Here is a 115,343-nt window from a genome sequence, read left to right as displayed (position 1 = left end):
GGAACTTTCTTGATGGCACGCTCGTTCACCTGCGAGAACGCCTTGGCGGTCTCGAGGATCGTCATAAGATCGGTATCGGAGTACTCCGTGATATCGATCAGGTGCTTATGGTTGAAAGCCATGACCGCTACTCACCTCCCAGCGGCGCCGAGCCCACATGGGCGCCGGGCGCGATGTCGAAGATCTCGACGGACGTGCGGCCGTCGACTTCCTTCAGATACAGACGGACGTTCTCCTCGTGGGAAGACGGCACGTTCTTGCCGACGAAATCGGGGCAGATGGGCAGCTCGCGATGGCCGCGGTCGACGAGGACCGCAAGCTCGATGCGGGCGGGACGGCCCAGATCCATGACGGCGTCGAGAGCGCAGCGGATCGTACGGCCGGTGTAGAGGATGTCATCGACCAGCACGATGCGCTTGCCATCGACATCGAAGGGGATGTCGGTGGCGTGAACCTCCGGGGAGAAGGTTTGGAAGTCATCGCGATAGAAGCTGATGTCCAGTCGACCCAGGGGAACGTCCACCCCCTCGATCTCCTTGATGCGGTCCACGAGCTCCTGGGCCAGCAGGTCGCCACGCGTCACGATGCCGACGATGGCGAGATTGTCGCAGCCCTCGTTGCGCTCGAGGATCTCGTGCGCGATTCGCGTCATCGCGCGCGAGACCGCAGCCTCGTCCATGATGACTGCCTTGGGTGAAGACGTGCTCATCAATCTCCTTCCCTTGTTGCCGTGCGCCCCGTCCAAGCCGGCGCGCAATAAAAATAGATGCCCCTACCGCGCGCGGCGAGACATCCACAGGAAAGAGCTGAAGGTCAGCGATATGTTGTTCCTTGCGGTATCTCGTACGCGCTTAAAGGTCGATAACAGTATACACAGCGCCGCTCCCGGCGTGCTCATGAATGAGATAATCCTCGAACTGCATATTCCGAGCACGTCGGCCGCCGGCATGCTCCGACGGCGCCGCACCTGTGCGCGCGGCGCCGTCTGCATTACAAACTACTAGAGAACCTACAGGTCAAGCCAGGTCTGCGTCTCGGTGAGCTCCTGGGCGAAGATGCGGCTCTGGTTGGCCTCGTCGGTCGCCTCGTGGTACTTGAACACCGCGCGCCCGTCGTCGGCAAAGCCGATCATCTGAATCTTGCCGGTCGTATGCCCCATGATGAACCGGAAGCTCTTCGCCATGCCGCTCATCGTGGACTTCGCCTCGTCGACCATGCGGATGGCGTCGGCGAGCGGAACCTGGAAGCCGTCTTCGAGCACGGCGCACGGACGGCACTGATAGAGGTAGTACGGCTCGACACCGATGGAAACCAGGCCGTTCATGAGCGCGGCAAGGGTCTTCGCGTCGTCGTTCACGCCGCGCAGCAGCACCGCCTCGTTGCGCACCGTGCACCCCGCCTCGCGCAGCAGGCGAATGGCGGCGGCGGCCTCATCGGTCAGCTCGCGCGGGTGGTCGAACTGCGTCACGATGACGATCGCCTTGGCCTTAGCGTAGCGCGCAAGCATGGAGAGCAGCTCGGGATCGTTGATGATGCGCTGCGGGAACGTAGCGGGCGTGCTCGTGGTGAACCGGATGTACCCGATAGTCGGCAAAAACGCGAAGGACTTGAGGTACTGGCCCAAAAGCTCGTTGGAGTTCAAAAACGCATCGCCGCCGCCGATCGAGATGTTGTCGATCTCGGGACGGTCTGAGATGTACTCGGCGAGCTTGGGGATGCGCAGCGTCACCTCATCCGGGTCAAGCTTGGAGAAATCCCGACGATAGCAGTTGCGGCTGTAGGCGAGCGTCTGGTTGTTGGACACGATCAGCACCGACTGCAGGTACTTGTGCTGGCCGCCCTGGATCTCGGAATCCGCGCCGCGCGCGTCCTTCTTCTCGGGCGGAAGCGCCGACACCTTCGGGATGCACATGCGCCGGATGGGGTCATCCGCATCGAGTCGGTTCATGAGGCGCAGGTAGTACGGGGTTACCAGGATCGGATAGTGCTCCTCGAAGGGAGCGAGCGCCTCGACCTCCTCGTCGGACAGACCGAGCGGCTCCTTCAGGTCCGCCACGCTCCGATAGCTCTCTTCCAACAGCTGTTGCCAACGCTTCATCGCGACCTCGCTTCAACGTGCCCGCGGACACGGAGCCGGACCTCCTTCGCGCGGGCGAAAGCATTGCGAACGGCGAGCACGCAGGTGTCGAGGAGCCAATCGGGTGGAGTTGCCGCCCGGCACCTGGGGTGTGCGACGCCTTCCGGTATTCTCATATTGATACCAGTTTTTTTCGACCTCCCCACCCACCTGCCGATATGCGGTTGGTTTTACTTCGTCACTGGAGCGCGCGGCACACGGCGTGCCGTCAATCGAGCCAGCACTGATCGGGCGCCACGTCGCGAACGAACAGGCGCGCGTTGTCAGCCGGGTCCTTCGCCTGATGGTACTTGAAGGCAAGTTTGCCCTCCCCCGCCGGACCCAAGATCTCTATCTTGCCGGTCGGATGGCTCATCGCGTAGCGGAATGCCTTGGCGATGCCGCTCATGCTCGCCTTCGCCTCGTCGACGATGGCGACGCCGCGCGCAAGCGGCACCTGGAACTGGTTCTTGACGCCCTCGACCGGGCGGCACTGGAACACGTAGTAGGGCATGACGCCGATGTACACCAGCGTGTTCAGGAGCGAGGAAAGCACGTCGGGATCGTCATTCACGCCACGCAGCAGGACGGTCTGGTTGCGAACGACGCACCCGGCGCGCTGCAGCTCGCGCACCGCCTGGCGCGACTGATCGGTGATCTCGCGCGGATGGTTGAAATGGGTGACGACGACGATCTGTTTGCGCTCGCCGTAGCGTGCGAGCAGATCGGTGAGCTCGCCATCGTCTTCGAAGATGCGCTGCGGGAACGTGACCGGGGTCCTCGTGCCGAAGCGTATGAAGCGAATATGCGGGATGGAGGTAAAGGTCTCGAGGTACTCCTCGATCACCTCGTTGCTGTTGAGGAAGGCGTCCCCGCCCGAGATGAGCACGTTGTCGATCTCGGGATGCGCCGACACGTACGCGGCCATCTCGGGAAGATGGGCGGCGACCTCGGCAGACGACAGGCCGACCAGGCGCTTGCGGAAGCAGTGACGGCAGTACATCGCGCACTGGTTCGTCGACAGGATCATGACCGTCTGCCGGTACTTGTGCTGCATGCCCTGCACCACGGTGTTGTCGTGCTCGCCGCTCGTGTCGGGGCTGCCGCCCAGCGAGAACTCCATGGCATCGGGAACGCACATCTTGCGGATGGGGTCGTGACGGTCTTCGGGGTCAATCAAATCGAGGTAATAGGCGGGAATGCACACCGGGTAGGAACGCTCTATGGCCTGAAGCGCCTCGACCTCATCATCGCTCAGGTGCAAGCGATCCTTCAGGTCCGCGACGTCCCGTACGCATCCATCCAACAGCTCCTGCCAGTGCTTCACGCCTACCCCTCCTGTCGTGCTTGTCGGCTGATCGTCCTGGACGACGATCGCATGGACCAACCGCCATGCGACTGCCAGCGCCAAAGCGGCCGAATACGACCAGGCGGCCAGAGCGAGCATTGCTATGTATATTCCACGGGAGCGACGTCGCGATACGCAGGTTTACATAAACCCACAACCCAACTCAATCGCCAGCCGATATCCTTCCGCAAAACGCGCAGACTCACCGGAGCGAAGATTTTTTCAATTTACCCCTTGCGGGCTTCGTCGAATTGCGTATACTAATCTTCGTTGCGCAAGAGCAACCGAGACATTCCTCGATAGCTCAATGGTAGAGCCCGCGGCTGTTAACCGCGTTGTTGTAGGTTCGAGTCCTACTCGAGGAGCCAGAACTTCCACCCCGCCTCCAGCGGGGTTTTTTCTTATGTATCGAAGATGCACCGCGAAAAAGCCGCCTTCGGACCTCACGTCATAGCGACGGGTCCGAAGGCGGCTTGCACATTGAGCGGTAAAGCCGAACGGCTTAGCCCTCGATGTAGTCCTTGAGCTTGCTCGAGCGGCTCGGATGGCGAAGCTTGGCGAGGGTCTTGGACTCGATCTGGCGAATGCGCTCACGCGTGACGCCAAACTCGCGTCCGACCTCCTCGAGCGTGCGCGGATGGCCGTCGACCAGACCGAAGCGAAGCTCGATGACCTTGCGCTCGCGATCGGCGAGCGAATCGAGAACCTGAGCGAGCTGCTCCTGCAGCATCGAGAAGCTCGCGGCATCGGGCGGAACCTCCGCCTGGGAATCCTCGATGAAGTCGCCGAGCTGGGAGTCCTCCTCCTCGCCGATCGGCGTCTCGAGCGACACGGGCTCCTGCGAGATCTTCTGGATTTCGCGCACGCGGTCGGCGCTCATGTCCATCTCGGCACCGATCTCCTCGGGAGTCGGGTCGCGGCCAAGGTCCTGAAGCAGCTGGCGCTGGACGCGGACGAGCTTGTTGATGGTCTCCACCATGTGGACCGGGATGCGGATCGTGCGGGCCTGGTCGGCAATCGCGCGCGTGATCGCCTGGCGGATCCACCAGGTGGCGTACGTGGAGAACTTGAAGCCCTTCTCGTAGTCGAACTTCTCGACGGCGCGGATGAGGCCCAGGTTGCCCTCCTGGATGAGGTCGAGGAACAGCATGCCGCGGCCGACATAGCGCTTGGCGATGGAGACGACGAGGCGCAGGTTGGCGGAGATGAGCGCCTGCTTGGCCTCGAGGCCCACCTGCTCGACACGGGACAGGCGGCGCTTCTCGGCGCGCGTGAGCTCGAGCTCGCCCGCTTCGGCGGCCTCCAGCTTGTTGCCGGCGTCGAGGCCCGCCTCGATCTTCATCGCGAGATCCACCTCGTCGGCGGCGGTCAGCAGGTCGACCTTGCCGATCTCCTTCAGGTACATGCGCACCGGGTCACCGGTGAGCATGACGGTCGAGGCGTCGATCCCGCGCGCGCGGGAACGAGAACGGGACGTGCGGACACGGGACTTCTTGCGCGTCTTGGCAGCCGCCATCTCGGCGTCGGCGTTCTTCGCGACCTTGATATCGTGATCCTCGACGCTCTCATCATCCAAATCGTCGTCGAGCACGTCGTCGGAGGCGTCGACACCCAGGGAGTCATCGTCCTCCGCAGCGGAGACGATATCCACGCCGCGCTCGCGCAGGCTGCGGTAGACGGCGTTCAGCTGCGCATCCGATACGTCTACGTCCTTGAGGGCGACCTGGATGTCGTCCTCGGTGACGGTTCCGGTGCTCGAGCCCTGGTCCAAGAGCTTATCGATATAGGAATCAAGTTCGGTACCCATGCTATCGGTCTTCTTAGGCACAGATTCTCCCTTCTTGACACACAGGACACATTACTTTAGCACACACTTCTATACCCGCATATCTCAAATTGCATTCCTGTCAAGCTTTTTCCCACAGACGGCGCAATTCGACGGGACCGAGGACCTATCCCTCCTCGAGCGTGCGGAACGGGTCGGCGACCCCCTCCACCGCGCGCGCGAGCTCGCGGGCGCGCGCAGCATCGCGCGTGGCTTGGATGGTCATCTCGCGTCGCTCGGCGGCGTCGAGGGTGCGGTCCGTCCGAAGCTTCGCCTGGGTCGCGCGCATCCGGCGGCGCAGGGTGTACAGCTCGAGCGTATCGAGCAGGAACCCGATGTTGGTCTCGGTCGGGTGCTTACTCGTCGCATCGATCGTGCCGGCGCTCACCAGCTGCGGCGCCTCAGGACACACCGCCCGCACGGCGCCCATGACATCGGCGATATCGGAGCCCTCCGGCGTCGCGAGCACCGCCCACGCGATGGCCTCATGCCGTGGATCGACCCAGTCGATCGAGCAGATGCGCTCGGCGAAGGGCCGAAAGCTATCCGGATAGGACGTGAGCAGGCACAAGAGCTCCCGCTCACAGGAAAGGGAGCGGCGCTCGAGATCGGTCAGCTGCACGGGGGCGGCAGCGGGCACCTCGTGCTCGACAGGCGCGTCGAGCGGAACGTAGTCGTAGGGCTCCTCGTCAAACGGCTCAGCTGCGGGCACCTCGGGCGCTGCGGGCGCCGCCGCGCGCGCATCGGCCTGCGCCTGCTCGCGCCTGCGCTCGCGCTCCCGCGTCTGCTCCTGCTTTCGGGCGACATCGCGAAAGACGCGCTGCGCCGCCGAACGGACCATCTCGACGTCCACGCCGAGCCGATCGGCGATCTGCATGTAGTACGAATCGATCATGTAGCTCGAGCGCAAGGGGAAAATCAACTCGCAGGCATCCTCGAGGGCGCGAGCGCGGCCGCTGGGCGTCGATACGTCGCTGCGCTCCCCGAGCTTGCCGAACACGAAGTCGAGCAGGGGCTCGGCATCCGCAAGGAGCTCTTTGAGCCGGTCTCCCCCGCGCTCATGGATGAAGTCGTTGGGGTCGAGGTCGTCGGGCAGGATCACGCACCGCAGGTCGACCGAACCGGTCTCGACGAACTGGATCGCGCGCTCGGCGGCCTTCTGGCCGGCGGCATCGCCGTCAAACAGGTACACGATGCGCTTCGCGAAGCGTGCGAGCGTTTTGACATGGTGCTCGGTCAAGGCCGTGCCGAGCGTCGCGACGACGTTTTTGATGCCGGCCTCCCAGCAGGCGATCGCGTCGGTGTACCCCTCGACGACCACCGCCTCGTTCGCGGCGACGATGTGCTCTTTGGCCCAGTTGAACCCGTAGAGGTTGCGCTTCTTGTGAAAGACGCTCGTCTCGGCGGTGTTGAGGTATTTGGGTTGCCCGTCGCCCATGATGCGCCCGCCGAAGGCGATGCAGCGGCCCTGCTCGTCGAAGATGGGGAACATGACGCGCTCGTAGAAGCGGTCGGACAGGCCGCCGCGCTCGCGACGCACTGCGACGTTGGCGTCGACCATCTCACGCGGCGTGAAGCCGGCAGCCGAGAGATGGGCGACAAGCGAGCCGCGACCCGGCGCATAGCCGAGACGATAGCGCTGGCAGACCTGGGCGTTCAGACCGCGCTCGGCGCAATACGCCCGGCCTCTCCCGTCTTTACCGCGCATGAGCATCGTGTGGTAGAAGTCGCACGCGCTTTCGCAGACGTCGATGATGCGCGAGCGCTTCGTGCCCCGGCGGGCAGCAGGGGCGTCATCGGCAATCTCGATACCGGCACGGTCGGCTAGATAGCGAATGGATTCGGGAAACGACAGGTTCTCCCGCTTCATGACGTAGGTGAAGGCGTCGCCGCCCTCGCCGCAGCCGAAGCAGTGCCACACCTGCGTGGAAGGAATCACATGAAACGACGGGGTCTTCTCGCCGTGAAACGGGCAGCAGCCCCAGAACTCCTGGCCGCGGGGCCGAAGCTCCACAGTCTCCTGGACGAGCTGAACCAAATCGGTCGCCGCGCGGACGCGGTCCTTGTCCTCATCGGAGATCACCTATATCAACTCCCCTCTCGCCAAACTCATCGCGAATGGTCGCTATGTTCGCGAGCACGGTGGAAATGAGCTCGTCGGTGCTCGCAAAGACGCGCGACGGCCGCAGGAAACGGTCGAACGCGAGCGAGATGGCGTGCCCGCGCACGTCGCCGCGAAATCCGATCAGGTTCGCCTCGAGATGCGCGGAGCCCGGCTCAGCGGCATACGTGGGCGGAAGGCCGGCGTTGACCGCAGCGGGCCACACGACGCCATCGATGAGCGCAAGGCCGGCGTACACCCCGTCTTTGGGAACCAGCACGCCCGCGGGCACCTCGATGTTCGCCGTCGGGAAGCCCATCTGGGTTCCCTGGCCGCGGCCGGAGGCGATACAGCCTCGCACCGCGTAGCGCCTGCCCAAAGCACGCGCGGCGTCCCGGACGTCACCCGCCTCGAGCATGCTCCTGATGCGCGAGGCGCTCACCGGGGCACCGTCGATGTCGACCAGGTCGTAGCCGTAGACATCGATACCGCGAGCCGCGCCCCACGCACGCATGACGTCGACCGTGGCGGCGCCGCCCCGACCGAGCCTGAAATCGCTGCCGACATGCACCGCCCGCACGCTCACCCAGGAAGCGAGCACATCCTCGAAGAATCCGACGTGGTCGAGGGCGGCGAGCTCGCGCGTGAACGGGATGACGAGCACGGCGTCGACGCCACTCGACGCAAGGGCGCTCAGGCGGTCGGCCGCATCCATCAGCTTGGGAGCGGGGCCCGGGCCCACGACGCAGTCGGGGTCGGGATCGAACGTCACCACCACGGCGGCAACGCCCCGCCGCCGCGCATCGGCGACCATGCGTCGGACGAGTTCCTGGTGCCCGATATGGAAGCCGTCGAAGGCCCCGATGGCGACCGCGGCCTCGCGCACGTCGAGCCCGTCGGGTAAACAGGCGTCAGCGCGGACGATGGGCGCGGTAGCCACAAAAAGGCAGAAATCGCGTCGGAGCTCCTCGATCGACGGCATCATGAGCGCACCCCGCCTATCCCCTGCGGAAACACATCGGTCATGGCAAGCCGATGACCCTCGAGTCGAGCGAGGGCGCGAAGCTGGCCGCCGCACGTGAGCGCTACAGAACCGTCGGCCTCGACCGGCTCCCCGGCGGTCTGCACAAGGTCGGCGGACAGGGCGCGGCCGCACAGGATGTCGCCAAGATAGCGTTCGGGGACCTCGATGGTAGGAAGGCCGAGCACGCCGATGGGGTCGAGCATGTCGTCGGGAACAAGCGACGGCGAGAGCGCATCGAGCGCCACGCAACCGGAAAGCGTCACGGTTCCCGAAGCCGTTCGACGCAGCGATGCGATATGCGCCGCGCTGCCGGACGCACGACCGATGTCGCGCGCGAGAGCGCGGATATAGGTGCCCTTGCTCACCGTGAACGCAACGGTCCAGACAGGCGCCCCGTCGATATCCGACACGGCGATGAGATCGGCGGCGAAAACATGGACGGGCCGTGCGGGGAGCTCGACCTCCTCACCGGCGCGGGCACGGCGATACGAGCGGACGCCGTCGACGGAGATCGCGCTGAACGCAGGCGGGACCTGCATCTGGTCACCGAGCATCGACGTCAAAAGCTCCGAGGCGGACGCCGTGTCGCGCACCGCGTCGCCGACGGGAGCGGTGCGCACGACCTCGCCCTCCGCATCGTCGGTGTTGGTCTCGGCACCGAACGCGATGTCGGCGATATAGCTTTTGGTGTCCTGGGTGATTCGGCCGAGCAGGCGCGTCGCCTGGCCGATGCCGACCACCATGACGCCGGATGCGAGCGGATCGAGCGTTCCCGCGTGCCCGACCCGGCGCTCCCCCACCGCGCGACGCACGCGGGCGACGACGTCGTGGGACGTGCAACCGACGGGCTTATCCACCGCGATCAGGCAGTTGAGTTGCGAAGGTTTACGACGGGCCATACGCCTCCCGTTATCACAGTTCGATATGCAGATCGTCGGAGCTCTCGCCTACCAGCTCGCAGAGCATGGGCAAGGCGTCGGCAAGGGTTTCGACGATGCTCCCCTCGTAGGTAAACCCGGCGGCCGCCGCGTGCCCGCCGCCGCCAAAGTGCGCCGCCACGCCCGAGACATCAAGGTCGCATTTGGAGCGCAGGTTGCCGCGGACGCGGTGGCAGCACTCGGTCTCCTTGACGAACAGGCAGACCTCGACCCCCACAACGGACCGGACGACATCGACCAGGCCATCGCACTCGTCGGATGTCACGCCGTGCTCGATGAGATCGGAGGCGTACGCGTAGCTGTAGGCGACGCGACCGCCGGCGACGGTGCGAATGCGGCCCATAACGAGCGATTCGAGCTTGAGGTACCCGAGTCGCTGGCTCTGGTAGACCTCGAGCGCGATGCGCGCGGGCTCCGCGCCCGCGTCGACGAGGCGCGCCGCGCAGGCAAACGCCGCGGCGTCGGCATTCTGGTACTGGAAGCGCCCGGTGTCGGTCACCAGTCCGCACAGAAGGCAGGTCGCGACCGGTCCGTCGAGCGGAATCTCCGCCCAGCGCAGGAACTCCTCGATGAGCACGGCGGTCGCCGCGGCGGACACGCGCCTGACGGACACCGATGCGAACTCCTCGCGCGCGGGGTGATGGTCAAAGCAGACGACCGTGCGCGCACGGTCGAGCACGGCGGCGGCATCGGCCAGACGCTCACGCACCGGGCAATCGACCGAGATGAACAGATCGGGGTCGACATCGCACGAAGCGGCCGGTACGAACAGGTCCGCACCCTTCATAAAGCGATAGATCCGGGGGACGGGGCCGTTGTCTGCAAGCAGGAAATAGAACCGCTTATCGGCGAAACGCTCCTTGAGCGCCAGCCCCAGCCCGAGAACCGACCCGAGCGCGTCGCCGTCGGGCGACGTGTGGCCCGAGATGGCGATGGAGCGCGCACCCTCGATGAGCTCGAGGATGCGCGCGTAGTCACGCTGCAGCTCGGGGGCGATTGACCCACAGCAGCTACTCATACCTACCTATGCCTCCTGGTCGGACTCCTGGATGGGATAGCCCTCCTCGTCCTTGGGCACCGCCATGGTCTCCGGGACGTTCTCGAGGGCTCGCGCGATGGTCTCGGCGGCGTCCGTCGAGCGATCGATCCTGAAATCGAGCTCGGGCACCTGCCTCCAATCGAGCGAACGCGCAAGCAGGCTCCTGATCCTTCCCCGTGCGCTTTCGAGCGCCTCGAGAACCTCACCGTAGCGGTCCGCCTCGCACGAGACGAACACGCGGGCGTAGGCGCGGTCGACGCTGACCTCGACACCGGTCAGGGTGACGAGGTCAAGCCTCGGATCGGACACCTCGAACAAAAGGATATAGCCGAGCTTCTCGCGCAGCTGCTCGCCAAGGCGGCGCGTCGCAGCGGTCTGCTTCATGCGGCCACCCCCCTACTCGGTACGGGCGACCTCGACGACCTTGTACGCCTCGAGGATGTCGCCCACCTTGATGTCCTGGAACTTCTCGATGCCCAGACCGCACTCGTAGCCGGACTTGACGCTCTTGACATCGTCCTTGAAGCGACGCATCGAGGCGAACGTGCCGTCGAAGACGACAACGCCGTCGCGCACGACGCGCACGCGGTCGCTGCGCTCGATCTCGCCCTCGGTGACCATGCAGCCGGCGATGAGGCCGACCTTGGGCACGCGGAAGGTCTCGCGGACCTCGGCCTCGCCGGTGCGGACCTCCTCCTCAGTGGGCTTGAGCAGGCCGACGCGGGCGGCGTCGATGTCCTCGATGGCCTTGTAGATGATGGAGTACGTCTTGATCTGCACGTTCTCCTTCTCGGCGAGGTCGCGGGCCTTGCCCTGCGGACGCACGCCGAAGCCGATGATGATGGCGTTGGACGCGGCCGCGAGCACGACGTCGGTCTCGCTGATGGCGCCGACCGCGGAGTGGATGATGTTGATGCGCACCTCGGACTGGTCCATCTTGCCCAGCGCGTCGGCCAGCGCCTCGATGGAGCCCTGGACGTCGGCCTTGACGACGAGGTTGAGCTCGGCGAGCTCGTTTTCACTCATCTCGGAGAACAGCGTCTCGAGCGTGACGTGCTTCACCTTGTTCTGCTCCTCGATGCGCGCCTTGAGCGAGCGCTGCTCGGCGAGGTCGCGCGCGTCGCGCTCGTCCTCGAAGACGCGGAACTCGTCGCCGGCGGCGGGCACGGAGTTCAGGCCCAAGATCTCGACGGCGTCGCTGGGGCGCGCCTCCTTGACCGGGTTGCCGTGCTGGTCGAGCATGGCGCGCACGCGGCCGTAGGCAAGACCGGCGACCAGCGAGTCGCCGACGTGCAGGGTGCCGCGGTTCACGAGGACCGTCGCGACCGGGCCGCGGCCGCGGTCGAGCTTGGCCTCGATGATGTAGCCGGAGGCGAAGGTGTCGGGGTTTGCCTTGAGCTCGAGGACGTCGGCCTGCAGCAGGATGGTCTCGAGCAGGTCGTCGATACCGGTCTTCTGGCGCGCCGAGACGTTCACGAACATGTTCTGGCCGCCCCACTCCTCGGGGATGACGCCGTACTCGACGAGCTCCTGGCGGACGCGGTCGGGATTCGCATCGGGCTTGTCGCACTTGTTGACCGCGACGACGATGGGCACGCCGGCGGCCTTGGAGTGGTTAATCGCCTCGACGGTCTGCGGCATGACGCCGTCGTCGGCGGCGACCACGAGCACGACGACGTCGGTGATCTTGGCACCGCGGGCGCGCATGGCCGTGAAGGCCTCGTGGCCCGGGGTGTCGACGAAGGTGATCTGGCGGCCGTTGATCATGACCTGGGAAGCACCGATGTGCTGGGTGATGCCGCCGGCCTCGTGCGTGGCGACACCGGTGTGGCGGATGGCGTCGAGCAGGCTCGTCTTGCCGTGGTCGACGTGGCCCATGACCGTGACCACCGGCGGACGCGGCTTCAGGTCGGCGGGGTCGTCGTAGAAGCTGAAGGAGTTCTCCTCCTCCGGCGTGATGATCTTGATCTGGCGGCCCAGGTCGTCGGCGACGAGCTCGACGAGATCGTCGGACATGGACTGCGTCATGGTCAGCGGCGTGCCGAGCAAAAACAGGCGCTTGATGATGTCGTTGGCCGACACGTCGAGCGCCTCGGCGAGCTCGGCGACGGTCACGCCCTGGGAGACGCGAACCGCATCGAGGTCCTCGGGGTTCACGCCCTGGGCGAGCGCCTCCTCGATCTTCTTCTCCTCGCGCAGCTGCGCGGCCTCGCGCTCGCGCTTCTCCTTGCGCTTGCGGCGACGGCCGGTCGACTCGCGGCTGGCCTCCTCGACGGCGGCGCGGGCCTCCTCGAGCACGCGCTCGCGGCTGTACTCCTCCGCCTCGCGCGCCATGCGGGAGTAATGGTCGCCATGCGACTCCTGCTGTCCGCGGCGCTTCTTGCCGCCGCGGGCGGCCTTGTCGGGGGACGGAACGTCCATGCCGGCGGGCACGACGGGCGCCGACGCGCCGCGGCGCGAACGGCTGGGGGCCTCGGCGGCCGCATGGCGATCGCCACGGCCGGACCTGCGGGCACCGCGATGGTCGTCGGCATCCGCCTTCTGCTTGGTCTCGGCCTCCTTCTTCTCCTTGAGGACGACCTCCTGAGCTGCAATCTGATCGAGCAGCGAGCGGAAGCGCGAACCGGAATCGGAGGCGGGCACCGCGCGGCGCTTGGCCTCGAGCTCGGCCTGGCGGGCGGCCTCGGCGGCACGCTCGCGCTCGATGCGCGCCGCCTCCTCGGCGGCGGCGCGGGCGGCCTCCTCGGCGGCGAGCGCAGCCTGGGACAGACGGCGCTCCTCCTCGCGGCGACGCTCGGCGGCGATGCGCTCCTTCTCGGCCTCGGCGGCGCGCTCGGCCTCCTCGCGCTCAGCGGCCTCCTTCTCGGCCTGCTTGGCGGCCTCGATCTCGGCGGCGCGGGCCTCGAGGACCGGAGCGAGCTTCCTCTTTACCATGGAGACGTACGCGTCCTCGAGCGTGGACGATGCCGACTTGGCGGGAATCTTCATCTCCGCCAGATGGTCGAGCAGCTCCTTGGACGACATACCGAATTCTTTGGCCAGGCTTGATACGCGGACTTTCGCCATATGCCATTCACCTACCTCTCGGGCGCACGGCGCCCTGCTTGCAATCTCACGTACGCGGATGATCGGTGCCTATCGGCACCCTCGCGCGCTAGATGAGATCCTCCGCATCCTCGAAGGCATCGCCCTCATCGAATCCGGACGCGTCGTGCACGCCGCAGAATCGAGAGCCGGGACGCGCCTGGTTGCGGCAGCGGATGCCGTTGTCGCCCACATAGGCGCAGCGCTCGGGCTCGTCATCGGAAAGCAGGTCCTCGGCCGGCTCGGGAGCGACCGGGACGTTGCGCAGGATGTCGGCGGCGAGCGTCTCGTTCTTGATGTCGATGTGCCAGCCGGTCAGACGGGCGGCGAGACGGGCGTTCTGGCCCTCCTTGCCGATCGCGAGCGACAGCTGGTCGTCGGGAACGATGACGCCGGCGTAGTTCTTCTCCTCGTCGATGAGCACGCGCGTGACCTTCGCGGGAGACAGGGCGTTCGCGACGTAGGCCGCGGGGTCCTCGTCCCACAGGATCACGTCGACCCGCTCGCCGCGAAGCTCGGAGACGACGGCGCGCACGCGGCTGCCCTTGGGGCCGACGCAAGCGCCGACCGGATCGAGGCGGTCGTCCAGCGAGTGGACCGCGACCTTGGAGCGCTGGCCGGGCTCGCGGGCGATGGACTTGATCTCGACGGTGCCCTCGTAGATCTCGGGCACCTCACCCTCGAACAGACGGCGGATAAGCGCAGGATGGGTGCGCGAGATCACGATGGGCGGACGGGAGTGCTCGCCGCGCACGGGGGGCAGCGTCGAGTTCGGGTCGCGCACGTCGATGATGACGGCCCTGATGCGCTGGTTGTGGAGGTAGCGCTCGCCGTGCGGGCGCTCGTTGCGCTCGTTCTCGTAGCGGCGCTGGTCGAAGTGGGGCAGCTCGGCCTCGACGCCCTCGCGGATCTTGACGATGGTGAAGTCGGGCGTGGACTGCAGCACGGTGCCGGTGATGACGTCGCCGATGCGGCTCGAGAACTCCTCGTAGATCTGCTCGCGGGCGGAGTTGCGCACGATGGCGTTGATCTCGGCCTTGGCGTGCTGCGCGGCGATGCGGGAGGTGTCCTTGGGCGTGACGTCGATCTCCTCGAACTCGGTGTAGTTGCCCTCCTCGTCCATGGAGTCGTCGATGGGCACGAGCTTGTAGACGTAGATCTTGCCCGTGGCGCGGTCGATCGTGACCTTCGCGCCCCAGTCCAGATGCAGGATCTCGGCATAGCTCTTCGCGAGCGACTGCTCGAGACGGTCGATAAGGTAGAGCTGGTCGATATGCTTCTCCTGGCACAGGGCCATGAGGGCTTCCATCATCTCCGATGCCATTACTGATCACCCTTTCCGCCCTTGAAGTCAAAGACCGGCTTCAAGGTGCACTTCTTCACATTGTCATAGGGAAACGTCACGGTCTGCTCGTCATCGAGCGCAAGGGTCACGCCCGCATTGTCGGACGCGGCGATACGGCCCGTAAACTTGCGACGGCCTTCGGTCGCCGTCGAGACGAGCTCCACCTCCTCGCCGGCAAATCGGGCGAAATCGCTCGGACGGCGCAGCGGACGCGCCATGCCGGGGCTCGACACCTCGAGGGTGTAGGAGCCGGAGATGGGATCGAGCTTCTCGATGGCGTCGCTCACCCAGGGATTCTGCGCCGTAACCTCGTCGAGCGAGATTCCCTCGCCGTCGACGCGATCGATGCGCACGCGCACGCACGGAGCCTTGGTCGCCCCGACGATCTCGACGTCGACGATATCGATGCCCCGCGGCTCGGCAAGGGCCTCGAGCGTGTCGATGATCTGCTGCTCAAGCGCGCTTTTGACCATGTAGCACCTCCCCATACAAGAAAGGAAGCGCGGGCGAACCCGCACTCCCTTACCGTTACAACTTCAATTGCCGGTCAATCATAGCATACGCTGGTCATAAGGGGAAAACCCACCCGCACGCCGCTGCGATGGCATAGGCTCCCTTCGCAAATTGCACACAATCGCGCGGAGAATACGCCCCCGTGCCACAACGTCGCGGGAGTTTTGCGCGCCTCACGCGAACGCCCCGCTCGCTCGGAAGCGAACGGGGCGCGGGGAGACGGCTGGGACAGCCCTACTCGTCGAGGTACGCCGACGGGGCCGCGGGGACGCCGCGCTTCCATTCGATGGCGTTCACGACGAAGAACACCACGACCGAGACGAAGCAGCCGAACACCACGGGCAGGATGCCGAACAGGAAGTCGCCGCCGGACAGCACCTGCCAGAAGATGAAGCCGATGGTACCGCCCACCAGCGAGAGGATGCCGGAGTTCCTCGTGGCGTTCTTGACCACGAGTCCCAGGCCGTAGGCCGCAAACGGGCCGGCGCAGCGGATGCCGAAAGCAAAGGTGTTCATGGTCACGATCGGGACACCGAACATCGAGATGCAGATGGCGATGATGGCGAACACGACGTTGCAGGCACGGGTGTAGAAGACCGTCTGCTTATCGTTGAGTTCGCGACCGCCGTACTTGAGGTACAGGTCCTTCATGAGGATCGTCGACATGCACAGCAGGTTGGAGTCGGCCGACGACATGGTCGCGCAGATGATGGCTGCGCAGACGATACCGGAGACGAAGCCCGGCGCATGGGCGGTCGTGACCTCGAGCATGGCGTTGGCGCCGGCGTTCGGCAGGTCGGGCATGGTCGCGGCGGCGCACAGACCCAGCAGCGTCGGGAAGAACGCCATGGCGGCCATGAGGACGGCGGACAGCCACGCCGCGCCCGTAGCGGTCTTCTCGTCCTTGGCGGACTCGAAGCGCGTGACCATCTCGGGACCAGCGAGGAACGTGCAGAAGTAGTTGAATATGTAGCCGATGATGGTCACGACGCCGATGGTCGTGAAGTCGAGCTGCGCAGGCGGCAGCGCGGCGGAGACGGCATCCCAGCCGCCGCATCCCTCGATGACGATGGGCGTGGCGATGGCAAGGCCGACGAGGATGACGCAGAACTGGATGAGGTCGGCAACCTGGTCGGCGACCATGCCGCCGAACGTGGTGTAGAAGATCACGACGAAGCCGGCCGCGACGAGCGCGACGTTGGTGGGGATGCCGAGCAGCGTGGAGACGACGCTGCCGGCAGCGGTGATCTGCGAGGAGGTCAGACAGAACAGCGACAGGACGGAGAGCACAGCGGTGATCGTGCTCGAAGTGTCACCGAAGCGACGACCGACGACCTCGGGAATGGTCACAGCCATGGTCTTGCGAATCTTCGGAGCGAAGTACGCGAGCGGGATCATGGCGATCGATGCCGCAAGCACGTACCACACCGCGCTGATGCCCCACTCGCCATAGGCGCGTTGCGCCAGACCGGTCGTGGAGCCACCGCCGATGTTGTTGGCGGACAGCGAGAAGGCAACGAAGAGCAGACCCATGCGTCGGCCGGCGACCATGTAGTCCTCGCTGTTCTTGATGTTGAGCTTGCCGACGATGAAGCCGATGGACAGCATCACGACAAGGTACACGCCCACGATGACCAGGGCCTGCGTTTGAAGATGCATATGATCCCCTCTTCCCTCTTCGATCGGAATACCGCAGGTGCGATAATAATTTCTTGCACGCTATGAGAGTTTATTATTGTAGTCATTCCCAACAGTCATGGTTTGGGCAAACGGTACGTGCTGGCGGGCGGACGGATGCGCTCCGCGCGCCGACTGACCTCCATCACGAACCAGCGCAAACGGTATAGAAAAAGGCACCCCGCGACGAACGCGAGGTGCCCTGTCTGTCGGTGGGGATGGGAAATCCGTTACTTCACCACGAGGTTCACGAGTTTGCCGGGGACGCAGATGGCCTTGACGACCGTCTTGCCCTCGAGCCAGCGCGCAGCGGCGCGCTCGGCCGCAGCCTGCATCTCCTCGGCGGTCGCATCGGTGGCGACCATGGTGTGGGCGCGCATCTTGCCGAGCACCTGCACGGCGATCTCGACCTCGTCCTCGACGGTCTCGGCCAGATCAAACGCCGGCCAGCTCGCCGTATAGGCGTACGAGTCGTTGCCGAGAGCGGCATGCCACAGCTCGTCTGCCCAGAACGGGCAGATGGGCGCCATGACCGAGACGATATCGGTCGCGACGAGCGAGCACAGCGCCGCGTCGAGCTTCTCGCCGGCGTTGATGTAGGCGCTCGCCGCGTTCACAAGCTCCATGATCGCGGAGATGGCGGTGTTGAACTGCTGGCGATCGAAGTCCTCGGTGCACTTGGCGATCGTGCGATGGCGCTCGCGGTACAGCTTCATGGCCGCCGCCGACAGCGAGGCCTTGTCCAGCTTAGCATGGGCGTCGCCGGCGTTGGCGAGGGTCCACACGATGCGCCAGGCGCGCTTGAGGAAGCGGTTGGCGCCCGCGACGGCGTCCTCATCCCAGTCGAAATCCTTCTCGGGCGGGGCGATGAACAGGATGGCGAGACGCATGGTGTCGGCGCCGTAGGGCTCGATGACGGAGGACGGCGGCACCACGTTGCCCTTGGACTTGGACATGGTCTCGCCGTTGGCGTCCTTCACCATGCCCTGGCACAGCAGGTTGGTGAACGGCTCGTCGACGTCGAGCATGCCCATGTCGCGCAGGGCCTTGGTGAAGAAGCGCGAGTACAGCAGATGCAGAATCGCATGCTCGATGCCGCCGATGTAGTTGTCGACCGGCATCCAGCGGTCGGCGGCCTCGCGGGAGAACGGGAGCTGCTCGTTGTGCGGATCGCAGTAGCGCAGGTAATACCAGCTGGAGCACGTGAACGTGTCCATGGTGTCGGTCTCGCGGCGGGCGGGCCTGCCGCAGACCGGGCACGTGGTCTCGTAGAACTCGGCGCACTCGGCGAGCGTCTCGCCCGCACCGAGGTCGAGGTTGTCGGGCAGCATGACCGGCAGCTGGTCCTCGGGCACCGGCACGATGCCGCAGTGCTCGCAGTGGATGGCCGGGATGGGGTTGCCCCAGTAGCGCTGGCGGGAGATCAGCCAGTCGCGCAAGCGGAACTCGACTTTGCGACGGCCGGTGCCGGCGGCCTCGAGGTCGGCTACGATCGCGGCCTCGCCCTCGGAGTGCTTGCCGCCGCGCATGCCGGTGTACTTGCCGGACTGCACGAGCGTGCCCTCGGCCGCGTGCGCGCAGTCCCAATCGACGGTCTCGGCGTGATAGGTGTCGATGGACTCCCCCGCCTCCTCGATGGCCGCGCGCTCGTCGTCCATGAGAATGATGGGCACGATGGGCAGGTCGTACTTGCGGGCGAACTCAAAGTCGCGCTGGTCGCCGCAGGGCACGGCCATGACGGCGCCGGTGCCGTAATCGGATACGACGTAGTCGGCCACCCACACGGGAACCTTCATCCCCGAGACGGGGTTCACGACGTAGCGGCCCGTGAAGGCACCGTGCTTCTCGAGCGTGCCCTGGGCGCGCTCGACGGCAGAGATCTTCTTCGCGCCCTCGACGATCGCCGTGACGGCATCCTCGTACTCGGTGCCCGCGACGAGGTCGTGCAGCCCCTCGTACTCGGGAGCGAGCAGGAAGAAGGTGCAGCCGAACAGCGTGTCGGCGCGGGTGGTGAACACGGTGATCTTCGTGTCGGTCGGCTCGCCCTGCTCGTCGCAGAGGGTGAAGTCTACCTCGGCGCCCTCAGAACGACCGATCCAGTTGGCCTGCATCTGCTTGACGCGCTCAGGCCAGCCGGGAAGCTTCTCGAGGTCGTCGAGGAGCTCCTGAGCGTAATCGGTGATCTTGAAGTACCACTGCTCCAGGTCGCGCTTCTCGGGCTCGGAGCCGCAGCGCCAGCACTTGCCCTCGGTCACCTGTTCGTTGGCAAGAACCGTCTTGCAGGTGGGGCACCAGTTGACCGGGCTCTTCTTGCGGTAGACCAGGCCGCGCTCCCACATTTTCTCGAAGATCCACTGGCCCCAGCGATAGTAGTCCGGGCTGCAGGTCTTGACCAAGCGGTCCATGTCATACGAAAAGCCCATGCGGCGCATGGTGGCAAGCGCCTGGTCCATGTTCTTATAGGTCCATGCCCCGGCCTGCGTGTTGTGCTTGATGGCGGCGTTCTCGGCGGGCAGGCCGAACGCATCGAAGCCGATGGGATGCAGGACGTCGAAGCCGCGCATGCGCGCCTGGCGCGCCATGGCGTCGCCGATCGTGTAGTTGCGCGCGTGGCCCATGTGCAGGTCGCCCGACGGATACGGGAACATCTCGAGCACGTACTTCTTGGGCTTGTCGGGATCGGCGTCGACCGCGAAGACGTTATCGCGGTCCCAGGCCTCGATCCACTTGTTCTCGATCGATGCCGCGTCGTACGCGGGGATCTCGGTATGCTCAGTGCAATCGCACATACAGGCTCCTTTGCGGATACAAACAGTAACGTTCCAGATTCTAGCAAAACGCTCGCTCATGATGGAGTGGACGGAGCCGGATATGCCCCATTCCCCATGATGACGGCTCAATCCTGCGCGACCGCCTCGCTCGCAGGGAGCACTCCATGGCGCGTACGCGATGTCACGTGACCACCGTAAGAGCAAGACAGGGGCTCTGCGGCATCGGCCGCAGAGCCCCTGTCGGGTTGCGCGATCAAAACGCGACGAAGCTTACTGATAGCTCACCGTCTGCTGGGAGTCCTTGACGACGACGTCGTGGGCGCCGCCCTCGACGATCGAGGTCGCCGAGACGAGCGTCAGGCGGGCCTTCTGCTGCAGCTCCTTGATGGTGAGCGCGCCGCAGTTGCACATGGTCGACTTGACCTTGTACAGGGTGCTGCTCACGCCGTCTTTGAGCGAGCCGGCATAGGGCACGTAGGAGTCGACGCCCTCGACGAAGGAGAGCTTGGCCGCTCCGCCCAGATCGTAGCGCTGCCAGTTGCGGGCGCGCGCGGAGCCCTCGCCCCAGTACTCCTTCATGTACTGGCCGTTGACGTTCACGCGCGAGGTCGGGCTCTCATCGAAGCGGGCGAAGTAGCGGCCGAGCATCATGAAGTCGGCGCCCATGGCGAGCGCGAGCGTCATGTGGTAGTCGTACACGATGCCGCCGTCGGAGCACACGGGCACATAGACGCCGGTCTCCTCGAAGTACTCGTCGCGCGCGCGGCACACGTCGATGAGCGCGGTGGCCTGGCCGCGGCCGATGCCCTTGGTCTCGCGGGTGATGCAGATGGAGCCGCCGCCGATGCCCACCTTGATGAAGTCGGCGCCGCAGTCAGCGAGGAAGCGGAAGCCGTCGGCGTCCACGACGTTGCCGGCGCCGACCTTGACGCTCTCGCCGTAGTTGGCGCGGATCCACTCGATGGTGCGCTTCTGCCACTCGGAGAAGCCCTCGGAGGAGTCGATGCACAAGACGTCGGCGCCGGCCTCGATGAGCAGCGGCACGCGCTCCGCGTAGTCGCGCGTGTTGATGCCCGCGCCCACCATGTAGCGCTTGTTGGCGTCGAGCAGCTCGTTGGGGTTGGTCTTATGCGAGTCGTAGTCCTTGCGGAACACGATGCCCACCAGGTGGTCGTTCTCGTCGACGCACGGCAGGGCATTCAGCTTGTTGTCCCAGATGACGTCGTTGGCGCGCTTGAGCGTGATGTCCTTGTCGCCCACGATGAGCTTCTCGCGCGGCGTCATGAACTCGGAGACCTTCTTGGAGTGGTCGTCGCGAGAAGGACGGTAGTCGCGGCTCGTCACGATGCCGAGCAGGCGACCGCGCGGGGTGCCGTCGTCGGTGACGGGCATGGTGGAGTGACCGGTCTTGTCCTTGAGCGCCATGACCTGCTCCATGGTCATGTCGGGGGTCAGCGTGGAATCGGACTCGACGAAGCCGGCCTTGTGGTCCTTGACGGCCTTGACCATGGCCGCCTCCTGCTCGGGGGTCTGGGAGCCGTAGATGAAGCTCATGCCGCCCTCGGTGGCGAGCGCCACGCCCATGTCCACGCCGGACACGGACTGCATGATCGCGGAGACCATGGGGATGTTCAGGCTGATGGAAGGCTCCTCGCCGCGCTTATAGCGCACGAGCGGGGTCTTAAGCGAAACGTTGTTGGGAATGCACTCGGAAGACGAGTAGCCGGGCACCAGGAGATACTCAGAGAACGTATGGGACTCACCGGGGAAAAACATTGCCATGGATACTCCTCCTCAGAGTTCGGGCGCGATCCGACGTCGGGCGCAGCGGCACCGACGACACGTCGCGCGGTTTCGCGGTCGAACCGTATGGCAGGACGGCTCGTTGAGCCATTGTAGTGCAACAATGCTGCTACAATGCCGTGTGGCACAAGATTTCAAGCATTTTGCCCACGGTCTTCGAAACGCCGAGGACGGGCTTTAGCGCAAAGGAGCGCGCAGATGGCGATTGTGGCGACAGCACGGCTCAAGTTCAAAAATTCCGACGTCGAGGCGCCCGGGGCCTTCGGCTACGGCATCGCGCTGCTGCTCGCCGGCGTCGAGGAGGAGCACTCCCTCAACCGCGCCGCCAAGCGCATGGGTATGGCCTACTCCAAGGCGTGGCGCATCGTGCGCGAGGCGGAGGCGCAGCTGGGATACGACCTGCTCGCGCGCGATGGAGCCCGCGGGTCGACGCTCACCGACAAGGGAAAGCGCGCGCTCGAGGTGTTCTGGTCCATCCAGCGCGACGTCGACGCGATCCTCGCGCAGCGCGCCCACGAGCTTGAAGACCTCTAACGCGCGTACGACGTGTATTCAGGCCGCGGGTAAAACGGGGTCGGGCGCGTTTTCAGCCGACTTCTCACCGGGTGGCCGCCGATTAGCCGATCAGGGCCTTGAGTCCGATGACGATCAGCACCACGCCGCCTGCGATCGTGGCGCGCGGGCCGAAGTGGGCGCCGAGCCTGCGCCCGACAACCAGCACGGCCAGGCAGCACAGCAGCGTCGTGACGCCGATGGCGCCGCCGTAGAGCACGATGTCCTTGCCGCCCGCCGCAAACGACACGCCGACGACGAACGCATCGATGGAGGTGGCGACGGCCTCCATGAAGATCGTCGGCCAGGTGAGACGGCTCGCGGGACAGCTCTCCGGCTCGCGCAGCTCGCGCGCGGCCTCCCACACCATCTTGCCGCCCACGAACGCGAGGATGGCAAACGAGACGATACCGGCGTACGCCTCGATGAGGGGGGCCACGAGCGTGCCGCCGAAATAGCCGGCGATGGGCATACCCATCTGGAACAGCGCGAAGGCGATCGGCATGGCGAGCTTTTTGGAGCGCGGCATGTCGGGTTCGCACAGCGAGTTGGAAAGGGTGACGGCCATGGCGTCCATGGCGAGCGCGACGCCCAAGATGAGCGCCTCAGCCAGATTGGCAAGGGTAAACGAAGCGATCATGACATCCTCCCCGACTGTCAGATCGTAGGGTTATGCGTTCAGGTTGTGAGGGGCGCCGGGCGCCAGCTTCGCCGATCAGGCGTGAGGAGGATTGCAGAACAGGCGCAGGGCCTGCTCGAGGCTGTCGACGATGTCCAGCGGATCGTCGAGCCCGGCGAACAGGCGGATGTAGTGCGACTCGTCGCCGCACAGAGGAGAGAGGCGCGTGAGCCTTCCGCCGGCAGGATGCGTGCGGTTGGAGCAGGAACACGCCGCCATGAACGCCCCGGCGCGAGCGCAATCGGGCAGCTCGAAATCGACGGCGGGTCCGAAGCCGTGCATGAGCGTGCGGGCGGCGACATCGAAATCGGGATGGGACTTCAGGCCGGGGTAACCGACAAAGCCGACAACGGGATTCGCAGCGAGATACTCAGCCACGACGCGCGCGTGATCGGCATGACGCTGCATGCGCTCGGCCAGCGAGCTCAGGCCGTCGGCGATAGCGGCAACGTCGCACTCGTCGATATCGGGCACCGCATGCGACATCTCCCCACCCAGACGCTGGGCAAGCAGGCGGTACGCCTTGCGCGCGGCGTCGTCGGGCTGCGCCTTCTTGCCACGACCCCGAAGATCGCGGGCGACGGCGATACCGACCACCGGCGCATTCAAAGATCCGCCGGCGACGCGATCGAGCGCCTCGAGGGCGATGTGCGCACCGAGTTCGAGCGGATGGCATCCCCACGACGAGGGGACGGTGTTGTCGACCAGCAGAATCGCTCCGACGCGACGAGCAGCCTCGGCAAGGACGCGGATATCGGGCACGCGCAGGCCGCGGCACCCGATCGATTCGACGAACCAGTACAGCTGGTCGAAGGAGGCGCCGGCACCGTCGGCATAGGAAGCATGGCCCTCGACGAAGCGCTGGGACGCCGGATGGGCGTGCGCGTTCGTGGCGGCGACATACGCTTCGGGCGTCAGATCGGCAGCAAACGAGAGCGAACGGGCGCCGAAGCGGGCGCAGAACTCGTCGGTCGCATCGGTCGCGCGCATGACGAGTCGGTCGCCCGGACCGATCAGGCCGAGCTTGGCTATGGCTTCGGCAACGTTTTGGGCGCGCAGAAACCAGGCGCAGCGCGCACCCTGCGCCTCCGCATAGCTTCGCGTAAGCTCCTGAAACGACTGAGTCACGTTCGACCAACCTCCCCGGGCACCCCAACCTCACCAGTATAGCGGGCAAAACCGCATCGTGCTGTCGCGTTAACGCTTTTTAGCAGGAGGGCGATTCCGAAGCCCTTGAGGGACCCTACAAAACGCCCCTTTCGAGCATCGAAGCGATCGAAAGGGGCGTCTGCGTTCACCTACGTGTCGTGACCTAGCTGCAGCGCTCTGAAATCTCGGCGCTCACCTGCGCGATGAACTCCTCGACCGTGGAGGCATGCGTCTCGTTCGTGCGGTCGCGCACGGAGATGTTGCCCGCCTCGGCCTCCTTCTCGCCCAGGATGAGCATGTAGGGCACGCGGTCCACGCCGCGGGCCTCACGGATCTTGTAGCCGATCTTCTCGTCGCGATCGTCCACGACCACGCGGATGCCGGCGGCATCGAGCTGGTCGGCAACGGTGTGAGCGTAGGCGCGGCTCTTCTCGGACACGGGCAGGACCTTCACCTGCACCGGCGCGAGCCACGTGGGGAACTTGCCCGCGTAGTGCTCGATCAGGATGCCGATGAAGCGCTCGATGGAGCCGAATGCCACACGGTGCAGCATGATGGGGCGCTTCTTGGTGCCGTCGGCGTCGGTGTACTCCAGATCGAAGTTGATCGGCATCTGGAAGTCGAGCTGGACGGTGCCGCACTGCCAGGTGCGGCCGAGCGAGTCCTCCAGATGGAAGTCGATCTTGGGGCCGTAGAAGGCGCCGTCGCCCTCGTTGATGACGTAGTCCTTGCCCAGGCGCTCGAGCGCCTCGCGCAGGCCGGCCTCGGCGCGCTCCCAGTCCTCATCGGAGCCCATGGAGTCCTCGGGGCGCGTGGAGAGCTCGAGATGATAGGTGAAGCCGAACTTCTGGTACACGGAGTCGATGAGGTTCACCACGCCCACGATCTCGTCGGTCAGCTGGTCGGGACGTACGAACAGGTGCGCGTCGTCCTGGTTGAAGCAGCGCACGCGGAACAGGCCGTGCAGGGCGCCCTTGAGCTCGTGGCGGTGCACCAGGCCGATCTCGCCGGCGCGAATGGGCAACTCGCGGTAGCTGTGCGGATGGCTCTTGTACACGAGCACGCCGCCCGGGCAGTTCATCGGCTTGATGCAGTACTCCTCATCATCGATGATGGTGGAGTACATGTTGTCCTTGTAGTGGTCCCAGTGGCCGGAGGTCTTCCACAGCTGCTTGTTCATGATGAGCGGCGTGGAGATCTCCACGTAGCCGGCGGCGTGGTGGATCTCGCGCCAGTAGTCGAGCAGCTGGTTTTTCAAGATCATGCCGTTGGGCAGGAAGAACGGGAAGCCGGGCGCCTCGTCGCGCATCATGAACAGGTCCATGTCGCGGCCGATCTTGCGGTGGTCGCGCTTCTTGGCCTCCTCGATCATGCGCAGGTGCTCGTCGAGCTCCTCCTTGGTGGCAAACGCCGTGCCGTTCACGCGCGTGAGCATCTTGTTGTTCTTGTCGGCCTTCCAGTAGGCGCCCGAGACGCCGGTGAGCTTGAAGGCCTTCAAGGCCTTGGTGTAGGTGATGTGCGGGCCGACGCACATATCGATGTAGTCGCCCTGCTGGAAGAAGGTGATGCGCGCATCCTCGTCAAGGTCGCCGATATGCTCGACTTTGTACTTCTCGCCGCGCTCCTCCATGAGGGCGATCGCCTCGGCGCGCGGAAGCTCGAAGGTCTGGAACTTGAGGTTCTCCTTGACGATCTTTTTCATCTCGTCTTCGATGGCGGGAAGATCGTCTTCGGACAGCGTCTCATCGCCCAGGTCGACATCGTAGTAGAAGCCGTTGTCGGTGGCGGGACCGTAGGCGAAATCGGCCTGCGGATACAGGCGCTTGATGGCCTGCGCCATGATATGGGCGGCGGAGTGACGGATGACGTGCGTGACCTCGTCAGCGGGCAGCTCGGCAATGGATCCGTCGTTGAACAGCGCTTTCATGGGTTCTCCTTAGCGGTATACCCGCCCATGCAGGCGCGCCGGAACGGCGCACCCCGGGCGGGGCTCATTCGATCGCGTCGCGCCGCGGGCGACGAGCGCCCGGCGCGTATGTGGCGCCTGTCCGTGACCTCGCGGGCAAGTAGAGGGCAGACGCCTAGATAGTCTGAATCAGAGGGATGAGATGGGGCGCACGAAGCATCGTAGCAAGCCTTTCAAGTCGGATGCCGTAAAGCGAAAGGGGCCGCTCGCGCGGCCCGGACATGGTTACTGGATGTGGGTACGGCAGTACGGGCACACCTTCCAGTGCGCATCCAGCGGGCGATGGCACGAGGGGCAGACGTTGCGCACCTGCGTGTTGCACACCGGGCAGACGACGAAGTCCTTCTCGATGGGAGAACCGCACTGGGGGCACGTGCCGTACGCGGAGAGCTGACGCTCGCGCAGCGCCATATCGAGCTCCTGCTCCTCGCGATCGGCGAGGTAGGAGCTGGGACGCAGCACGAGATAGGCGATCAGGCCGACCAGCGGGATGAGGCCGACGATGCCCCATGCCCAGAAGGCGCGAACGCCACGGCGCTTCGCGTCGATGAACACATAGACGACCGACAGCACGTACAGTGCGGCGATGAAGCCCACGAACAGGTAGATGGCCATCTGAAGCTGGGGAGACATGAGCTCCTGAAGTATGGTGTCGAGCATGAGCCACTCAGCCTTTCAGTCCCGAAAATCGCACAAACTCGGTTTGACATTCTATACCGAACGCACGATTACCGCCAGCTGACACGCTTTCGTCATACGTCCGACGAAACGAAGGCGCCGTTTCGTCCTATGCGAGATCGAGGCGCCGCGGGTCTTTCGGGTAGGAGTTCAGCACCTCAGCGCCATCCTCGGTCACCAAGACGAGATCCTCGATGCGCACGCCCGTGCGCCCGGGGATATAGATTCCCGGTTCGATGGAAAAGGTCATACCGGGGCGCGCCGCATCGGTGTTGACGGCGGACACGTCGCCCGGCTCATGGTCCTGCAGGCCTATGGAATGGCCAAGCCGGTGCGTGAAGTAGGCCCCGTAGCCCGCCTCCTCGATGATGCGGCGAGCACAGCGGTCCAGATCGCACAGCGGAACACCCGGCGCGACAAGCGCCTCCGCCGCTTCGTTCGCACGCAGCACGACGTCGTAGATGCGCCGCGTCTCCTCGTCCACCTCGCCCCAGAAAAACGTACGGGTCATGTCGGAGCAGTAACCGTGCGCCTGGCCACCGATATCGAACAGCACGACCTGGCCGGCGCGCAACGCGGTGTCGTCGGGCTCGTGATGCGGATCGGCGGCGTTGGCCCCAAAGCTCACGATCGGCGGGAACGAGAACGCTTCTGCCCCGTGGGCGCGATACACATCGAGCATGCGGGCGGCTATCTCGCGCTCCGTGACGCCCTCGTGCAGCAGGGCGGGAAGCTCCCCCATCACCGCGTCGTTGATGCGGCTGGAGGCGCGCATGAGCTCCCGCTCGCGCACGTCCTTGATGGCGCGGGTTCGCTCGACCGCAAAGGAGCCCAAAAAGAAATCGGATGCCAGCCCGCGCTCCATGAGCGGCAGCAGAAATCCCGAACGCATCTGCGCGTCGACGCCTAGCGGGAGATGCGAATCGATGTGGCGAGCGAGGACCTCGGCGATATCGTCGGTGTCGTCGAAGATGACGACCTCGGCGTTATCGTAGGCGTCAATGGGATACAGGGCGTTGCAGAAGATGATCGGAGCCGCCGCCGGGCGCAGCAGCACCCCCGAGAACCGCTCGAACATCTCGGCATAGAAACCCGTCAGGTAGAAAATCGACCAGGGGTCGGTTACGAGCAGCTGCGCGTGCGGCCGCTTCTCCTCCAGCGCTTTCGCGACGCGCGCGACGCGATCCTCATCGACATGTCCCATAGCGGTCCCTTCAATCGGCCTTGCATGCACCATCATCATACGTCTGATGGCGGCGCACGGCGCGGTACGGGAGCGCTTGTCCGACAGAACTTGACGACTGAAAAGAAAATGCCTCGCACCGCAAGGGTGCGAGGCGCGCATTCACTGCCGAGGGGCTCCCGGGCCCCATAGAGGTGCCGGTCGTCTAGAGGAACCGGTACTGCACGGTATCCACGCCGACGGACAAAAAGCCGAGCGCGCGGGCGACCGCCGGCTGCATATCGATCACGCGGCCGTGCACATAGGGACCGCGGTCGTTGACGACGGCGATGACGGAACGCCCGTTGTAGCGGATCTCGACGTAGGTGCCGAGCGGCACGTTGAGCATGGCCACGCCCATCGAGGTCTCGGTGACGATATCGCCGCTCGCCGTCACGCCGCCCATGAAGCCGTCGCCGGTACCGTAATGCGAGGCGACACCGGACAGCCAGCCGCTCTCGTTGCTCGAGGAGCCCGAATCGGGCTCGGGATCGGGGTCGGGCGCGGGCGCGGGCGTCTGCTGAGCGCCCTCGGAGCTGCCCGATCCGTCGGATGACGGCGCGTCGTCGGAGCTATTCCCGCCCTCGGCGCTCCCCTGCTGGGGTTCGGACGCGGAATCGGATCCCCCGCTCATCTGCTGCTCGACCTTGGCGGCCTCGGCGGCCGCAGCGCGGGCGGCAGCGGCCTCGGCGGCGTCCTCGCTCGCAGCGCGCTGCTGCAGGGCGGCGCGGGCGGCGGAGACCTGCTCGAGGGCCTCGGCGGCGCGCTTCTCCTGCTCGGCGACCTCGTCGCGCGTGGCGGAGATCTTGGCGAGCTTCTCATTGAGGTCCGTGCGCGCCTGCTCGTAGTCGTTCAGGGCATCGACGTTGTCATCCTGGACGGCCGTGAGGTACTTGGTCTGCGTGATGAAATCGGACAGCGAGTCGGCGCAGAACAGCATGGAGACGATATTGGACGAGGACTGGCGCATCTTGTAGAGATTGGCCGCGGCATCGGAAGCGCGGTCGCGCTGCTCAGGGATGACGTCCTGCTCGATGTGCATGATCTCGTCGGCGAGATCGTCAATCTGGCCGTCGAGCTCGGCAACCTTGGCGGTGGCCTCCTCGTGGGCGGCAGCGGCATCCTGCACCTGCGCGGTCAGGCTCGCAAGCTCGGCTAAGGTCTGCTGAGACGCAGCGAACGCCCGATTGCCGAACGGTGCGCAGACGCCGGCGCTCGCGATGGCGAGCGTCAGGCCCACCGTGCAGGCGATGCGCGCGGGGCGCGAGAATCGGAATCCGGATTCGATATCCGTCATAGGCAAGCGACTCCTATCTGTCCATTACGTCGCTCACCAGTATAGGTCAGACATTCACCTTAAAGTAGAACTTGAAGATTTCTACACGAGCCCGCGATATGCATACCTTGAGCTGGTGTTTTTTCGTTCTTCCCATGATGTACGCGTCCTCAGGTTCAGGCTTCAGGTATCTCGCTTCTTGCAAAACGACGGACCGGATGCGCTCGGTCGCGCACGCGTTCAGCCCCTGACGAGCCCTGCGACCTCGCCGGCAAGCGTGATCGTTCCGGCGGCGACCAGCGGCTCGCCTGCCGCTGAAAACGCCGCGAGCGCGTCGGCGACCGTCGGGTGCACCGCGACCAGATCGGATGCCTCCCTCCCCTCGCGCGCGAGCTCATCGGAAACGATGGTCGCAAGCTCGTGCGGGGCAAGCGCGCGATCGGATGCGGTGGCGGTCACAGCGATGCGCGGGAACGCCGGAACAAGGATGCGGACGATGCGGGAGACATCCTTATCGGACAGCGCCGCGATGAGCAGTACTGGCCGCGCGCTGATGTCAGAATCGATCTCGTCGAGTGCGGCGACAAAGTTCTCGCAGCTCTGGGGGTTGTGGCATGCGTCGATGAGCACGAGCGGATCGGTGCGCACCACATCGAAGCGCCCGGGCGTGGGGCAGGCGGCAAGGCTTGCCTGCAGGCGGCCGGCATCGAGCGCGCGGCCCAGATACGCCTCGCAAAGGCAGACGGCACATGCAGCGTTTTGCGGCTGGTAGCTCGGCTTCGGAATGCGCAGCTCATAGGTGGCGCGCGCGGTGGGAACCGAAAACGCGATCGCATCGCCTAAGCGCTTGGGCAGCGCACGGACCTCATGGGCCGCCACGAGCGGATGCACGCCGCAGGCCTCGCAGCGCTCGTCCATCACGCGCTGGACCGACGGCTCGTGCGTCCCCTCCCCCAGCACCACGACGCGCCCCGGCTTGATCACGGCGGCCTTCTCTCGGGCTATGGCCTCGAGCGTATCGCCTAGGATGCGCATATGGTCCAAGCCGATGCCCGTGATGGCGACCGCGACGGGATCGGTCGCGCTCGTCGCGTCCCAGCGGCCGCCCATGCCCACCTCGAGCACGGCAACATCGATGCGCGCCTCGGCGAACACGACGAGCGCCGCCACGGTCAGCAGATCGAACGGTGTGATGGTGTACGCGAGATCGCCCGCCGCCGTGCGCGCAGCGTTGACGCGCCGGCCCGCCTCGACGGCGACGGAGACGCCGTGGGCGAACGCCGCATCCGAGACGACGCGACCGTCGATCTCCATGCGCTCCGGATAGCGCACGAGCTGGGGCGAGGTGTACAGGGCGGTGTGCAGGCCCTCCCCGTGCAGGATGGCCGCGGCAAAACGCGTCGTCGACGTCTTGCCGTTGGTGCCTGCGACCTGCAGGCAATCAAAGTGCTCATCGGGTCGCTCGAGCTCGTTGAGCATATCGATGACGGTCTCGAGCAAAGGGCCGGCATCACCCGAGATGCGACCGGTGTCGGCGGCGAGGGCGACAGCCTCGTCAAAACCGAGCTCGGGCACCTCGAAGGGCACCGTATAGGCTCCTGCACGCTTTGGCATGGAATATCAGCTCCTACGTTTCTCGTGATCCGGAGTGATCGGGGCTATCAGGGCGAACCAGATGGTAGCACTCATGGCGACATCGGGCGATGTACACGGCACGGCGCGCCGCACGCCGCCCCTGATCGGCGAAGGCCGGCGTCATCACGCGACAAAAGGCCCCGGGCGATGCATGTCTTCACACATCACCCGGGGCCCGTCCTTACACGGACTCGTCACAGCACAGGCGCCTTCCAGCGCGGCGAAACGCCTGCGGTACGCACACCCCCGCCGTTCCGGCAGCTGGAAGGCGAGATCGGCAAACCCGATGCAGCCGGCTTACGCGAAATCGGCGAGCTGTGCCGTCAGCGCCGCGATCTCGGCCTCGAGCTCGGCGGCGCGCTCGCGCTTCTTGGCGACGACCTCGGGTGCCGCCTTGGCGATGAAGCCCTCGTTGGAAAGCGTCTTGTTGGCGCTCGCGAGCTCCTTTTCGTCCTTGGCGATAGCCTTCTCGATACGCGCCTTCTCGGCGGCGAAATCCACCAGGTCGCCCACGATCACGTACGCATCGAAATCGGGACCGGCAAGGGCGATGGCGGCCTCGGGCTTCGCGAAGCCCTCCTCGCCCGCAACCGTGAGTTCGCTCACGTTCGCCAGGCTGCAGATAAAGCCGTTCATGCCGTCGATGGCCTGCGCGGCGACATCGCTATGGGCGCACACCACGACCGGCAGCGCCTCCTTGGGGCTCAGACGGTAGCGGGCACGCGTGGAGCGCACATCGGTCACCACGGCGCGCGTCAGCTCGAAGGCGAGCTCGGCGGGCTCGTCGACCCACTTCTCGTAATCGGCGGGCTCGGGCCATGCGGCGACCATGAGGGCGCTCGCGCGCTCGCCGTCCATGTCGAGGCAGCTCGCGGGCATGGCATCCCAGATGGCCTCGGTCACGAACGGCATGAGCGGGTGCATGAGGCGCAGGGAGGTGTCCAGCACGAAGATGAGGTTGCGCTGCGCCTGCAGGCGTGCTCCCTCGTCCTTCAGGCGGGCCTTGGTGACCTCGACGTACCAGTCGCAGACCTCGTTCCAGAAGAACTGCTGCACACTGCGGGCGACATCGCCGAAGGTATAGGTCTCGACGCCGTCGGTCACGCCCTTCACGGTCTTGGCGAGACGGCTGAACATCCAAGCGTCCGCGGCGGTCTCGGCGACCGGCTCGCCCGGCGTGTAGCCCTCCATGTTCATGAGCAGGAAGCGGCTCGCGTTCCAGATCTTCGTGACGAAGGCGCGCGCCTGCTCGGTACGGGGGCTGCCCAAGAACTCATGCGTCTTCTTATCGATATCGGCGTCGAACTTGACGTCCTGGTTGTTGGTGAACAGCGACAGCAGGTTGAAGCGCATGGCGTCGGCGCCGTACTTGTCCATGAGGTCCATGGGGTCCACACCGTTGCCCTTGGACTTGGACATGCGGCTGCCGTCCTTGGCGAGGATCGTCGGATAGATGACGACGTCGGAAAACGGCTCCTCGCCCAGGAAGTACTCGGAGCTCATGATCATGCGGGCGACCCACAGCGCGATGATGTCGCGGGCGGTGACGAGCGCCGTGGTGGGATGATGTCCCTCGAGCGCCGCCGGGTTCTGGGGCCAGCCCTGCGTGGCGAAGGTCCACAGCTGCGAGCTGAACCAGGTATCGAGCACGTTCTCGTCCTGATGCACGTGGCGGCCGCCGCACTTCGGGCACACGTCGGTGTCCTCCATGAGCGCGTCCTCCCAGCCGCAGTCCTCGCAGTAGAACACGGGAATGCGGTGGCCCCACCACAGCTGGCGGGAGATGCACCAGTCCTTCAGGTTCTCCATCCAGGTGAGGTAGGACTGCTTCCAGCGATCGGCGTTGAAGCGCACGCGGCCGCTCTCGACGGCGTCGATAGCCGGCTGCTTGAGCTTGTCGACCGCGACGAACCACTGCTCGGACAGCCACGGCTCGAGCGTGGTGTCGCAGCGGTAGCAATGCATGACGGAGTGGTCGTGCTCCTCGATGTGGTCGAGCAAACCGTGCTCCTCGAACCACGCGACGACGGCCTCGCGGCACTCGTCGCGGGTCATGCCGGTAAATTCGCCATAGCCCTCGACCACGACGGCGTGCTCGTCGAAGATGTTGATCTGCGGCAGGTCGTGGGCGACCCCCATGGCGTAGTCGTTGGGGTCGTGCGCCGGCGTGACCTTGACGAAGCCCGAGCCGAAGCCGGCGTCGACATGCCAGTCCTCAAAAATCGGAATCTCGCGGTCCACGATGGGCAGCATCACGGTCTTGCCCACGAAGGCGGCCTTCTCGGGGTCCTTCGGCGAGACCGCCACACCGGTGTCGCCGAGCATGGTCTCGGGACGCGTGGTGGCGACGACGATGTACTCCTGGCCGTTCACGGGCTCGGTCAGCGGGTAGCGCAGGTGCCACAGGTGACCGGACTCCTCCTTGTACTCCGCCTCGTCGTCGGAGATGGCCGTCGTGCACGACGGGCACCAGTTGACGATGCGCTTGCCGCGGTAGATCAGGCCGTCGTGGTACCAGTCGCAGAAGACCTTGCGGACCGCCTCGGCGTAGTCGGCATCCATGGTGAAGCGCTCGTGCTCGAAGTCGACCGAGCAGCCCATGCGCTTGATCTGCTCCTTGATGGTGCCGCCGTACTCGTGCGTCCAGTCCCAGCAGGCGTCCAGGAAGGCCTCGCGTCCCATCTCGAGGCGGTTCTTGCCCTCCTCCTTGAGTTTCTTGTCCACCTTGGTCTGCGTGGCGATACCGGCATGGTCGGTACCCAAGATCCATTGGGTCGAGCGGCCGCGCATGCGCGCCTGGCGCACGATGGCATCCTGGATGGAGTCGTCGAGCGCGTGACCCATATGCAGCTTGCCGGTCACATTGGGCGGCGGGATGGTGACGGTGCAGTCGCCCACGCCCGGACGGCGCTGGTAGTAGCCCCCATCGAGCCACTTCTGCAGGATCTTCGGCTCGTTCTCTGCCGGTTCATATGTCTTGGGCATCTCTTCCATGCGAAATTCCCTTTCTGTTGCGATACACAAGAGATGAGGTTACCACGAAAGCGCCCACGCGCCGTGCGAGCAGGCAAGATTAACCGACCGTGCACATGCCGCCCGCGGGATAGAAGCCCGCCGCGGGGACTCGCCGTTCATCATCAGGACAGCCCTGCACGCAAAGGGCCGCTGCGAACTTACGCAGCGGCCCTTTGCGTGCAATGACGTAAAACGTCCCCATCCCAAAACGGGTCGGGCGGGTTAGTCGAGGTCGACGTCGAAGACGCGACGGGGCTGCTCCTCGCCGCGCACGGAGGCGGCGGTCACCACGACGCGCGTCACGCCCTCCTCGCTCGGCAGGTCGAACATGGTTTGCTGCAGCAGGTCCTCGCAGATGCTGCGCAGGCCGCGAGCACCGGTCTTGCGCGCAAGTGCGAGCTTGGCGATCTCGTGCAGCGCCTCGTCCTCGAACTCGAGGTCGCAGTTCTCGAGCTCGAACATCTTGCGGTACTGGCGAACGATCGCGTTTTTCGGCTCGGTGAGGATCGACACGAGGTCGTCTTCGGCAAGCGCGTTGGTCTGCGTGATGACCGGCGTACGGCCGATGAACTCAGGGATCATGCCGAACGCGTTCAGGTCCTGCGGGAGCACCTGCTTGAGCAGATCGTTCTCGTCGGCGCTCGTGGGCCCGGCGATCTCGGAGTTGAAGCCGACGCCCTTGTTGCCGACGCGGTCGGAGATGATCTTATCGAGCCCCACGAAGGCGCCGCCGCAGATGAACAGGATGTTCGTGGTATCGATCTGGATGAGCTCCTGCTGCGGGTGCTTGCGGCCGCCGGTGGGCGGCACGCTCGCCACCGTGCCCTCGAGGATCTTCAGCAGCGCCTGCTGCACGCCCTCGCCCGACACGTCGCGCGTGATGGAGAGGTTCTCGGCCTTGCGCGCGATCTTGTCGATCTCATCCACGTAGATGATGCCGATCTGCGCGCGAGCGACGTCGCCGTCGGCGGCGTTGATGAGCTTGAGCAGGATGTTCTCGACGTCCTCGCCCACGTAGCCCGCCTCGGTGAGCGCCGTGGCGTCCGCGATGGCGAAGGGCACCTCGAGGATGCGCGCGAGCGTCTGGGCGAGCAGCGTCTTGCCCGTACCGGTCGGGCCGAGCAGCAAGATGTTGCTCTTGGCGAGCTCAACGTCGTCGAGGCCGGCCGGATCGGCCGCATCGGGCTCCGCCTCGTGCTCGAGCACGCGGCGGTAGTGGTTGTAGACCGCGACCGACATGGCGCGCTTCGCGTCCTCCTGGCCCATGACGTATGCGGACAGCTCATCATAGATCTGATGAGGCGTCGGGACGCGCGTGATCAAGCGAGAGGCGACGTGCGCATCATCGGCCTCAGGCGCCGCCTCGGGCTCGGGGGCAGAATAGGCCATGCCCGCAGGAGGATAGGCCATGTGCTGCTGCTCGGCCAGGAAATCCTGGGCGAGCGACTCCTCGAGGATCTCGGAGCAGGCCGCGACGCACTCGTCGCAGATGAAGATGTTGCTCGGCCCCTTGACGAGCTTGCGCACCTGGTCTTGGGTCTTCCCGCAAAACGAGCAGTGGATGGGACCGAAGTACATCTGATCGGACGTGGTGTCTGCCATTACTCGGCACTCCCCTTGACAGCCTCGGAGCGGGACGTGATGACGCGGTCCACGAGACCGTAGGCCAAGGCGTCCGCGGCGCGCATGTAGTGGTCGCGCTCGGTATCGGCCTCGACCTTCTCGAACGGCTGGCCCGTGGCGTCGGCCAGGATCTGGTTGAGGTTGCGGCGGTTCTCCTGGATCTCGCGGGCAACGATCTCGATCTCGGTCTGCTGTCCCTGGACGCCGCCGCTGGGCTGGTGAATCATGACCATGGAGTTGGGCAGGCAGAAGCGCTTGCCGCGCGCACCGCTCGCAAGCAGCACCGCGGCCATGGAGGCGGCCATGCCCACGCAGATGGTCGAGACGTCGGGCTTGATGAAGTTCATGGTGTCGAGGATGGCGAGACCCGAGTACACCTCGCCGCCGGGCGAGTTGATGTACAGCGAGATGTCCTTCTCGGAATCCTGGCTCTCGAGGTGGAGCAGCTGCGCGATGACCAGGTTCGCGGTCACGGAGTTGATCTCCTCGCCGAGGAAGATGATGCGGTCGTTGAGCAGGCGGGAATAGATGTCGTAGCTGCGCTCGCCGCGCGGCGTCTGCTCGATGACATACGGCACGAGCGCGGAATCGATCCTGTGCATGGAACTCTCCTGTCCCTATCGTTCCAACATAAGCGTTACGGTGCACGGCGGACGGCCTGCGCCCGCAATCGATGCACCGTAACACACAATCCGGTCTCCCGGTATGATACCCGCCTCGCGGCGGTTTTCACTACTCGGCGTCAGCCTTCGCGAACTCGTCAACCTCGGTCACGACGGCGGTCTCGACGAGCCAGTCGCAAGCCTTGGAGCGACGAATGGAGTCGCGGATGGCGGGCATGCGGCCCTCGGCGATGAAGGCAGCCTTGGACGCAGCCGGATCCTCGACGCCAGCGCGCTCGAACTCGGCGTCGACGTCCTCATCGGTGACCTCGACCTTGAGCTCGCGAGCGAGCGCGTCGAGGGCGAGGGACTCGCGGGCGACGTCGTCGGCCTGACGGTGCAGGTCGGCAAGGAAGGCCTCGGTGGACATGTTGGACATCTGCAGCCAGGTGTCCAGCGACATGCCACGGCCGGCCAGGCTCTGGAGGAAGTTCTGGCCGAGCTCGGAGAAGACGGACTGCTCGTAGTCCTCGTCGACCTTCTCGAGATCGAGACGCTCGGCGAGCTTGGCGACGGCGCGGTTCTCCTTGATGCCGGGGAGCTTGGAGCTCTTGTCGGCGTCGAGCTCGATCTTCACGGCGTCACGCATGGCGGCGACGTCGTCGAAGCCGAAGGACTCCTTGGCGAACTCGTCGGTGAGCTCGGGCAGGGTGCGCTCGCGGATGCCCTTGACGGTGACCTTGACGGTGACCTCCTCGGCATCGTCGCCCTCAGGCGTCCAGGAGATCTCCTTGGACTCATCGACGGCCATGCCGATCAGGCCCTCGTCGAAGGCGGCGGAGATGCTGCCGGAGCCGGCGACGATCATGCGGCCCTCGCCCGCCAGCGCCTCGGCGCCCTTGACGTCCTCGATGTCGACGGTGACGTAATCGCCCTCGGCGACCGGACGCTCAACGTCGGAGAACGACGCGTGATAGCCCAGGAGCATGTCGATCTGAGCGTCGATCTCGCCCTCGGTGACCTCCGCGGGAGGCATCTCGATCTCGACGGGATCGTAGGAGGTGAGCTCGCAGCTCGGACGGAGCGCGAACTCGATGGTGTAGACGTAGTCCTCGTGGTCGACGAGCATGTTGTCGACACCGCTGTAGTCGGCCTCCTTGACCGGGACGATGTCGAGCTCGTTGATGACCTGCGGCTCGTTGGCGCGCAGCACGTCCTCGGTGGCCTGGGCGAGCACCGCCTGGCTGCCGAGCATGTTATCGATGACGGGACGGGGAGCATGACCAGCACGGAAGCCCGGGAAGCGGTACTTCTTGGCAGCCTCGCGGTAGGCCTTCTTGATGGCAGCGTCGACGTCGGCGGCCGGGATGGTGACCGTCGCGGTGAGCTTTGCGTCCTTCACGTCAGAAGTGATGTTCAACGTTCCTCCTCTTGCCTGCTTCGGCATGGTTAGGGTGCCGATAGCCCTTGGTAGATGACCTGATGTGCACGATGGTGCGGGCGAAAGGACTCGAACCTTCACGGGAAGCCCACTGGAACCTAAATCCAGCGCGTCTACCAATTCCGCCACGCCCGCAGTTTGCGCACAGCTTAGGAATGATAGCAGATGTGGCCAGCGTGCGCGCGGCGAAGGTTTCGCCCCTTCCCCACGCTCACGCGACGCGCACAAGCCCGCCCAAGACAAGCGGGGCGGACCTGTTGCGCTCATCGGTTCCCGTCGGTCCCGATCCGCACCGTACCTGCCGGAAGCGGGTCTTGACCCCTTGCCGACAAGTTTGTACCCGGCCCCATCTTGCCGCCCGCCAGGTTTGTACCCGGCACCATCTTGTCGCTACTCGCCGAACAGAGCCTTTTCGGGGGTGATCGGCAGCGTGCGGACGTAGTGCCCCGTCGCGTGAGCGACGGCGCTCGCGATCGCGGGGCTCGGCGTGTTGATCACGACCTCGCCGATGGATTTCGCGCCGAAGGGGCCGGTCGGCTCGTAGCTCGGGGCAAACTCCACGCGGATGTCGGGCAGATCGAGGCGCGTCGGGACCTTGTAGGTCATAAACGAGCGGGTGCGCATGCGCCCGGTATCGCTGTACTGGACGTCCTCGGTGAGCGCCATGCCGATGCCCTGGCCGATGCCTCCCTCCGCCTGCACGCGGGCGAGGTTCTCGTTCACCACGGTGCCGCAGTCGACCACGCTCACGTAGTCGACCACCGTCACCTTGCCGGTCGCCTTGTCGACGTCGACCTCGGCGATACCGCTCATGAAAGGCGGCGGGCTCGTGGGCGAGCTCGCTGCGGCATGCGCCGTGAGGCAATCGCCGTCACCGCCCGCGACGAGCTTGTTGGCAAGCTCGACCAGCGACATCTGTGCCACGGGCTCGGCGTCGGGCGCGGCCTGGGCGAGACGATACGAGCGCGCGATGGCCTCGACGTCGTCGTAGATACCCGAGAACTCCGGGGTCGTCTCGCCGGACGCCGGCTCGAGCGTGCCGGGGGCGAAAGCGAGGAGGTTGTCGCCATCGAACAGCACGTCGTCCACATGCACGCCCATGAAACCGGCGGCGCGGGCACGCAGCTCGGCGATGAGCTTCTCGGATGCCTTCAGGACGGCCATGCCAGTCAGATAGGTGCTTGCGCTCGCGTACGACCCGGTATCGAAGGGCGACACGTCGGTATCGACGCCGTGGACCACGATGCGGTCGGTGTCGCAGCGCAGCGCCTCGGCCGCGAACTGCGCCAGGATCGTGTCGCAGCCCGTGCCCATGTCGGTCGCGCCGATGGACAGCGTGTAGAAACCGGTCTCCTCGACGCGCAGGTCGACCGAGCCGATATCGATCTTGGCGATCGCGGAGCCCTGCATGGACAGCGCCACGCCGAGTCCGCGCACGCGATCGCCCAGATCGCGGCGAAGCGGCTTGTCGCCCCAGCCGATCATCTCCATCGCGCGGCGCAGGCAGTCGGCGGCCGTGCAGGAATACAGCTCGTTGTCGTCGTATTGAGCCAGACGCTCGCCGGGGGTGACGAGGTTTTTCAGCCGCAGCTCGCAGGGATCCATGCCGAGCCGGTCTGCCAGCTCGTTGACGGCGGACTCCACGGCAAACAGGCCCTGCGTCGCACCGTAGCCGCGATAGGCTCCGGCGGGCATGGTGTTGGAGTACACGACGTCGAACGCAAAGCGGCTCGCGCGGGCGCGGTTGTACAGAGGCAGGCTCTTGTGACCGGACAGGCCGACGGTCGTGGGCCCGTGCTCGCCATAAGCACCCTGGTTGGACAGGGTGTACAGATCGATGGCCACGATCGTACCGTCGTCTTTCGCGCCCAGGCGCACGTGCATCTGCATCTCATGGCGCGAGTTGGACGAGGCGAGCGTCTCCTCACGCGTGTAGATGATCTTGGAGGGACGCCCGGTCATGTACGTCACGAACGCGCAGAAGATCTCGTTGCAGCCGCTTTGCTTGGCGCCGAAGCCGCCGCCGATGCGTGGCTTGACCACGCGCACGCGCGATTGCGGTATGTCGAGGGCGTTGGCCACCATGCGGCGCACGTGGAACGGCACCTGCGTGGAGGAGGTCACCGTGATGCGGCCGTAGGCGTCGATCTCGGCGAAGGAGCGGAACGTCTCCATCATCGCCTGCGCGTCGGCGAGCGTGTGGTAGGTCTCGTCGATGACGAGGTCGCACTCGGCGAAGGCAGCTTCGAGGTCGCCGTGCTCGGACAGACCCGAGGCCACGACGTTGCGCATGCGGTCGTTGTTGATCCATGCGCCGTTGACGTGGTAGTTGTCCTCGGGATGGATGACGATCGGGTTGCCCTTGGCCTGGGTGAAGTCGAGGACGGGCTCCATGACCTCGTAGTCGACCTTGATGAGCTTGAGGGCGCGCTCGGCCGCATCGGCGGTCTCGGCGGCCACGATGGCGACCTCGTCGCCCACGTAGCGGACGACCTCGTCGAGGATGAGGCGGTCGTAGGGGCTCGCCTCGGGGTAGCTTTGGCCGGCGAGCGTGAAGCGCTTGTTCGGCACGTCGCGGTAGGTGTAGACGGCGACGACACCGGGGATCTTCATGGCGCGCGACGTATCGATGGCCCGAATCCGCGCGAAAGCGTGCGGGCTGTGGAGAATCTTCACCGTCAGCGTGTCGGCGGGAACGAGGTCGTTGGTAAACAGGGGCTTGCCGGAGAGCAGCGCGGCGGCGTCCTTCTTGACGGTGCGCGCGCCGACGTGCGCGAGGTTCACGCGCTCGCTCTCGCGGGTAACGATCATGCTCATGGGCTACTCCCCCTTTCCAGCCGCCGCGGAAGCCTCGCCGGCAGCGGCGAAACGGCTCGCCATATAGCGGCGGATGGCGCGGCGCTGGCTCGTGTAGCCGGTGCAGCGACACAGGTTGCCGGCCAGATAGGAATCCATGTCCTCATCGGAGGGCATCGCGGGCTCGACGCCCTGCGCGACCGCGCGGTCGCGGATCTCGCGCTCCATGGCGAGCACGTTCATGATGAGGCCGGGCGAGCAGAAGCCGCACTGCTCCGCACCCTCCTCGGCCATGCAGCGGGCGAAATCGGCGGACTCGGCCTGCAGGCCCTCGAGGGTGGTGACCTCGTGGCCGTTCGCGCGCATCATGGGTACGGCGCAGGACAGCACCGCGCGCCCATCGAGCCACACCGTGCACAGGCCGCAGTTCGTGGTCTCGCACGCGCACTTGACGGACTTGCAGCCCCGGTCGCGCACGAACGAAAGCAGCGACATATCGGGCGCCACGCTTGCGATGATCTTCTTGCCGTTCAGGACGACGCTCACGTCCATCAGCTTCTCGCTCATGCAATCGCCTCCTCACCGGCGCAAACGGCCCGAGCGGCCTCCAGGGCTTCGGGCGAATCGTACCGAGCCGCGTCGACGATGGCGCGGGCGGCGAGCACGCCGGCGAGATGACGGCGATAGCGCTCAGAGCCCCACAGATTGGAACTGTACTTCAGCGAGCGCACCGCCTCGACGGCGCTCGCGAGCTCGGCGGGCGCAGGAGCAGTGGGCGCGAGCCCCAAGTCGGCCCCGATAAGCAGGCGGGCCTTCGCCGGTCGCGCGCCCACCGAAACATGCCAGTCGCCGTCCCAGTACGCGGCGCAGGCGTTGATGGTCGCGAAGTCGGTGGCGGCCTTGCGGACGCAGCGGTAGGAGGCACGGTAATCGTGCTTGCGAATCACGATGTGCGTCAGGATGTCGAGCTCGTAGGGCATGTCGACGAACTGCGTGAGCGGGACGCGCCCCGCCTCGGCGAGCTCGACCTCGGCGTCGAGCGCGAGCAGCGCGCAGATGACGTCGGAGAAGCCAAAGCGACCGAACACGCTGCCGCCGACGGTTGCGAGCTGGCGGAACTGCACGCCCACGATGTCGCGGACGGCAGCGTTGAGCACGTTGCCCGTCGCGACGTTGAGCGCGGCGTCGCACTCGAGCTGGCGCAGGGTGACGTAGGCGCCGATGCGAAACTCGTCATCGGTCTCCTCGATCTTGTCGAGTCCGCAGTCGGACAGATCGATCACGCAGGGAACCGTTCGGTCGGACAGGCGCATCCACATGCCTCCGCCGAGCACCTGGGCGCCCTTGCGAAACTTGAGCACCTCCAGCGCGTCGGCAACGTTTGCCGCCCGAACAAATCTTCCGAATCTGAGCATTCCTCCCCCATCCTCAAGGCGGGTCGATTCTTTGCCGGAATCCTCAGTGTACCGGAGCAGCGCTTCTTCTGCATCCGTCCCCCATACCGGGCTCATATATCCACAGGAAGGCCCCGCACGCAACGGGGCGTGCGGGGCCTTCGAAGGGGTGGTCCGTGAAATGGCGTCCTAGCAGATGCCCTGGGCCATCATCGCGTTGGCGACCTTCAGGAAGCCGGCGATGTTCGCACCGGTCACGAAGTCGCCCTCGTGCCCGTAAGCGCGCGCCGTGTCGTCCACGTTGTGGAACATGCCGCGCATGAGCGCCTCAAGCTTGCCGTCGACCTCCTCGAACGTCCAGGAGAGGTGCTCGGCGTTCTGGCTCATCTCGAGGCCGGAGACGAGCACGCCGCCGGCGTTCGCGGCCTTGCCGGGCATGAAGGCGACGCCGTTCTCCTGCAGGTAGACGGTCGCATCGGGCGTGGTGGGCATGTTGGCGCCCTCGCCCACGACCTTGCAGCCGCCCGCGACGAGCGCCTGGGCATCCTCGAGCGTCAGGGTGTTCTCACGGGCGCAGGGCAGCGCGATGTCGCAGGGAAGCTGCCACACGCCGCGGCCATCCTCGGCGTGCCAGACGGCGTTCGGGCGCTTGTCGACATACATCGCGAGGCTCACGCCCTTGTCGTGGCCGGAGCGCTTCTGGTTGTAGATGTCCTCGAGCACCTGGTAGTCGATGCCGTCGGGATCCTCAACCCAGCCCTTGGTGTCGGAGGCGGCGATGACCGTTCCGCCCAGCTGCGAGACCTTCTGGATCGCATAGATCGCGACGTTGCCGGAACCGTGCACGACGACCTTCTTGCCCTCGAACGAGTCGCCGCGGCTCTTCAGGTACTCGTCGACGAAGTACACAAGACCGTAGCCGGTCGCCTCGGTGCGTGCGAGCGAGCCGCCGAAGGTGAGGCCCTTGCCGGTGAGCACGCCGTTCCACTCGTTGCGCAGGCGCTTGTACTGGCCGAACATATAGCCGATCTCGCGGCCGCCCACGCCAAGATCGCCGGCGGGAACGTCGGTATTGGGGCCGATGTGGCGCGAGAGCTCGGTCATGAAGCTCTGGCAAAACGCCATGACCTCGCGGTTGGACTTGCCCTTGGGGTCGAAGTCCGAGCCGCCCTTGCCACCGCCCATGGGCAGCGTCGTGAGCGCGTTTTTGAAGATCTGCTCGAAGCCGAGGAACTTGAGCATGCCGAGCGTCACCGTGGGATTGAAGCGCAGGCCGCCCTTGTAGGGGCCGATCGCCGAGTTGAACTCGACGCGGTAGCCGCGGTTGACCTGGACCTTGCCCTCGTCATCGACCCACGGCACGCGGAACATGATCACGCGCTCCGGCTCGACGATGCGCTCGAGCAGCGCCTGCTCCTCGAACTCGGGGTGCGCATCGAGCGCGGGCTGAATGGTCTCGAGGACCTCGGTGGCAGCCTGCAGGAACTCGGGCTGGTCGGCATAGCGCTCGCGCAGCTCGGCGATGACCCTCTCGGAATACGTCATGGTAGTCCTCCCCTGTACTGTCTTCTGGAATGCGCACCCATACTACTACGCAGGAAGAGCGCTTTATTTCAACAAAGTGTATGGAGGATTTCTGTTCGATAACGTTTTGGCAGCTCACGCCCCATACGTTTGCGGCGGTGTTGCTAAAACGTTTCATGCGTGTTTCCCTGCGTTACAGGCAGGAGCGCATGCGGCGTGGCGCGCGCAACATCGCTGCAGCGCCTATCGTGCGGTACCGGTTTTCACGCGCGAAACGCCGGCATGGTCGCTCGCGCCCGTCATCCACCACGCTTGGCGCTTGGCTGCTTATGGTTTGGGGGCTAGCGGCCGCGCCGCACCCGAACGCGCGCTCCGCCCTCATAGGGATGAACCTCCCCGATACGCTGTACGGACGGCACGGCGGGACCCGCCGCGACGAGCGCGCGCTCGAGCGCGTCGACATCATCGGGGTCGACGGCGAACAGCAGGCCGCCCGACGTCTGGGGATCGAACAGCACATCAGCGACGGCGAGGGGGACGGCTACGTCGATGTCCACCTCGGCCTCGGCGAAACGCCGGTTGCGGTAGACGCCCGCGGGCAGGATGCCCATGGCGGCATAGTCCAGCACGCCGGGCAGAAACTCGAAGGCATCGGCATGCAGCTCAATCCTGGTATCGGACCCCTGCGCGAACTCAAGCGCGTGGCCGAGCACCGCAAACCCGGTGATATCGGTGCAGGCGTGCACGCGATATGGACGGGCCGCCTCGGCGGCGGTGCGGTTGAGCGTCGCCATGATGCCCTCGACGAGCGCGCGCTCGTCCTCCCCCGCCAGGCCTCCCTTGAGCGCCGTGGTCAGAACGCCGATGCCCACGGGCTTGGTGTAGATGAGCACGTCACCGGGGTGCGCCGTGTCGTTGCGAAGCAGGCGCTCGGGGTCGATCACGCCCGTCACCGACAGCCCGTACTTGGGCTCGGGGTCGTAGATGCTGTGGCCGCCCGCCACGATGGCGCCCGCCTCGGCAACCTTCGTGGCGCCGCCACGCAGAATCTCGCGGACGGCGTCTTTGGGCATGTCCTCGGGCACGGCCATGATGTTCAGGGCGGTGATGGGCGTCGCGCCCATCGCGTAGATATCCGACAGGGCGTTGGCGGCCGCGATCTGACCGAAGGTGAACGGATCGTCGGCAATCGGCGGGAAGAAGTCGAGCGTCTGGACGATCGCGAGGTCGTCGCGCAGGCGGTAGACGGCGGCATCGTCGGCATGGTCGAAGCCGACGAGCAGGTTGGGATCGCGCACCTGGGGAAACCCCTCGAACAGCTGGGCAAGCTCGCCGGCGCCGACCTTCGCCCCGCATCCCGCGCATTCGGCGAGCTTGGTGAGCTTCACCTTCGTCTCCATGGAACTGGACCTCCTTCGATCGCGTGGCGCGCAACGCGCCCGTGTACCCTACAGCATCAGGCGATAGACGCCTTCGGGAACGAGATGCCCCTCGACCGCGGCGTGAAACGCCTGCAGCGCCTCGTCGGATGCGGGCATGGACCACGCCAGCCCGCATTCCGAATCGATCTCGACGGGCAGGGGTATGATGCGCCCTTCCAGACGCGCCTCGCCGCACAAGCGCTCGGCCTCCATCGCATCGAACGTGCTTGCAAACGAGACGACGAAGCGCTCGCTCTTCTCGCGAACCATGACGATGCGCCCCCTATCCGCGCGACGAGAGCTCGCCGGCGATCTCGGATACCGCCGAGGCTGCCGCATCCACCTCGTCGACCGTCGTGTACCAGCCGAACGAGACGCGGACCGCGCCGCGCTCGAGCGTGCCCAGGGCGGCGTGCATGCGCGGGGCGCAGTGAAGGCCCGCGCGGGTCGCGATGTCGTACTCCTGGGCGAGCCGGTCCGCCAGGCTCGACGAGTCGATACCCACAAGATTGAGCGCGACCGCACCGGTGTGCGCATGCCCGTCCGAAAGACCGTACACGGTGACGCCGGACAGGTCGCGCACGCCCGCGACGAAACGCTCGCGCAGGGTGCGCTCATGCTCCTCGACGCGCTCGATGCCCACGTCCAGCAGAAACGCCATGGCGGCGTCAAGCCCCGCGAGGCCGTGCGCGTTCATCGTGCCCGCCTCCAGGTGCTCCGGATAGCTTTCCGGCTGGAAGGGGTCGGCGCTCTTGACGCCCGTCCCCCCGTGGACAAGCGGCGTGAGCTCGACTTCCGGCGACACGGCGAGCCCACCGGTGCCCTGCGGACCCATGAGGGCCTTATGCCCGGTGAAGCAGACGATGTCAGCCCCGATACCGGCCATGTCGAGCGGATACGCACCGAGCGTCTGGGAGGCGTCGAGCACGAGCAGCGCCCCGTGTCCGTGCGCCGCGGCGGCGAGCGCCGGAGCATCCGTGACCGCGCCGGTCAGGTTGGAGGCGTGCGTGGCGACGACCGCACGGGTCGTCGGCCTGAACAGGCCTTCAAGCGCCTCCATATGAAGCCGCCCGTCGCGGCCGGCGGGCAGATAGCTCACCTCGATGGCCCCGCGTCGCTCGAGCTCGTGAAGCGGGCGCAGCACCGAGTTATGCTCGAAGTCGGTCGTGATGACGTGGTCGCCGGGGCGCAGCAGGCCGAAGATCGCGGTGTTTAAGGCCATCGTCGCGTTCTGGGTGAAGATGACGCGCTCCGGATGGTCGAAGCCGATCAGCCGCGCGAGCCGCACGCGGGCACCTGCGACCGAGCGGGCGGCCGCGAGGTCGTCGGACGATGCCCCGCGCGAGCAGCTGCCCGCCCCCGCCATGGCGGCAAGCACGGCTTCGGCGACCGCCGGGGGCTTTCGAATCGTCGTTGCGGCGTTGTTGAGATAGATCATGGAAGCTCCCTGCCGAAGGCTCGCATGTCGTGTGGGCGACGGTTCTAGAGCGTCACGATCTTGTCGGGGCCGAGCACGAACTCCGAAATCGCGTACAGGTTGGTCACGCCGCCCACGGCGAGCTTGTCGCGCAGGCCATGGAAATCCAGGCAGGTGCCGCAGGTGAGCACCTCGCAGCCACGGCGCTCGAGCTCGCGAACGTCTTCGACGAGCTCGGAGCCCTCGCAGGTGAGCGCGGCACCGTCGTTGAAAAACACGATGCGGTGCGGGGGAACCTCGGCCTGCGACATGGCGTAGACCAGGCCCTTGATGAGGATGTTGCCGAGCTCGGGTGCACCCTGTCCGAGCGCCTTCGATCCGACGAACACGGTGACGGGCCGCTGTGCCGAGGGCGCATCGGGCACCGGGCAGGCGATTCCCGCCTGCGCGAGCGCGGCGTCATCGCCCTCGGGGTTCTCGGCCGCCTCCGCCGAAACGCCGGCGATCGTGACCGCCCATCCGCCCTCGATCGCATCGACGGACGCGCTGCCCTGCTTGCTGGCGGCGAGGCGCTTGAGGTTCTCGACCGCAACGGTGTTGTCCACCAGCACCCGCACGCACCCCTTCGCCGCGGGGTCCTGCAGCGCCTTCATGGCGCGAATGACGGGCTTGGGACAGGTTTCGCCAAACGAATTGATCTCAATCATCGACAGCATCCTTTCGAACGTGAATGCGGCAGTCCTGATGAGATTTTATTATCTATTTATTCCTTTGCAAGGATAATAGCGTGCGAATCGGCGATCGGACACCGGCGGGATGTCGGCGTTACGCCCGGCGGCCGTAGGCGAACCAATAGCCGAGCGCCACGAGCACGGCGCCGCCCACGACGTTGCCAAGCGTCACCGGGATGAGGTTGCCCGCGATGCCCGCGATGTCGAGCGACGCCGCCCCCGGAATGGCCTCGCCGTAGCCGTTCGCGACCATGCACGCCCCCATCGGCAGGAAGAACATGTTGGCGACGCAGTGCTCGAAGCCGCACGCCACGAACGCCGAGATGGGCAGCAGGATGCCGACCACCTTGTCGACCACGGTCTTGCCCGCAAAGCCGATCCAGACCGCGAGGCACACGAAGACGTTGCACAGCACGCCGCGCGAGAACAGCGTCAGCCAGTCGGGCGTGACCTTGCCCGCCGCGAGCGACACCATCGTCGTCGCGACGGCCTCGCCGTTCAGCTGATAGATCTTCGCCGCATACACGAGCGCCACGACGAGCAGCGACCCCGCGAAGTTACCGAGCCACACGATGGCCCAGTTGCGAAGCAGGCCGCGCACGCCGATGCGCTTCGAGGCGAGGGCGCAGACCATAAGCGAGTTGCCGGTGAACAGCTCCGCCCCGCACAGGAGCACGAGCACGAGCCCCAGACAGAAGCACAGACCGCCCACGACGCGCTGCGGTCCCCACGACAGGGAGGCATCGGAGAGGAACACCGTGAAGAACAGGCCGCCGAAGGCGATGAAGGCGCCGGCGAACATCGCGAGCACGAAGGTTTTCGCGACAGGAAGGCCCGCCTTACCGATTGCCGCCGCCTCCGCCTTGGCCTCGATATCGGCGGGTGCCAAGCACTCGGTCGTCGGATGCGCCGTCGTCTTATCCGTAGTCATACCATCGCCTCTCTCCCGTACGCCGGCCGGCGTGCCCGGCCGCGCGATGCTCCTACTATACGCATTCTGAACAACGGGGTGTAGCGCGCAGACCCAACCGTTCGGAAGCTCACACACGGAACTTTTGTCATCCTCGTGTATAGCGGTTGCCGCGATTCGGGACCTGCCCTATACTTTGGAAGCCTTGGGACTAGCACAGGTCGAAGACCGCTGGCTGCTCAACACCTTCGGGACGTGGCGCAGTTTGGTAGCGCGCCTGCTTTGGGAGCAGGATGTCGCAGGTTCGAATCCTGTCGTCCCGACCATATCTGCGGGCGTAGTTCAATGGTAGAACCCCAGCCTTCCAAGCTGATGACGCGGGTTCGATTCCCGTCGCCCGCTCCACACGAAACGCAGGCCAGACGCGTAAAGCATCTGGCCTGCTTGCTTATCGAGATATTGGTTATGCGCGTCGGGTCACACGGTTCGTCCATTCGGCGGCGACGATCATGGCGAGCAGAAACACGCCGAGGTAGATCGGGTAAAGCTTTACCGAGACCACCTGGGCGAGCACGCCGAACGCGGGCGACGCCACCAGGTAGCCGATATAGGCGATCGCCATCTGCATGCCGGTCAGCTCCAACGCGACATCCTCGCCGAAGCGCTTGGGCGTCGCATGGATGATCGACGGGTAGATGGGCGCGCAGCCCGAACCGATCAGTACGAGCGCCGCGGGCAGCAGATGGCGCAAGCCGGGCACGAGCATCACCACGACGCCCGCGGCGATCAGAACCTGACCGAGGCGGATCATCTGCTCGTCTTTCAGGCGCATGGTCAGAAAGCCGCTCACCCCGCGCCCGACCGTGATGCCGATGTAGAACAAAGACGCCCAGCTCGCGGCCGTACTCGCCGAGATGCCGCCTGCGAGCGCGCAATAGGTCGCCGCCCAGTTGCCGCACGTCCCCTCGACGGAGCAGTAGCAGAAAAAGCAGATGAGTACCGGCACGACCCCGCGCACACCGAGCAGCTCGCGACGCGTACGCCGTACCTTCCCCCGCTGCCCATCGGTACCCGCCGCATGCGGGAGTTTGCGATCCTTCCACAGCGGCAGCGACAGCGTCAGCACCGCGACGATCACGAGTTGCGCGATACCGAGCGCACGGAAGCCGTCGTTCCACGAACCGATTCCAAGGCACATCGACATGATGACCGGACCGCCGCTCGCGCCGACACCCCACATGCAATGAAGCCAGCTCATGTGCTGCGACTTATAGTGCACCGCCACATATGCGTTGAGCGCCGCGTCGACCGCACCGGCCCCCAGACCGTAGGGAATCGCCCAGAGGCACAGCTGCCAGAACTCGCCGGAGAGCGAAAAGCCCATCAGGGCGGCGGCGGTCAGCAGCACACTCGCCGCCGTCACGCGGCCCGTGCCGAACCGATCGACCACGCGCACCGACATCAAGCTCGACGCGATCGTTCCCGCCGAGATGATCATGCTGACGGCACCGACCCATGAGAGACCGGCTCCCAGCGCAGGCGCCATCGTCGGCCACGCCGACCCGATCGCCGAATCGGGAAGCCCGAGGGCTATGAACGCAAGATAGATGATGGGAAGAAGACCCACTGGCACGACGCCTCCGAACCGCGACTTGTTTGAACAACATCACGGCATCGTAGCATAACGGGGCAGGTGAAAATACGTCTGACGCGATTTCACAGGGCAAGCGCCCGCTCGGCGGCGCCGAGGGCGCCGGCGTAGCGCGCCTCAGGACACGTCGTCACGGGGGCACCGAGCGCGTCCGAAAGCCGCTCGACCACGAACGCGTTGTCGCACAGCCCACCGGTCAGGAAAAACGGACCCGTGGGCGACTGCCCGGCAAGCGCTGCGACGCGGGCGACCACGGAATCGACAACCCCGCGCGCGATATCGGCGCGCGGCACGCCGCGACCGACCAGCGAGATCACCTCGGACTCGGCAAACACCGTGCACATGCTCGAGATCTTGGTCTCGGCGCCCCCACGGGCCAAGCGGGCCATCTCCTCCTGCGACACGCCGAGACGGTCCGCCATGATCTCGAGGAACCTGCCCGTTCCGGCGGCGCACTTGTCGTTCATGGCGAACTTGACGACACGCCCGCCTTTCAACTGGATGACCTTGGTGTCCTGGCCGCCGACATCCACGACGGTTCCCTGCGGCCCGAACAGGCACGCCGCGCCGATGCCATGACAGGTGATCTCGGTCACGACCTTATCGGCATATGGCACGGCGATGCGTCCGTATCCGGTCGCCACGATCCGAACGGCATCCGATTCTACGTCGTGCCCAGCGGCAGCCAATGCATGTGCGACGCGGTCGGCAGCGTCGACACTCGAATAGCCCGTTGGCATGAGCTCGCTGTGCACCAGCGCGCCATCTCTATCGAGCACCGCGACTTTCGTCGCCGTCGACCCGATGTCGACACCGATTCCGTACCTGCTTCCCATCAGTCCGTCCTTACAGCCTTTCCCGTGCGGCACCCGAAAGCGATTCCGGGCGCCACGCGGCAACAACCCCTACAGCGTCTCGATGAACGCGCCGATACGCGTGTCGATCTGTCCCTGGTCGCCTGCGCTGTAGTCGGTCTCGATCTTCATATACGGAACCCCTGCGCCCTCGACGGCGCGCTCCATGAGCGCCGCCTCGACATTGAACGTGTGGCAGGCGGTCAGAACGCTTTCGATGACGCCGTCGACGTGATACTTCTCGATCATCTTGAGCGTGTTGTCCATGCGACCCGCATTCGGCGTCAAGACGGAGCAGTTGATATCGAGATAGCGATCGGAGATGGCACGCAGGATATCCGGCGCCTCCTCGTCGATCAGGCTCGCCTGCGTACGCTCGCCCGAGCAATCGTCGGCGCACACGACGACGCCGCCATTGCACTCGATGGTCCGACCGATCTTGTTGATTACGCCGCCGATGGGACATCCCGTCACGAGCAGGCGCTTGGCGTCGGCGGGCACGGGGCGCTCCCCTGCCTCATATTGCGCGCGGCGCTCGGCGGCAAGCGCTTCGAGCTTGACGGTGAACTCCTCGACATCGAAGCTGAACGTCGCGGCGAACATCGTGCTCATGAGCTCCACGCCGCTCATCGCGGGCGGCTCGGCGGCCTGCAGGTTGTAGAGCGCTGTCATCGCCCGACGCATGCGGTTGCGGCGGCGGACGGCTGAGCGCAGGTCGCCATCGGTGATGGTGATGCCGTAGAGCTCCTCGAGCCGCTCCTTGAGCAGACGGCACTCCTCGTACCAGGCGTCGCGCTCGTACGCGCGACCGCGACCCTGCGGCAGATGCAAGATGTGCGTCGGCTTGAGCTCATCGAGCAGCTCGTACATCTTCTTCTTGCCGTCGCAGGTCGTCTCACCGACGATGATGTCGGAGAAGAAGGTGAACGGGCACTTTTCCGAAGACGCGAACCCATAGGTCGACTTGATCAGAGGGCAGAGATTCGCCGGAAGCGTCGCCTCCGCGGCAGGGATGACCTCGTCGGAGGTGCCGCAGAGCGCCACGCCCGACGCACCGGCGGCATCGATGATCTCGAGCGGGGTGTAGCTGCAGAGGTATCCGACCAGGCGGCCACCGGCCTGCTTGAAATCCTTTACCCGGATGAAACTGGCACGACGCTGCTCGTTAAACTCCTCGAAGGTGCGCGGCAGCGGATAGCGGTCGGCTTTCGTCTCGGTATCGCCCATGGCTGGTCCTTTCACGTCATGCGGTCACGAGCGATACGATGATAAATTATCCTCACAGAACTTCATTCTTTGCAGACTATAATCGTGAGCTGGCATTCGGTGAACGGTATATGCACCTGGATCTGAACGAAACCACCGACACTGCGCCTTCACACAACGGGCGAAATTACGTCTGCCCTATTTCGTGTTTACGTGAAAAATGTCTGCCCCAGTTCACCTGTCAGCGGCTGACGAGATGGATCCTCCGCGCGTCAAAATGCATCCGCAGCACGTCGCCCTCGTGCGGCAAGCGCTCCATGGGCACGTCGATCTTGCGCAAGCGCCACTGCAGGCGGCTCGGCGCGTCCTCGCGCGGCACATCGAGCAGCACCAACCGCTCGAACCGCGAGTCGCTCACGCGCGCGACGCGCAAATCGTAGCTGTTGCGGCCGCGCTCCCCTTCGGGCCGCTCCTTGTCCTCATGGAAGTAGCTCGCCCGGATCCCGAGGTACGCCACGTCGTCGGGCACCTCGCGACCCACGTCGAACGTCATGCCCCAGTCGAGCGCGCGCACGACGGTGGGTGCGACCTTGATTGCAGGGCTCGTGTTCTTGCATCCGGTCAGCCGCAGGGCCGCAAGCGACTGCGGATGCGCCATGAGCTCGTCGGGCCGGCCGATCTCCTCGACCCGCCCGTCGTGCATCACGACGATGCGCTCGCACAGACGACAGGCCTCGTCGATATCGTGGCTCACGTAGAGCACGGTGCGATTCACGACGGAAAACACATCGAGCAGATTCTGCTCGAGCGCGCTTTTCAGATAGGAATCGAGCGCGGAAAACGGCTCGTCAAACATGAGGATGCGCGGCCGCGCGGCGAGCAGGCGCGCCAGCGCCACACGCTGCTGCTGGCCGCCGGACAGGCGCGTCGGATAGCGGCCGGCGAGCTCGGACACGCCGAAGATCTCCAGGAACCTCATGGCGTCGGCACGTTGCCGATCCCGCCCGATCGAGACGTCCATGCCCGCACGGACGTTATCGAGCGCCGTCAGGTGCGGGAACAGCTGGTAGTTTTGAAACAGCAGCGCGCATTTTCGCTGTTGAGGCGTCAGATTGATACCCGCCCCGGAGTCGAAGAAGGTGATGCCATCGACGACGATGCGTCCCTCGTCGGGCGTATCGACACCGGCGATGCAGCGCAGCGTGCAGCTCTTGCCGCATCCCGAGGCGCCGAGCAGGCCGATGCGCTCCTCCCCCGCCTCGAAGGCCACGTCGAGCGAGAAGCCCGGATAACGTTTCCGTATCGACAGCGACAGCGACATCAGCTCGACCTCCCTTCATTGCCGACAGGTGCCGAATCGCGATCGACCAGCAGCGCAGCCAGGGCATCGCGATCGATACGGACCGCATCGCCACCATGGGCCTCAAGCCCGTCCACCTTCATCGGCGCGCCATCTCCCCGCGAGCGCCCCGCTCGGCGCAGACCGCGCTCCCGATAGCGCAGGGTGCGGGCGGTATAGAGGTTGATGAAGAGGATGACGAGGAAGCTGAACAAGATGACAACGACGACCCAGAACAGGGCGACGTCGGTATTGCCGCTCATCCACTCGAAGTAGATGGCGATGGGAATCGTCTGCGTCACGCCCGCGTAGTTGCCGGCGAAAAACAGCGTGCAGCCGAACTCGCCCATGGCGCGCGCGAACGCAAGCACGGTGCCGGCCGCGATGCTCGGCCACGCGAGCGGCAGCATGATACCGGTGAAGATGCGCCGCTCCGACCACCCGAGCGTGCGCGCCGCGTCGAGCATCTGCTCGTCAAGCGCCTCGAAGGCGCCGAGCGCGGTGCGGTACATGAGCGGAAAGGACACGACGATGGCGCTGATCACGGCAGCGGGCCAGGTGAACACGAGCGCGATCCCGTGGTCGATGAGCCAGCGGCCCACCGCGGTGGACTGGCCGAACAGCAGCAGGAGCAAAAAGCCGCAGACCGTGGGCGGCAGCACCATGGGGATCGTGAACACCGAGTCGAGCAGGCCCTTCAGCCGACTCGAGGTGCCTGCGGTCCTCCACGCAGCAAGAAGTCCCAGCACGAAGGTCACGGCAAGCGCCATACCGCTCGTCTTGAGCGAGACCCAGAACGGCTGCATATCGAGGTCGGCGAAAAACGCAGCGAGCTCATCTTGCCAGGTAGGAGCAGCCACCGTGGCGACGTCACCGGCGGCAACGAGCGCGGCGTTATCCACCCATAGGGCGCCGTCGCCCAAATCGAACCCCGAAACCGCCGCTTCCTGCGACGGCGTCGAATCCTGCGGGATATAAGCGGGCTGCACCGAGGTGTAGACGCCCTCGCCCACCTTCGCACGGAACACGTAGCGGTAGGCGCCCTCGAGCACCTCGTTTTGCGTCGTCACCGTCCAGGGTTTCTGCTCGTCGGCCAGCAGCGCACCGCCATGCGCGTGGCTTTCGTCCAGCTGTTTGATCAGGGCGATGAGCGCCTCGACGTCCTCGACGTCATCGGCTCGGAAGCCTGCCGTCTCGGCGGCGGCTTCATCGACATGCACCCAAATGCTCTCGGGCGCGTTCACGATCACGACCGTGCTGCCGTCTGCCACCGGAAAGCGATAGCCCAAGTCGACATCGTCGACGAGACGCTGCGCACCGGCGTTGTAGCGCGTGAACCCCTCGAGGCCGAAGCCCGCCTGCGCGTCGACAGCGGAACCCTCCCGGTTCTCACTCGCGGCAACATCGTCGGCCCAGGTGCGCGCCGGCGTACACGCAAGCGAGATGAAGCACGTCACAACGAGCACGAGGGCCAACAAGCCCGCGCTCCCGCATCTCCACCCCGTTCTTTCGGCCACCGCCATCACCTTTCGCCATGCCGTTCCGCCACCGACAAGATTGTACCCGGCACCATCTTGTCGCCTAGGCGAGCTCGAAGCCGTACTCGGCCCAGGCCGCCAACGCGTCCTCGTCCGTCATGCAGAACTCGAGGAAGTCGGCAGCGACCTCGGCATGCCCCGAAGATGAGGAGACGGCGCCCGGATAGACGATCGCCTTGTGCGATTCATCGGGACAGGTATAGGCGACCTCGATGCCGTCGTAGCGGTACACATCGGAGCTGTAGACGAACCCGATGGCGCAATCGCCGGTCGACACGTACTGCGCTGCGGTACCAACCTTGTCGGCCAGGCTCACCTTGTCGGCGATGCTCGATGCATACGAGCCGGTCTCGCCCGCAGCCTCCGTGTAAAGCCCCACGCTCGCGAGGGCCTGATTGGCGTATTTGCCCGCAGGCACCGCGCCGGGCTCGCCGATGGCAATCCTGCCGTCGACGGAAGCGACGTCCTCGAGGGACGCGATCTGGATATCCGAATCCTCCCCGCGCACGATCACCAAATCGTTGACGAACAGGTCCCGACGGGTCGATTCATCGATCAGATCGCCCATGGCGGCATCGTCCATCGTGCCGGCAGAAGCGGTGATCAGGATGTCGACCGGTGCCCCGCCGCGCATCTGTTCGACAAGGTCGCCCGACCCCTTGTACTGGGTGTCGGAAAAGGTCACACCGGTCTTCTCGGTGTAGAGGGCCTCGACCTCGGGCAGCGCCTTCTCGAGGGAATTGGCGGCGAAGACCTGCAACTCGACAGCGGGTTCGTCACCGTTCGCGGCGGTTTGCGCCGACCCTTGATCCATCGCACCCGAGGAGCACCCGGCGAGCGCAAAGGCAAACGCTGCGGCACACCCGAGCGCGCAGGCGAAACGGCGTAACATTGAGATGGACATGACCTGATCCTCTCTCTCCTCATCTCATTCCAAAGCGCGCAGAAGAGCTGCGTGGGGATGAAAGGAGCACGTCCCCGTCCATCCACATGGGTTGAAAGGAACACGTCCCCAACCAACCCATTGCCCAGTATTATACTCAGTTGAGAATAATAGAAGACGTGCGCAAGGAAGGCTTGGCATCGGATAGAGGAACGGTCGGGCTTGGGCGGCAAGCGGAAGCCATGGGTTGAACGGAACACGTCCCCAAATAACCCATGGTTCAGTGTCCTTCGCCGGTCGCCATCCGCACCGCATGCTCAAACTGGTCCGCAATGGCTTCCCAGTTCTCGCGCGCCGCCTTCGTGGAACCCGGAAAATTGACGACCAGCGACTTCCCGCGCTGCATGCACACGCCTCGCGACAACATCGCCCGCCGCGTCTTGGTCATCGAGTACGCCCGCAGGGCCTCCGCGATACCGGGCACATCCCGCTCGCATGCGTCGCGCGTCGCCTCGGGCGTGACGTCACGCGGCGACAGCCCCGTCCCTCCACAGGTGATAACGATATCTGCTGCGAGCTCATCGACCGCATGCATGATCTCCGAAGCGATGCGCGCCCGCTCGTCGTGCACGACGACATGCTCGACAACCGTCCAGCCCGCCTCATCGGCAAGCGAGGCCAGCGCGCCGCCCGCCTCATCGGATGCGATATCGCGCGTATCCGAACAGGTAATGATGGCAAAGGATAGATTCACGGCAACCTCCAGGTCCAATTTCTGGAGCGCAGCGGCTTGCCTGCCGCGCTCCGTCGACTCTTTGCTACAGGACCGTGCCCTCGTCGATATCGATGCGCACGCAGGGCACCGCGTCGCCTGCCGCGTACCCCCGTCTGCCTTCGGGCACCATGACGAGGCAATTCGCATGCTGCAACGTGCCGAGCAGCGAGGAGTCCTGGCTCTTCGCCTCCATGACCACCAGCTCGCCGGTTTCGCCGTCGCGCGCCAGCCGGGCGCGGTTGTAGTAGCGCCGCTCTTGCTTTTTGGGCACATCGTGACCGATGCGAGCCAGCTGGACCGGACGCGGACCCGCGGAAAAGCCCAGCATGCGGCGGATCGCCGGGCGCGCGAGCATCTCGAAGCCGACAGCCGCGGCCGCGGGGTTGCCCGAAAGGCCCAAGAACGGCACGTCGCGCACCATGCCAAAGGTGATCGCCTTGCCAGGTCGCAGCGAGATGTAGTCGAACAGCACCTCGCCCTCCTGCGCCACGAGCGCCGTCACGTAGTCGTAGTCGCCCGAAGAAGCGCCGCCGCTCGTGATGACCATGTCGCATTCAGCGGCGGCGCGCATCACAAGCTCGCGGATGGAGACAGGGTCGTCGGCCACGATGCCGAAGAACCGCGGCTCGGCACCCGCCTCACGTGCCGCGGCGAGCAGCACCGACGCGTTGGCGTCGCGGATCTGCCCGCGTCGGGGAACGCGCGTGGGGTCGACGATCTCCGACCCGATGGAGATGATGCCGACCACAGGCCGGGTGTGGACGGCGACCTCGGCAGCGCCGGCGGACGCGAGCAGGCCCACACCCGCCGCGCTCGGCACCTCACCGGCGCGCATCACGACATCGCCCGCGCGGGCCTCGAGGCCGGCACGGCGCACGTCGTTGCCGACCGGGACCGCATGGCGAAAGGCGACCCGAGACCCCTCGTTGCCGTCGCCTTCCAGCACCTCGACGATCTCATACTTGACCACCGCGTCGGCGCCGTCGGGAAGCGGAGCCCCCGTCATGATTCGAATCGTCTGACCGACCCCGACAGCGCCCTCGAACACCTCGCCGGCGGCCTCGTGTCCGATCACTTCCAAAACCACGGGGGCGCTCTCCCCTGCAGCGGCCAGATCGGCAGCCCGGACGGCATAGCCGTCCATGGCGCTGTTGGCATACGGCGCCAAGTCGATATCCGTGACGACGTCCTCGGCGAGCGGACGCCCTGCCGCCTGCCACGAAGCGATGCGCTCGGGCGGCGTCGGAAGCACGTGATCCAGCACGATCGCCTGCGCCGTCTCAAGGGAGATCATCTCCTTGGACATGGAAGGTCCTCCCCTTCTCGCGATAAATCATTCTCATCCAAGAACAATCTATCACGAGATTACGATCCAGGCTGCACCCCTTCTGCCAACGGACGGACAAACGGATGGCGGAAGGGGCGCAACGCCGGCACAGGGACCGAGAAATGGACTGGCAAAGGAAGCACCGACGTCTCCTGCGCCGCGGAGGGCCGGCGTATAATTGCTTCGTTGCCGTCACGATGCACAAGGAGTCGTTATGCCCGTCCCGCCAACCGATATGCTGCGCCGCGCGCGCCGTCACGGCACCGGCTTCGTGAGCGCCCTCGGGCTGGAGCTGGCGCACACCGAGCGGATGCTCGCCGACGACGCCGCTCGCGACTGGGACAACATGCGCGCGAGCATGCGAACCCTGGCGCTCACCGTGCTGGTGTCCGCTCTCATGGGCGCTGCCGCCTGGGCGTTTCTGACGGCCCTCGGCATCGCGACCTCCGCGCGCGAGCGCCATCTGTGGCTGTTCGCGCTGCTGCCTGTCGTCAGCGTGGCGACAGCCTGGATCTACCGAAACCACGGACTGCGCGCGGCGCGCGGCAACAACCTCGTCATCGACAGCTCGGTGACCGGCACCCCCATCCACGCGCGCATGGCAGTCCTTACGTTTTTCTGCTCCATCGCGACACATCTCGCCGGAGGGTCGGCGGGGCGCGAGGGCACCGCCGTGCAGATCGGCGGAACCATCGCGAGCAACGTGGCGGGCATCTTCCGCCTCGGCGGCCGCGACCGGCAAGACCTTATGCTCGCCGGAATCTCCGCGGCGTTCGGCGGCGTGTTCGGCACACCGCTCGCCGGCGCCTTCTTCGGCATGGAGATGTGCACGATCGGCAAGCTCAACTACAGCGCGGGCCTCTATTGCCTCGTCGGCTCGTTTACCGGTGATGCCGTCGCGCGCCTGTGCGGGGTGCACCACAGCGTCAACGTCATCTCGTCTGTGCCGACCATGGAGCCCGCCACCTTGGCGATCGTGGTCGTCTCGAGCATCGTATTCGGTCTTGTCGCCCGTCTGTTCTCCCTCGCCATCAGGGCCGTCCGGAAGTTCTACGCGGCGCGGTTCACCAGCTATCTCGCGGCGGCGCTCGCAGGTTCGCTCGTCCTGCTGGCCACGTATGCGGTCTTTGGCCTGTACCGTTACGGCGGCCTGTCGGAATGGCTCGTGGGCGCCGGATTCTCCGGGCGCACCGGCCCGCTCGACGCGCTGGCCAAGCTCGTCATGACGGCGCTGACGCTCGGCGCCGGCTTTCAGGGCGGCGAGGTGACGCCCCTGTTCGGCATCGGAGCCTCGCTCGGCGGCTGGGTCGGCCAGATCTCCGACATCGAACCGAGCTTCATGGCCGCCCTCGGCATGATCGGGGTCTTCGGCGCCGCGCTCAACGTGCCCATCACCACCGTCATGCTCGCCGTCGACCTGTTCGGCGGGCAGGCGGCCAACTGGTTCGTGATCGTCGCCTTCATCAGCTATCTTGTCGCCGGCCATCGCGGCGTCTACCCCGCACAGCGCATCGTCACCCCCAAGCGGCGCTCGCTGGCAGCCGACGAGGGCGAGACGGTCGAGGCGGTCATCGCGGGCGAGCGAGCGTCCGTCACCGAATCCGAAGGAGAACGCGCATGAGGGGCACCGACGCACTCGGGCGGACGCTTATCATCGTGAACCCCGCCGCCCAATCGGGCGCGGCGGGTGAAGTCGGCGAGCGACTCCGGCGGTTTTTGGCCATGTACCTGCATGGGCAGGACCGCTTCGAGCTCGTGTGCACCGAGGGCCCGCGCCACGCCATCGAGCTTGCCGCCGACGCCGCGGGATTCGATAGCGTGCTTGCCGTGGGAGGCGACGGGATCATCCATGAGGTGGCATGTGGACTGATGCGCATCGACCGCGAACATCGTCCCGCCCTCGGCGTCGTCCCCGTGGGCTCGGGCAACGATTTCGCCAAGACCCTCGGCATTCCCGAGGTTTCCTCCGACACCGATCTCGCCCGCATCCTCGCGTGCGAGAAAACGCCGTTTGACGTCGGGCGCGTGGAATTCACGCCCGCACGGGGACCCGCAAGCGCACGACGGGTCGAGTATTTCGTCGAGACGTTCTCGTTCGGCCTTGACGCGGCGATCGGCTTGGGAACCTACACGCTTCGCGCCTCCACCGGCCTTCGAGGGGCACCCCTCTATACGCTGAGCGGCCTTCAGACCTTTGGCATACGGTACCGCGACTACCCCGCCACGATATCCCTTGACGGCAAGGAGGAGCGACGCCTGCGCACCCTGATCTTCGCCATACAGCTCGGCCCCACCTATGGATCGGGTTATCGAATCTGCCCCGATGCGGACCCGACCGACGGTCTTTTCGATGTGTGCTATGCGAACGGTCCGGTGCCGCGCGTCATCGCCCTGCCGCTGTTCCTCTCGGCGAAAAACGGGCACCATGTTGGCTCGAAGCTCATCCATTCCCAGCGGACCGCGCGCATCGACCTCGCCTTCGATGCCGCCGACTACCCCATCCAGGCGGACGGCGAGCGCATCGAGGCGACACGCGCGACGGTGACCTGCCTGCCCGCCGAACTCGACGTGCTCAAGCCCACACGATAGGCGGCACGCGCGACAGCGCGCCCGCGCGGAGCGTTTCGATTGCGTATGGATGGTGGGCGCATGCCCCTAGGCGAACGTCAGCTCGCCGGTCTCGCAGTCCATTCCCACCAGACGCGCCAGGCTCTCGACGTGGTAGCCGCGCTCGCGCAGCTTGTCGCCGCCGCCCTGGAAACCCTTCTCGATGGCGATGCCGATGCCCTCGACCGTCGCGCCGGCGCTCTCGACGATGGTGATGAGCCCCTCGAGCGCGCAACCGTTCGCCAGGAAGTCGTCGATGATGAGCACGTGGTCATCCGGCGACAGGAAGCGCCTGCCGACGATCACAGGGTACTCGCGCTTCTTGGTAAACGAATAGATGGTCGTGGCGTACTGCTCGCCATCCAGGTTGATGGACTGCGCCTTTTTGGCGAACACGACCGGGACGTTACCGAAGTGCTGGGCGGCGATGCAGGCGATGCCGATGCCGCTCGCCTCGATGGTCAGAATCTTGTTGATGTTCGCGCCCTCGAACAGACGGGCCCACTCGGCACCCATGCGGTCAAACAGCTCGACGTCGCATTGGTGGTTGAGAAACGCATCCACCTTGAGTACGTTGCCGGCCTTCACGATGCCGTCCTGGCGGATACGATCCTCGAGCTCCTTCATGGTGCAACCCTCTCCCCGCCGCATACGCGACGCCTTTTGCGCGAAACCTCTGCATTGCAGGATACCACGACGCAGCTCATGCGCGCGAAAAAGCGACCCCGCTCGTGTGACCATCCGCGAAAAGAGCGATGAATCACAGCATGGCGCCATATCGCGGGGCGTACGTTGCGCTACACTTCCATTGGCCAACAATCAGCGAGCACAAGGGGGACAACATGCTCAGGATCGGTCTGCTCACGAGCGGCGGCGACTGCCAGGCGCTCAACGCCACGATGCGCGGCATCGTCAAGACGCTTGAGAACAACTGCAAAGACGGCCTCGAGATCTACGGATTCGAGGATGGCTACCAGGGGCTTATCTACAGCCGCTTCCGCGTCATGACGCCGCACGACTTCAGCGGCATCCTTACGCGCGGCGGCACCATCTTGGGAACGAGCCGCACGCCGTTCAAGATGCTCGACACGCCCGAGGCCGACGGCGTGGAAAAGGTCCCCGCCATGGTGCAGACCTATCACAAGCTGCGCCTCGACTGCCTGTTCATGCTCGGCGGCAACGGATCCACCAAGACCGCGAACCGCTTGGCGCAGGAGGGCCTGAACGTCATCGCGCTGCCCAAGACCATCGACAACGACACCTGGGGCACCGAGCGCACCTTCGGCTTCTCGAGCGCCGTCGAGGTGGCCACGGAGTGCATCGATAACATCCACACCACCGCGTCCAGCCATGGCCGCGTGTTCGTCATCGAGATCATGGGCCACAAGGTCGGCTGGATTCCGCTGTACGCCGGCGTCGCGGGCGGCGCGGACGTCATCCTCATCCCCGAGATCCCCTTTGAGATGAAAAACGTCATCAGCACCATCGAGCGCCGCATGGAGCGCGGCAGCCGCTTCACCATCGTAGCGGTCGCCGAGGGCGCCATCTCCAAGGAAGACGCCAAGCTCTCCAAGAAGGAGTACAAAAAGAAGCTCGCGGAGCGCACCTCGCCCTCGATCGTCTATGACATCGCCCGGGAGATCGAGGCCACGACCGGCCGCGAGACCCGCGTCGCCATCCCCGGCCATACGCAGCGCGGCGGCGAGCCGGACGCCCAGGACCGCGTGTTCGCCACGCAGTGCGGCGCGGAAGCTGCCCTGGGCTGCCTTGCCGGTGAATTCGGCTACATGATCTCTCAGATCGGCGGCAAGATGACGCGCACTCCCCTGACCGAGGTCGCCGGCAAGCTCAAGTACGTCGATCCCGAGTGCGACCTCATCCGCGAGGCCAAGGCGCTCGGCATCAGCTTCGGCGACGAGTAGGAACGCCTCCCGGCACCCCGGACACGCGCTGTACGCGCTGCCCGGGGTGTTTTTGTCGCTTTGCTTCATCTTTCAGTTTAGCTATTGGAGCGGGGCTAAAATGCCGCCATGATGAGCGGTTGGTTATTTCGACACCCTCGTTGTAAGGAGCACCATGTCCCAGGACAAGAAGAGCATCGTTCAGGAGTTTATCGAGTTCATCAGCCGCGGTAACGTCGTCGACCTCGCCGTCGGTGTCATCATCGGTGGCGCGTTCACCTCGGTGATCAACTCGCTCGTCTCGACCATCATCCAGCCGCTGATCTCCGCCATCGGCGGCAGCCCCGAGGTCAAGGGCCTCTCCGTCGCCCTCAACGGCCAGACCATCGACTTCGGCGCCTTCATCTCCGCGGTCATCAGCTTCCTGATCACCGCTGTCGCCGTGTTCATCATCATCAAGGGCATGAACAGCTTTAACGACCTCAAGGAGAAGGCCATCGAGAAGGCCGGTCTTGCCAAGAAGGCCGAGGAGGAGGCCGCTCCCGAGCCCCGCAAGTGCCCCTACTGCCTCCAGGAGATCGCCGACGACGCGACCCGTTGCCCGCACTGCACCTCCAAGCTCGAGGGTTACGAGAACGCCGCCGAGTAGCGCGTCCACATCGCTGGACCTCTCAAGCCCCGCAGTGTCGAGCTGCGGGGCTTTTTTGTGCGACGGTCCAGTCCCCCACCTGCGCAAAAAAGGACGCGTCCGAAGACGCGCCCTTTGCCTATGCTTCAGATCTTTTGCGACACGTGCGCCTAGATCGTCGCCAGCGCTTGCTCGACGTCGGCGATCAGGTCCTCGGTGCTCTCGATACCGCACGACAGGCGGACCATATCGGGCGCGATACCGGCGGCCTCGAGCTCCGCATCGTTCATCTGGCGATGCGTGGCGTTCGCCGGATGCAGCACGCAGGTGCGCGCATCGGCGACATGCGTGGCGATCTGGGCAAGCTTGAGGCTCTTCATGAACTGCTCGGCTGCCGCACGACCGCCGGTGAAGCCGAAGCTCACCACGCCGCACGAACCGTTGGGCAGATACTTCTGCGCGAGCTTGTAGTACGGATCGGTCGGAAGCCCGGGGTACTTCACGAAGCGAACCTTCGGATGCTCGGACAGGAACTCGGCCATGGCCTGGCCGTTTTTGCAGTGCTGGGGCATGCGCACGTGCAGGCTCTCGAGACCCATGTTGAGCAGGAACGCGTTCATGGGCGACTGGATGGACCCGAAGTCGCGCATGAGCTGCGCGGTCGCCTTGGTGATGAACGCCCCCTCAAGGCCGAACTTCTCGGCGTACACGACGCCGTGATAGCTCACGTCGGGGGTCGTGAGACCCGGGAACTTGTCGGCGTGCGCCATCCAGTCGAAGTTGCCGGAATCCACGATGGCGCCGCCTACCGCAGCACCGTGACCATCCATGTACTTGGTCGTGGAATGCGTCACGATATCGGCGCCCCACTCGATGGGACGGCACATCACGGGCGTGGGGAACGTGTTGTCCACGATCAGAGGCACGCCATGGGCGTGAGCGGCGGCTGCAAAGCGCTCGATATCGAGCACGTCGAGCGCAGGGTTGGCGATGGTCTCGCCGAAGACGCACTTGGTGTTGGGGCGAAATGCCGCCTCGAGCTCCTCATCGGTGCAGTCCGGAGACACGAACGTGCACTCCAGACCCATGCGCGCCATGGTATGGACGAACAGGTTGTACGTGCCGCCGTAGATCGCCGAGCTCGCGACGACATGGTCGCCGCAGCCCGCGATGTTGAAGACCGCGAAGAAGTTTGCCGCCTGGCCCGAGCTCGTAAGCATGGCGGCGCTGCCGCCCTCGAGCTCGCAGATCTTGGCAGCGACGAAATCGTTCGTGGGGTTCTGCAGACGGGTGTAGAAGTAGCCGCTCTCCTCGAGATCGAACAGCTTGCCCATATGCTCCGACGTGTCGTATTTCCACGTCGTGGACTGGTAGATGGGAATCTGGCGGGGCTGGGCGTCGCCGGGGCGATAGCCACCCTGCACGCACGTCGTTCCAATGCGCTCGGTCATGTCGTCTCCTTGTCTTTCGAGCGATGTCGTATGACAGGATACTGCACCACGCAAAAGTTCGCACACCGCGGCACCGATGTAACAAAAGCTATGCAAGCGGCAACGTCAGGGATTCGCGTCGACCGCGCGCGGGATGCCGCCGGTGTATCATGCTCGATGACATTCTCCGGCACAACATCGCATCCCGAAAGGCTGACCATGAACGAATCAACCGCCCTCACCGCACGCGCTCCGGAGCTTGCGCAGCGCGCTGTCGCCCTGCGCGCGGAGCTCAAGTACAACTGCGCCCAAGCGGTCGCCTGCGCCCTTGCCGACGAAGTCGGAATCGACGCCGCGACGATGTATGCGCTTTCGGAGGGATTCGGCGGCGGCATGGGCGGCCATACCGAGACCTGCGGCGCGCTCTCGGGCGCCGTCATGGTTCTCAGCCAAGAGGCGAGCGCCGGCATCGATGAACCCGGCACCACGAAGGGCAAAACCTACCTGCTCGTCCGCGATCTCCTCGAGCGGTTCCGCGCGCAAAACGGCTCGACGGTCTGCCGCGAGCTCAAGGGCATCGGGACCGATACCGGCATGCTTCGCACCTGCGAGGGCTGCATCGAGGATGCGGTCGAGCTCGCCTGCGCGATCATCGACCAGCGGCGCGACGCATAGCGCGAGCCTCAGATGTCATCCTCGCAGACGTCCGGCATATTCCTAAAACTCATCGAAGCGCACGGAGCCCACGGTCGCGCGCTCTTTGCCCGCCATGCGCTCGGTCAATGCCGCCAGAAACGCCTGCTGCTCCCCTGCCCGAAACACGAGGTGCATGCAGACGGAATCGGTGTAGTCGGTGCCCGCGACATGTGCGCCCGCGCCCTGAGCCATATGGAGCACCTGCTCGTACTGGGCGTACTCCATCTGCACGTCCACGGGAACCACCTGCGTCATCTCGACCAGGTCGCCCGTCTCGCGCGCCGTCTCGATCGCGGCCTGCGCCGCCGCCGTGTAGGCTCGCACCAAGCCGCCCGGCCCCAGCAGCGTACCGCCGAAATAGCGGGTCGTCACGCAGCATACGTCACGCAACCCCGCTCCGCGAAGCACCTCGAGCGTCGGCATGCCGCTTGTGCGCTGGGGTTCCCCGTCGTCGCTCGCGCGCTCGCGCCCGTCCGATAAAATCCACGCCGGGACGTTGTGGCGGGCATCGTAGTGCCGCGCGCGAACCGCCGCGATATGGGACGAGGCCTCCTCCTCGCTCTCCACATGGACCAGCTGTGCGATAAAGCGGCTCTTGCGGTCGACGAACTCACCGGTGGCCTCCGCGCCTGCGCGCAACGTGATGTAGCTCTCCATATCAGCCCTTCAAACGACATGACGCCAGCGCATGCCGGCGTCATCCATTCTACCTGTGCCTCACCCGTGGCAAAACCGATCGACCATCGCTGTGGCGCCATGGAAAACGCCCGCACCCCGAACCCCAGCGCGCATCCCGCCGCACATAGGCAGCGGCAGCGCGCGCAGAATCAAGGAGCGGACGCAACGATAGCAGACCAGACGTGAAATCGTCGGATTAGCTGTTCTTCATGACGATGCTGCTGACGGTGTCGGCGACGTGCTCGACGCTGTCAACGCAGTACTCGAGGAACGTGTAGACCTCGTGCCAGGTGAAGACCTCCATCGGGTCCTCGCAGCTCGTGTGAAGCGCGCGCATGGCCTCGATGTAGAGCGAATCGGCCTCCTCCTCGATGGAGTTGATCGCGATCACGTGCTCGCGCAGGGTCTTGGAACGCTTGAACTGGGAGAGCTCAGCCAACAGCGTGCCCATCTCGTCGCACGCTCGCTCGATCTTCTCGACGAGCGGCAGGGCGTCGGGACGGATCGCGCGGATGTTGTCGAAGTACAGCCGAAGCAGCACGCCCTCGATCCGATCGACGACCGTATCGAGGTAGTCGCTCAGCGCGGCGATGTCCTCGCGCTCGATCGGAGTCACGAACGCGGTGACGAGCGCGTCGAGCACCTCGTGCTTGTGCTCGTCGGCAGCCTGCTCGATGGCGTGCATCTCATCGATGTGCTGTTTGATGGCATCCGGATCGTACGAGCGCATGATATCGGCGAGCAGGCGGGCAGCCTGGCTCGAGAGCTTGGCGCACTCGACGAATGAATCGAAATAGAACGAATCCTTTTTCCTGGCCACGAGATCTTCCTTCCTATAGGGAGACGATACAGACGAAAACCGGCGCAACACCGTGCCGCGCCGGGACAGATCCAGTCATTAGAAGAGCATCATGAAGAGCTTGGCCATCACGAAGCTGATGAGGCCGCAGCCCGGGAACGTGAACACCCAGGTGAGCATCATATCCTTGACGACCGAGAAGTTGATGGCGGACAGGCGCTTGACCGCACCCACGCCCATGATCGCGCTCGTCTTGGTATGCGTCGTCGAGACGGGGATACCGAACACGGTCGACAGCAGGATGCAGAACGCGCCGGCGAGGTCGGCCGAGAAGCCCTGGAACTTCTCGAGCTTGACCATGTCCATGCCGACGGACTTGATGATCTTCTCGCCGCCCACACTCGTGCCGATACCCATGACAAGGCTGCACAGCACCATGAGCCACACCGGGATCACGGCGCCGGTCAGATCGGGCTGACCGTTGCAGAACGCCACGCCGAGCAGCAGCACGCCGATGAACTTCTGACCGTCCTGGGCGCCGTGCATGAAGCTCATCGCAGCGGCACCGAAGATCTGCAGGTACTTGAAGGCACCGTTCGCCTTTCGTCGGTCTATATCGGCGCAGACGATGGTGAGCAGCTTGCATATGCCCCAACCGATGGCGAAGCCGAGCGCCAGGCTCAGCACCAGGCCGTAGATGACCTTGATCCATTCATCCATGTTGACGCCGCTCGTGCCACCCTGGATGGCGATGGCGGCGCCGGTGAGGCCGGCGATGAGGCTATGGCTCTCGCTCGTGGGAATGCCGAAGATCGACGCGCCCACGCTGTAGACCACGATGGAGAACATTGCGGCGCACAGGGCGACGAGCGCCTCATGGGTGTCGCCGCCGAAATCGACCATGTTGCTGATCGTCGAGGCGACGGAGCTGTTGATCGACGTCATGATGAGCACGCCGAGGAAATTGAACACCGCGCTCATGATGATCGCCGGACGGACGTTCATGCAGCGGGTCGAGATGCACGTCGCGATCGCGTTCGGCGCGTCGGTCCAGCCGTTGACGAAGATGACACCAAGGGTGAGCAGGACCGAAATGGCCAAGATGGGATTGCTGACCACCTGCCCGGCAAATTGAATTAGCGAAACGTCCAAAACGCCCAATCCTTCCGTCGTGACGTGTGCGAACCCCAGGCCCACATGACCGCCGACGCGGTACGTATATCGTGCCAGGGCGCAACGTGTGGCGGGCGTCGACGAGCGATCAGCCCGAATTCCTGCGCGTATGCGCCGAACGAATCGTATCACTTTACCGATTCTTAGCCAACAGGTAACAAACGGGTAGTTTTGTAAGGGTTTTGTAAGGTGGATGCGGCGATATCGGGGTGTCCGATAACGCGCTGCGCGAGCGATGGGGTCGACGCGCATCCGCGTCTCTCTCCCACTCGTAACGTGCTACAATCTTGCCTCGCAAAGCGGGCCAGGCGGTCGCGCGATCTGCCTTGTGCAGACGTGAGGAAAGTCCGGGCTCCACAGGGCAGGATGCTGGCTAACGGCCAGGCGGGGCAACCCGACGGAAAGTGCCGCAGAAAAGAAGACTCCCACCTACGGCCCTGCCGTAAAGGGAAAAGCTGAAACGGTGGTGTAAGAGACCACCAGCGTCGCGGCAACGCGGCGGCTTGGTAAACCCCATCCGGAGCAAGCGCGAATAGGGGCGCTACAGGCCGGCCCGGCCTGCGCCCGGGTAGCGTGCGAGGAGCCGCACGGCGACGTGCGCGCCAAGATAAATGACCGTCCTCGACAGAACCCGGCTTATCGGCTCGCTTTGCTTTTTCTTCCTTCCCCCATCATCCGATCGCGAGCGAGCCGCAGCTGAGGCCCTCGACGATACGCCCTTGCGTCTCGGGCGGCAGCTTGCGCCCGACATGGCAACGCGCCCCGGTCGTCTTGCGACCGGGGCGCGTCAAAATCAACTCATTTCCCGAACGGTTAGTCGAGATCGTCCATGCCGAAGCTATCGAGCGGCGCGAACGGATCGGCGACCGGGGCGGGAGCCGGAGCGGGCGCAGCGACCGGAGCGGGGTCGGCGGCGACGGGGGCAGGAGCGGAGCCGCTGGGCGCGGAGCTCAGCAGGTCGTTGGGGAACGAGTTCTGCGCATCGTCCATGAAGTGCTGGATGAGCTTGAGGTACTCGCTCTTGAACTCCTCACGGGAAGCCTTGAGACGGTCGATCTCCTCGATCTCGGTCTGCTTCTCGGCGAGCGCCTTGCGGATAACCTCGCGGGCCTTCGCGTCGGCCTCGTTGCGGATGCGCTCGGCGTTCTCGCGAGCCTCGGCGATGATATTGTCAGCAGTCTGCTGAGCAGCGATAAGGGCAGCGGAGATCTGGCGCTCGCTTGCACCGTACTCGTTGACGGGTGCGGCGACCGGAGCGGGAGCCGCGGCGGGCGCGGCGGCCAGCTGAGCCTGGGCGTCGGCGAGCTGCTGCTCGGTCGCGGTCAGGCGGTTCTTCAGATCAACGATCTTGTTGAGCATCGCGTCGACCTCGGCGGAAACCTGCTCGAGAAAGACATCGACCTCACCGGGATCGTAGCCGCGCTTGGCCTCAGAGAAGGTCTGCGCCTGGATGTCGGCGGGTGTGATAGCCATGTTTGTTCTCCTTTTCATCACGTTGGCCGTGTTGGCGATCGGCCCTGTCTGAGCCTTCCTTACAGAATTATATTGAACAGCAAGCGCTCCGCCAGATTTAACGCAATAAGCGCAATAACCGGCGAGAAGTCTATACCGCCCATCGGGGGGATGATTCGACGGAACAAATTGAGGTACGGGCCGCAGATGCTATCGAGCACCATGGCGAGATCGTACACGAATCCGCCCTGACGAATCGGAAACCATGTAAACAAACAGTAGACGACGATCAGGATTTGGTAGAAATCGACGAGCGTCGAGATGACTTGATAGATGGTAAGTATGGGAATCGAACTCCTCGGTTACTTGAGATAGCCGTCAGCGCGGAGCTTGGCCACATCGGAATCCTTGACCTCGCAGCCCTGCGGAAGCACGATGAAGACGCGGTCGCCCAGCTCCTTGACCGTGGCGCCCAGGCCGCAGGCAAAGCCGTAGCTGAAGTCGAGGACGCGCTTGGCGATCTCGGTGCGCACGCCGACGAAGATAAGGACGACCGGCTGGCGCGTGCGCACGCGGCGCACCACCGTCTCGACGTCGTCATAGCTCTCGGGACGCAGCACATAGGCGGGAAGCTGCGGGGTCCCGTTCATGACCGAGCTCATATGCGCGGCGGTATCGGAGACGGCGGGAGCCTGCTGGACCGCAGCATGGCGACGCGCCTCGGCGTAGCTCGAAGGCGTGTCGTAGGCGCCGGGACGGTACGCGGAGTCCGCGCTGCGCGCCGGCGGGTTGAACGTCGTGGCATGGCGGTCGGCGTCGCCGACAAGCTGGCCGCTGCGGGTATAGACCGCAACGGACTCCGCCTCGCCGCGATGGGTCTGACCGAGCACGCCGTGGCCGCTCTCTTGCTGGTCGTAGCCATACGAGTCGGACGAGCCGTAGCGCGCATCATAGCCCGCCGCGTCGTCCTCGTAGTAGTCGTCGGCATAGCCCTCTTCGCCCTCATACGCATCCTGGTCGTATCCGGCCTGGCGCGCTGCGAACCTGTTTTTGATCTCGTCTAGGAAGCTCACGATCCTAACCTCTCTGCCCGTGGTGCAAATGACGTGTGGTTGGTGCAGGTCGGGACAGGCCCGACACGCCTATTGTAGTGCAAAGGATGGGTCAAATACCACCCTGCCGAGACGAACGATCGTCGAGCCCTCCTCGCACGCGACCTCGAAGTCCTCGCTCATACCGCAGGAGAGCTCAGGGAGGCGCTTTCCGAGCGACACCTCGAGCTCATCGCGCAGCTTGCGCAGACCCGAAAACGTCTTACGGGCAGCATCCTTGTCCCCCCGCGGCGCCATCGTCATAAGCCCATGGACCGAAATTCCCGAAAGCTCCATGAGCTCCTCGGCGGTGCGGCGCACCTCATCGGGCGAGAAGCCCGACTTCGACTCCTCCCCGCTCACGTTTACCTCCAGCAACACGTTGACCGGCCCCTCGAGCTCTCCGGCGTCAATGCGCCGTTGAGCCCGGCTGGAGACCGCCTGCGCCAGATGGAGCGATCCGATGGAATGGATTAGCGCGGCGCGCCCGAGGACGGCGTTGATCTTGTTGGTCTGCAGATTGCCGATCATATCGAAGCGGACCGCCGGAAGATCGTCGTACCGGCTCAGGTCGGTCATCTTGCGCACGAGCTCCTGAGGCCGGTTCTCGCCGAACACGCGGTAGCCGGCTTGGATGGCCGCGATGACCTCGTCGGTACCGACCGTCTTGGAAACCGCCACCACCGTCACCTCGTCGATGCGGCGACCCGCCCGCGCAAGTGCGCGCTCCAGGCGTTCGTCGATGGCGGCGCGGCGCTGGGCAATCAGATCTGTGTAGCTTTCCATCTGCGTCTTCTCCTTCTATGTCGCAGCACCATGGTAACGCGAAAACGCGGCCCCGCAGATGCGGGACCGCGTTTTTCAACATCCGAAACGACGGAGGGCGAAGGACCAGCCGTAGCGACAAGTTGGTGCCGGGTTCAATCTTGTCGGACGAGAGTCGCAAGAGATACGGGCATCGGGTGGCGGGCTACTCCTCGTTATCCTCGTCATCGTCGCCCGCCTGGGCGCGCGCGATCAGGGAGCGCAGATCGTCGCTGATCTCTTCGGCGGGCAGGTCCGCCACGCAGCGCGCGTCGGAGAGCGGCTGCAGGATGACCCCTTCGCCGGACGGGATGCGCAGGGCCTCGAGCTCGTCCTCATCGATCTCGGCGATATCGGCGATGCTCATGCGCTGACCGGTCAGCAGGAAGGTCAGCGTGCTGGTGGCATCGATGGCGATGGAGGCGATGCGGTCAAGATAGCGCGAGACCATGATGGCGCGGCGCAGGTCGTCATAGGAGCTGTCGTCGGCAAGCTCGACGGAGGACATGCGGTTGTAGGCGCGGAAGAACTCCTCGTACAGCTCGTGCACCGTGTCGTCCTGAACGAGCAGGTTGCGCATGACGCCCAGGTCGTTGCTCACCAGAACCGAGATGCAGGTGCCCAAGATCCGATAGACGTAGGAGGCCTCCTGCTCGATGATCTCGACCAGCTCGGCGGGCAGCTCGATATCGGAGCTCACCTTATGCTTGGCCGCGCGGGCGACGCGACGCACCTTGTCGCACATGCGCTGGAGGTTGAACTCGATGTTGATGATCGTCTGGAGCAGGCGGAAGTCGGAAGCGACCGGCCCCTGGGTCGCGATCAGGTTGTAGCAGACCGCCTCGAGGTTGGCGCAGCGCGCATCGATCTGCAGCGTCTTCTTCTGCGCCTTGCTGGCAAGCTTCTTATCGTCGGTCACAAACGCCTGCACGGCCTCATGCAGGGTCGTGTCGACGGCCGCGAAGATGGAAAGCATCTCATGGCGGGCCTCGATGAGCTGGCGGGTGAACATCTTGCGCATGTGTTCTCCAATCGATCGGTGCGGGCGAGATGCCCGTGCGCAGCGGGCTTTACGGCCACGAGCGCGCAGTCGACGGAGCGCATGGCCATAAAGCAGCGGTTTTACCGGTAGCCTCACCTAGTGTAGCCGCGCGATGTCAAGCGCTTGTAAAGGATGCGCAGGAATATGATTACATGGCGCACGCGTCCACACCGCTCATGAAGGCGACGGCGGCATGGCGACCGCAGACGCCGCCTTCAGCGCGATAGGAGAAGAAGCGATCGTTCATGCGCACCGTGGACAGCCCCGCATCCTCGATCGCGTCGGGGGCGACGCCGGCCTCGACGAGCGCCTGCCGGATACAGCGGGCAAGATCGAGAAGCGACCCCGCGGGGTCGATACCCGAAAACCGCTGGGCGAACCGCTCCATCAGATCGTGCGAGACCTCGTATTCGTCTCCCCTGATGTGGGGCCCGATATAGGCGCGGATGTCGGACGGGGCGACGCCGGTCGCCGCGACCAGGGCGTCTGCGGCCTTTGCCGCGATCCGTGCATACGTTCCCTTCCAGCCCGAATGAATGACGGCGAACCCCACCGGACAGGCGAGCACGACCGGCACGCAATCGGCATAGCACAGCATGACCGGAACGCCGGGTGCGGTGCAGACGATGGCGTCGGCACCTTCAGCGATCTGGGCGCGCGCATCGTCGAGCGCCTCGGGTAAGGCGGACGTCACGGTGACCACGCGGTCCCCATGGACCTGGTTGGGAACGAGCAGGCGATCGAGCGCATCGGCCGCCCCGAACGCCGCAAGCACGCGGCGGCGGTTCTCGGCTACGGCACCGGGGTCATCCCCCACATGCGTGCCGAGGTTCAGCGAGGCGTACGGCGGGCGGGAGACGCCGCCCGTGCGCTCGGTGAACGCGATCGAGACCGACCCGATGGAATCGCATACAAGCGCGACCTCGTCGTGGACCTGACGTTTGAGCATGCAAGCTCCCCTTTCGTAAAAAAAGCGCCCCGGCATGACCGGGGCGCTCGACGGCCGGATATGGCGCAAGACCCTTAGAAGTTGCCGCGCTTGAGGAAGTCGGGCAGCTCGAACTGGTCGTTGCCGAAGTTGGGCACCTCGGTCCCGCCGATGGTGCGGGTGGGCGCGGAAGAGGCGGCCGGAGCGGCGTGCTGCGGATCGCTCTTGGGCGCGGACTGGCCGAAGAGCTGGTCCTGGCGGTTGACGTTGGCGTCGGAGAAGCCGGTGGCGATAACGGTGATGCGAACCTGATCGCCCAGGGACTCGTCGACGACGGTACCGAAGATGATGTTGGCCTCGGGGTCGACGGCGTTGGCGACGAGGTCGGCGGCGTCGTTGATCTCCTGGATGCCGAGGTCCTTGGAGCCGGCGATGGAGAGCAGGACGCGCGTGGCGCCATCGATGGAGCTCTCGAGCAGCGGGCTCGAGATGGCCTGCTGGGCGGCGTCGACCGCGCGGTTGTCGCCGGAGGCGGTGCCGATGCCCATCATGGCGGTGCCGGCCTGCTTCATGATGGTCTTGACGTCAGCGAAGTCGAGGTTGATGATGCCCGGCACGGTGATGAGGTCCGTGATGCCCTGGGTGCCCTGGGACAGGACGGCGTCGGCCATGGCGAAGGCCTCGAGCATGGTCGTCTTCTTCTCGGCGATGTCGAGCAGCTTGTCGTTGGGGATGACGATCATGGTGTCGACGCACTCGGACAGGGTGTGGATGCCCTCCTCAGCGGAAGCCTTGCGCTTGCGGCCCTCGAAGGTGAAGGGCTTGGTGACGACGGCGACCGTAAGGGCGCCCACGTCATTCATGGCGATGTCGGCGACGATCGGAGCGGCGCCGGTGCCGGTACCGCCGCCCTCGCCTGCGGTGATGAAGACCATATCGGCGCCAGCGAGCGCCTCGGCGATGTCGTCGCGGGACTCATCGGCAGCCTTGCGGCCGACCTCGGGGTTGGCGCCGGCGCCAAGACCGCGCGTGAGGTCGGTGCCGATATGCACCTTGATATCAGCGTCGGAGATCGCGAGCGCCTGCGCATCGGTGTTGATGGCGACGAACTCGACGCCGCGGATGCCCTCCTCGATCATGCGGTTGACAGCGTTGGTGCCGCCACCGCCGACACCTACCACCTTGATGACGGCAAGGTAGTTGTTGATCTCGTTCTCGTGCATCTCTCGGTCCTCCGAACATCAGATGAAGTCGCTTGACGGTTTTTCGACCATAACCCTCAAGTTGAGATTAAATGTCGAGGTAAACCGCGTTATATTTGCACAAATCCGAGGTAGAAGTCAACTTTGGCATCTACTAAATGTGGAATTCGCAGGTAGAGCACCAAACCGTTCACCGCCGTCGGGCGGGCGGGCACGGCAGACGGGGCGCTGCGTCCCCACGACTCGAATCGGGGCGTCCGTATTAAACGTCGGCGCTGCGGAAGGAGTACGCATCGGGAACGCGCACGTTGATATAGGTGACGCCCTCCTGCTGCTCGAGCAGGCTGCGAATAACCTGCTCCTTCTGCTGTATATCCTCAGGGGCACCCAAGGACACCTCGACGCCTGAATCGAGGTTAAGCGAGATCGCCTCGATCGACGGGACCGAAATATCCTTGACCTGCGCCAGGAACTCGGGCGAGAACCCGTGCAGGTATTGCAAGCCGGCCAGGATGACGTCGGAGTCGACCGCCTTGCCCGACGAGGGGGATACGTCCGCCCCTACGTCGGTCAAAAGGACCGCATCGTTGTCCTGCGCGACCTTGAGCGCCGCCGCGACACCCGAAGCGGTCGCCTCGGCGCTGTCGTCGGCGTCCTCGCCGTCAGCGTCCGACGCCTCCGCATCCGCATCGGCATCCACGTCCGTGCCGTCATCCTCACCTGTCGCCTCACCGTCGGCGTCATCGTCTGTCGAGGCGGCATCGTCCTGCGGCACCGCCACGGACAGCGGCGCGATCCAGACGTCGTCGTCGCTGATCGCCCAGGCGACATCGTCGGCGACGATGTAGGCGATGGCGGAGACGTCACACTCCACCGGCGTGATGACGAGCGTATGGGGAAACTCCCGTTCGACGTTCACACTCTCGACCCAGGGGTTTTCCACCAACCGCTCGGACAGCTCCTTCTCGTTGACGTTGAGCAGCGTCGCGCCCTCGGGAACGTCGACGAGCTGCTCGGCGGTCTGCTGCGGGATATGGGCGCTCCCGTTGACGATCACGTTCGTGGCGGCGAAAAGGCCCGAGTTGTAGACGACCGCCGCACCGAGTCCGCCCATCACGGCGACGAGCAGCACGATGACGATCGCCAGGCGCGCGACGCCGATGGAGCCCAGACCCGCAAGCGGGCGCTGCAACGCATCGCGACGCGCAGGGGCAACCGGAGCCGGCGATGCACCGCCGCGCGAGGGCATGACGGCGTGCAAACGATCGCCCAGCGAGGGGCCCTTCGTCCCGGTTGTCGTACGTGCGCGATCAGAGCTGCTTGCGGGTAGCGTCAGCTTCTTCTTGCGCGGGGTCTTTGCCGCCTGCGGACGCGCGGGCTTCGCCTTCGGCGCGGAAGGGGCATTCGGGCGAGATGTCGCGGACGTCGCCTTCACGCGCGTCGACGCGCCTCTCGCAGCGGACCCCTTGCGGGCGATTGACGTCGCGGCGGCGGCGCGCGGTGTCGCCTTGCGCGTCACAGGCGTCGCCTTGCGCGCGCCGGGCATCGCCGCGGCAGCGGTGGGCTTGGCAGATGAGGATTTGGCGGTGCGCGCGGACGATACGCGCAAAGAGGCGGACTTCTTCGTCGGCGCAGTGTAGGTGCGGGCGCGCTTCGGGGTGGCACGGGACGGAGCCGCAGCCGGTGTAGACGGTGCGGCCTTTGCCGTCGACGAGCGGTGTGACGATGCGGCGCCGGTGGAGCGGCGGAAGGTGGGCTTCTGCTTAGAAGCCGAGGAATTTGACTTCCGGCTGGAGCTCGACGCCATACGTTTCCTTAACCTTCTCGTATACGTGCTGGATGACCGCGACCACGTCGCTCGCAGATGCGGTGCCGCTGTTCACAATAAAGTTAGCGTGTACCGGCGAGACCTCGGCCCCTCCGACCGAAAAACCCTTCAATCCGCATTCCTCGACCATAGCTCCCACACTTCTGCCCGCGGGGTTGCGGAAGACCGACCCGCAGCACGCCGAGCCGACCGGCTGCGTGCGGCGGCGGCGCACCAGATAGCGCTCCATCTTGGCGCGTATGTCGGCCTTGTTGGCAGGCGTCAGGCGCAGCGTCGTCTCGAGGATGATCTCGTCTTTGGGAAGGCCGTTTTCGCGGTACGCCCAAAACACGTCATCGTGGCGATAGTGGCGCATCCCCGCACCCGGCTTGTAGGTCACGATGTCCTCGATAAGCGATCCAATCCACTCATCGCGCGTACCCGCGTTCATGGAAACCGCCCCGCCCACGGTGCCCGGGATGCCCACGGCGAACTCGAGTCCCGACAGACCGCGGCTGAAGGCGTCGTTGACCAGCCGCGCGAGGATGACCCCCGCGCCGACGGTCATGGTCTGACCGTCTTCGGACAGCACGGAGCGCTGGAACTCGCGACCGAGCGTGATGACGGCACCGCGGTACCCGTCATCGGAGACGAGCAGGTTGGAGCCCTTGCCCAAGATGACCCAGGGCACCTCCTCGCGCGTCAGCACGTCGATGGTGCGCCGCAGGGAATGGTAGCTATGGCAGATGAGGAACAGCGAGGCGCGGCCGCCGATGCGATAGCTCGTATGGCGCGCCAGGCGCTCGTCCTCGATAAGGTCGGTATCGATGGATCCCGAGAGGGACATCACCGCGTTGAACAGGCCCATCGGCTACTGAGCACCCTTCTTGGCCTCAGCGACGTGCTCGAGGTACTCGGGACCGACCTGCGTGATGTCGCCGGCGCCCATCGTGATGAGCAGGTCGCCCGACGCCGTCTCGGCATCCAGGCGCTCCATGAGCTCGGCGCGGTCGGCGGCGTAGAACACCCGCTTGCCCGGATGGCGGCTCGCCACGAGATCGGCGAGCATCTTGCTCGTCACACCCGGGATGGGCATCTCGCCCGCAGGGAACACGTCGATGAACACGAGCACGTCGGCCGCGGCAAGCGCGTCGGCGAAGTCGTCGGCGAGCGCCTGGAGACGCGAATAGCGATGCGGCTGGAACACGACGACGATCTTCTCGAAATCGAGGGTGCGCGCCGCCGAGAGCGTCGCGGAGATCTCGGTGGGATGGTGGCCGTAATCGTCGACGATCGTCACGCCGTCCACGTCGCCGATGTGCGTGAAGCGGCGACGGACGCCCTCGAAGGTCGAGAGCGCCTCGGCCGCCGCGGCCGTGTCGAGCCCCTCGACCCACGCGACCGCAAGCGAGGCGGACGCGTTGAGCATGTTGTGGCGACCGGGATTGCTCTTGATGGAGACACGGCGGACATCGCCGTTCGGGAGCTTGACATCGAAGACCGAGGCGACGCTCCGGCTCGTCTTGACCGGCGTGCAGACGATGTCGCAGTCCTCGGCAAAGCCGTAGGTCACGACCGAAAGACCGGTAGAGCGCGCAAGCTCGACCAGACGGGGACTCTCGCCGCAGACGATGATGGACCCGTCCTCCCCCACCAGGCTCATAAACTTGACGAAGGTCTGCTCGATCTCCTCGATACCCGAGTAGTGATCGAGATGGTCGGCCTCCACATTGGTGACGACGGCGACCTTCGGCTCAAGGTAAAGAAACGAGCTGTCGGACTCGTCGGCCTCGGCGACGAAGAACCGGCCGCTGCCGTTGCGGCCGTTCGTGTCGTACCCCTCGACGATGCCGCCGATCAAGAAGCTCGGATCGAGGCCCATGCGGTCGAGCATGGTCGCGCACATGGACGACGTCGTCGTCTTGCCGTGCGTGCCGGCGACGGCGACGGTGGTGTAGCCGTGTCCCAGCGCGGAGAGCATCTTGGCGCGCGGCCAGATGGGAATGCCCAGTTCGCGCGCGCGAACGACCTCAGGGTTCGTGTCGGGGATGGCGGTGGAGACGACCACGACATCGGGCGCGACCTCGTCGATCGTATGCGCCTCATGGCCCACATGAACATCGACGCCGGCCCGCGTGAGCTGGCGGATGTAGCGGGAGGTCTTGAGGTCGGAGCCGGACACGTCATAGCCGCGCTCGTGCAGAACGAGCGCGATGCCGCTCATGCCGGCGCCGCCGATGCCTATGAAATGCGCGCGCCGAAACGACGGCGTGCCGCGATCGATTGAATCCAGTGCCTGTTCCATGGTCTCCCCTTGAGACGTGACCTATGTTGAGCCAGTCTTTAACTCTAGCGCAAACCGCGCGCGGGCGCAGCTCACGTCAGCGAGGCGCGCAAACCCTCTATGGCGTCCGCGAGCCGCACGGCCGCCTTGTCCTGCGCAAGCCCGCGCGCCGCCTCGCGCATCTGCTCGCGCCGGGCGCCGTCGCGCAAAAGCTCGAGCAAGCTGTGCGAGAACGCCTCGTCGTCGATCTGAGCATCAGGGAACATGGTGGCAGCGCCCGCATCGACCAAAAACCGCGCGTTCGTGGTCTGATGGTCGGCGGTCGCGAGCGGATACGGCACGAGGACGGCGGGCACGGCGAGCGCCGCGATCTCGGCGACCGACGAGGCGCCCGAGCGCGACAGCACGAGGTCTGCAGCCGCGAGCATGTCGCCCATGTCCTCAATGTACGGTTGAACATGATAGCACGACGCCTCTACCTCCGAGAGGGCAAGCGCATCGCGCGTCGCCTCGAAGTCCTCGGCACCCGTGGAGTGGACGACATGGAGACCGTCGATACCCAAAAGCGCATCTTTCAGCTCGCACATGCGCTGATTGATATGGTGGGCGCCCAGAGAGCCGCCGAAGACGAGCAGCACGGTGGCATCCTGCGGGATGCCGAGTGCGGCGCGACCCCGCGCGCGATCTCCCGCCAGCACGGAACGGCGTACGGGATTGCCCGTGAACTCGATACGCGTGCGGGCGCCGGCATGGCGCTCGAAGACGGAACGGACGTCGGGCTGGGCGATGGCGATGAGCGAGGCGCTCTTGGCCGACTGCTTGTTCGCAAGACCGGGAACCGAGTTCTGCTCATGGAGCACGACGGGGATCTTGAGCCGCGCGGCGGCGCGCATGAGCGGCAGCTCGACGTAGGCGCCGAACCCGACGGCGATATCGGGCGCGAGCGCGGGGTCCGCGCGAAACGCGGCGGCCAGGCGGCGTTCCTCATGCGCGAGGTGCGCAAGCGCCGTCGCGAGCGTCCAGGGACGCGCGCGGTCGAACCCCGTCACGTGAACCGGGAAGAAATCGAAGCCCGCCTGCGGCACGAGCTTGCCCTCGAGCCTGCGCGTCTCGCCGAAGAACCTGACGGTATGGCCGCGCGCGGCGAGCTCCTCGGCGAGCGCGAGCGCGGGGTTCACGTGGCCGGCGGTGCCGCCGGCGGCGATGGCAACGGAAAGTTTATCGGTCATTCCGATCCCTCCTCGAACGGTTCGATCCCGAACGATCGGTACGCGGCGAGCGCCGCGGCCTCAGTCGCTCGCTGGCATCGGCGTGAAGGTCGACGCGGTCGTAGGACGACGCGCGGCGCGGGCGGTCCTCGCGGCGCGTCGGCCTATCTGCGGCGCGGCGGCGCTCCTGCGCACCATCGTACACGGAAAAGCCCTCCCGCCTCGAAGCAGGCTGCGCACCCGCGGACGAACGGCGGACGTGCACGTCGCCTGCGGTCGAGCGGCCCGTGTGGCTGGACGATTCGTCCTCGGCCGACATGACGGCGAACTCCTGGCGCCGCGCATCGTAGACGGTATGGGGGTTGCTCTCCATAGAGACGCGCAGGATGAGGCCGGCCAAGATCATGCTGGCGATGAGCGATGATCCGCCGTACGAGATGAAGGGCATGGTCTTGCCCGTCATGGGAATCACGCTCAGGATGCCGAGCGCGTTGACCAGGAACTGCACGGCCAGAATGGTCGCGCACCCCTGGGCGACCAGGCGCGCAAACGGCGACGGCGCCTGCTCGGCGATTCTAAAGGCGCTGGCGATCATGAGCAAGAAGACGGCGAAGAAGATGAGCGTCCCGATGAAGCCGAGCTCCTCGCCGATGATGGCGAGGATGTAGTCGTTGTGCGCCTCGGGGAGATACATGTACTTCATCGTCGAGTTGCCGATGCCGCGTCCGAACAGCCCGCCCGACGCGAACGCCATGATGGCGAGCGTCGCCTGGTAGCCGTCGCCAAACGGATCCGCCCACGGGTCGAGCAGCACCGTAAAGCGCGCGAGACGATACGGCGCGAAGGCGATCATGGCAACGCCGGCCAAAACGACCGCCAAGATGAACAAGCCGACGACCCGCATCGAGATACCGCCCAAGATGAGCATGATGAGCAGCGTCGCGGCGATGATCATCGTCGTGCCCATATCGGGCTGCAAGAACACGAGAACCAGCGAAAGCAGCACGACCGCAGCGAATCTGGTCGTGAAGTAGTTGCCGTCAATCGTGCGCTCGGCATAGTAGGCGGAGATGAGCTTCGCGGCGATCAGAATGATCGCCGGCTTAAGGAACTCGGAGGGCTGCAGCGTGAAAAAGCCGAGGTTGATCCAACGGCGCGCGCCGCCGCCGGCGATGCCGACCGCGCTCACGAACACCAGCAGCGCAAACGCGATGCACCACAGGATCCACGATCCCCTGCCCGCCATCCACGACCACAGACCCGGCGCGAGCGCGAGGACGGCGATGATCGCCGCGCCCGCAATCGCGAAGAGCGCCTGGCGCTCGAGGTAATGCGTTGGCGCGAGGCCGTCGGATTGGGCTTCGACCGCGGAGGCGGAGTACACCATGAGCAGGCCGAAGGCCACGATGGCGACCAAGCAGGCCAAGAACACCAGACGGGGTTTCATGATGCGCGCCGGGACGCCCGCTATGAGCCGCTCGCCGGCGCCATAGGCCCCGCCGCTGTCGCGGCGGCCGCTCGCGCGCCCGTCAGCCCGGACACGACGGCCTCTATCGGTAGTTTCCGCACCGTAGGACGACACGCTGCACTCCCCTTACGCCAGCGCGTCCGCGCCGGCGCGCAGCTCGTCGAGATAGGACTTGAAGCAGCGGCCGCGCTCCTCGAAGCTCGAGAACTCGTCGAACGACGAGCACGCGGGCGAAAGCAGGATCACGTCGCCGCGGTGCGCGAGCGAGCGGGCGACGTCGACGGCATCACGCAGGTCGCTCGCCTCGGCGATATCGACATCATATCCGTTGCTTGCCGCCTCGACGGCATGGCGGAGACGGGATTTCGCCTCGCCGTAGCAGACGACGGCGCGCACGCGAGCGCACACGTACGAGGCGAACTCATCGAGCGGGGTCCCCTTGTCGTGACCGCCCAGAAGCAAGATCACGTCGTCATCGGAAAACGCCGTCAGGGCCTTCTCGACCGCATCGGTGTTGGTCGCCTTCGAATCGTTGTAGTAGCGCACCCCGTCGATCTCGCCGCAGGGCTCCACGCGGTGCTCCAGCGGCTTGAAGCCCTTGAGACCCTCGCGCACCGCCTGGGCGTCCGCGCCACAAAACAGGGCGGCGGACGAGGCGGCAAGGGCGTTCAAGACGTTGTGGTTTCCCGGCAGCGCGAGCTCGCGCGCATCGATGAGCTCGGTCTCCTCGCCGCCCAGACGCACCACGAGGCGACCGTCGCGCACGAACGCGGCGTCGGGCGTGCCGGCGTCGGCAAGGCCGAGCGACAGGACGCGGCGATCCGGGACGAAGATGCGGTCGGCGTACTCCATGATGCCCGCGTCCTCGACGTCCACGATGGCCAGATCGTTGGCATCCATGCGCGAGAACAGCCCGATCTTCGCCAAGGCGTAGTTCTCGTGCGTGCGATGCCACGCCAGATGGTCGGGCGTGATGTTGAGCAGGACCGCGACGCGCGGGTGCAGCTCGCTGGCGGTGGCGATCTGGTAGCTCGAGAGCTCCGCCACAAGCCAGGCATCCTCGCCGCGCCCGTCGACCTCGTCGATCGTGGGACGTCCGATGTTGCCCACCGCCACGCTCTGCATACCCGACGCGCGCAGCAGATGGTCGATGAGCGAGGTGGTGGTCGTCTTGCCGTTGGTGCCGGTCACCGCGCACCACGGGGAACGCGAGAGGCGCCAGGCAAACTCGGGCTCCCCCATGATGTCGCGCGCGTGGCCGCGCGCGGAGGCGAAGAAGTCGGAGAACTCCGAGATGCCCGGGCTCGCCACGCACACGTCGTACTCCCCCATGACCTCCTCGGTGCCGAACACGAAGCGCACGCCGCGCTCCTCGAGCGCCGCGGTGGCCTCGGAGGGCGTGGCGGAAGCGCCCGCATACACGGTGATCGAGCTCACGCGATCGGGCGTGTGACGCAGCCCCCACGCGACGACATCAAGGCCGGTTGAGCCGCATCCGAGTACGAGTAGGGAGAACGTTTGAGGCAACGGCATGATCAATCACTATCCCAACTGGAAGAACAAGGCGAGGCCCAGCGCGCCGAACGCGGCGGAGATGATCCAGAAGCGGATGACGACCTTCGTCTCGGCCCAGCCCATCTTCTCGAAATGATGATGGATGGGCGCCATGAGGAAGACGCGCTTGCCGGTGAGCTTGAAGCTCACCACCTGGATCATGACGGACAGGGTCTCGATGATGAACAGGGCGCCGATGATGAGCGAGACGATCTCGGTGTTGGTGATGACCGCCATGCAGGCGAAGCCCGCGCCGAGCGCCAGCGAACCGGTGTCGCCCATGAAGATGCTCGCAGGATAGCAGTTGAACCACAAAAAGCCGATGCAGGCGCCGGCGCACGCCGCGCCGAAGATGGCGAGGTTGGAGTCGCCGCACACAAAGGCGATGGCCGCCATGATGAGCATGGCGATCATCGAGGTGCCGCCCGCCAGGCCGTCAAGGCCGTCGGTCAGGTTGACGGCGTTGGACAGGCCGACGATCAAAAGCCAGGTGAAGATCATGTACAGCCAGGGGATGTAGTAGACGCGGTCGCCGATCTGAAAGACCGTCATGAGGACGGACAGGTCGATGGTGAACCCGCCGGGGAACGTGATCGACGGGATGACGCCGCACAGGTTGACGGCAAACAGGCAGAACAAAACGCAGATCGCCGTGAGGCCGATCATCTTGGCGTGCGGCGTGAGGCCGAGCGAGCGGCCGTGCGTGACGCTCGTCATGTCGTCGACAAGGCCGAGAAGACCGGTGGCGACGGTGGCGGCGAGCACGAGCACGAGCTCCAAGGTGATCTCGGCCATAAGCAGGCAGGTCAAAACGACCGATACGAGGATGACGACCCCGCCCATGGTGGGCGTGCCCTGCTTGACGAGATGGCGCTGAGGACCGTCGGCGCGGACCTGCTGGCCGATCCCCTCGAACTTCAGGATCTTGATCCAAAACGGCATGAGGACCGCGGCGATGATCGCACCGATGCCGATGGCGAGAAACGTCTGGTACGTCGGGTACAGGGGGTTGCCGAACATCTGCTAGCACACCTCTTCCACAAAGCGATCGAGGCCGACGAAGCGCGACCCCTTGACGAGCACGAGGTCATCAGGGCGAAGATCGCCCGCGACGAGCCCGATGGCCGCCTCGGTATCCGAAACCGTGTGCACCCGCTCCTCGGGCATGCCCAAAAGCCGGGCGGCCTCCGCCATGCAGCGGGCGTTGTCGCCGCCTACGCACACGAGCTCATCGAGCTTCTTGGCGGCAGCGTACGCGCCGGTCAGCGCATGCAGGCGCTCGCCTTCGCCTCCCAGCTCGCCCATTTCGCCGAGCAGGGCCATGCGACGGCCGGTCGCCGGCAGCGAGCACAGAAGATCGAGTGCGGCCGCCATGGACTCGGGAGCGGCGTTGTAGGAGTCGTCGATGATGCGCGCGCCGCATGCGGCGTCGCGCACCTGCGTGCGGCGACCGGTGATCTGCAGGGCGCCGAAGCGCTCGTCGATGGTCGCGGCGTCGATACCCAGGCGATGAGCGAGAGCGGCCGCGAACAGGGCGTTGGTCACCGACTGCGCGCCCGGGATGGCGAGCTTGGTGTCGATATGCGAGCCGTCGGCAAACGTCAGGGTGAACAGCGGGCAGCCGTGGTCGTCGAGCTCGATCGCGCCGCAGTGCACGTCGTCGCCCTCAGACGTACCGCACAGGATGACCTCGATGCCCGCGGGGCGCGCGAACTGCTCGATGATGAAGGGAGTGAAGTCGTCCTCGCCGTTCAGCACGAGCGCAGGCGCACCGCCGCGCTCGCAGGTGCCCGACGCGTCCATGCCTGCCAGGATCTCGGCCTTGGCACGGGCGATGTTCTCGCGACTTCCCAAAAAACCGATATGGGAGGTGCCGATCTTGGTGATGACGGCGTAGTCGGGACGGGCGCACTGCGACAGGCGCTCGATCTGGCCGAAACCGTCCATGCCCATCTCGAGCACCATGACCTCGGTGTCGCGCGGGGCGGCAAGGATGGTGAGCGGCATACCGATCAGGTTGTTGTAGTTGCCCGCCGTGACGTGCACGCGATAGCGCGCCGACAGCAGGGCCGCAAGGGAGTCCTTCGTCGTGGTCTTGCCGATGGACCCGGTCACGCCGATGACCGTGCACGGCAGCGACATGCGGAACTCATGGGCCAAATCGAGCAGGAACTCGGTGGGGTCGTCGCTCAGCAGCACGGCGCACCCGGTGCGCGCGGCGGCCTCGAGCACGTCGGCCGAGGGTTCGCGCGTCAGCACGACGCAGCCCGCCTGCGCCTCGATGGCGCTCAGGGCGAAATCGTTGCCGTCCACGCGCTCACCCGGAAATGCGACGAAGATCGAATCCCGCTCGACGAGGCGGGAGTCGATCACGCACCCGCGACAGATGCGCTCGGGGTCCGCGGCGAGCACGCGTACGGAGCAGACCTCCTCGATGCGCTTGACTGCTATCTCGATCATATGAATGCTCCTTACCGAGCCCGATATGCCAGCCGATTATTGTAGCGCGGCCCCTGTGGGCGTTGGTGCAGGCCGTGTGTGCGTACGCGAACGCTCGATAAAAAAGACACCGCCCTAGCTTGTGGGACGGACGCCGAACGCTTCAAGCGACGTTTGAAGGATCGTCGCGAAGGACTCGCCGACCACCGTCGACAGGTTCGCGGTGCCGTCGATCATCACGTACACCTGGACGGCCGGATCGTCGGTGGGCGCGAAGCCCATGAACGAAGCGGTGTAGCTGTTCTTGATGTATCCCCCGCTCTCGCTCGCGCGCTGCGCGGTTCCGGTCTTGGCCGAGACGTCGTAGCCCAGAACCTGGCCGGTCGTGCCCGTGCCCTCGTCGACGACGGTGCGCATCATGTCGGCGACCTTGACGGCGGCCTCCTCCGAGATCGCCCGCTTCTCCGTATCCGTCCAGTCGACCTCCTCGCCGCGGCGCGCGCGGACGAAGTGCGGGGTCGTCATCACGCCGGCGTTCGCGATCGCCGAGACGGCGCGCACGAGCTCCACGGGGGCAACCGACAACGACTGGCCGAACGACATCGCCGCCACGCTGGCGCCGTCGTAGTCGGCACGGTCCTTCACGATACCGGTGTTCTCGCCGGGAAAATCGATTCCCGAGCGCTGGCCGATGCCGTAGGCGTCGATGTACTCGGCGAACTTGTCGGCGCCGATCTGCTCCCCCACAAGGATCATGCCGGTATTGGACGACCGGCGCATGATCTCGCGCACGGACATGTCCATGGTGTAGTCGCGGTCGTCGGTGTCGGTCACCTCGTCGTCACCTGCCATGACGACGGGCGGGACGGTGAAGGTGGTGTCGGTGTCGACGACCCCCATATCGATCGCCGCACCGCAGACGAGCGCCTTGAAGACGCTTCCCGGCTCGTAGGCATCGGTCACGGCGCGCAGGTTCATATCCTCCGTGCGCGCGCTCGAAAGATCGGTGGGATTATACGTGGGATAGGAGCACGCGGCGAGGATCTCGCCGGTAGACGGGATGGTCACCAAAACGGTACCGGTCTGCGCACCGAAGCTCTCAACCGCCTCGGCGATCACTTCCTCTGCCGTCTGCTGGATGTTGACGTCGATGGTCAGCACCAAGTCGTTGCCGTCGACCGCGTCCTGCTTGCTGTAGGCGCCGCCGGCGATATAGGATCCATCGGCCGCGCGCTCGCGCACGATCCAGCCGTCCGTGCCCCGGAGCTCCTCCTCGTATTGCAGCTCCAGGCCCGTGATGCCGGTGTTGTCCGTACCGACGACGCCGAGCACCTGCGAGGCGGTGCTGCCATAGGGGTAGACGCGCTTGACGGTCGACTCGTATTCAATGCCCGACAGGCCCGTCGCCATAAGTGCCTCGGCCTCGTCGATATCGGCCTGGAGCTTGACGTATATCCAGGTCGTATCCTTGCCGGTCAGCTCGCGGGCACGCGAGCGCTTCACACCAAGATGCTCGACGAGGGCATCGACCACGTCGTCACGATCGGTGATCTTCTGCGTGTTGAGCGCGATGTTGTAGCACTCCTCGCTCGAGGCCAAAACGTTGCCGTTGCGGTCGTAGAGCGTCCCGCGCTTGGCGTACAGCGGCGAGTTGACCTCGCGGCGGTCGCTCAGACGCTGCATGTTGATGTCGTGGTAGAAGATCTGATGGCGGGCGAGCTGAAGGGTGCCGACTCCGAACACGGCGCCGATGAGACCTTTGATGACCTTGCGCCTTGTCACGAGCTGCGGCGTCTCGCCGCTGGGCGGCACGGAGGTGCGCCTACCCCGCGAACTGCGGTAGCCGCCCTGCGGCCTGCCGTTCGCATTTCCGCGGCGCGGGCGGCCGCCTCGATCATAGCGGTTATCGGGCATGGCGAGTCGCTAACGGACGGCGGCGTCGGCATCCGCATCGACGGACGCCTCCGGCTCGGCCTCGGCGGAACCGGCGAGGTCGACCGTGACGCTCTTATCGGAATCGACCATGCCGAACGTGGCGGTGGCGATATCGCGAATCCTGGTGGGAGAGCTGAATACCGAGCGCATGACCTCGAGGTTCGTGCTCTCGTCGCGTCCGGCCTCGAGCGTCTGCGTAAGCTCCGCGTTCGCGTTGAGCGCCGAGGCGGTCGCGCCCGCGATCGCGATGCGCGCGACGCCCACGGTGACGAAGAGCATCGCGAGCACGCAGAATACCTTGAGCACATGGAAGAACGCCGGGCTCACCGCCTGGTTCGCCTGGAGTCCCTCGCCCGAGACGACATGGAGCTCCGGGCGCTCCTGATACCGGGGCGCGAGCTGCTCGGCAGATGTGGAGACGGGCTGCATATCATAGGCGTATGCTGCGTTTGATTGACGATAACCCATGCTATGCAACCTCGTCCCTAAGCTTGAGTGGTGCGTTTGAAGTACGTGTAGCCGTGTTCGGGCGCGGGTCCGAGGCGCGGGTGTGCGGCCTTACAGCCGCATCGCCACGCGGATCTTCGCCGAACGGGCCCGTGGGTTGCGCGCCACCTCGTCGGCACGCGCGACCAGCGGTTTTCGTGTGAGAATCCTGAGTGCCGGCACATGGCCGCACACGCACACCGGAATATCCGGCGGACACGTGCACCCCTGCGCATGCTCCTGGAAGATGTGCTTGACGATGCGGTCCTCCAAGGAGTGGTACGAGATGACGCAGATGCGCCCTCCCGGATTGGTCCAGCGGACCGCCGCCTCGAGCCCCCGTTCCAAGACATCGAGCTCATGGTTGACCTCGATGCGAATGGCCTGGAAGCTCTTGCGCGCAGGATGTCCCCCATGGCGGCGCGCGGCGGCGGGAATGCCCGCCTTGACGGCCTCCACGAGGTCCCCCGTGGTGACGAGCGGAGCGTCCGCGCGCCGGCGCACGATCTGACGCGCGATCTGGCTTGCGAACTTCTCCTCGCCGTACACGCGAAGAATCCGGGCGAGGTCTGCTTCGTTATAGGTGTTTACGACCTCAGCTGCGTTTAAGGTGTTGTTACCCGGATCCATCCGCATATCAAGCGGGGCGTCCTCGTGATACGAGAAGCCCCTTCCAGGGATATCGAGCTGCGGGCTCGAGACGCCCAAGTCGAACAGGAATCCGTCCACGCCGGGGACCTGGGCCGAGCACAAAAGCTCGTCCAGATCGCCGAAGTTTCCTTTCAGGAGCTTGCACGGCGTCCCGGGCGCCTCGACGGCAAGGCGCTTGCGCGCCGCGTCGAGAGCCATGTCATCCTGGTCGATTCCGATCAGAAGGCCGGAGGTGCCCACCGCCCCCGCCAGCTTGACGGAGTGGCCGGCGCCACCGAGCGTGCAGTCGCACGCGATGCTGCCCTCCGAAAGGTCGAGCTGCTCGAGCACTTCCGCGAGCATGACAGGTTCATGCCGGTATTCAGGTGTCAACGTTCCCGTCTCCATGCTCGTGTCCTCCGAAAAACGCTAGTTGAAGAAGTCCGCAAGCGCGCTTCTCACGGAGGCCTTGCGTGCCTCGTGCGTCGCGCGATCCCATACCACCAGGCGGTCGTCGTTACCCACGACGGTCACCTCGCGGTCGAGATGGGCCTCCCCACGGACCGTCTCGGGAAGGCTGATACGGGCGGCGGAGTCTATTTCAAGTGTGGTTGCCGCACCGTTAAGAGCCTCCTTGACCAGTCGATGCTGCTCATTGGTGGGGTCGAAACCCCCCTTTGCCGCAAACACCGACATGAGCCAGTCCTTGAACGTGTCCTCGGTGAACACATACACGGCGTCGATCTCCTTTTCAGGAGCGGCGAGGACGCGCACCTGGTCCCCAAGCTGCTTACGGAAGGCAGGCGGCAGAGACAGACGACCCTTTGCATCGAGATTTCGATCGTAGGTCCCTGTCAGATACACCGCTGCACCCCCTTGGCTTACTCGTGGGCAGATGCGGGAGCCACCCCGCCGTCGACGCTTTAAATAATATGGGTTGGCTCCCCCTTTTGCAACATTTTCTCCCACAGTCTCCCCCAACGGCACCCATGCCCCCTCAACGGGTTGCAGGGCTCCCCTGGCGGGACAGAACGGAACACAAGATGTAGGGGTATGGAAACAAATGGGCCCCCACCGGTCGATGGGGGCCCTGTGAGACAAGTCTTCAAGTTCCACTTGAAGCACGCTTCAGGTGTATGGCGAAAATGTAGTGAGGCCCGCTGGGCGACCGCAACCGCGGCGCCCGCGCGACCGCGATCAGGCGCGCGGATGGGCCGACAGATACACCTCGCGCAGGTGCGTTCGGTCGATATGGGTGTAGATCTGCGTGGTCGAGATGCTCGCGTGCCCCAAGATCTCCTGCAGCACGCGCAGGTCCGCACCGCCGGCAAGCATATGGGTCGCAAACGAATGGCGCAGGGTGTGGGGATGCAGTCCCACGATTCCCACGAGACGGCCGTAGCGCTCGACGAGCGCGTGCACCGACTGACGCGAGATGCGGCCGCCGCGCGCATTCAGAAACACCGCCGAGGGCACGCCGGAGCGGCTGTGTCGAGCAAACGACGTGCGGGCACCTTCCAGATAGGACCCCAGGGCGCGGGCAGCGGCGCCCGCGATGGGAACGACGCGCTCCTTGGACCCCTTGCCCACCACGCGCAGGAACTCATCGTCGAGATAGACGTCATCCATATCGAGTCCCACCAGCTCGCTCGCACGGACACCGCACCCATAGAGCACCTCGAGGATCGCCCGATCGCGCGCGCCGGCATCCGTCGGCGGGAAGGGCTGGTCGAGCAGGGCGCCGACGGCTTCGATTGACAGACAGTCCGGCAGGCGCTCGTCGACGCGCGAGAAGTTCACCCCCGATGCCGGCGTGGCCTGCGCCAGACCCTCGCGGGCCAAGAAGCGATGCAGGCCCTTCACACTCGACAGGCACCGGTTGACCGAGCTCGCCGCATACCCCGCGTCATGCCGCGCGACGACGAAGTCCTCGATGTCGCGACGCGTGACGGCGTCAGGGTCATCGATGCCGCGCTCTTGCAAAAAGCAGACGTATGCGCCGAGGTCGCGACGGTACGCGGACAGCGTGTTGCCCGCGTAGCCGCGTTCGACGGACAGATATTCGAGGTATTCCTCGCAGCAGCGCCCAAAGGCCGACGGCGGAAAGTCCGCCGATGCGCTATGACGGTCGCGAGCTGGCACGGTCGCCTACCGATCGGTCGGGTTGATGGGGTTCACCTCGGCGCGCTCCACGCCCTCATGGCGGGCGATCGACGCGCGGACGAACTCGCGGAACAGCGGCTGGGGCTTGGTGGGACGGCTCTTGAACTCGGGATGGGCCTGCGTGGCAACGAACCACGGATGAGCCGTGCGGGGCAGCTCGACCATCTCGACCAGGCTCTCGTCAGGGCTGATGCCCGAAATGACCAGGCCTGCGTCGGCGAGCTCATCGCGATAGGCGTTGTTGAACTCGTAACGATGGCGATGGCGCTCGTAGACCAGCTCCTCCCCGTACGCCTCGTGCGCGAGCGACCCGGGCGCAAGGCGGCAGGGATAGGCGCCCAGGCGCATGGTACCGCCCTTTTCGGTCACATCCTCCTGCGAATCCATGAGGTCGATGACCGAATGCGACCCATCCGGGTCGAACTCGGACGAGCTGGCATCGGCAAGGCCCGCGACGTTTCGGGCGAACTCGCAGACCGCCACCTGCATACCAAGGCAAATCCCCAGATAGGGAATCTTGTGCTCGCGGGCAAAGCGGGCGGCGCAGATCTTGCCATCGAAGGCGCGCTTGCCGAAGCCGCCGGGCACCAGAATGCCCGACGCGTCGCGCAGCACCTCGTCGACATTGCCCGCGTCGAGGCTCTCGCCGTCGACGAGCTGCACATCCACGTGGCGATCGAAATAGATGCCGGCATGGTGCAGCGCCTCGATGACCGACAGGTAGGCGTCGGGCAGCTGCGTGTACTTGCCCACCACGCAGACCTTCACGCGGTCGGTGTGGCGGTTGGCGTGGTCCTGCTTATCCAAGAAGGCGTACCAGTCCTCCATGTGGCGCTCGCGCGGCTCGAGGCCCAGGCGCTCACAGACGCGCAGGTCGAAATCCTGGTCGGCGAGCAGGCGCGGCACGTCGTAGATGGAGGAGCAGTCCTCGTTGGTGAACACGCAGTCGACGTCCACGTCGCAAAACGACGCGATCTTCGCACGGATCGCATCGTCGATCTCGTGGTCGCTGCGCAGCACGATGATATCGGGCTGGATGCCGAAGCTTCGCAGCTCCTTGACGGAATGCTGCGTGGGCTTGGTCTTGACCTCATGGGCGGCAGCGATATAGGGAACGAGCGAGACGTGGATGTAGCAGACGTTATCGGGGCCCGCGTCCTTGCGGTACTGGCGGATCGCCTCGACGAACGGCTGGCTCTCGATGTCGCCGATGGTGCCGCCGAGCTCGGTGATGACCACGTCGGCGCCGGTCTGCTCCTCAATGCGGCGGAACTTGTCCTTGATGGCGTTGGTCACGTGCGGGATCACCTGCACGGTGCCGCCCAGAAAATCGCCGCGGCGCTCGCGCTCGATCAGGCTGCGGTAGACGGCGCCCGTGGTGAAATTGGAGTTGCGCGTGAGGTTCTCATCGATGAAGCGCTCATAATGGCCGAGGTCAAGATCGGATTCGTATCCGTCCTCGGTCACGAACACCTCGCCGTGCTGAAACGGGCTCATGGTTCCCGGGTCGACGTTGAGATAGGGGTCGGCCTTCTGCATGGTCACCTTGTAGCCACGGCTCTTGAGCAGGCGTCCCAGCGACGCCGCGGTGATGCCCTTGCCCAGCGACGATACGACGCCACCGGTAACGAATACGTGCTTGGTCATGATGATGCACCTGAGCTTTCCCGTCGAAGTCCTATGGTCTTCACGGGTCTTCATTGTACAACTCGCCCTCGCGCGCGTCGCCACGTCTCACGTTCGTAACATTGAGGGGGTCATGCGGAAACATATTCGACAGGCGAACAACATCTGACGCCTGTCACCAAGACGGCGGGCCCGGCCATGCAGCCGAGCCCGCCGTCGCCGAGGCATACGCCCAAGGTCTGTCGGTTAACCCTACTTGTGGTACATGCCGCTGCGCTCGTACTTGGGCTCGCAGCACACGTTCAGGCCCAGACGCCGCAGCAGGTCCTCGTCGCTCGACGAGATGATGACCGAGAAGAACGCATCGCAGCCGCGCAGCTTCTTCAGGCCCTCGAGCACGCGCGCCGCGACCTCGCTCGTCGCGGACGTGATGGACAGGGCGATGAGCGTCTCATCGGGATGCAGACGCGGGTTCACGCTGCCCAGACGATGCGTCTTGAGGCGCTGGATGGGCTCGATGGCGTCGTCGCTGATGACCTCGAGCTCCATGTCCACGCCCGTCACGGCCTTGAGCGCGTTCATGAGCAGCGAGCTCGCGGCGCCCAGGCGCGTGGAGGTCTTGCCGGTCACAACCGAGCCGTCGGGCAGGACCATGGCGCCTGCGGGCGCACCGGTCGTCTCCTCCTTGAGCAGGGCCGCGGAGCGCGCCGGCGAGTAATCCTTCGTGACCCCCGCCTTCTTCATGATGCTGCGCAGGCGGTCGACCTGCTCGGAGCCGCCGCCCGTGCGCTTGACCTGCTCGGCAGCGGTGAAGTAGCGACGCACGATCTCCATCTTGGCGGCCTCGCGGCACGCCTCGTCGTCCACGATGGCATAGCCAGCCATGTTGACGCCCATGTCCGTGGGGCTCTGGTACGGGCTCTCCCCCATGATCTTTTCCATGAGCGACTTGACCACCGGGAAAGCCTCGACGTCACGGTTGTAGTTCACCGTCGTCTTCCCGTACGCCTCAAGATGGAACGGGTCGATGATGTTGGAGTCGTCCAGATCGACCGTAGCCGCCTCGTAGGCGATGTTCACCGGATGCGACAGCGGGAGGTTCCAGATGGGGAACGTCTCGAACTTGGCGTATCCGGCAGCGATGCCGCGCTTATGCTCGTGATAGAGCTGCGACAGGCAGGTGGCGAGCTTGCCCGAGCCGGGGCCGGGGGCGGTCACGACCACGAGCGGGCGCGAGGTCTCGATGTAGTCGTTTTTGCCATAGCCCTCGTCGGATACGACCAGGTCGATGTCATGGGGATAACCCTCGATGGGATAGTGCAGATAGCAGGTGATGCCGAGGGCCTCCAGGCGGCGGCGGAACGCGTCGGCGGCGCCCTGACCGGCATACTGGGTGAGCACCACGGAGCTCACGAGGAAGCCGTAGCTGCGGAAGATGTCGGTCAGGCGCAGGACGTCCTCGTCGTAGGTGATGCCCAGATCGCTGCGCGCGCGGTTCTTCTCGATGTCGCCCGCGTTGATGGCGATGACGATCTCGACGTCATCGGAAAGACTTTTGAGCATGCGAAACTTGCTATCGGGCTCGAAGCCGGGCAGCACGCGGCTCGCGTGGTAGTCGTCGAACAGCTTGCCGCCGAACTCCAGGTACAGCTTGCCGCCGAACTGAGCGATGCGCTCTTTGATGTGCTCTGCCTGCAGACTGATGTACTTGTCGTTGTCGAATCCCTGGCGCATGGGACGAGCTCCTCTCAGATGGCGGTCGGGTCGATATACCCTATCGACCGACTTAGTATAAGGCGTGCACGGCCGACAGGATACAAAAAGCGTCTCTCCCCCATCCATTTCAGACAAGCGGCATCTTGACCGGCATCCATCGCCGGGGCGCCAGACGGCTCAGCCGTCGATCTCCTCCAGGGCGGCTCCCAGGCGCGCGAGGCCCTCGCGAAGTACGTCGTCCGGGGCGCAGTAGCCCAGGCGCGCACCGCGCGGAAGGCCGAATCGACTTCCCGGCACGAGCAGGACCCCGCGCTCCTCGAGCAGCTGCAAGCTAAACGTCTCGTCGTCCATCGGGATGTCGAGTTGGATATAGGAGGTCGACACGCCGTGCGGGGCGGTCCAGCGCACGCGGGGCGTCCTGTCGATCCACGCCTGCACCGTCGCGAGGTTTCCCGAGACGATGCGGCGGTTGCGCTCCAGAACGGCATCGCGGTGCTCAAGCACGTAGGTGGCGAGAACGTCTCCGAACACGCCTCCCGAGATCATCGTGTAGTCGCGATAGGTTCGAATCGCATCGGAGACCTCGTCGTCGGCGATGACCCATCCGATGCGCGCTGCGGGCAACGAATACGTCTTGGAGACCGAGTTGGTCACAACCGCCCGGTCGTAGACGTCGACCATCGACCGATAGGCAACCGACCCATCGAGCGGAAGATACACCTCGTCGCTCAGCACGTAGGCGCCGACGGATGCGGCGATCTCCGCGATGCGCGCGAGCATCTCCGCGTCCATCACGGCACCGGTGGGGTTGGCCGCGTTGTTGATGCAGATGAGCCGCGTGTCCGGGCGGACCATGCGCTCGAGGTCGGCGATGTCGGGCAGCCAGCCAAGGTCCTCGCGGACGGTCCAGTGGTCGACGACGGCTCCAAGCGTGCGCGGGATCTCATAGAGGGGCGCATAGGTCGGCCATTCAGCGATCACATGGTCGCCGGGGCGCACGATGGCCATGATGGCGTTGAGGTTCGCGCCGGTGCAGCCGTTGGTCTGCAGGATGCGACGCGGATCGATATCGCGATCGTACAGCTTGCGCACCTCGTCTTTGAAGGCGGGCGACCCTTCGATCCAGCCATAGCCGAGCTTCTCGCGCTCGATGCGCTCGGCGAGCGTGGCGCCCCCTGCCCCATCGAGTGCGCGGAGCTCGTCTATCGTCAGCGCGGCTATCGTCGATTGCGCGATGTCCCAGACCGCATCGCGCTCATGGACGTTCAGCCAATCCTCGACACCGATGACTTTGATATCCATGGTGCTTTCCTTCCTTCCTCATGCCATGCATACAGGCGAGCCCCCGGCCGCGCTTTCAGGCGTGCACCCAGGGCATATCGTCGCACACGGCAAGCGCACGTGCGCTCGTGAATCGGATTGTGGTCACGCGGCGTCGATTGCTGTCATATCGATCGCCCTGACACGCGGACAACGCCCTGATACGCAATACGTTATATTGCGTATGCTCGCCATGAGCGAGCACGGAACCGTCCGGTGCGCCCGTTATGACCGATGCACGCCCCGGAATCGGGCATATCGAACGCCTTCGCTGCAGTAAACGGCCTCTCGCGACCACGAGGCGATTCACGAGCGACCCGCTCCCCGCCGCTGGCGCCGTGCACGGCGCCAGCGGCGGGGACAGCGTCGGCCGAGAACGCGCAAGCGCTACGGCTGCGACCACAAAAGCGCCCCCTCCCGCGCACGGAACGGAAGGGGGCTGAAAGGTAGGGTCCTCACCGGCTCACGAGCCGGCTAGACGTTGCCTTGGGCGCGGTTCGAGCGCTCGAGCGCTAGATTACGACCAGTGCGATGGTCACGATAACCGCGGACACGACCGAGAGCACCACGATGAGCTTCAGAGCGAACTTAAGCCAGGTGGTCCACTCGATGCGGGCGAGCGCCAGGCCGCCCATGATGGCGCCGGAGGTCGGGGTGAACAGGTTCACGACACCGATGGCGCTCGAGAAGATCATGACCATGACCTCAGGCGAGAAGCCGAGCTGGGCGGCCAGCGGGCCCATGATGGGCATGGACACGGTGGCCATACCGGAGGTCGAGGGGATGAGGAAGGACAGACCGAAGTACAGCAGCCACGCGAGCGGGGCGAACAGGATGCCGGACACGCCGGCAAGCGCGTTGGCCGCAGCGTTGAGCACGTACTGGTCGAGGCCAGTGGAGGCCATGAGGACCGAGATGCCGCGCGACAGCGCGATGATCAGCACGACGCTCATCATGTCGGCGGCGCCGGCGATGAACGTGTTGACGATCTGCTTCTCGGACAGGCCGCCCACGATGCCGATGATGATGGCCATAACGAAGAACCACGTGGAGGCCTCATCGAAGTACCACTGGCCGATCGGCAGGCCGGTGATGAACGCGGACCAGCCCTGAGCGGTCTGGACGTCGCCCACGGCGACACCCTCGACGGAGCCCTCGACGGTGGTCGCGGTCCCGTTGGCGTCGTCGTACGCAGCGACGAGGTCATCGGTGACGACCGGGGTCTCGACGGTCTCATACTGAGCGCCGGCGTCGAAGAAGTTCGCGACGCCCTCGTTGAGGTCGGCGATGGGGATGAAGCCGGCGATCATGACGACGAAGGTGAAGGCGAAGATGCCCAGGCACGCCTTCTGGCGACCGGTGAGCGTGACCTCCTTGGCGGCCTCGGCGGCAGCGGCGCCGTGGGCCTCCTCGGCGTTCTTGAGCTCCTGCATCGACAGGATGGTCGAGCCCTTGTCGGCCTTGACCTTCTTGGCATAGTTCATCACGAAGACGATGGAGATGGCAGTGGTCGCAATCCACAGGACCGCGCCCAGGCCGATGATGATGGTCTGGTTGACCTCGATGCCCACGCCGCGCAGGGAGTCGACGGCGGCGCCGACGGCAAACGGGTTGACCGTGGAGCCCAGGCAGCCGCAGCCAGCGCCCAGCAGGACGGTGGCAGCGCCGACCATCGGGTCGAAGCCGGCAGCCATCATGGTGGCGGCGAGCAGCGCGTAGAACGGAACGGTCTCCTCGCACATGCCGTAGGTGGTACCACCGAGCGAGAAGATGATCATCAGGACGGGGATGATCATGAGCTCGTTGCCCTTGAGCTTCTGCACGAGGGCGGCGATGCCGTTATCGAGGGCGCCGGTCTCGGTCATCATGCCGAGGAAGCCACCCAGGATCATGACGAACAGGCACACGGGGAGCGCGTCGGCGAAGCCCTTCACCGGGGCGGTGAAGAAGTCACTCGCGTTCGCCGGGGTAACCTGGTCAGGAGCCATGGTGCCGACGATGACCGTGATGATGGCGACGATGGCCAACAGCAGCAGAAGAATGGTAAATGACGAGAGCATGCCACGCTTTTTCTTGGTGGTCTCAGCCATTTTGCTCATCCCCCTTTCTTTCTACGTAAACATACGTCCGCGCAGCGCCCGCCGTGCCGTGCGAATCTCGGACAAAGCGCGGGCAACAGACTTAAACCCTGCCGGGAACGCATCCCGGCAGGGCTGAAAGGAGAGCGTGTTACTTGAGGGTCGCGTACATGACAGCCTTGATGGTGTGCATGCGGTTCTCGGCCTCGTCGAACACCTTGGACTGCGGGCTCTCGAAGACCTCGTCCTCGACCTCCATCTCGGTGACACCGAACTTCTCGGCGATCTCGGCGCCGGTGGTGGTGTTGGTGTCATGGAAGCTGGGCAGGCAGTGCAGGAAGATCGCGGAAGGATCGGCCTTGGCCATGAGCTCGGTGGTGACGCGATAGGGCTCGAGCTGCTTGATGCGCTCGGTCCAGACCTCGTCGGGCTCGCCCATGGAGACCCACACGTCGGTGTAGATGACGTGGGCGCCGGTGCAGGCGGCCTCGGGATCCTCGGTGAGGGTGATCGTGCAGCCGTTGGCGGCGGCGATGGGCTTGCAGGCCTCGATGACGTCATCGGTGGGCATGCACTCCTTGGGACCGCAGGCGACGAAGTTCATGCCGAGCTTGGCGCACACGACCATGAGGGAGCGGGCCACGTTGTTCTTGGCGTCGCCCATGAAGACGAGGGTCTTGCCCTTGATGTCGTAGTTGAAGTTCTCCTGGACGGTCAGGATGTCCGCGAGCATCTGGGTGGGATGCCACATGTCGGTGAGGCCGTTCCACACGGGCACGCCGGACTTGGCGGCGAGTTCCTCGACGTCGGACTGGGCGAAGCCGCGGAACTCGATGCCGTCATACATGCGGCCGAGCACGCGGGCAGTGTCCTCGATGGACTCCTTCTTGCCCATCTGGGAGCTGCCCGGATCGAGGTAGGTCACGCCCATGCCCAGATCCATGGCGCCGACCTCGAAGGCGCAGCGGGTGCGCGTGGAGGTCTTCTGGAAGAGCAGGACGATGTTCTTGCCCTCGAGGTAGCGATGCGGGGTGCCCGTGCGCTTGAGGTCCTTGAAGTTCTTGGCGAGAGCGAGCATGTACTCGATCTCCTCGGTCGTGAAGTCGAGAAGACGCAGGAAGCTGCGGCCGGAGAGGTTGACACCCATTGAAGGTTCCTTTCGGTAGAAATCCGTGCATAGCTGCACCGTACGGTGCAAGGGGTTCATCGTACCGGAACCCCCGATACGATGAACCCCGAACCGAACCCTTAACCGCTCATCATCTCGTCAGCAAAGGGATCGGTTTCCCGAGCGCCCCGAATCGTCCCGAAAACGGAGAGCATAGGCCTTCAGGGCAATGCCCGAACGCTTGAGGGGCGAGGCGAGGTGCTCGGGGAAGCGAGGTCGGTTTCCCAGGTGCCGCGGATCGGTGCGAACGAGGAGGGCGCACGCCTAGCGTGCGGCGCCCGACGAGTGAGCGCCGAGGCGCGGTGCCTGGGGAAACGAACCTAGAGGTCATCGCGCCAGAACGGCATGCTCATGCAGCGCGGGCCGCCACGACCACGGGAGAGCTCGGCCGACGGCACGACGAGCAGCTCCATGCCCTCCTTGTAGAGGACATCGTTGGTGACGTTGTTGCGCTGATACACGCAGATCTTGCCGGGGGCGACGGCGAGGGTGTTGGAGCCGTCGTTCCACTGCTCGCGCGCAGCCGCGATCGGGTCGCCGCCACCGCAGGGGATGAGCTTGACGGCATCGATGCCGAGCGCAGAGGCGAGCACGTGCTCGAGCGTATCGGTCGTCTCGGTGATGTTGACCTCACCGGAGTTCTTGCCCGGGGTGAGCTTGTAGACCTTGAGCGTGCCCATGATGGCGGGATGGATCGTGAACTTGTCGCGATCGATCTGGGTGAACACGGTGTCGAGGTGCATGAAGGCACGGGACACGGGGATGTCGAACGCCAAGATGGTGTCGATCTTGGAATCGGAGTTCCAGAACATGTTCTGGGCCATCACGTCGATGGCGGCAGCCTGGGTGCGCTGCGAGATGCCCACGGCGATGGTGTGCTCGTTGATGTTGAGCACGTCGCCGCCCTCGGTGTGGAAGGAGGAGTCGCGGCGGTAGTACAGCGACACATCCTTGTAGTCGGGGTGATACTTGAAGATGTACTTGCCGTAGATGGTCTCGCGGTTACGCGTGACGGAGTACATGCGGTTCAGGTTGACGCCCGTGCCGACGACCGCGAACGGGTCGCGGGTGAAGTACAGGTTGGGCATCGGGTCGACGAGCAGGTCGCTCTCGGACTCGGTGTTCACCAGGGAGTCGAGGGTGACGGAGCTCACGAGCGGCAGGTCGACCTCGGCCTTGGTGATGCCGGCCATCGTCTTCTTGACGAACTCGAGGTTGTCGGTGATGGACTCGAGCTTCTCGCGGATGGCGGGCGGGGCGATCCTGCCCTTGATGCCAGCCTCGTCGAGCCACTGATCGAGGAACTCCTCGCGCGCCTCCGGAACGGCGTCGAACGCCTCGGCGACGAGCTTCTCGAGGTACAGAACCTCGACGCCCTGCTCACGCAGGATCTCGGCGAAGCGATCATGCTCCTGCTGGGCCACCTCGAGGAACGGGACGTCATCGAACAGAAGACGCTCGAGCTCATCGGGGGGCAGGTTCAGGAGCTCTTCGCCCGGGCGATGCAGGCAAACCTTCTTCAGTTGCCCAATCTCGCTCGTGACATGCAGTCCCTTCGTCATAGCCTCCTACCTTTCTATCCAGGCCGCGCTCGCGGCCTCCCTGGCGGCCCTCGTGCTGGGCCGTCGCTTTCGGACACTCATAGATTTATCCAATATCACCTTCTTGTTGCGCGACACCGCCGAGCGGTATCAAAGGGGGCGTAGACGGTATATTTGTACGGTATGTGCATGATGTACTTTTATCCAGTAAAGCATGATTACGTGCAGAAATGAGCGCGTTTATGGGTTGATATTCGGATAACTCATCTCGAACTTACTCCGTATACTGAATATTTTTATGGCTGCTTTGTATATTTGCTTGTTTTTCGGCACGCCTCTCACAGGGCAAAAAAAGATTCATTTTGGCCAAAGAAATATGCGCAATGACCCCCTTGATGACCGCTCACCGTCAAAAAGGGACCGCTCGAAGCCGAACAGGTCCGGCCGCGACGACACACCGGGCTGCGCCGTAGCTCATGCGCACGATTCGTCTCGGCATTCCGCGCGGGAATAACAGGGGCCGCCCCATACGGTCCGCCCCATGCGGCGCGAAGTCATTGGCCCGCGCAATGTAAGCATCGTGGCAAGCTTTTCCGAATCCGCGCATCGTCGGCACTCCAAACCCCTATATTGGTGGTATCGCCGTGCGTGCGCACGCACCTGCGCAACCGGCGTTACGCACGACCCCGACCACGCACGGATGGAGAGCGGATAGCCATGGCTGCCAAGGACAAGGAACGCAAGAAGGGCGACAAGAAGAGGGCCGCAGGGACGCCTGCCGCACTCGGACAGGCCGATCGCCACGACTTCTCCTACACGCAAAACCGCGAGCTGTCATGGCTGCGCTTCGACGACCGTGTGCTCGCCGAGGCGTACGACGAGACGGTCCCGCTGTTCGAGCGCCTGAAGTTCGTCGCGATCTTCGAGAGCAACCTCGACGAGTTCTTCATGGTCCGCATCGGGGGCCTGTCCGATCTTGCCACCCTGAAGCACCAGCCGCGCGACAACAAGAGCAACCTGACCCCCGCCGAGCAGATCGACCGCGTCTTCGACGCGCTTCCCCCGCTCTACGACCGCGCCCAGCAGGCGTTCCACAACCTGGAGGGCGAGCTTGCGAAACGCGGCCTTGCGCGTCTCGAGCCCGATACACTCGTGGGCGACGAGCGCACGTTCGTCGAGGGCTACTTCAAGTCCTTCATCTCCCCCATCATCTCGCCGCTCGTCATCGATCCGCGCCACCCCTTCCCCAACCTGCGCAACGGAGGCCTTTACGTGGTGTGCGGCCTGGAGGGGACGCACGGCAGCGACGAGGCGGGCCTGCTCGGGCTGATCGAGGTGCCCGCTATGCTCCCGCGCGTCATCGAGATACCCAGCGACGGCGACGGCTACCGCTACATCCTGCTCGAAGACGTGATCATGGCATGCGTCGACGGCTGCTTCGGATCCTATGTGCCCCAGGACCGCGCCGTCATCCGCGTCATCCGCAACGCCGACATCGACCCGGATGGCGAGGGCGTCGAAGAGGACGAGGACTACCGCCAGCACATGAAGCGCATCCTCAAGAAGCGCCTGCGTCTGCAGCCCGTCTACCTCTACGTGCGCGGCGACCTCGCGCGCGGAACCGTCAAGCCCATCCGCCGCGCCCTCGAGCTCTCCGGCCGCGCGACCGCGGTCGTGGACATTCCCCTCGACCTCGGCTTCGTCTACGCGCTCGAGTCCCATATCCCCGAAGGCGCCCGCCGCGAGCTGCTGTTCGACCCGTTCACCCCGCAGGCGAACCCCGCGTTCACCTCTGGCCGCAGCATGCGCGAGCAGGTCATCGAGGGCGACAAGCTCCTGTTCTACCCCTACGAGTCCATGAGTCCGTTTTTGGACCTGGTGCACGAGGCGGCCTTCGACGAGCAGTGCTTCTCGATCCGCATCACGCTCTACCGCGTGGCCAAGCAGTCGCGCCTGTGCGAGTCGCTCATCTCTGCAGCCGAAAACGGCAAGGAGGTCACCGTCCTCATGGAGCTGCGTGCGCGCTTCGACGAGGAGAACAACATCGAGTGGGCGGAGCGCCTCGAGGAGGCCGGCTGCACGGTCATCTACGGGTCCGAGGGCTTCAAGTGCCATTCCAAGATCTGCCAGATCACCTATCGCGACGGCATGGCGCTCACGCGCATCACGCTGCTCGGCACGGGCAACTTCAACGAGAAGACCGCCAAGCTCTACTCGGACTTCATGCTCATGACCGCGCACCCCGGCATCGGCGAGGACGCCAACGCGTTCTTCCAGAACCTCACCCTGGGGAACCTGCGCGGCAGCTATCGCTACCTGGGCGTAGCGCCGGCGGGCCTGAAGCCGCTCATCATGACCGGCCTGAACCGCGAGATCGACCGCGCGCAGGCCGGCCTGCCGGCACGCGTGTTCTTCAAGCTCAACTCGCTGACCGACCGCGAGGTCATCGACAAGATCGCCGAGGCGAGCCGCGCCGGCGTTCAGGTCGAGATGATCATCCGCGGCATCTCCTGCCTGCTGCCGGGCGTCCCGGGCAAGACCGATAACGTGCATATCCGCTCTATCGTCGGGCGCTTCCTCGAGCATGCGCGCGTCTATGCGTTCGGCGAGGACGCCGATACCGTCTACCTGTCGTCCGCCGACATGATGACGCGCAACACCGAGCACCGCGTCGAGATCGCCTTCCCCGTCCTCGATGCCGACGCCCGCGCGCAGGTCATCGACTACATGCACATCCAGCTCGCCGACAACGTGAAGGCGCGCCGCCTCACCAGCGAGGGCACGTGGGCGACCATCGAGCGCGCGGAGGGCGAAGCGCCGTTCTGCGCGCAGGAGCACCTCATGGCCCTCGCCATCGACCGCGCGTCCTCAGCCGAGAAGGCGGCATCGAAGCGCGCCGTCGCGCGTCCCGCCGTGCCGCAGGGCACGCCCCCGACGTCGGCCGTCGAGCCCGATGACGAGGCGGTGCTCGAGCACGAGCTTCCCGCCGAGCAGCAGACGACAGCGGAGGCGGACCTTTCCGCAACCGCCGCTGCCGATCGGGCGGAGGCGGCAAAGAGCCCGACACCGGAGCCCGTCGCCGTCAAGCCAGATGACGCCGCGCCGCACGCCACGCCCGTCACCGCGACGATCATCGAGCCCGAACCGGCGCATGACGCGCACGCGGCGGGCGCTCCCGAGGGCGCAAAGCGCACGGACGCCATCGTCGTCCGCCGGCGCGGACGCGTCGGCACGGGCCTTGCGCTCGTGGGCCTGGGCATCAAGACGCTTCTGTTCGGCACGAAGAAGAAGCGCTAGCGCGTATCACAAGATGCAATCGGCACGCCGCCCTGGATCAGACCCAGGGCGGCGTTTTTCGTGCGCACGGCACCCGGAGCGCTCCCACGGTCCGCAAGACGCTACACTGATGCGGTACGAAACCCCGACGAGGAGAGCACCGGATGAAGCTGACCATCGAAAGCATGACCTACGGCACGGATGGAATCGCCCGCACCGAGCAGGGCAAGGCGGTGTTCGTCGCGGGCGCCGTCGTCGGCGATGTCGTCGAGGCGGAAACGGTCTCGACGGGCGCGTCGTTCGACCGCGCGCGCGTCACCGAAATACTCGAGCCCTCCCCCTCCCGCATCCAGCCCCCCTGCCCCTTTTCCGCGGTGTGCGGCGGGTGCCCCTGGGCATCGCTGTCGATGGATGCCCAGCGGGCGGCAAAGGAGGAGAACCTCCGCTCGGTGCTCAGGCGCATCGGACGCATCTCCGATGAGCGAATCGCCGAGATGGTCCGCCCCATCCGCCACGCGAAGGACGCCTGGGGCTACCGCAACAAGATCGAGCTCGCTCCCGTCCACCAAAACGGACGGTTCGCCCTCGGCATGCACGGCGTCGACCCCGAGCGCATCGTCAAGGTCGACGCATGCCCCCTGTTCGAGAAGAAATTCCCCAAGGTCGTCAAGGCGCTCTGCGGGGCCCTCTCCTATCTGGGCAACTCCCGCGACCTGGGTATCGAGCGCGTCGGGATCCGTGCGAGTCGCCGGACCCGGGCGCTCGAGGTCGCTCTGTGGACCCCCACCGGCGGATTTCCTCGCTCGCAGGTGGCGCGTGTCCTCCAGGACGCCGTGAAGCCGACAAGCGTCGTGCGCGTCATGTCGAAGGGCGATCGCCGCGCCCGTCGGGTCGCAGGCGTCGAGGCCCTCTTTGGTGAGGGCTCGTGGACCGAGAAGCTCGGCAGCGAGCAGATGCGCCTGTCGGCGCCCTCGTTTTTCCAGGTCAACACCGCGGGCGCCGAGATTTTGCTCGAGCTGGTGCTCGAGGCGCTCGACCCGCGCGAAGACGACGTCGCCATCGACCTGTACAGCGGCGCCGGCACCTTTACCCTGCCGCTGGCGCGCCGCTGCGCCTACGTGGCGGCAGTCGAGGCCTACGGACCGGCCGTCCGCGACCTGAGGCGCAACGCCGAGATCGCCCAGCTCGACAACATCGACGTCATCGGGGGCGATGCGGTGCGCGAGTTTCCCGACGAAGATGCCGACGTTCTCGTCGTCGATCCGCCGCGTGCCGGACTCGAACCCGCAGCGATCGACCTCATCGCATCGACCAGCGCACGCGATGTGGCATATGTGTCGTGCGACCCGGCGACCCTTGCGCGCGACCTGCGCCGTTTTGAGGACGAGGGGACGTTTACGACCGTCTCGGCGACCCCCGTCGACCTGTTCCCGCAAAGCTACCACTGCGAGACCGTCGTCCACCTCACCCGCGTGTAGGAAACACCGCTCAGGCACGTGAAAGAGGACCACGCATCGCGGGAGCTACCCGACAAAGTGGCACACCCCCTTCGTCAGGAAGCCGCGCGTGGGTATAAGGCTTGTGATGCACCCCCTCTTGTCGAAAGGAACCCCCATGTCAGCCGTTGCCGTGCTCGCCGCCGATGGATTCGAGACCATCGAGTGCCTGACTACGATCGATGTCCTGAGGAGGGGCGGCGTGCGCGCGACGCTCGTGTCGATCATGCCCACGCGAGACGTCGTCACCGCCCAGCAGGTCTCCATTACCTGCGACTGCACGTTCGATGAGGTCGACTTCTCCGAATACGACTACCTCGTGCTGCCCGGCGGGATGCCCGGCACCAAGAACCTGCGCGCCGACGAGCGGGTCTGCGAGCTCGTCAGCGAGTTCGCCGCGACCAAGCATGTGGCCGCCATCTGCGCCGCCCCGTCGATCCTCGGCGAACTCGGACTGCTCGTGGGGCGTCGCGCCACCTGCTTCCCCGGCTTCGAGGGGAGCTTCCCGGAGGGCACCTTCGCCGGCGAGAAGACCGTCGTCGTCGATGGAAACATCATCACCGCCTCCGCCATGGGGCAAGCGCTCCCCTTCGCCCTCGCCGTGCTCGGCGATATCGCCGGCGACGTCGCCGTCGAGAAGGTCCGCGAGGGCATCCAGCTGTAGAAAGGACCGAATCACCGCATGATTCTCGCCTCCCAGTCGCCTCGCCGCATCGAGCTCATGCGCGAGGCGGGCTATGACTTCCGCATCGAGCCCGCGGACATCGACGAGACCCCGCGCGCCCACGAGACGCCCTTCGAGCTCGTCGAGCGGCTCGCCGCATCCAAGGCATCCGCCGTCGCGCACGCCTCGGCACGCGACGGGGAGCTCGTCGTCGCCGCGGACACCATCGTCGCGATCGACGGCCAGCTGCTCGGTAAACCCACCGACGCCGCTGAGGCCCGCGCGATGCTCGAGCATCTGTCCGGGCGCACCCACCAGGTTGCCACCGGCGTCTGCATCGCCCGCGGCGGCGCGGAGGCATCAGACGATGCGCGCGCCTTCGTCACGGTGACCGACGTGGAGTTCTACCCCCTCTCCGACGACCAGATCGATGCCTATATCGCCACCGGCGAGCCGTTCGACAAGGCGGGTGCCTACGGCATCCAAGGCGTCGGCGGGCGCATGCTCGTGCGCCGCATCGACGGCGACTTCTACAACGTCGTCGGCCTTCCCATAGCCCGCGTGGCACGCGAGCTCGATGCGTTTGGGCACCGCGAAGACGCGCGGGCGCGCTGACGGCTCCACGAAGCGAAAGGACGACCTACCATGGGTTCGCTCAATCCGATCTTTATCACCGATATCGCAGGCTTCTCCTTCGGCCACACGACCGATCGCGAGGCGGCGACGGGCTGTACCGTCATCGTCGCGGCGGAGGGGGCAACCGGCGGCGTGGACGTCCGCGGCGGCGCGCCGGCGTCGCGCGAGACCGACCTGCTGCGGCCGGAGAACACCGTCGAGCAGGTCCACGCCGTGTGCCTGTCCGGCGGCTCGGCGTTCGGACTGGAAGCGGCATCAGGCGTTGCGCGGGAGCTTGAGGCGCGCGGCATCGGGCTCGACGTCGGCCCCACCCGCGTTCCGATCGTCTGCTCCAGTTGCCTGTTCGACCTCGCGTTCGGCGACGCGCACACGCGCCCGGGGCTGGATGCGGGCATCGCGGCGGTGCGCGCCGCACTCGATGGCGACGGATACCCGCTCGAGGAGGGCAGCGTCGGCGCGGGGACGGGTGCCACCGTCGGCAAGCTGCTGGGCGCCGAGCGCGCCATGAAGGGCGGCCTCGGTGCGCGCGCGTACGAACTCGGTGCCCTGCGCGTCGGCGCCGTCGCCGCCGTCAACGCCTGCGGCAACGTGGTCGACCCGCGCACCCTCGCGCCGATCGCCGGGGCGCGCGACGCGGCGGACGGCTCGACTATCGTGGACATCGAGGAGGGCATGCTTGCGTCCGGTGCCGGGCTGGCCATGCCGCTCGACCGCACGAACACCACCATCTCGTGCATCGTCACCAACGCGCGGCTCACGAAGGCCCAGGCGACCAAGGTCGCTCAGATCGCCGCCGACGCATACGCCCACGTCATCCGTCCGACGCACACCACGAACGACGGGGACACGATCTACGTGCTCGCCTCCGGGACGATCGGCGACGACGCCCCCGACTACCCCCTCGACCTGATCGCCCTCGTCGCGACGCGCGCCCTCGAGGCCGCACTTGTCGCCGGCTGCACGGAAGCCGAAGGACTGCACGGCCTGCCCGCTCACCGCGACTTGAGCTGATTGCGCGGCGGTCGGCGCATACCGGCGGGCGACGCCGGCGAGCATCCTTCGTGCGACTGCCCGCTGGCGTCGCCCGCCCTGCCGTAAAGGGAATTCTCGGGTGTTCTCTGTACAAAAATATGCACAATGTGGCACAGGGCGCGTAAACATGCAGCGCATAAGAACCTGCCTGCATGCATGACGTGTTTGCTTTTATTCACAAGAGCTCAAGGAGCTACCCATGTCGCAGGACACGAGCACCGCCCCATCCGCCACGAACGCCAAGAAGGGCATCGGGCTATTCGGCCTGATCTCCCTTGTGGTCAGCTCGTCGATCGGCTCGGGCGTGTTCGCCCTGTCGACCGACATCTCCGCCGCCGCAGCGCCCGGCCCGGCGCTCATCGCATGGGCCATCAGCGGCATCGGCTTCATGGCGCTCGCCACGTCCTTCGGTCGCCTCTCCATCGTGCGCCCCGACCTCAACGGCATCGTCGCCTATGCGAAAGAGGGATTCGGGCCGTTCGTGGGCTTCGTCTCGGGGTGGGGATACTGGCTGTCCATCTGGATCGGCAACGTCGCGTTCGGTGTGATGCTTGCCACCGCCATCGGCTATTTCTTCCCGCCGTTTTCCGGTCCTTTGACCGTCGGGGCGGTCGCCTTCATCTCGGTGCTCAACTGGATCATCATCCTGTTGGTCAACCGCGGCGTCGAGGAGGCCTCGGTCATCAACGCCATCGTCATGGCCTGCAAGCTCATCCCCATCTTCACCTTCATCGTGACGATGGCGATTCTGTTCGACCCTGCCCTGTTCACCGCGGATTTCTGGGGCAACGTCGCCAACAACCTGGGCGGCGAGCGGGCACCGGGCAGCGTCACCATCCAGATCATCAACTGCTTCATGGTCATGATGTGGGTGTTCGTGGGCATGGAGGGCGCAAGCGTGCTCGGCCACCGCGCGCGCAAGAAAAGCGACGTCTCGCGCGCGACCATCCTGGGCTGCACCGCACTCGTGATCATCTATGTCGCCGCCTCGGTGCTGCCCTACGGCTACCTGTCGCGCGAGGAGCTCATGGCCCTCGACTCCCCGTCCATGCCCTACATCTTCCAGCATGCGGTGGGATCGTGGGGTGGCGCGTTCATCTCCGCCGGCCTCATCGTCTCCATCTTCGGAGCCTGGCTGTCCTATACCATCCTGGCATCCGAGGCCATGCACGAGATGGCGCAGATGCAGCTGCTGCCGCGCATCTTCGCCCGCCTCAACACCTTTGGCGCCCCCACCGCCTGCCTCATCACGACCGGCGCGATGATTCAGGTGCTCTCCATCGTCATGCTGTTCTCGGAAGCCGCCTACCAGTTTGCCTACTCGCTGTGCACCGCCTCGATCGTCATCTCGTGGGGCCTTGCGGCGGCATACATGGCGCGCTATGCATGGACGTGCCGTCAGGAGGGACAACAGGGCATGCTGGGCTCGTTTTTGCTCGGAGCCTTCGCGACCGCGTTCCTCGTGGTCGCCATCACGCTGTCGGGAATCTACCAGCTCATGCTGTGCTGCATCGCCTACGTGCCGGGCATCGTGTTCTACGCCCATGCGCGCCGCGAATACGGCGAGACGATCATCCTGACCGGACGCGAGAAGATCATCGCCATCGTCATCGCCGTGGCCGCTATCGCCGCCGTCGTCATGCTTGTCACAGGAGCCATCACCATCTAGCGTGCCGTCATGCAGAGGACGGAGCTTCAGCCGCCTTGGCGCGCGCCGCACCCGCCCGATGAAACGACCTGCCCGTCCACCTCGTATAGCGAATAAGACGAGCGGCCGCCCGAGCGCACCCGATGTCGGGCAGGCCCCGTCGAAGGCTCGAACCGAGGAGGCGCCATGGACTCCCAGCAACAGCGCAATCGATCGCATCTCGCCAGGGCCCTGCTGTTCGCAGGAGCTCTGGTCGTCCTCACCGCAGGCATCCTTCTACTGCAGAGATTCGGACAGCAGGCGGGTCCCGCTCGCCCCGGCCTCACGGCGAGAGAACTGACGACGGCCGCGGCGGCGCAATCCCCCGCTGCTGACACCTCCAACGACGAGCAGGGCGCTCACGCCCTCACCGAGCTCGCCATCGAACTGCTGAAGGAAAACGAAGCGGTGAAAACGGGCCGAAGCGCTCTCGTCTCACCGCTTTCGGTCGCCGAAGCGCTCGCCATGACCGCAAACGGCGCACAAGGATCGACCCGCCAGCAGATGGAGACGATACTCGGCCTCGACGTCGCCTCCCTCAACGAGTACCTGAACGCACAGCGCGCGGGCCTGCCCGGTTTAGATGAGCAAGATGGCGACCCGTCCGTACGTATCTCCAATTCCATCTGGCTGCGCTACATGCCCGAGCTGACCGTGGAGACCCCGTTTCTCCAGACCGCAGAAACATGGTATGGCGCCTCGATCTTCAGCGCCCCCTTCGATACGACGACAGCCCGTGATATCAACGAATGGGTGCGTTACGAAACCGATGGCATGCTCGATCAGCTGCTCGACGAGCGCGAAGCGTTGCCCGACGAGGCTATGGTCTATCTCGTGAACGCCCTTGCGTTTGAGGGCGCATGGGAGACCCCCTACGACGATGCGCTCGTCTCGACAGCGCCGTTTACCTGTGAAGATGGGACGCAGCATGACGTCGAGCTGATGTATAGCTTCGAGGGCACCTACTTTGAGGCGGACCTTGCAAGCGGTCGTGTCGCCGTCGACGACCAACAGCCGCTTGCCGTCGACGATGCCAACCGCATCACGGGATTTCTCAAGCGCTACCAAGGCGGATCGTTCGCCTTCGTGGCGCTGCTGCCGCCTGAGGGGATATCCATCGCCGATTTCGTCGAGCGGCTTTCCGGGACGACGCTCGCGTCGATACTCGACGCTCCCCGCTCGAACCCGGTCGACGCCTACCTGCCGAGCTTCAGCTACGATTACCGGACCGACCTGGCCAAACAGCTGGAATCCTTGGGAATGGCCGAGGCGTTCGACCCTGTGCGCGCGAACTTTGGCGGCATAAGCACAACGGTCCCGCTCTACCTCTCGAGCGTGATCCATCAGGCCCATATCGATGTCGATCGCGAGGGCACGAGCGCTGCGGCGGCGACCGTCGTCGAGATGAGGGCAGGGGCATCCGGCCCCGCGCAACAAGCCGAGGTAAAGACCGTACGCCTTGACCGCCCCTTTATCTACCTCATCGTGGACACGCGCACGAGCACGCCGCTGTTTCTCGGCACGTATCTGGGCGACGCGTAGCGATTCCATCGTCTTGTGCGGTTCGTTTTCGTCCTCGTGGTCACGAGAGGACGATTCCTGCAACATGACGGCCCGTTCTTGGCGGCACCAAGCCGAATAAAGGCTCCTTGACCGGAAGACGATATATAAGATGATGCGTCAGGCAGACCTTCCGACCTCGAAGAGCGGAAGGCTCTTCTCAAGACCCCTTCCGAGCGGTAAGAGATGACAGGAATCGGCTCCCCGTGACCACATGAGCGAAAACGAACCGGACATGGCGGCGCTACGGAGCTTGCGACACGCCGCTCGTGGTCGCAGCGCCCCAAACGGACATCGCCGGGGTCGCGGCGTAAGCCGCGACCCCGGCGATGCGATCGGCTGAACGCCGTGCGATCAGTTGAACTTGAAGATCTTGCTCGCCAGATGATACAAGCCGATGGTCGTCTTCTCGCCGACGCGGCTGGGCAGGTTCGTGCCGACACCCATCAGGCCGTAGCGCGCATGACGGTACATCTGCTCATCGTAGGCCTTAAGATCGGCCCAAAGATCGTGCAGCCACGTCTTCGCCTCGGGATTGTCGGACAGCTTGGAGAACACCGAGCAGATGGACATCATCATCGTGAAGTAGTGCATCATGTACGAGCGCAGACGAACCGGTTCGACGTCATCGTACAGGTGATAGGCCTCCATCATGATGCGCGTGATGCGGAACTGCTGGTCCAAGCGCTTGACCATCGTGGCCTCGTTGACGCTTTGGCCCTCGCGGCCGATGAAGTAGCGGTACAGGTCGACATCGGCGTAGTACAGCGTCTTGCAGCGCGGAAGCGGCACATACGCGTAGATGTTGTCCACGTAGAACGTATGCGCGGGCAGCGGCAGGTCGGCCGAGCGCAGGACGTCGGTGCGGTAGCACAGGCTGTGCATGAGCAGGTTCTGGTCAGGACGGAAACGGCCCACTTCGTCCCAGGTAAACACGCGCTTGCGCGGAAGGGCGCTGCGGTACCCGATCGCCGTGTGCGTGCCCTCATGCACCTTCTCGTACACGTAGTTCGAGATGAAGAGGTCCACGCGCGTCCCGCGCTCCTCGAACCCGCGCAGGATGGTCAGCATCGTGGAGAGCGCCGACGCGTCGAGCCAGTCATCGGAATCGACGACCTTGTAGTAGGTCCCGCGCGCCTCGCGCAGACCGGACAGAACGGCGATGCCGTGACCGCCGTTCTCCTGGTGGACGGCGCGGACGATGCCGGGATAGCGAGCCTCCCACTCGTCGGCCTTGGCCGGCGTGTCGTCCACGCTGCCGTCATCGACGATGATGATCTCGATATCCGACGCATAGCCGGAACCTTCGAGGATGGATGTGATGCAGCGATCCATATCGGCAGCCGCGTTATACGACGGAATGCCGAAGGTCACCACTTTGTGCGCAGCAGAATCAACCATGACAGGAAATGATCTCATCGGACAGGGTGAGCGCGGAGTCCGTCACGGCATCCATGTCGTAGTAGCGGTACTCGGCCAGGCGGCCCACCGGATGGAAGTTGGTGAGGTTGACCACGCGGTCGAGATAGCGCTCGTACAGGGCGCGGTTCTCGGGATCGAGAATCGCGTAATACGGCGTCTGCCCGCTGCCGGGCTCGTAGGCGTGGCTGTACTCTTTCATGATCGTGGTCTTGCCGGGAACGACCTGACCGGTCATGTTCTTAAACTCGGTGATACGGGTAAAGTCCTCACTCGTGGTGTAGTTCACCGTGCCCACGGGCTGGAACTGGTCCATATCGTAGGTCTCGAACTTCATGTCGAGCGTGCGGTACGGCAAGGCGCCCAGATCGAGGCCGAACAGCTCATCGAGCGGACCGGTGTAGACGATCTCGCCGCCGTACACCTTGCCGCAGACCGAGACCGTGGTCTCCCCGATCTCGAAGATGTCGCGGGCGTCGACATCCAGAAACACGTCGATCAGGTCGTGATCGAGCATGTTCTCGAACAGGCGGGTGTAGCCCTCGGCGGGCATGCCCTGATAGGGCGCCTGCGGGAAGTAGCGGTCGTCATCGCCGACGAAGATGGGCACGCGCCCGGTGACCGAGGGATCGATCTGGTCGGGCGTCTGGCCCCACTGCTTCATCGTGTAATGGAGGAAGACGTTCTCGTACACGTAGTCCGCGACCTCGGCGAGCTCGGGGTCGTTCTTGGCGCGAAGCTCCATGATGGGAACCTTCTTGCCCTCCCCGAACGTGTCGACGAGCTTACGGTAGAGCTGCTCGCCGCGCTGCTCGCCGAACGCCAGCAAAAGGCTTTTGTGGTTGAAGGGCACCGGCATGAGCGTGCCGTGGATGTTTGCCAGAACCTTGTGCTGGTAGTCGGTCCACTCGGTGAAACGCGACAGGAAATTGTGCACGCGCTCGTTGAAGGTGTGGTAGATATGCGGGCCGTACTCGTGGATGAGGATGCCGTTATCGTCGAGGCAATCGTAGGCGTTGCCGGCGATGTGGCTGCGGCGCTCGAGCACGGCGACGCGGAAGCCCGAGGTCTCGGCGAGGCGACGGGCGCAGACGGCTCCCGCATAACCCGCTCCGACGACGATCATATCGTACCGATCGGGGTTGAACGACTCTGGTAGACCGGACGTGGCCTGCATCGAAACTCCTTTTTCGGGTCCCTATAACAAAACACACACGCGGCACAGCTCCGCGACAAAATGTTTTATGGATTATAGCGCGCAAATCCTATAATGAAGCCTGCCACACAAGGAATGCTCAACACGTGCATGCACGCGTCGAGCCGACGTCTTGAGGAGAATCATGAGCGATTTCCTGAACCGTATGAAGGCCGCGGCAAAGGCCGACAAGAAGACGATCGTCCTGCCCGAGGGCGAGGATCCGCGCACCATCGAGGCTGCCAAGAAGATCGTCGAGGAGGACCTCGCCAATCTCGTCATCCTTGGCAACCCCGACGAGATCGACATCGAGGGCGTCACCGTCATCGATCCGACCAGTCCCGACGCGCCCAAGCATGAGGAGTACGCGCAGAAGTTCGCCGAGCTCCGCGCCAAGAAGGGCGTCACCATCGAGCAGGCCCGCGCCCAGGTCATGGATGCCACCTACTACGGCACCATGATGGTCAAGATGGGCGACGCCGACGGCCTGGTCTCCGGCGCCTGCCACTCCACCGCCAACACCCTGCGCCCGGCGCTGCAGATCCTGAAGACCGCCCCGGGCACCAAGCTCGTCTCTGCCTTCATGGTCATGTGCACCAAGACCCCGGAGTTCGGTGTCGACGGCACCCTCGTGTTCGCCGACTGCGGCCTGAACATCGACCCGACTTCTGATGAGCTGTCCGAGATCGCCATCGCGTCGGCCAACTCCTTCAAGACCTTCATGGGCGACGTCGAGCCCAAGGTCGCCATGCTCTCCTACTCCACCATGGGCTCCGCCGGCGGCGACACCGCCAAGAAGGTCCAGGAGGCCACCGCGTTCGCCAAGGAGAAGGCGCCCGAGCTCGCCGTCGACGGCGACCTGCAGCTTGACGCCGCTATCGTGCCGAGCGTCGCTGCGCTGAAGGCCCCCGAGTCCAAGGTCGCCGGCCACGCCAACGTGCTCGTGTTCCCCAACCTCGAGTGCGGCAACATCGGCTACAAGCTCGTCCAGCGCTTCGGCCAGGCCGAGGCCTATGGCCCCATCCTGCAGGGCATCGCCAAGCCGGTGAACGACCTGTCCCGCGGCTGCTCCGCTGACGACATCGTGGGCGTCGTCGCCATCACCGCCGTCCAGGCCCAGATGGCCGAGTAGCCTCCGCACTGCTCCGACCCGATCGGAAGCCCCGGGAGGTCCCGCCCGCGCGTCCTCGCCGCTTCGCGGTTGCAGGATTGCGCGCTGAGGGAACCTCCCGGGGCTTTTTGCGTTTGCACAGTTGACGCGAGACGCTCGGCTAGCTGCGGGGATGCAAGGCCGGGCGGGCGAGCTTGCCTATCACATGATTCGAATCGACCCCGGCTCCCCCATGAGCTGGTCGCACAGCAAAAAGCGCCCCTCGCGGCACCGTGTCCGCGAGGGGCGCTTCAGCGACGGTCATCCGCGCTTGGCGAATTAGCCCAGCAGCTCCTCGACGTCGAGGGCGATCATGAGCTCCTCGTTGGTGGGAACCACGAGAACCGTGATCGCAGAGTCGGGCGTGGAGATGACGCGCGGCTCGTCGGAGCGAATCTTGTTGAGCTCGGGGTCGATCTTGACGCCCATCCAAGCGAGGCGGTCGGCCACACCGGCACGCATGGTGACGGAGTTCTCGCCGATGCCAGCGGTGAAGGCCATGGTGTCCACGCCCTCCATGGACGCAGCCATCTCGGCGAACAGCTGGGAGGTGCGATAGTAGAACATATCCATGGCCATCTGGCAGTTGGCGTCGCCGGCGTTGGCGCCCTCCTCGATATCACGGGAGTCGGAGGACTTGGCGGAGACGGCCAGCAGGCCGGACTGCTTGTTCATCATGGTGTCGATCTCGTCGATGCTCATGCCGGCGACACGGTTGAGGTAGAACACAGTGGCGGGGTCGACGGTGCCGCAGCGGGTGCCCATGATCAGGCCGTCGAGCGGGGTCAGGCCCATGGTGGTGTCCATGCACTTGCCGTCCTCGATGGCGCACAGGGAGGCGCCGGAGCCCAGGTGGCAGGAGACGAGCTTATGGGTCTTGTCGCCCATCACCTCGTGCACGGTGCGCCAGATGAAGCGGTGGCTGGTGCCGTGGGCGCCGTACTTGCGCACGTGGTACTTGTCGACGATGTCGCGCGGGATGGCATAGCGCCAGGCCTGCTCGGGCATGTTGTAGTGGAACGCGGTGTCCGGCACGATGACATTGCCGAGCTCGGGGAACATGTCGCGGCAGATCTCGATGACGTCGGCCTCGGCGTAGTTGTGCAGCGGCGCCAGCGGGGCGACCTCGCGGACCCAACCGAGGGTCTCGTCAGTCACGACCGCGGACTCGGGGAAGTACCAACCGCCCTGAACGACGCGGTGGCCGATGCCCTCGATGGGCTGATCGACGGTCTTCAGGATCTCGAAGACGTGCGAGATGGCCGTCTTGTGGTCGGGCAGAGCGACCTCGAGCTTGCTCTTGACGCCATTCTCCTCATGGCCGATGAAGGAACCGTCGATGCCGATGCGCTCGCAGTTACCCTTGGCGAAGACCTCGCGGGTGTCGGTGTTGAGCAGCTGGTACTTAAGGCTGGAGCTGCCTGCGTTGACAACGAGAACGTTCATGGATCTCCCATCTCATGGATTCTGTCCCCCGGTATGACCCGACGGATTCACAACAACGTTTATCATACGCCCAATCATGCCGGGACGGAATAAAAGAACCACCGACAGGACAATTTCGGGTACCCGAACCCCTGGCATATGCAATTGGGACGTTATGCAGAACAACCCCCTACAGGAGGTTTTCACCCAGATCCGTGCCGCCCAGCACGTGCATATGGAAATGCATGACCGTCTGGCCTGCCGCCGCACCGGTGTTGGCGATGACGCGGAACCCTTCGGTCAGGCCCTTCGCGCGCGCCACCTCGTCGATCGCATGGGTCATGGCGGCAAGCGTCTCGGCGGGAACGCCGTCGACGATGTTCGCGTAATGACGCTTGGGAATGACGAGCGTGTGCACCGGCGCCTGAGGATTCAGGTCATCGAAGGCGATAACTTGGTCGTCCTCGTACACGACGGTCGAAGGGATCTCGTGAGCGGCGATCTTGCAGAAAATGCAGTCGTCCATGGTGTTCTCTCCTTCTCGAGCGGCAACGGGGCGAAGCGGGCCGCCGCGCCCCGAGGCGCGAACCGCGCAGACGCGACGAGGCCGAGCCCCGTATGCCATGTCCTACAGGTTCAGGGTATCAGAGGTGTCAGCGGCCTCGCCGGGAACGAGCCGGTCGGTGCCGTCCACGTCCTTGAGCAGCACGCTCACCTTCTGCTCGGCGTCCTCGAGTCGCGCGCGCAGGCTGCGCAGCAGC

At 65.2% G+C, this 115,343-nt stretch carries 94 protein-coding genes, 4 tRNA genes and 1 other RNA gene (2 of these 99 cut by a window edge); 18 read left to right on the top strand and 81 right to left on the bottom strand.

The features are described 5' to 3' along the window. From QUW00_RS02455 to QUW00_RS02440, 4 genes are all read right to left on the bottom strand, one after another. Positions 1 to 122, bottom strand: the 5' portion of a protein-coding gene (locus QUW00_RS02455) for an aspartate carbamoyltransferase catalytic subunit (RefSeq protein WP_289612811.1). Its footprint begins 823 nt before the window's first position; only the first 122 of its 945 coding nucleotides appear in the window; it begins with the start codon at positions 120 to 122; its stop codon lies off the left edge, out of view. Between the two features lie 5 nt (positions 123 to 127). Beyond that, positions 128 to 709 carry a bifunctional pyr operon transcriptional regulator/uracil phosphoribosyltransferase PyrR gene (gene pyrR / locus QUW00_RS02450; RefSeq protein WP_289612810.1) on the bottom strand — a complete coding sequence of 194 codons (582 nt, stop codon included), beginning with the start codon at positions 707 to 709 and terminating at the stop codon, positions 128 to 130. A gap of 300 nt (positions 710 to 1,009) precedes the next feature. Then, a complete protein-coding gene (locus QUW00_RS02445) occupies positions 1,010 to 2,098 on the bottom strand; it encodes a KamA family radical SAM protein (protein WP_289612809.1) in 1,089 nt (362 codons plus the stop codon). A gap of 247 nt (positions 2,099 to 2,345) precedes the next feature. After that, on the bottom strand, positions 2,346 to 3,443 hold the full coding sequence (locus QUW00_RS02440; RefSeq protein ID WP_289612808.1) for a KamA family radical SAM protein: 1,098 nt from the start codon (positions 3,441 to 3,443) through the stop codon (positions 2,346 to 2,348). 314 nt (positions 3,444 to 3,757) lie between these two features. On the opposite strand from QUW00_RS02440, the gene QUW00_RS02435 reads away from it, so the two are divergent. Then, positions 3,758 to 3,832: transfer RNA gene (locus QUW00_RS02435), tRNA-Asn, on the top strand. Positions 3,833 to 3,966: 134 nt separating this feature from the next. Here the strand turns inward: QUW00_RS02435 and rpoD are convergent. The 12 genes from rpoD to QUW00_RS02375 form a co-directional block, all read right to left on the bottom strand. After that, positions 3,967 to 5,292: an RNA polymerase sigma factor RpoD gene (rpoD, locus tag QUW00_RS02430; protein ID WP_289612807.1), complete on the bottom strand. Its 1,326-nt coding sequence runs from the start codon at positions 5,290 to 5,292 to the stop codon at positions 3,967 to 3,969. A gap of 124 nt (positions 5,293 to 5,416) precedes the next feature. Then, positions 5,417 to 7,372 carry a DNA primase gene (gene dnaG, locus QUW00_RS02425; protein ID WP_289612806.1) on the bottom strand — a complete coding sequence of 652 codons (1,956 nt, stop codon included), beginning with the start codon at positions 7,370 to 7,372 and terminating at the stop codon, positions 5,417 to 5,419. Next, complete coding sequence (ribF, locus tag QUW00_RS02420) at positions 7,359 to 8,375, bottom strand: bifunctional riboflavin kinase/FMN adenylyltransferase (RefSeq protein ID WP_289612805.1); 1,017 nt, start codon at positions 8,373 to 8,375, stop codon at positions 7,359 to 7,361. Before ribF ends, dnaG begins: the two co-directional genes overlap by 14 nt. Further along, entirely contained in the window at positions 8,372 to 9,313 is a 942-nt protein-coding gene (gene truB, locus QUW00_RS02415) for a tRNA pseudouridine(55) synthase TruB (RefSeq protein WP_289612804.1), read from the bottom strand. The genes ribF and truB overlap by 4 nt, the downstream gene beginning before the upstream one ends. Positions 9,314 to 9,326: 13 nt before the next feature. Then, positions 9,327 to 10,370 carry a DHH family phosphoesterase gene (locus QUW00_RS02410; RefSeq protein ID WP_289612803.1) on the bottom strand — a complete coding sequence of 348 codons (1,044 nt, stop codon included), beginning with the start codon at positions 10,368 to 10,370 and terminating at the stop codon, positions 9,327 to 9,329. 6 nt (positions 10,371 to 10,376) lie between these two features. Then, on the bottom strand, positions 10,377 to 10,775 hold the full coding sequence (gene rbfA, locus QUW00_RS02405; RefSeq protein ID WP_289612802.1) for a 30S ribosome-binding factor RbfA: 399 nt from the start codon (positions 10,773 to 10,775) through the stop codon (positions 10,377 to 10,379). A gap of 12 nt (positions 10,776 to 10,787) precedes the next feature. Beyond that, the gene (gene infB / locus QUW00_RS02400) at positions 10,788 to 13,457 is read right to left on the bottom strand and encodes a translation initiation factor IF-2 (RefSeq protein WP_289612801.1); all 2,670 of its coding nucleotides are present in this window, start codon (positions 13,455 to 13,457) and stop codon (positions 10,788 to 10,790) included. A gap of 88 nt (positions 13,458 to 13,545) precedes the next feature. Beyond that, positions 13,546 to 14,799, bottom strand: coding sequence for a transcription termination factor NusA (nusA, locus tag QUW00_RS02395; RefSeq protein ID WP_289612800.1), 1,254 nt, complete (start codon positions 14,797 to 14,799; stop codon positions 13,546 to 13,548). Continuing rightward, a complete protein-coding gene (gene rimP / locus QUW00_RS02390; protein WP_289612799.1) occupies positions 14,799 to 15,293 on the bottom strand; it encodes a ribosome maturation factor RimP in 495 nt (164 codons plus the stop codon). The genes nusA and rimP overlap by 1 nt, the downstream gene beginning before the upstream one ends. Positions 15,294 to 15,567: 274 nt before the next feature. Continuing rightward, entirely contained in the window at positions 15,568 to 16,992 is a 1,425-nt protein-coding gene (locus QUW00_RS02385; RefSeq protein WP_289612798.1) for a sodium:solute symporter family protein, read from the bottom strand. A 248-nt stretch (positions 16,993 to 17,240) separates the two neighbouring features. Beyond that, entirely contained in the window at positions 17,241 to 19,799 is a 2,559-nt protein-coding gene (gene leuS / locus QUW00_RS02380) for a leucine--tRNA ligase (RefSeq protein WP_289612797.1), read from the bottom strand. Between the two features lie 252 nt (positions 19,800 to 20,051). Beyond that, positions 20,052 to 21,563 (bottom strand): IMP dehydrogenase, encoded by a 1,512-nt coding sequence (locus QUW00_RS02375; protein ID WP_289612796.1) that lies wholly within the window; start codon positions 21,561 to 21,563, stop codon positions 20,052 to 20,054. Between the two features lie 219 nt (positions 21,564 to 21,782). On the opposite strand from QUW00_RS02375, the gene QUW00_RS02370 reads away from it, so the two are divergent. Next, positions 21,783 to 22,118, top strand: coding sequence for a winged helix-turn-helix domain-containing protein (locus QUW00_RS02370; RefSeq protein WP_289612795.1), 336 nt, complete (start codon positions 21,783 to 21,785; stop codon positions 22,116 to 22,118). 82 nt (positions 22,119 to 22,200) lie between these two features. Here QUW00_RS02370 and QUW00_RS02365 read toward each other — a convergent pair whose 3' ends face one another. The 21 genes from QUW00_RS02365 to QUW00_RS02265 form a co-directional block, all read right to left on the bottom strand. Next, positions 22,201 to 22,776, bottom strand: a complete 576-nt coding sequence (locus QUW00_RS02365) for a manganese efflux pump MntP (RefSeq protein ID WP_289612794.1) — start codon at positions 22,774 to 22,776, stop codon at positions 22,201 to 22,203. 75 nt (positions 22,777 to 22,851) lie between these two features. Continuing rightward, on the bottom strand, positions 22,852 to 23,943 hold the full coding sequence (locus QUW00_RS02360; protein WP_289612793.1) for a PLP-dependent transferase: 1,092 nt from the start codon (positions 23,941 to 23,943) through the stop codon (positions 22,852 to 22,854). A 184-nt stretch (positions 23,944 to 24,127) separates the two neighbouring features. Then, positions 24,128 to 25,891, bottom strand: coding sequence for a threonine--tRNA ligase (thrS, locus tag QUW00_RS02355; RefSeq protein WP_289612792.1), 1,764 nt, complete (start codon positions 25,889 to 25,891; stop codon positions 24,128 to 24,130). Positions 25,892 to 26,155: 264 nt separating this feature from the next. Continuing rightward, positions 26,156 to 26,590, bottom strand: a complete 435-nt coding sequence (locus tag QUW00_RS02350; RefSeq protein WP_289612791.1) for a double zinc ribbon domain-containing protein — start codon at positions 26,588 to 26,590, stop codon at positions 26,156 to 26,158. 127 nt (positions 26,591 to 26,717) lie between these two features. Then, on the bottom strand, positions 26,718 to 27,812 hold the full coding sequence (locus QUW00_RS02345) for a M24 family metallopeptidase (protein WP_289612790.1): 1,095 nt from the start codon (positions 27,810 to 27,812) through the stop codon (positions 26,718 to 26,720). Between the two features lie 184 nt (positions 27,813 to 27,996). Then, a complete protein-coding gene (locus QUW00_RS02340; RefSeq protein ID WP_289612789.1) occupies positions 27,997 to 29,127 on the bottom strand; it encodes an RlpA-like double-psi beta-barrel domain-containing protein in 1,131 nt (376 codons plus the stop codon). A gap of 219 nt (positions 29,128 to 29,346) precedes the next feature. Continuing rightward, on the bottom strand, positions 29,347 to 30,720 hold the full coding sequence (locus QUW00_RS02335; protein WP_289612788.1) for a bifunctional folylpolyglutamate synthase/dihydrofolate synthase: 1,374 nt from the start codon (positions 30,718 to 30,720) through the stop codon (positions 29,347 to 29,349). Positions 30,721 to 31,038: 318 nt separating this feature from the next. Further along, the gene (locus tag QUW00_RS02330) at positions 31,039 to 33,735 is read right to left on the bottom strand and encodes a valine--tRNA ligase (protein ID WP_289612787.1); all 2,697 of its coding nucleotides are present in this window, start codon (positions 33,733 to 33,735) and stop codon (positions 31,039 to 31,041) included. 243 nt (positions 33,736 to 33,978) lie between these two features. Beyond that, positions 33,979 to 35,358, bottom strand: coding sequence for an ATP-dependent Clp protease ATP-binding subunit ClpX (clpX, locus tag QUW00_RS02325; protein WP_289612786.1), 1,380 nt, complete (start codon positions 35,356 to 35,358; stop codon positions 33,979 to 33,981). Continuing rightward, positions 35,358 to 35,981: an ATP-dependent Clp protease proteolytic subunit gene (locus tag QUW00_RS02320; protein WP_235421357.1), complete on the bottom strand. Its 624-nt coding sequence runs from the start codon at positions 35,979 to 35,981 to the stop codon at positions 35,358 to 35,360. The genes clpX and QUW00_RS02320 overlap by 1 nt, the downstream gene beginning before the upstream one ends. A 130-nt stretch (positions 35,982 to 36,111) precedes the next feature. After that, positions 36,112 to 37,401 carry a trigger factor gene (gene tig / locus QUW00_RS02315; protein WP_289612785.1) on the bottom strand — a complete coding sequence of 430 codons (1,290 nt, stop codon included), beginning with the start codon at positions 37,399 to 37,401 and terminating at the stop codon, positions 36,112 to 36,114. A gap of 72 nt (positions 37,402 to 37,473) precedes the next feature. Further along, positions 37,474 to 37,557 (bottom strand) — tRNA-Leu (locus QUW00_RS02310). A 255-nt stretch (positions 37,558 to 37,812) separates the two neighbouring features. After that, positions 37,813 to 40,239: a xanthine dehydrogenase family protein molybdopterin-binding subunit gene (locus QUW00_RS02305; protein ID WP_289612784.1), complete on the bottom strand. Its 2,427-nt coding sequence runs from the start codon at positions 40,237 to 40,239 to the stop codon at positions 37,813 to 37,815. 3 nt (positions 40,240 to 40,242) lie between these two features. Beyond that, the gene (locus tag QUW00_RS02300; RefSeq protein ID WP_289612783.1) at positions 40,243 to 40,785 is read right to left on the bottom strand and encodes a (2Fe-2S)-binding protein; all 543 of its coding nucleotides are present in this window, start codon (positions 40,783 to 40,785) and stop codon (positions 40,243 to 40,245) included. Next, positions 40,782 to 41,633, bottom strand: a complete 852-nt coding sequence (locus tag QUW00_RS02295) for an FAD binding domain-containing protein (protein WP_289612782.1) — start codon at positions 41,631 to 41,633, stop codon at positions 40,782 to 40,784. Before QUW00_RS02295 ends, QUW00_RS02300 begins: the two co-directional genes overlap by 4 nt. 168 nt (positions 41,634 to 41,801) lie before the next feature. Beyond that, positions 41,802 to 43,157 (bottom strand): NADP-specific glutamate dehydrogenase, encoded by a 1,356-nt coding sequence (gene gdhA, locus QUW00_RS02290; RefSeq protein WP_289612781.1) that lies wholly within the window; start codon positions 43,155 to 43,157, stop codon positions 41,802 to 41,804. A gap of 320 nt (positions 43,158 to 43,477) precedes the next feature. Next, positions 43,478 to 44,536 (bottom strand): selenide, water dikinase SelD, encoded by a 1,059-nt coding sequence (gene selD / locus QUW00_RS02285; RefSeq protein WP_289612780.1) that lies wholly within the window; start codon positions 44,534 to 44,536, stop codon positions 43,478 to 43,480. Between the two features lie 48 nt (positions 44,537 to 44,584). Continuing rightward, entirely contained in the window at positions 44,585 to 44,827 is a 243-nt protein-coding gene (locus tag QUW00_RS02280; RefSeq protein ID WP_289612779.1) for a DUF3343 domain-containing protein, read from the bottom strand. Between the two features lie 13 nt (positions 44,828 to 44,840). Beyond that, positions 44,841 to 45,995: an aminotransferase class V-fold PLP-dependent enzyme gene (locus QUW00_RS02275; RefSeq protein WP_289612778.1), complete on the bottom strand. Its 1,155-nt coding sequence runs from the start codon at positions 45,993 to 45,995 to the stop codon at positions 44,841 to 44,843. A gap of 44 nt (positions 45,996 to 46,039) precedes the next feature. Continuing rightward, the gene (gene yedF / locus QUW00_RS02270) at positions 46,040 to 46,681 is read right to left on the bottom strand and encodes a sulfurtransferase-like selenium metabolism protein YedF (protein ID WP_289612777.1); all 642 of its coding nucleotides are present in this window, start codon (positions 46,679 to 46,681) and stop codon (positions 46,040 to 46,042) included. Between the two features lie 118 nt (positions 46,682 to 46,799). Next, positions 46,800 to 47,636 carry a formate/nitrite transporter family protein gene (locus tag QUW00_RS02265; protein ID WP_289612776.1) on the bottom strand — a complete coding sequence of 279 codons (837 nt, stop codon included), beginning with the start codon at positions 47,634 to 47,636 and terminating at the stop codon, positions 46,800 to 46,802. 228 nt (positions 47,637 to 47,864) lie between these two features. Between QUW00_RS02265 and QUW00_RS02260 the strand changes: the two genes are divergently transcribed. Both QUW00_RS02260 and QUW00_RS02255 read left to right on the top strand, forming a co-directional pair. Next, a tRNA-Pro gene (locus tag QUW00_RS02260) sits at positions 47,865 to 47,941 on the top strand. A 5-nt stretch (positions 47,942 to 47,946) separates the two neighbouring features. Beyond that, positions 47,947 to 48,020: transfer RNA gene (locus QUW00_RS02255), tRNA-Gly, on the top strand. Between the two features lie 58 nt (positions 48,021 to 48,078). Here the strand turns inward: QUW00_RS02255 and QUW00_RS02250 are convergent. The 8 genes from QUW00_RS02250 to QUW00_RS02215 all read right to left on the bottom strand — a co-directional run bounded on the left by QUW00_RS02250 (position 48,079) and on the right by QUW00_RS02215 (position 57,167). Further along, a complete protein-coding gene (locus QUW00_RS02250; protein WP_289612775.1) occupies positions 48,079 to 49,248 on the bottom strand; it encodes an MFS transporter in 1,170 nt (389 codons plus the stop codon). Positions 49,249 to 49,331: 83 nt separating this feature from the next. Beyond that, positions 49,332 to 50,102 (bottom strand): acyl-CoA dehydratase activase, encoded by a 771-nt coding sequence (locus QUW00_RS02245; RefSeq protein ID WP_289612774.1) that lies wholly within the window; start codon positions 50,100 to 50,102, stop codon positions 49,332 to 49,334. Positions 50,103 to 50,171: 69 nt separating this feature from the next. After that, positions 50,172 to 51,347 (bottom strand): double-cubane-cluster-containing anaerobic reductase, encoded by a 1,176-nt coding sequence (locus tag QUW00_RS02240; RefSeq protein WP_289612773.1) that lies wholly within the window; start codon positions 51,345 to 51,347, stop codon positions 50,172 to 50,174. Between the two features lie 220 nt (positions 51,348 to 51,567). Continuing rightward, complete coding sequence (locus QUW00_RS02235; RefSeq protein WP_289612772.1) at positions 51,568 to 52,647, bottom strand: sulfate/molybdate ABC transporter ATP-binding protein; 1,080 nt, start codon at positions 52,645 to 52,647, stop codon at positions 51,568 to 51,570. Next, on the bottom strand, positions 52,647 to 54,182 hold the full coding sequence (gene modB, locus QUW00_RS02230; RefSeq protein WP_289612771.1) for a molybdate ABC transporter permease subunit: 1,536 nt from the start codon (positions 54,180 to 54,182) through the stop codon (positions 52,647 to 52,649). The genes QUW00_RS02235 and modB overlap by 1 nt, the downstream gene beginning before the upstream one ends. Positions 54,183 to 54,246: 64 nt before the next feature. Further along, on the bottom strand, positions 54,247 to 55,107 hold the full coding sequence (modA, locus tag QUW00_RS02225) for a molybdate ABC transporter substrate-binding protein (RefSeq protein ID WP_289612770.1): 861 nt from the start codon (positions 55,105 to 55,107) through the stop codon (positions 54,247 to 54,249). Positions 55,108 to 55,366: 259 nt separating this feature from the next. Beyond that, positions 55,367 to 55,840 (bottom strand): MogA/MoaB family molybdenum cofactor biosynthesis protein, encoded by a 474-nt coding sequence (locus tag QUW00_RS02220; protein WP_289612769.1) that lies wholly within the window; start codon positions 55,838 to 55,840, stop codon positions 55,367 to 55,369. Between the two features lie 64 nt (positions 55,841 to 55,904). Further along, positions 55,905 to 57,167 carry a molybdopterin molybdotransferase MoeA gene (locus QUW00_RS02215; protein WP_289612768.1) on the bottom strand — a complete coding sequence of 421 codons (1,263 nt, stop codon included), beginning with the start codon at positions 57,165 to 57,167 and terminating at the stop codon, positions 55,905 to 55,907. A 235-nt stretch (positions 57,168 to 57,402) separates the two neighbouring features. Here QUW00_RS02215 and QUW00_RS02210 point away from each other — a divergent pair, with 235 nt between their 5' ends. Next, positions 57,403 to 58,809, top strand: a complete 1,407-nt coding sequence (locus QUW00_RS02210) for a chloride channel protein (RefSeq protein WP_289612767.1) — start codon at positions 57,403 to 57,405, stop codon at positions 58,807 to 58,809. Beyond that, positions 58,806 to 59,777 carry a diacylglycerol/lipid kinase family protein gene (locus QUW00_RS02205; RefSeq protein ID WP_289612766.1) on the top strand — a complete coding sequence of 324 codons (972 nt, stop codon included), beginning with the start codon at positions 58,806 to 58,808 and terminating at the stop codon, positions 59,775 to 59,777. The genes QUW00_RS02210 and QUW00_RS02205 overlap by 4 nt, the downstream gene beginning before the upstream one ends. A gap of 66 nt (positions 59,778 to 59,843) precedes the next feature. Here QUW00_RS02205 and QUW00_RS02200 read toward each other — a convergent pair whose 3' ends face one another. Then, entirely contained in the window at positions 59,844 to 60,422 is a 579-nt protein-coding gene (locus QUW00_RS02200) for a xanthine phosphoribosyltransferase (RefSeq protein WP_289612765.1), read from the bottom strand. A gap of 215 nt (positions 60,423 to 60,637) precedes the next feature. Here QUW00_RS02200 and QUW00_RS02195 point away from each other — a divergent pair, with 215 nt between their 5' ends. After that, a complete protein-coding gene (locus QUW00_RS02195; RefSeq protein ID WP_289612764.1) occupies positions 60,638 to 61,717 on the top strand; it encodes a 6-phosphofructokinase in 1,080 nt (359 codons plus the stop codon). 154 nt (positions 61,718 to 61,871) lie between these two features. Further along, entirely contained in the window at positions 61,872 to 62,345 is a 474-nt protein-coding gene (mscL, locus tag QUW00_RS02190; protein ID WP_289612763.1) for a large conductance mechanosensitive channel protein MscL, read from the top strand. A gap of 149 nt (positions 62,346 to 62,494) precedes the next feature. Here mscL and QUW00_RS02185 read toward each other — a convergent pair whose 3' ends face one another. Next, complete coding sequence (locus QUW00_RS02185; protein ID WP_289612762.1) at positions 62,495 to 63,775, bottom strand: O-acetylhomoserine aminocarboxypropyltransferase/cysteine synthase family protein; 1,281 nt, start codon at positions 63,773 to 63,775, stop codon at positions 62,495 to 62,497. A gap of 198 nt (positions 63,776 to 63,973) precedes the next feature. Between QUW00_RS02185 and QUW00_RS02180 the strand changes: the two genes are divergently transcribed. Next, positions 63,974 to 64,429, top strand: coding sequence for a C-GCAxxG-C-C family protein (locus QUW00_RS02180; RefSeq protein WP_289612761.1), 456 nt, complete (start codon positions 63,974 to 63,976; stop codon positions 64,427 to 64,429). Positions 64,430 to 64,471: 42 nt separating this feature from the next. Here the strand turns inward: QUW00_RS02180 and QUW00_RS02175 are convergent, their stop codons facing one another. The 3 genes from QUW00_RS02175 to QUW00_RS02165 form a co-directional block, all read right to left on the bottom strand. Next, positions 64,472 to 65,107: an IMPACT family protein gene (locus QUW00_RS02175; protein ID WP_289612760.1), complete on the bottom strand. Its 636-nt coding sequence runs from the start codon at positions 65,105 to 65,107 to the stop codon at positions 64,472 to 64,474. Positions 65,108 to 65,324: 217 nt separating this feature from the next. Beyond that, positions 65,325 to 65,948, bottom strand: a complete 624-nt coding sequence (locus QUW00_RS02170; RefSeq protein ID WP_289612759.1) for a DUF47 domain-containing protein — start codon at positions 65,946 to 65,948, stop codon at positions 65,325 to 65,327. A gap of 78 nt (positions 65,949 to 66,026) precedes the next feature. After that, on the bottom strand, positions 66,027 to 67,079 hold the full coding sequence (locus tag QUW00_RS02165; protein ID WP_289612758.1) for an inorganic phosphate transporter: 1,053 nt from the start codon (positions 67,077 to 67,079) through the stop codon (positions 66,027 to 66,029). A gap of 317 nt (positions 67,080 to 67,396) precedes the next feature. Here QUW00_RS02165 and rnpB point away from each other — a divergent pair. Continuing rightward, positions 67,397 to 67,755: RNase P RNA component class A (gene rnpB / locus QUW00_RS02160), an RNA gene on the top strand. A gap of 158 nt (positions 67,756 to 67,913) precedes the next feature. Here rnpB and QUW00_RS02155 read toward each other — a convergent pair. From QUW00_RS02155 to arcA, 26 genes are all read right to left on the bottom strand, one after another. After that, on the bottom strand, positions 67,914 to 68,573 hold the full coding sequence (locus tag QUW00_RS02155; RefSeq protein WP_289612757.1) for a DivIVA domain-containing protein: 660 nt from the start codon (positions 68,571 to 68,573) through the stop codon (positions 67,914 to 67,916). A gap of 59 nt (positions 68,574 to 68,632) precedes the next feature. After that, positions 68,633 to 68,875, bottom strand: coding sequence for a YggT family protein (locus tag QUW00_RS02150; protein ID WP_289612886.1), 243 nt, complete (start codon positions 68,873 to 68,875; stop codon positions 68,633 to 68,635). Between the two features lie 39 nt (positions 68,876 to 68,914). After that, positions 68,915 to 69,625, bottom strand: a complete 711-nt coding sequence (locus QUW00_RS02145; protein ID WP_289612756.1) for a cell division protein SepF — start codon at positions 69,623 to 69,625, stop codon at positions 68,915 to 68,917. Between the two features lie 69 nt (positions 69,626 to 69,694). Continuing rightward, entirely contained in the window at positions 69,695 to 70,429 is a 735-nt protein-coding gene (locus QUW00_RS02140; RefSeq protein WP_289612755.1) for a YggS family pyridoxal phosphate-dependent enzyme, read from the bottom strand. Positions 70,430 to 70,613: 184 nt separating this feature from the next. Continuing rightward, positions 70,614 to 71,468: a phosphate signaling complex PhoU family protein gene (locus tag QUW00_RS02135; protein ID WP_289612754.1), complete on the bottom strand. Its 855-nt coding sequence runs from the start codon at positions 71,466 to 71,468 to the stop codon at positions 70,614 to 70,616. Positions 71,469 to 71,637: 169 nt separating this feature from the next. After that, positions 71,638 to 72,438 carry a polyphenol oxidase family protein gene (locus QUW00_RS02130; protein ID WP_289612753.1) on the bottom strand — a complete coding sequence of 267 codons (801 nt, stop codon included), beginning with the start codon at positions 72,436 to 72,438 and terminating at the stop codon, positions 71,638 to 71,640. Positions 72,439 to 72,512: 74 nt separating this feature from the next. Then, positions 72,513 to 73,640 carry a cell division protein FtsZ gene (ftsZ, locus tag QUW00_RS02125; RefSeq protein ID WP_289612752.1) on the bottom strand — a complete coding sequence of 376 codons (1,128 nt, stop codon included), beginning with the start codon at positions 73,638 to 73,640 and terminating at the stop codon, positions 72,513 to 72,515. A 241-nt stretch (positions 73,641 to 73,881) separates the two neighbouring features. Continuing rightward, entirely contained in the window at positions 73,882 to 75,426 is a 1,545-nt protein-coding gene (locus tag QUW00_RS02120; RefSeq protein ID WP_289612751.1) for a cell division protein FtsQ/DivIB, read from the bottom strand. Further along, entirely contained in the window at positions 75,383 to 76,294 is a 912-nt protein-coding gene (gene murB, locus QUW00_RS02115) for a UDP-N-acetylmuramate dehydrogenase (protein ID WP_289612750.1), read from the bottom strand. The genes QUW00_RS02120 and murB overlap by 44 nt, the downstream gene beginning before the upstream one ends. A 3-nt stretch (positions 76,295 to 76,297) precedes the next feature. Next, a complete protein-coding gene (murC, locus tag QUW00_RS02110) occupies positions 76,298 to 77,731 on the bottom strand; it encodes a UDP-N-acetylmuramate--L-alanine ligase (protein WP_289612749.1) in 1,434 nt (477 codons plus the stop codon). A gap of 71 nt (positions 77,732 to 77,802) precedes the next feature. Next, the gene (gene murG, locus QUW00_RS02105) at positions 77,803 to 78,939 is read right to left on the bottom strand and encodes an undecaprenyldiphospho-muramoylpentapeptide beta-N-acetylglucosaminyltransferase (protein WP_289612748.1); all 1,137 of its coding nucleotides are present in this window, start codon (positions 78,937 to 78,939) and stop codon (positions 77,803 to 77,805) included. Further along, on the bottom strand, positions 78,929 to 80,500 hold the full coding sequence (gene ftsW / locus QUW00_RS02100) for a putative lipid II flippase FtsW (RefSeq protein WP_289612747.1): 1,572 nt from the start codon (positions 80,498 to 80,500) through the stop codon (positions 78,929 to 78,931). The genes murG and ftsW overlap by 11 nt, the downstream gene beginning before the upstream one ends. A gap of 12 nt (positions 80,501 to 80,512) precedes the next feature. After that, a complete protein-coding gene (gene murD, locus QUW00_RS02095) occupies positions 80,513 to 81,919 on the bottom strand; it encodes a UDP-N-acetylmuramoyl-L-alanine--D-glutamate ligase (RefSeq protein ID WP_289612746.1) in 1,407 nt (468 codons plus the stop codon). A gap of 9 nt (positions 81,920 to 81,928) precedes the next feature. After that, positions 81,929 to 82,960, bottom strand: a complete 1,032-nt coding sequence (gene mraY / locus QUW00_RS02090) for a phospho-N-acetylmuramoyl-pentapeptide-transferase (protein WP_289612745.1) — start codon at positions 82,958 to 82,960, stop codon at positions 81,929 to 81,931. Positions 82,961 to 82,963: 3 nt separating this feature from the next. Continuing rightward, positions 82,964 to 84,400, bottom strand: a complete 1,437-nt coding sequence (locus QUW00_RS02085) for a UDP-N-acetylmuramoyl-tripeptide--D-alanyl-D-alanine ligase (RefSeq protein ID WP_289612744.1) — start codon at positions 84,398 to 84,400, stop codon at positions 82,964 to 82,966. Positions 84,401 to 84,514: 114 nt separating this feature from the next. Further along, positions 84,515 to 86,191 (bottom strand): peptidoglycan D,D-transpeptidase FtsI family protein, encoded by a 1,677-nt coding sequence (locus tag QUW00_RS02080; RefSeq protein WP_289612743.1) that lies wholly within the window; start codon positions 86,189 to 86,191, stop codon positions 84,515 to 84,517. Between the two features lie 111 nt (positions 86,192 to 86,302). Then, complete coding sequence (locus QUW00_RS02075) at positions 86,303 to 86,782, bottom strand: hypothetical protein (RefSeq protein ID WP_289612742.1); 480 nt, start codon at positions 86,780 to 86,782, stop codon at positions 86,303 to 86,305. Between the two features lie 90 nt (positions 86,783 to 86,872). Beyond that, positions 86,873 to 87,838, bottom strand: coding sequence for a 16S rRNA (cytosine(1402)-N(4))-methyltransferase RsmH (gene rsmH / locus QUW00_RS02070; protein WP_289612741.1), 966 nt, complete (start codon positions 87,836 to 87,838; stop codon positions 86,873 to 86,875). Between the two features lie 21 nt (positions 87,839 to 87,859). Further along, a complete protein-coding gene (locus QUW00_RS02065; protein WP_289612740.1) occupies positions 87,860 to 88,294 on the bottom strand; it encodes a division/cell wall cluster transcriptional repressor MraZ in 435 nt (144 codons plus the stop codon). Positions 88,295 to 88,627: 333 nt separating this feature from the next. Beyond that, positions 88,628 to 89,572 (bottom strand): site-specific tyrosine recombinase, encoded by a 945-nt coding sequence (locus QUW00_RS02060; protein WP_289612739.1) that lies wholly within the window; start codon positions 89,570 to 89,572, stop codon positions 88,628 to 88,630. Between the two features lie 6 nt (positions 89,573 to 89,578). Continuing rightward, positions 89,579 to 91,240 carry a CTP synthase gene (locus QUW00_RS02055; protein WP_289612738.1) on the bottom strand — a complete coding sequence of 554 codons (1,662 nt, stop codon included), beginning with the start codon at positions 91,238 to 91,240 and terminating at the stop codon, positions 89,579 to 89,581. Positions 91,241 to 91,471: 231 nt separating this feature from the next. Beyond that, positions 91,472 to 92,953, bottom strand: coding sequence for a DUF1846 domain-containing protein (locus QUW00_RS02050; protein WP_289612737.1), 1,482 nt, complete (start codon positions 92,951 to 92,953; stop codon positions 91,472 to 91,474). Between the two features lie 159 nt (positions 92,954 to 93,112). Next, positions 93,113 to 94,237, bottom strand: coding sequence for an aminotransferase (locus tag QUW00_RS02045; RefSeq protein WP_289612736.1), 1,125 nt, complete (start codon positions 94,235 to 94,237; stop codon positions 93,113 to 93,115). A 530-nt stretch (positions 94,238 to 94,767) separates the two neighbouring features. Beyond that, positions 94,768 to 96,345 (bottom strand): YfcC family protein, encoded by a 1,578-nt coding sequence (locus QUW00_RS02040; RefSeq protein WP_289612735.1) that lies wholly within the window; start codon positions 96,343 to 96,345, stop codon positions 94,768 to 94,770. A gap of 139 nt (positions 96,346 to 96,484) precedes the next feature. Then, on the bottom strand, positions 96,485 to 97,480 hold the full coding sequence (gene argF / locus QUW00_RS02035; RefSeq protein WP_289612734.1) for an ornithine carbamoyltransferase: 996 nt from the start codon (positions 97,478 to 97,480) through the stop codon (positions 96,485 to 96,487). Positions 97,481 to 97,821: 341 nt separating this feature from the next. Next, positions 97,822 to 99,063 (bottom strand): arginine deiminase, encoded by a 1,242-nt coding sequence (gene arcA, locus QUW00_RS02030; RefSeq protein WP_289612733.1) that lies wholly within the window; start codon positions 99,061 to 99,063, stop codon positions 97,822 to 97,824. A gap of 696 nt (positions 99,064 to 99,759) precedes the next feature. On the opposite strand from arcA, the gene ppk1 reads away from it, so the two are divergent. From ppk1 to QUW00_RS01995, 7 genes are all read left to right on the top strand, one after another. Then, on the top strand, positions 99,760 to 102,339 hold the full coding sequence (gene ppk1, locus QUW00_RS02025; protein WP_289612732.1) for a polyphosphate kinase 1: 2,580 nt from the start codon (positions 99,760 to 99,762) through the stop codon (positions 102,337 to 102,339). 143 nt (positions 102,340 to 102,482) lie between these two features. Next, positions 102,483 to 103,796, top strand: coding sequence for a 23S rRNA (uracil(1939)-C(5))-methyltransferase RlmD (rlmD, locus tag QUW00_RS02020; protein ID WP_289612731.1), 1,314 nt, complete (start codon positions 102,483 to 102,485; stop codon positions 103,794 to 103,796). A gap of 136 nt (positions 103,797 to 103,932) precedes the next feature. Then, positions 103,933 to 104,478 carry a DJ-1 family glyoxalase III gene (locus QUW00_RS02015; protein ID WP_289612730.1) on the top strand — a complete coding sequence of 182 codons (546 nt, stop codon included), beginning with the start codon at positions 103,933 to 103,935 and terminating at the stop codon, positions 104,476 to 104,478. A gap of 18 nt (positions 104,479 to 104,496) precedes the next feature. Further along, a complete protein-coding gene (locus QUW00_RS02010; protein WP_289612729.1) occupies positions 104,497 to 105,093 on the top strand; it encodes a Maf family protein in 597 nt (198 codons plus the stop codon). A gap of 30 nt (positions 105,094 to 105,123) precedes the next feature. Then, positions 105,124 to 106,125, top strand: a complete 1,002-nt coding sequence (locus tag QUW00_RS02005; protein ID WP_289612728.1) for a P1 family peptidase — start codon at positions 105,124 to 105,126, stop codon at positions 106,123 to 106,125. 220 nt (positions 106,126 to 106,345) lie between these two features. Continuing rightward, complete coding sequence (locus tag QUW00_RS02000) at positions 106,346 to 107,815, top strand: basic amino acid/polyamine antiporter (RefSeq protein WP_289612727.1); 1,470 nt, start codon at positions 106,346 to 106,348, stop codon at positions 107,813 to 107,815. Between the two features lie 165 nt (positions 107,816 to 107,980). Further along, a complete protein-coding gene (locus QUW00_RS01995; RefSeq protein ID WP_289612726.1) occupies positions 107,981 to 109,375 on the top strand; it encodes a serpin family protein in 1,395 nt (464 codons plus the stop codon). A gap of 372 nt (positions 109,376 to 109,747) precedes the next feature. On the opposite strand, the gene QUW00_RS01990 is transcribed toward QUW00_RS01995, so the two are convergent. Together QUW00_RS01990 and glf are read right to left on the bottom strand one after the other, a co-directional pair. Next, positions 109,748 to 110,794: a glycosyltransferase family 2 protein gene (locus QUW00_RS01990; RefSeq protein ID WP_289612725.1), complete on the bottom strand. Its 1,047-nt coding sequence runs from the start codon at positions 110,792 to 110,794 to the stop codon at positions 109,748 to 109,750. Next, complete coding sequence (gene glf, locus QUW00_RS01985) at positions 110,787 to 111,989, bottom strand: UDP-galactopyranose mutase (protein WP_289612724.1); 1,203 nt, start codon at positions 111,987 to 111,989, stop codon at positions 110,787 to 110,789. The genes QUW00_RS01990 and glf overlap by 8 nt, the downstream gene beginning before the upstream one ends. Positions 111,990 to 112,152: 163 nt before the next feature. On the opposite strand from glf, the gene pta reads away from it, so the two are divergent. Beyond that, positions 112,153 to 113,139 carry a phosphate acetyltransferase gene (gene pta / locus QUW00_RS01980; protein WP_289612723.1) on the top strand — a complete coding sequence of 329 codons (987 nt, stop codon included), beginning with the start codon at positions 112,153 to 112,155 and terminating at the stop codon, positions 113,137 to 113,139. 297 nt (positions 113,140 to 113,436) lie between these two features. Here pta and QUW00_RS01975 read toward each other — a convergent pair whose 3' ends face one another. The 3 genes from QUW00_RS01975 to xseB all read right to left on the bottom strand — a co-directional run. Continuing rightward, positions 113,437 to 114,603 carry an acetate/propionate family kinase gene (locus QUW00_RS01975; protein ID WP_289612722.1) on the bottom strand — a complete coding sequence of 389 codons (1,167 nt, stop codon included), beginning with the start codon at positions 114,601 to 114,603 and terminating at the stop codon, positions 113,437 to 113,439. Between the two features lie 169 nt (positions 114,604 to 114,772). Next, positions 114,773 to 115,108: a histidine triad nucleotide-binding protein gene (locus QUW00_RS01970; protein WP_289612721.1), complete on the bottom strand. Its 336-nt coding sequence runs from the start codon at positions 115,106 to 115,108 to the stop codon at positions 114,773 to 114,775. Positions 115,109 to 115,210: 102 nt separating this feature from the next. Continuing rightward, positions 115,211 to 115,343, bottom strand: the 3' portion of a protein-coding gene (gene xseB, locus QUW00_RS01965) for an exodeoxyribonuclease VII small subunit (RefSeq protein WP_289612720.1). The gene runs 134 nt beyond the window's last position; the window shows 133 of its 267 coding nt (coding positions 135–267); its start codon lies off the right edge, out of view; it ends in the stop codon at positions 115,211 to 115,213.

This window comes from Collinsella tanakaei, from assembly GCF_030373545.1.
GTDB classification, from domain to species: domain Bacteria; phylum Actinomycetota; class Coriobacteriia; order Coriobacteriales; family Coriobacteriaceae; genus Collinsella; species Collinsella tanakaei_C.
This window is presented reverse-complemented; position numbering and strand designations above follow the sequence as displayed.

Coding starts and splice junctions, on each gene's coding strand:
- pyrR (WP_289612810.1), bottom strand. CDS start 709: ATGAGCACGTCTTCACCCAAGGCAGTCATCATGGACGAGGCTGCGGTC.
- QUW00_RS02445 (WP_289612809.1), bottom strand. CDS start 2,098: ATGAAGCGTTGGCAACAGCTGTTGGAAGAGAGCTATCGGAGCGTGGCG.
- ribF (WP_289612805.1), bottom strand. CDS start 8,375: ATGATGCCGTCGATCGAGGAGCTCCGACGCGATTTCTGCCTTTTTGTG.
- truB (WP_289612804.1), bottom strand. CDS start 9,313: ATGGCCCGTCGTAAACCTTCGCAACTCAACTGCCTGATCGCGGTGGAT.
- QUW00_RS02410 (WP_289612803.1), bottom strand. CDS start 10,370: ATGAGTAGCTGCTGTGGGTCAATCGCCCCCGAGCTGCAGCGTGACTAC.
- rbfA (WP_289612802.1), bottom strand. CDS start 10,775: ATGAAGCAGACCGCTGCGACGCGCCGCCTTGGCGAGCAGCTGCGCGAG.
- infB (WP_289612801.1), bottom strand. CDS start 13,457: ATGGCGAAAGTCCGCGTATCAAGCCTGGCCAAAGAATTCGGTATGTCG.
- nusA (WP_289612800.1), bottom strand. CDS start 14,799: ATGGCATCGGAGATGATGGAAGCCCTCATGGCCCTGTGCCAGGAGAAG.
- rimP (WP_289612799.1), bottom strand. CDS start 15,293: ATGGTCAAAAGCGCGCTTGAGCAGCAGATCATCGACACGCTCGAGGCC.
- QUW00_RS02385 (WP_289612798.1), bottom strand. CDS start 16,992: ATGCATCTTCAAACGCAGGCCCTGGTCATCGTGGGCGTGTACCTTGTC.
- leuS (WP_289612797.1), bottom strand. CDS start 19,799: ATGTGCGATTGCACTGAGCATACCGAGATCCCCGCGTACGACGCGGCA.
- QUW00_RS02375 (WP_289612796.1), bottom strand. CDS start 21,563: ATGGCAATGTTTTTCCCCGGTGAGTCCCATACGTTCTCTGAGTATCTC.
- QUW00_RS02370 (WP_289612795.1), top strand. CDS start 21,783: ATGGCGATTGTGGCGACAGCACGGCTCAAGTTCAAAAATTCCGACGTC.
- QUW00_RS02365 (WP_289612794.1), bottom strand. CDS start 22,776: ATGATCGCTTCGTTTACCCTTGCCAATCTGGCTGAGGCGCTCATCTTG.
- thrS (WP_289612792.1), bottom strand. CDS start 25,891: ATGAAAGCGCTGTTCAACGACGGATCCATTGCCGAGCTGCCCGCTGAC.
- QUW00_RS02350 (WP_289612791.1), bottom strand. CDS start 26,590: ATGCTCGACACCATACTTCAGGAGCTCATGTCTCCCCAGCTTCAGATG.
- QUW00_RS02345 (WP_289612790.1), bottom strand. CDS start 27,812: ATGGGACATGTCGATGAGGATCGCGTCGCGCGCGTCGCGAAAGCGCTG.
- QUW00_RS02340 (WP_289612789.1), bottom strand. CDS start 29,127: ATGACGGATATCGAATCCGGATTCCGATTCTCGCGCCCCGCGCGCATC.
- QUW00_RS02335 (WP_289612788.1), bottom strand. CDS start 30,720: ATGCCAAAGCGTGCAGGAGCCTATACGGTGCCCTTCGAGGTGCCCGAG.
- QUW00_RS02330 (WP_289612787.1), bottom strand. CDS start 33,735: ATGGAAGAGATGCCCAAGACATATGAACCGGCAGAGAACGAGCCGAAG.
- clpX (WP_289612786.1), bottom strand. CDS start 35,358: ATGGCAGACACCACGTCCGATCAGATGTACTTCGGTCCCATCCACTGC.
- QUW00_RS02320 (WP_235421357.1), bottom strand. CDS start 35,981: ATGCACAGGATCGATTCCGCGCTCGTGCCGTATGTCATCGAGCAGACG.
- QUW00_RS02305 (WP_289612784.1), bottom strand. CDS start 40,239: ATGAGCATGATCGTTACCCGCGAGAGCGAGCGCGTGAACCTCGCGCAC.
- QUW00_RS02300 (WP_289612783.1), bottom strand. CDS start 40,785: ATGAGCGAGAAGCTGATGGACGTGAGCGTCGTCCTGAACGGCAAGAAG.
- QUW00_RS02295 (WP_289612782.1), bottom strand. CDS start 41,633: ATGCTCAGATTCGGAAGATTTGTTCGGGCGGCAAACGTTGCCGACGCG.
- gdhA (WP_289612781.1), bottom strand. CDS start 43,157: ATGACGTATTCCGAGAGGGTCATCGCCGAGCTGCGCGAGCGCTATGCC.
- selD (WP_289612780.1), bottom strand. CDS start 44,536: ATGGAGACGAAGGTGAAGCTCACCAAGCTCGCCGAATGCGCGGGATGC.
- QUW00_RS02280 (WP_289612779.1), bottom strand. CDS start 44,827: ATGGTTCGCGAGAAGAGCGAGCGCTTCGTCGTCTCGTTTGCAAGCACG.
- QUW00_RS02275 (WP_289612778.1), bottom strand. CDS start 45,995: ATGATCTATCTCAACAACGCCGCAACGACGATTCGAAAGCCCCCGGCG.
- yedF (WP_289612777.1), bottom strand. CDS start 46,681: ATGATTGAGATCAATTCGTTTGGCGAAACCTGTCCCAAGCCCGTCATT.
- QUW00_RS02265 (WP_289612776.1), bottom strand. CDS start 47,636: ATGACTACGGATAAGACGACGGCGCATCCGACGACCGAGTGCTTGGCA.
- QUW00_RS02245 (WP_289612774.1), bottom strand. CDS start 50,102: ATGGGAAGCAGGTACGGAATCGGTGTCGACATCGGGTCGACGGCGACG.
- QUW00_RS02240 (WP_289612773.1), bottom strand. CDS start 51,347: ATGGGCGATACCGAGACGAAAGCCGACCGCTATCCGCTGCCGCGCACC.
- QUW00_RS02235 (WP_289612772.1), bottom strand. CDS start 52,647: ATGTCGCTGTCGCTGTCGATACGGAAACGTTATCCGGGCTTCTCGCTC.
- modA (WP_289612770.1), bottom strand. CDS start 55,107: ATGTCCATCTCAATGTTACGCCGTTTCGCCTGCGCGCTCGGGTGTGCC.
- QUW00_RS02215 (WP_289612768.1), bottom strand. CDS start 57,167: ATGTCCAAGGAGATGATCTCCCTTGAGACGGCGCAGGCGATCGTGCTG.
- QUW00_RS02210 (WP_289612767.1), top strand. CDS start 57,403: ATGCCCGTCCCGCCAACCGATATGCTGCGCCGCGCGCGCCGTCACGGC.
- QUW00_RS02205 (WP_289612766.1), top strand. CDS start 58,806: ATGAGGGGCACCGACGCACTCGGGCGGACGCTTATCATCGTGAACCCC.
- QUW00_RS02200 (WP_289612765.1), bottom strand. CDS start 60,422: ATGAAGGAGCTCGAGGATCGTATCCGCCAGGACGGCATCGTGAAGGCC.
- QUW00_RS02195 (WP_289612764.1), top strand. CDS start 60,638: ATGCTCAGGATCGGTCTGCTCACGAGCGGCGGCGACTGCCAGGCGCTC.
- mscL (WP_289612763.1), top strand. CDS start 61,872: ATGTCCCAGGACAAGAAGAGCATCGTTCAGGAGTTTATCGAGTTCATC.
- QUW00_RS02185 (WP_289612762.1), bottom strand. CDS start 63,775: ATGACCGAGCGCATTGGAACGACGTGCGTGCAGGGTGGCTATCGCCCC.
- QUW00_RS02180 (WP_289612761.1), top strand. CDS start 63,974: ATGAACGAATCAACCGCCCTCACCGCACGCGCTCCGGAGCTTGCGCAG.
- QUW00_RS02175 (WP_289612760.1), bottom strand. CDS start 65,107: ATGGAGAGCTACATCACGTTGCGCGCAGGCGCGGAGGCCACCGGTGAG.
- QUW00_RS02155 (WP_289612757.1), bottom strand. CDS start 68,573: ATGGCTATCACACCCGCCGACATCCAGGCGCAGACCTTCTCTGAGGCC.
- QUW00_RS02140 (WP_289612755.1), bottom strand. CDS start 70,429: ATGGAAAGCTACACAGATCTGATTGCCCAGCGCCGCGCCGCCATCGAC.
- QUW00_RS02135 (WP_289612754.1), bottom strand. CDS start 71,468: ATGCGCAAGATGTTCACCCGCCAGCTCATCGAGGCCCGCCATGAGATG.
- QUW00_RS02130 (WP_289612753.1), bottom strand. CDS start 72,438: ATGCTCAAACGTCAGGTCCACGACGAGGTCGCGCTTGTATGCGATTCC.
- ftsZ (WP_289612752.1), bottom strand. CDS start 73,640: ATGCACGAGAACGAGATCAACAACTACCTTGCCGTCATCAAGGTGGTA.
- QUW00_RS02120 (WP_289612751.1), bottom strand. CDS start 75,426: ATGGCGTCGAGCTCCAGCCGGAAGTCAAATTCCTCGGCTTCTAAGCAG.
- murB (WP_289612750.1), bottom strand. CDS start 76,294: ATGGGCCTGTTCAACGCGGTGATGTCCCTCTCGGGATCCATCGATACC.
- murC (WP_289612749.1), bottom strand. CDS start 77,731: ATGGAACAGGCACTGGATTCAATCGATCGCGGCACGCCGTCGTTTCGG.
- murG (WP_289612748.1), bottom strand. CDS start 78,939: ATGACCGATAAACTTTCCGTTGCCATCGCCGCCGGCGGCACCGCCGGC.
- murD (WP_289612746.1), bottom strand. CDS start 81,919: ATGCCGTTGCCTCAAACGTTCTCCCTACTCGTACTCGGATGCGGCTCA.
- mraY (WP_289612745.1), bottom strand. CDS start 82,960: ATGTTCGGCAACCCCCTGTACCCGACGTACCAGACGTTTCTCGCCATC.
- QUW00_RS02085 (WP_289612744.1), bottom strand. CDS start 84,400: ATGATCGAGATAGCAGTCAAGCGCATCGAGGAGGTCTGCTCCGTACGC.
- QUW00_RS02075 (WP_289612742.1), bottom strand. CDS start 86,782: ATGGGTTATCGTCAATCAAACGCAGCATACGCCTATGATATGCAGCCC.
- rsmH (WP_289612741.1), bottom strand. CDS start 87,838: ATGGAGACGGGAACGTTGACACCTGAATACCGGCATGAACCTGTCATG.
- QUW00_RS02055 (WP_289612738.1), bottom strand. CDS start 91,240: ATGACCAAGCACGTATTCGTTACCGGTGGCGTCGTATCGTCGCTGGGC.
- QUW00_RS02050 (WP_289612737.1), bottom strand. CDS start 92,953: ATGCGCCAGGGATTCGACAACGACAAGTACATCAGTCTGCAGGCAGAG.
- QUW00_RS02045 (WP_289612736.1), bottom strand. CDS start 94,237: ATGGATATCAAAGTCATCGGTGTCGAGGATTGGCTGAACGTCCATGAG.
- QUW00_RS02040 (WP_289612735.1), bottom strand. CDS start 96,345: ATGGCTGAGACCACCAAGAAAAAGCGTGGCATGCTCTCGTCATTTACC.
- argF (WP_289612734.1), bottom strand. CDS start 97,480: ATGGGTGTCAACCTCTCCGGCCGCAGCTTCCTGCGTCTTCTCGACTTC.
- arcA (WP_289612733.1), bottom strand. CDS start 99,063: ATGACGAAGGGACTGCATGTCACGAGCGAGATTGGGCAACTGAAGAAG.
- ppk1 (WP_289612732.1), top strand. CDS start 99,760: ATGGCTGCCAAGGACAAGGAACGCAAGAAGGGCGACAAGAAGAGGGCC.
- rlmD (WP_289612731.1), top strand. CDS start 102,483: ATGAAGCTGACCATCGAAAGCATGACCTACGGCACGGATGGAATCGCC.
- QUW00_RS02015 (WP_289612730.1), top strand. CDS start 103,933: ATGTCAGCCGTTGCCGTGCTCGCCGCCGATGGATTCGAGACCATCGAG.
- QUW00_RS02010 (WP_289612729.1), top strand. CDS start 104,497: ATGATTCTCGCCTCCCAGTCGCCTCGCCGCATCGAGCTCATGCGCGAG.
- QUW00_RS02005 (WP_289612728.1), top strand. CDS start 105,124: ATGGGTTCGCTCAATCCGATCTTTATCACCGATATCGCAGGCTTCTCC.
- QUW00_RS02000 (WP_289612727.1), top strand. CDS start 106,346: ATGTCGCAGGACACGAGCACCGCCCCATCCGCCACGAACGCCAAGAAG.
- QUW00_RS01995 (WP_289612726.1), top strand. CDS start 107,981: ATGGACTCCCAGCAACAGCGCAATCGATCGCATCTCGCCAGGGCCCTG.
- QUW00_RS01990 (WP_289612725.1), bottom strand. CDS start 110,794: ATGGTTGATTCTGCTGCGCACAAAGTGGTGACCTTCGGCATTCCGTCG.
- glf (WP_289612724.1), bottom strand. CDS start 111,989: ATGCAGGCCACGTCCGGTCTACCAGAGTCGTTCAACCCCGATCGGTAC.
- pta (WP_289612723.1), top strand. CDS start 112,153: ATGAGCGATTTCCTGAACCGTATGAAGGCCGCGGCAAAGGCCGACAAG.
- QUW00_RS01975 (WP_289612722.1), bottom strand. CDS start 114,603: ATGAACGTTCTCGTTGTCAACGCAGGCAGCTCCAGCCTTAAGTACCAG.
- QUW00_RS01970 (WP_289612721.1), bottom strand. CDS start 115,108: ATGGACGACTGCATTTTCTGCAAGATCGCCGCTCACGAGATCCCTTCG.